106 protein-coding genes, 1 tRNA gene and 1 pseudogene (1 of these 108 running past the window's edge) are annotated in these 115,343 nt (G+C 52.8%); 89 read left to right on the top strand and 19 right to left on the bottom strand.

Features of this window, described 5'->3' with window-relative positions; all coding sequences use genetic code 11:
• Positions 1-779: the 5' portion of a PHP domain-containing protein gene (locus tag J2S20_RS05405; protein WP_106611961.1), read on the bottom strand. It extends 76 nt beyond the left edge of the window; 779 of the gene's 855 nt are visible here — the first part of the coding sequence; it begins with the start codon at positions 777-779; the stop codon falls past the left edge of the window.
• Between the two features lie 147 nt (positions 780-926).
• Between J2S20_RS05405 and J2S20_RS05400 the strand changes: the two genes are divergently transcribed.
• From J2S20_RS05400 to J2S20_RS05390, 3 genes are all read left to right on the top strand, one after another.
• Complete coding sequence (locus J2S20_RS05400) at positions 927-2,732, top strand: VanW family protein (protein WP_307254002.1); 1,806 nt, start codon at positions 927-929, stop codon at positions 2,730-2,732.
• A gap of 382 nt (positions 2,733-3,114) precedes the next feature.
• Complete coding sequence (gene nifJ / locus J2S20_RS05395) at positions 3,115-6,654, top strand: pyruvate:ferredoxin (flavodoxin) oxidoreductase (protein ID WP_106611959.1); 3,540 nt, start codon at positions 3,115-3,117, stop codon at positions 6,652-6,654.
• Between the two features lie 35 nt (positions 6,655-6,689).
• Complete coding sequence (locus J2S20_RS05390; protein ID WP_106611958.1) at positions 6,690-6,932, top strand: gamma-glutamyltransferase; 243 nt, start codon at positions 6,690-6,692, stop codon at positions 6,930-6,932.
• Between the two features lie 145 nt (positions 6,933-7,077).
• Here the strand turns inward: J2S20_RS05390 and J2S20_RS05385 are convergent.
• Positions 7,078-7,160: transfer RNA gene (locus J2S20_RS05385), tRNA-Leu, on the bottom strand.
• Positions 7,161-7,408: 248 nt separating this feature from the next.
• On the opposite strand from J2S20_RS05385, the gene J2S20_RS05380 reads away from it, so the two are divergent.
• The 7 genes from J2S20_RS05380 to J2S20_RS05350 all read left to right on the top strand — a co-directional run bounded on the left by J2S20_RS05380 (position 7,409) and on the right by J2S20_RS05350 (position 14,506).
• On the top strand, positions 7,409-8,284 hold the full coding sequence (locus J2S20_RS05380) for a PdaC/SigV domain-containing protein (RefSeq protein ID WP_307253998.1): 876 nt from the start codon (positions 7,409-7,411) through the stop codon (positions 8,282-8,284).
• A gap of 130 nt (positions 8,285-8,414) precedes the next feature.
• Complete coding sequence (locus J2S20_RS05375; protein ID WP_106611956.1) at positions 8,415-8,750, top strand: anti-sigma factor family protein; 336 nt, start codon at positions 8,415-8,417, stop codon at positions 8,748-8,750.
• Positions 8,751-8,775: 25 nt separating this feature from the next.
• Entirely contained in the window at positions 8,776-11,406 is a 2,631-nt protein-coding gene (gene polA / locus J2S20_RS05370; RefSeq protein ID WP_307253995.1) for a DNA polymerase I, read from the top strand.
• A gap of 1 nt (position 11,407) precedes the next feature.
• Positions 11,408-11,986, top strand: a complete 579-nt coding sequence (gene coaE / locus J2S20_RS05365; RefSeq protein WP_170065371.1) for a dephospho-CoA kinase — start codon at positions 11,408-11,410, stop codon at positions 11,984-11,986.
• Positions 11,983-12,780: an MBL fold metallo-hydrolase gene (locus J2S20_RS05360; RefSeq protein WP_106611953.1), complete on the top strand. Its 798-nt coding sequence runs from the start codon at positions 11,983-11,985 to the stop codon at positions 12,778-12,780. Before coaE ends, J2S20_RS05360 begins: the two co-directional genes overlap by 4 nt.
• A gap of 75 nt (positions 12,781-12,855) precedes the next feature.
• On the top strand, positions 12,856-13,128 hold the full coding sequence (locus J2S20_RS05355; protein ID WP_106611952.1) for an ACT domain-containing protein: 273 nt from the start codon (positions 12,856-12,858) through the stop codon (positions 13,126-13,128).
• Between the two features lie 13 nt (positions 13,129-13,141).
• A complete protein-coding gene (locus tag J2S20_RS05350) occupies positions 13,142-14,506 on the top strand; it encodes a PFL family protein (protein WP_106611951.1) in 1,365 nt (454 codons plus the stop codon).
• A 444-nt stretch (positions 14,507-14,950) separates the two neighbouring features.
• On the opposite strand, the gene J2S20_RS05345 is transcribed toward J2S20_RS05350, so the two are convergent.
• The 4 genes from J2S20_RS05345 to J2S20_RS05330 form a co-directional block, all read right to left on the bottom strand.
• Entirely contained in the window at positions 14,951-15,463 is a 513-nt protein-coding gene (locus tag J2S20_RS05345) for a CarD family transcriptional regulator (protein WP_106611950.1), read from the bottom strand.
• 124 nt (positions 15,464-15,587) lie between these two features.
• A complete protein-coding gene (locus J2S20_RS05340) occupies positions 15,588-16,799 on the bottom strand; it encodes an efflux RND transporter periplasmic adaptor subunit (RefSeq protein WP_170065370.1) in 1,212 nt (403 codons plus the stop codon).
• A gap of 136 nt (positions 16,800-16,935) precedes the next feature.
• Entirely contained in the window at positions 16,936-19,296 is a 2,361-nt protein-coding gene (locus tag J2S20_RS05335) for an ABC transporter permease (RefSeq protein ID WP_106611948.1), read from the bottom strand.
• 5 nt (positions 19,297-19,301) lie between these two features.
• The gene (locus tag J2S20_RS05330; protein WP_106611947.1) at positions 19,302-20,006 is read right to left on the bottom strand and encodes an ABC transporter ATP-binding protein; all 705 of its coding nucleotides are present in this window, start codon (positions 20,004-20,006) and stop codon (positions 19,302-19,304) included.
• Between the two features lie 259 nt (positions 20,007-20,265).
• On the opposite strand from J2S20_RS05330, the gene J2S20_RS05325 reads away from it, so the two are divergent.
• The 10 genes from J2S20_RS05325 to J2S20_RS05280 all read left to right on the top strand — a co-directional run bounded on the left by J2S20_RS05325 (position 20,266) and on the right by J2S20_RS05280 (position 32,395).
• Positions 20,266-21,021, top strand: coding sequence for a DeoR/GlpR family DNA-binding transcription regulator (locus J2S20_RS05325; protein WP_106611946.1), 756 nt, complete (start codon positions 20,266-20,268; stop codon positions 21,019-21,021).
• Positions 21,022-21,262: 241 nt separating this feature from the next.
• Complete coding sequence (locus J2S20_RS05320) at positions 21,263-22,342, top strand: ethanolamine utilization protein EutH (RefSeq protein WP_174901023.1); 1,080 nt, start codon at positions 21,263-21,265, stop codon at positions 22,340-22,342.
• A 3-nt stretch (positions 22,343-22,345) separates the two neighbouring features.
• Positions 22,346-23,857, top strand: a complete 1,512-nt coding sequence (gene glpK, locus J2S20_RS05315) for a glycerol kinase GlpK (protein ID WP_174901022.1) — start codon at positions 22,346-22,348, stop codon at positions 23,855-23,857.
• The gene (locus tag J2S20_RS05310) at positions 23,857-25,293 is read left to right on the top strand and encodes an NAD(P)/FAD-dependent oxidoreductase (RefSeq protein WP_211292181.1); all 1,437 of its coding nucleotides are present in this window, start codon (positions 23,857-23,859) and stop codon (positions 25,291-25,293) included. Before glpK ends, J2S20_RS05310 begins: the two co-directional genes overlap by 1 nt.
• Before the next feature lie 30 nt (positions 25,294-25,323).
• On the top strand, positions 25,324-26,589 hold the full coding sequence (locus tag J2S20_RS05305; protein ID WP_106611944.1) for an NAD(P)/FAD-dependent oxidoreductase: 1,266 nt from the start codon (positions 25,324-25,326) through the stop codon (positions 26,587-26,589).
• A 2-nt stretch (positions 26,590-26,591) separates the two neighbouring features.
• A complete protein-coding gene (locus J2S20_RS05300; RefSeq protein WP_106611943.1) occupies positions 26,592-26,948 on the top strand; it encodes a DUF1667 domain-containing protein in 357 nt (118 codons plus the stop codon).
• Positions 26,949-27,195: 247 nt separating this feature from the next.
• Positions 27,196-28,818, top strand: coding sequence for an ATP-binding protein (locus J2S20_RS05295; protein WP_307253986.1), 1,623 nt, complete (start codon positions 27,196-27,198; stop codon positions 28,816-28,818).
• A 27-nt stretch (positions 28,819-28,845) separates the two neighbouring features.
• Positions 28,846-29,571: a response regulator gene (locus tag J2S20_RS05290; protein ID WP_106611941.1), complete on the top strand. Its 726-nt coding sequence runs from the start codon at positions 28,846-28,848 to the stop codon at positions 29,569-29,571.
• Between the two features lie 108 nt (positions 29,572-29,679).
• Positions 29,680-30,990 carry an NCS2 family permease gene (locus J2S20_RS05285; protein ID WP_106611940.1) on the top strand — a complete coding sequence of 437 codons (1,311 nt, stop codon included), beginning with the start codon at positions 29,680-29,682 and terminating at the stop codon, positions 30,988-30,990.
• A gap of 97 nt (positions 30,991-31,087) precedes the next feature.
• Positions 31,088-32,395 carry an NCS2 family permease gene (locus J2S20_RS05280; RefSeq protein WP_106611939.1) on the top strand — a complete coding sequence of 436 codons (1,308 nt, stop codon included), beginning with the start codon at positions 31,088-31,090 and terminating at the stop codon, positions 32,393-32,395.
• 36 nt (positions 32,396-32,431) lie between these two features.
• Here J2S20_RS05280 and J2S20_RS05275 read toward each other — a convergent pair whose 3' ends face one another.
• Positions 32,432-33,694, bottom strand: coding sequence for a tRNA(Met) cytidine acetate ligase (locus J2S20_RS05275; protein ID WP_170065369.1), 1,263 nt, complete (start codon positions 33,692-33,694; stop codon positions 32,432-32,434).
• Between the two features lie 122 nt (positions 33,695-33,816).
• Between J2S20_RS05275 and J2S20_RS05270 the strand changes: the two genes are divergently transcribed.
• The 22 genes from J2S20_RS05270 to pgeF all read left to right on the top strand — a co-directional run bounded on the left by J2S20_RS05270 (position 33,817) and on the right by pgeF (position 52,449).
• Entirely contained in the window at positions 33,817-35,016 is a 1,200-nt protein-coding gene (locus J2S20_RS05270; protein ID WP_106611937.1) for an acetate/propionate family kinase, read from the top strand.
• Positions 35,017-35,103: 87 nt separating this feature from the next.
• Positions 35,104-36,087 (top strand): phosphate acetyltransferase, encoded by a 984-nt coding sequence (pta, locus tag J2S20_RS05265; RefSeq protein WP_106611936.1) that lies wholly within the window; start codon positions 35,104-35,106, stop codon positions 36,085-36,087.
• A gap of 179 nt (positions 36,088-36,266) precedes the next feature.
• Positions 36,267-36,449 (top strand): 50S ribosomal protein L32, encoded by a 183-nt coding sequence (gene rpmF / locus J2S20_RS05260; protein ID WP_106611935.1) that lies wholly within the window; start codon positions 36,267-36,269, stop codon positions 36,447-36,449.
• Between the two features lie 196 nt (positions 36,450-36,645).
• Positions 36,646-37,710 (top strand): phosphate acyltransferase PlsX, encoded by a 1,065-nt coding sequence (gene plsX / locus J2S20_RS05255; RefSeq protein WP_106611934.1) that lies wholly within the window; start codon positions 36,646-36,648, stop codon positions 37,708-37,710.
• On the top strand, positions 37,640-37,894 hold the full coding sequence (locus tag J2S20_RS05250; protein WP_106611933.1) for an acyl carrier protein: 255 nt from the start codon (positions 37,640-37,642) through the stop codon (positions 37,892-37,894). Before plsX ends, J2S20_RS05250 begins: the two co-directional genes overlap by 71 nt.
• Positions 37,884-38,630 (top strand): ribonuclease III, encoded by a 747-nt coding sequence (gene rnc / locus J2S20_RS05245; protein ID WP_106611932.1) that lies wholly within the window; start codon positions 37,884-37,886, stop codon positions 38,628-38,630. The genes J2S20_RS05250 and rnc overlap by 11 nt, the downstream gene beginning before the upstream one ends.
• A gap of 7 nt (positions 38,631-38,637) precedes the next feature.
• Positions 38,638-42,198 (top strand): chromosome segregation protein SMC, encoded by a 3,561-nt coding sequence (gene smc / locus J2S20_RS05240; RefSeq protein ID WP_106611931.1) that lies wholly within the window; start codon positions 38,638-38,640, stop codon positions 42,196-42,198.
• A 30-nt stretch (positions 42,199-42,228) separates the two neighbouring features.
• Positions 42,229-43,179 carry a signal recognition particle-docking protein FtsY gene (gene ftsY / locus J2S20_RS05235; RefSeq protein WP_106611930.1) on the top strand — a complete coding sequence of 317 codons (951 nt, stop codon included), beginning with the start codon at positions 42,229-42,231 and terminating at the stop codon, positions 43,177-43,179.
• A complete protein-coding gene (locus tag J2S20_RS05230) occupies positions 43,179-44,453 on the top strand; it encodes a chloride channel protein (RefSeq protein ID WP_106611929.1) in 1,275 nt (424 codons plus the stop codon). The genes ftsY and J2S20_RS05230 overlap by 1 nt, the downstream gene beginning before the upstream one ends.
• Positions 44,454-44,634: 181 nt before the next feature.
• Complete coding sequence (gene ylxM, locus J2S20_RS05225; protein WP_416388994.1) at positions 44,635-44,994, top strand: YlxM family DNA-binding protein; 360 nt, start codon at positions 44,635-44,637, stop codon at positions 44,992-44,994.
• Between the two features lie 13 nt (positions 44,995-45,007).
• Positions 45,008-46,375: a signal recognition particle protein gene (gene ffh, locus J2S20_RS05220; protein ID WP_106611928.1), complete on the top strand. Its 1,368-nt coding sequence runs from the start codon at positions 45,008-45,010 to the stop codon at positions 46,373-46,375.
• A gap of 90 nt (positions 46,376-46,465) precedes the next feature.
• Complete coding sequence (gene rpsP, locus J2S20_RS05215; protein ID WP_106611927.1) at positions 46,466-46,711, top strand: 30S ribosomal protein S16; 246 nt, start codon at positions 46,466-46,468, stop codon at positions 46,709-46,711.
• Positions 46,712-46,726: 15 nt separating this feature from the next.
• Positions 46,727-46,954, top strand: a complete 228-nt coding sequence (locus J2S20_RS05210; protein WP_106611926.1) for a KH domain-containing protein — start codon at positions 46,727-46,729, stop codon at positions 46,952-46,954.
• A gap of 10 nt (positions 46,955-46,964) precedes the next feature.
• Positions 46,965-47,507 (top strand): ribosome maturation factor RimM, encoded by a 543-nt coding sequence (gene rimM, locus J2S20_RS05205; protein ID WP_106611925.1) that lies wholly within the window; start codon positions 46,965-46,967, stop codon positions 47,505-47,507.
• On the top strand, positions 47,507-48,250 hold the full coding sequence (trmD, locus tag J2S20_RS05200; RefSeq protein ID WP_106611924.1) for a tRNA (guanosine(37)-N1)-methyltransferase TrmD: 744 nt from the start codon (positions 47,507-47,509) through the stop codon (positions 48,248-48,250). The genes rimM and trmD overlap by 1 nt, the downstream gene beginning before the upstream one ends.
• Positions 48,251-48,256: 6 nt before the next feature.
• Positions 48,257-48,574 (top strand): hypothetical protein, encoded by a 318-nt coding sequence (locus J2S20_RS05195; RefSeq protein ID WP_242933970.1) that lies wholly within the window; start codon positions 48,257-48,259, stop codon positions 48,572-48,574.
• Positions 48,575-48,592: 18 nt separating this feature from the next.
• The gene (rplS, locus tag J2S20_RS05190; protein ID WP_106611923.1) at positions 48,593-48,943 is read left to right on the top strand and encodes a 50S ribosomal protein L19; all 351 of its coding nucleotides are present in this window, start codon (positions 48,593-48,595) and stop codon (positions 48,941-48,943) included.
• A 101-nt stretch (positions 48,944-49,044) separates the two neighbouring features.
• Complete coding sequence (gene lepB / locus J2S20_RS05185; protein ID WP_211292180.1) at positions 49,045-49,590, top strand: signal peptidase I; 546 nt, start codon at positions 49,045-49,047, stop codon at positions 49,588-49,590.
• 7 nt (positions 49,591-49,597) lie between these two features.
• Positions 49,598-50,527 carry a ribosome biogenesis GTPase YlqF gene (ylqF, locus tag J2S20_RS05180; protein ID WP_106611921.1) on the top strand — a complete coding sequence of 310 codons (930 nt, stop codon included), beginning with the start codon at positions 49,598-49,600 and terminating at the stop codon, positions 50,525-50,527.
• Positions 50,524-51,162, top strand: a complete 639-nt coding sequence (locus tag J2S20_RS05175) for a ribonuclease HII (RefSeq protein ID WP_106611920.1) — start codon at positions 50,524-50,526, stop codon at positions 51,160-51,162. Before ylqF ends, J2S20_RS05175 begins: the two co-directional genes overlap by 4 nt.
• 15 nt (positions 51,163-51,177) lie before the next feature.
• On the top strand, positions 51,178-51,528 hold the full coding sequence (locus J2S20_RS05170) for a YraN family protein (protein ID WP_106611919.1): 351 nt from the start codon (positions 51,178-51,180) through the stop codon (positions 51,526-51,528).
• A gap of 39 nt (positions 51,529-51,567) precedes the next feature.
• A complete protein-coding gene (pgeF, locus tag J2S20_RS05165) occupies positions 51,568-52,449 on the top strand; it encodes a peptidoglycan editing factor PgeF (RefSeq protein ID WP_307253964.1) in 882 nt (293 codons plus the stop codon).
• Here pgeF and J2S20_RS05160 read toward each other — a convergent pair.
• From J2S20_RS05160 to J2S20_RS05150, 3 genes are all read right to left on the bottom strand, one after another.
• Positions 52,439-54,160, bottom strand: a complete 1,722-nt coding sequence (locus J2S20_RS05160; protein ID WP_307253963.1) for an ABC transporter ATP-binding protein — start codon at positions 54,158-54,160, stop codon at positions 52,439-52,441. The two genes, pgeF and J2S20_RS05160, sit on opposite strands and share 11 nt — an antisense overlap.
• Positions 54,160-55,887 carry an ABC transporter ATP-binding protein gene (locus J2S20_RS05155; protein WP_307253960.1) on the bottom strand — a complete coding sequence of 576 codons (1,728 nt, stop codon included), beginning with the start codon at positions 55,885-55,887 and terminating at the stop codon, positions 54,160-54,162. The genes J2S20_RS05160 and J2S20_RS05155 overlap by 1 nt, the downstream gene beginning before the upstream one ends.
• A gap of 155 nt (positions 55,888-56,042) precedes the next feature.
• On the bottom strand, positions 56,043-57,254 hold the full coding sequence (locus J2S20_RS05150) for a ribose-phosphate pyrophosphokinase (protein ID WP_106611916.1): 1,212 nt from the start codon (positions 57,252-57,254) through the stop codon (positions 56,043-56,045).
• Positions 57,255-57,411: 157 nt separating this feature from the next.
• Between J2S20_RS05150 and J2S20_RS05145 the strand changes: the two genes are divergently transcribed.
• From J2S20_RS05145 to J2S20_RS04920, 46 genes and pseudogenes are all read left to right on the top strand, one after another.
• Complete coding sequence (locus tag J2S20_RS05145; protein WP_307253957.1) at positions 57,412-58,302, top strand: DegV family protein; 891 nt, start codon at positions 57,412-57,414, stop codon at positions 58,300-58,302.
• Positions 58,295-59,776 carry a DUF512 domain-containing protein gene (locus J2S20_RS05140; RefSeq protein ID WP_307253955.1) on the top strand — a complete coding sequence of 494 codons (1,482 nt, stop codon included), beginning with the start codon at positions 58,295-58,297 and terminating at the stop codon, positions 59,774-59,776. The genes J2S20_RS05145 and J2S20_RS05140 overlap by 8 nt, the downstream gene beginning before the upstream one ends.
• A complete protein-coding gene (gene der / locus J2S20_RS05135; RefSeq protein WP_106611914.1) occupies positions 59,773-61,107 on the top strand; it encodes a ribosome biogenesis GTPase Der in 1,335 nt (444 codons plus the stop codon). The genes J2S20_RS05140 and der overlap by 4 nt, the downstream gene beginning before the upstream one ends.
• The gene (gene plsY, locus J2S20_RS05130; protein ID WP_307253950.1) at positions 61,104-61,763 is read left to right on the top strand and encodes a glycerol-3-phosphate 1-O-acyltransferase PlsY; all 660 of its coding nucleotides are present in this window, start codon (positions 61,104-61,106) and stop codon (positions 61,761-61,763) included. Before der ends, plsY begins: the two co-directional genes overlap by 4 nt.
• The gene (locus tag J2S20_RS05125) at positions 61,760-62,749 is read left to right on the top strand and encodes an NAD(P)H-dependent glycerol-3-phosphate dehydrogenase (RefSeq protein ID WP_307253947.1); all 990 of its coding nucleotides are present in this window, start codon (positions 61,760-61,762) and stop codon (positions 62,747-62,749) included. The genes plsY and J2S20_RS05125 overlap by 4 nt, the downstream gene beginning before the upstream one ends.
• 222 nt (positions 62,750-62,971) lie before the next feature.
• The gene (locus tag J2S20_RS05120) at positions 62,972-64,153 is read left to right on the top strand and encodes an ABC transporter substrate-binding protein (RefSeq protein WP_307253945.1); all 1,182 of its coding nucleotides are present in this window, start codon (positions 62,972-62,974) and stop codon (positions 64,151-64,153) included.
• A gap of 100 nt (positions 64,154-64,253) precedes the next feature.
• Positions 64,254-65,135, top strand: a complete 882-nt coding sequence (locus tag J2S20_RS05115; RefSeq protein ID WP_307253943.1) for a branched-chain amino acid ABC transporter permease — start codon at positions 64,254-64,256, stop codon at positions 65,133-65,135.
• A 7-nt stretch (positions 65,136-65,142) separates the two neighbouring features.
• Positions 65,143-66,204 (top strand): branched-chain amino acid ABC transporter permease, encoded by a 1,062-nt coding sequence (locus J2S20_RS05110; RefSeq protein ID WP_307253940.1) that lies wholly within the window; start codon positions 65,143-65,145, stop codon positions 66,202-66,204.
• 15 nt (positions 66,205-66,219) lie between these two features.
• Complete coding sequence (locus J2S20_RS05105; protein ID WP_307253938.1) at positions 66,220-66,978, top strand: ABC transporter ATP-binding protein; 759 nt, start codon at positions 66,220-66,222, stop codon at positions 66,976-66,978.
• 10 nt (positions 66,979-66,988) lie between these two features.
• Positions 66,989-67,702 carry an ABC transporter ATP-binding protein gene (locus J2S20_RS05100; RefSeq protein WP_307253936.1) on the top strand — a complete coding sequence of 238 codons (714 nt, stop codon included), beginning with the start codon at positions 66,989-66,991 and terminating at the stop codon, positions 67,700-67,702.
• 212 nt (positions 67,703-67,914) lie between these two features.
• Positions 67,915-69,522 (top strand): MBL fold metallo-hydrolase RNA specificity domain-containing protein, encoded by a 1,608-nt coding sequence (locus J2S20_RS05095; protein WP_307253934.1) that lies wholly within the window; start codon positions 67,915-67,917, stop codon positions 69,520-69,522.
• A 41-nt stretch (positions 69,523-69,563) separates the two neighbouring features.
• A complete protein-coding gene (gene rnhA / locus J2S20_RS05090; RefSeq protein WP_106611905.1) occupies positions 69,564-70,034 on the top strand; it encodes a ribonuclease HI in 471 nt (156 codons plus the stop codon).
• Entirely contained in the window at positions 70,027-70,665 is a 639-nt protein-coding gene (locus J2S20_RS05085; RefSeq protein WP_307253930.1) for a lysozyme inhibitor LprI family protein, read from the top strand. Before rnhA ends, J2S20_RS05085 begins: the two co-directional genes overlap by 8 nt.
• A 181-nt stretch (positions 70,666-70,846) precedes the next feature.
• On the top strand, positions 70,847-73,543 hold the full coding sequence (alaS, locus tag J2S20_RS05080) for an alanine--tRNA ligase (RefSeq protein ID WP_307253927.1): 2,697 nt from the start codon (positions 70,847-70,849) through the stop codon (positions 73,541-73,543).
• A 120-nt stretch (positions 73,544-73,663) separates the two neighbouring features.
• Positions 73,664-73,840, top strand: a complete 177-nt coding sequence (gene rpsU, locus J2S20_RS05075; protein ID WP_005539624.1) for a 30S ribosomal protein S21 — start codon at positions 73,664-73,666, stop codon at positions 73,838-73,840.
• Between the two features lie 190 nt (positions 73,841-74,030).
• Positions 74,031-75,047: a PhoH family protein gene (locus tag J2S20_RS05070; RefSeq protein WP_307253877.1), complete on the top strand. Its 1,017-nt coding sequence runs from the start codon at positions 74,031-74,033 to the stop codon at positions 75,045-75,047.
• Positions 75,037-75,528: an rRNA maturation RNase YbeY gene (ybeY, locus tag J2S20_RS05065; RefSeq protein ID WP_307253873.1), complete on the top strand. Its 492-nt coding sequence runs from the start codon at positions 75,037-75,039 to the stop codon at positions 75,526-75,528. Before J2S20_RS05070 ends, ybeY begins: the two co-directional genes overlap by 11 nt.
• A gap of 8 nt (positions 75,529-75,536) precedes the next feature.
• A complete protein-coding gene (locus tag J2S20_RS05060) occupies positions 75,537-77,183 on the top strand; it encodes a putative polysaccharide biosynthesis protein (RefSeq protein WP_307253870.1) in 1,647 nt (548 codons plus the stop codon).
• 33 nt (positions 77,184-77,216) lie between these two features.
• Positions 77,217-78,449, top strand: coding sequence for a BaiN/RdsA family NAD(P)/FAD-dependent oxidoreductase (locus J2S20_RS05055; RefSeq protein ID WP_307253867.1), 1,233 nt, complete (start codon positions 77,217-77,219; stop codon positions 78,447-78,449).
• Positions 78,439-78,849 carry a DUF3783 domain-containing protein gene (locus tag J2S20_RS05050; RefSeq protein WP_307253865.1) on the top strand — a complete coding sequence of 137 codons (411 nt, stop codon included), beginning with the start codon at positions 78,439-78,441 and terminating at the stop codon, positions 78,847-78,849. The genes J2S20_RS05055 and J2S20_RS05050 overlap by 11 nt, the downstream gene beginning before the upstream one ends.
• Complete coding sequence (locus tag J2S20_RS05045; RefSeq protein ID WP_307253863.1) at positions 78,849-80,489, top strand: NAD(P)/FAD-dependent oxidoreductase; 1,641 nt, start codon at positions 78,849-78,851, stop codon at positions 80,487-80,489. Before J2S20_RS05050 ends, J2S20_RS05045 begins: the two co-directional genes overlap by 1 nt.
• A 53-nt stretch (positions 80,490-80,542) precedes the next feature.
• The gene (gene proB / locus J2S20_RS05040) at positions 80,543-81,418 is read left to right on the top strand and encodes a glutamate 5-kinase (RefSeq protein ID WP_307253861.1); all 876 of its coding nucleotides are present in this window, start codon (positions 80,543-80,545) and stop codon (positions 81,416-81,418) included.
• A complete protein-coding gene (locus tag J2S20_RS05035) occupies positions 81,402-82,649 on the top strand; it encodes a glutamate-5-semialdehyde dehydrogenase (protein WP_307253858.1) in 1,248 nt (415 codons plus the stop codon). Before proB ends, J2S20_RS05035 begins: the two co-directional genes overlap by 17 nt.
• Before the next feature lie 13 nt (positions 82,650-82,662).
• The gene (gene miaB / locus J2S20_RS05030) at positions 82,663-84,060 is read left to right on the top strand and encodes a tRNA (N6-isopentenyl adenosine(37)-C2)-methylthiotransferase MiaB (protein WP_307253855.1); all 1,398 of its coding nucleotides are present in this window, start codon (positions 82,663-82,665) and stop codon (positions 84,058-84,060) included.
• 24 nt (positions 84,061-84,084) lie between these two features.
• Positions 84,085-86,733: a DNA mismatch repair protein MutS gene (gene mutS, locus J2S20_RS05025; protein WP_307254098.1), complete on the top strand. Its 2,649-nt coding sequence runs from the start codon at positions 84,085-84,087 to the stop codon at positions 86,731-86,733.
• Positions 86,730-88,625 carry a DNA mismatch repair endonuclease MutL gene (gene mutL, locus J2S20_RS05020; RefSeq protein WP_307253853.1) on the top strand — a complete coding sequence of 632 codons (1,896 nt, stop codon included), beginning with the start codon at positions 86,730-86,732 and terminating at the stop codon, positions 88,623-88,625. The genes mutS and mutL overlap by 4 nt, the downstream gene beginning before the upstream one ends.
• A complete protein-coding gene (gene miaA / locus J2S20_RS05015; RefSeq protein WP_307253849.1) occupies positions 88,622-89,584 on the top strand; it encodes a tRNA (adenosine(37)-N6)-dimethylallyltransferase MiaA in 963 nt (320 codons plus the stop codon). The genes mutL and miaA overlap by 4 nt, the downstream gene beginning before the upstream one ends.
• 80 nt (positions 89,585-89,664) lie before the next feature.
• Positions 89,665-90,933, top strand: a complete 1,269-nt coding sequence (locus J2S20_RS05010) for a methionine gamma-lyase family protein (protein ID WP_465223530.1) — start codon at positions 89,665-89,667, stop codon at positions 90,931-90,933.
• Positions 90,934-91,101: 168 nt separating this feature from the next.
• Complete coding sequence (gene radC / locus J2S20_RS05005; RefSeq protein ID WP_106611890.1) at positions 91,102-91,797, top strand: RadC family protein; 696 nt, start codon at positions 91,102-91,104, stop codon at positions 91,795-91,797.
• Positions 91,794-92,654 (top strand): annotated as a pseudogene (gene mreC, locus J2S20_RS05000) (rod shape-determining protein MreC); the annotation flags it as partial. The gene radC and the pseudogene mreC, both read left to right, overlap by 4 nt.
• 190 nt (positions 92,655-92,844) lie before the next feature.
• Positions 92,845-93,357: a rod shape-determining protein MreD gene (mreD, locus tag J2S20_RS04995; protein WP_106611992.1), complete on the top strand. Its 513-nt coding sequence runs from the start codon at positions 92,845-92,847 to the stop codon at positions 93,355-93,357.
• Between the two features lie 11 nt (positions 93,358-93,368).
• The gene (locus J2S20_RS04990; RefSeq protein WP_307253841.1) at positions 93,369-96,260 is read left to right on the top strand and encodes a penicillin-binding transpeptidase domain-containing protein; all 2,892 of its coding nucleotides are present in this window, start codon (positions 93,369-93,371) and stop codon (positions 96,258-96,260) included.
• A gap of 73 nt (positions 96,261-96,333) precedes the next feature.
• Positions 96,334-97,491, top strand: a complete 1,158-nt coding sequence (locus J2S20_RS04985; protein ID WP_307253838.1) for an FtsW/RodA/SpoVE family cell cycle protein — start codon at positions 96,334-96,336, stop codon at positions 97,489-97,491.
• 47 nt (positions 97,492-97,538) lie between these two features.
• Positions 97,539-97,937: a methylglyoxal synthase gene (gene mgsA, locus J2S20_RS04980; RefSeq protein ID WP_307253835.1), complete on the top strand. Its 399-nt coding sequence runs from the start codon at positions 97,539-97,541 to the stop codon at positions 97,935-97,937.
• Positions 97,938-98,001: 64 nt separating this feature from the next.
• Positions 98,002-98,955 (top strand): D-alanyl-D-alanine carboxypeptidase family protein, encoded by a 954-nt coding sequence (locus J2S20_RS04975; protein WP_307253832.1) that lies wholly within the window; start codon positions 98,002-98,004, stop codon positions 98,953-98,955.
• Between the two features lie 71 nt (positions 98,956-99,026).
• Positions 99,027-99,446, top strand: coding sequence for a twitching motility protein PilT (locus J2S20_RS04970; RefSeq protein WP_106611885.1), 420 nt, complete (start codon positions 99,027-99,029; stop codon positions 99,444-99,446).
• A 131-nt stretch (positions 99,447-99,577) separates the two neighbouring features.
• Positions 99,578-100,975, top strand: a complete 1,398-nt coding sequence (locus J2S20_RS04965; RefSeq protein WP_307253829.1) for a biotin/lipoyl attachment domain-containing protein — start codon at positions 99,578-99,580, stop codon at positions 100,973-100,975.
• An 81-nt stretch (positions 100,976-101,056) separates the two neighbouring features.
• Positions 101,057-101,758, top strand: coding sequence for a YggS family pyridoxal phosphate-dependent enzyme (locus tag J2S20_RS04960; RefSeq protein ID WP_106611883.1), 702 nt, complete (start codon positions 101,057-101,059; stop codon positions 101,756-101,758).
• The gene (locus tag J2S20_RS04955; protein ID WP_106611882.1) at positions 101,755-102,255 is read left to right on the top strand and encodes a cell division protein SepF; all 501 of its coding nucleotides are present in this window, start codon (positions 101,755-101,757) and stop codon (positions 102,253-102,255) included. Before J2S20_RS04960 ends, J2S20_RS04955 begins: the two co-directional genes overlap by 4 nt.
• Before the next feature lie 2 nt (positions 102,256-102,257).
• Entirely contained in the window at positions 102,258-103,016 is a 759-nt protein-coding gene (locus J2S20_RS04950; RefSeq protein ID WP_307253823.1) for a YlmH/Sll1252 family protein, read from the top strand.
• Between the two features lie 11 nt (positions 103,017-103,027).
• Positions 103,028-103,573: a signal peptidase II gene (lspA, locus tag J2S20_RS04945; protein ID WP_307253821.1), complete on the top strand. Its 546-nt coding sequence runs from the start codon at positions 103,028-103,030 to the stop codon at positions 103,571-103,573.
• The gene (locus J2S20_RS04940; protein ID WP_307253819.1) at positions 103,573-104,505 is read left to right on the top strand and encodes an RluA family pseudouridine synthase; all 933 of its coding nucleotides are present in this window, start codon (positions 103,573-103,575) and stop codon (positions 104,503-104,505) included. Before lspA ends, J2S20_RS04940 begins: the two co-directional genes overlap by 1 nt.
• Positions 104,506-104,780: 275 nt before the next feature.
• Positions 104,781-105,422 carry a cytidylate kinase-like family protein gene (locus tag J2S20_RS04935; RefSeq protein ID WP_106611878.1) on the top strand — a complete coding sequence of 214 codons (642 nt, stop codon included), beginning with the start codon at positions 104,781-104,783 and terminating at the stop codon, positions 105,420-105,422.
• An 11-nt stretch (positions 105,423-105,433) separates the two neighbouring features.
• A complete protein-coding gene (locus J2S20_RS04930; RefSeq protein ID WP_307253815.1) occupies positions 105,434-107,071 on the top strand; it encodes an LCP family protein in 1,638 nt (545 codons plus the stop codon).
• 212 nt (positions 107,072-107,283) lie between these two features.
• Complete coding sequence (locus J2S20_RS04925; RefSeq protein WP_307253813.1) at positions 107,284-108,354, top strand: NAD(P)H-dependent flavin oxidoreductase; 1,071 nt, start codon at positions 107,284-107,286, stop codon at positions 108,352-108,354.
• Between the two features lie 114 nt (positions 108,355-108,468).
• Positions 108,469-109,530 (top strand): tyrosine-type recombinase/integrase, encoded by a 1,062-nt coding sequence (locus J2S20_RS04920; protein WP_307253810.1) that lies wholly within the window; start codon positions 108,469-108,471, stop codon positions 109,528-109,530.
• A 34-nt stretch (positions 109,531-109,564) separates the two neighbouring features.
• Here J2S20_RS04920 and J2S20_RS04915 read toward each other — a convergent pair whose 3' ends face one another.
• Positions 109,565-109,879 (bottom strand): LysM peptidoglycan-binding domain-containing protein, encoded by a 315-nt coding sequence (locus J2S20_RS04915; protein ID WP_307253807.1) that lies wholly within the window; start codon positions 109,877-109,879, stop codon positions 109,565-109,567.
• A gap of 248 nt (positions 109,880-110,127) precedes the next feature.
• Here J2S20_RS04915 and lexA point away from each other — a divergent pair, with 248 nt between their 5' ends.
• Positions 110,128-110,754: a transcriptional repressor LexA gene (lexA, locus tag J2S20_RS04910; RefSeq protein ID WP_106611873.1), complete on the top strand. Its 627-nt coding sequence runs from the start codon at positions 110,128-110,130 to the stop codon at positions 110,752-110,754.
• A 102-nt stretch (positions 110,755-110,856) separates the two neighbouring features.
• Here the strand turns inward: lexA and rsfS are convergent, their stop codons facing one another.
• From rsfS to rplU, 8 genes are all read right to left on the bottom strand, one after another.
• On the bottom strand, positions 110,857-111,207 hold the full coding sequence (gene rsfS, locus J2S20_RS04905; protein WP_307253801.1) for a ribosome silencing factor: 351 nt from the start codon (positions 111,205-111,207) through the stop codon (positions 110,857-110,859).
• Positions 111,185-111,784 carry a bis(5'-nucleosyl)-tetraphosphatase (symmetrical) YqeK gene (yqeK, locus tag J2S20_RS04900; protein ID WP_307253798.1) on the bottom strand — a complete coding sequence of 200 codons (600 nt, stop codon included), beginning with the start codon at positions 111,782-111,784 and terminating at the stop codon, positions 111,185-111,187. The genes rsfS and yqeK overlap by 23 nt, the downstream gene beginning before the upstream one ends.
• Positions 111,785-111,818: 34 nt before the next feature.
• Entirely contained in the window at positions 111,819-112,430 is a 612-nt protein-coding gene (gene nadD / locus J2S20_RS04895) for a nicotinate-nucleotide adenylyltransferase (protein WP_307253793.1), read from the bottom strand.
• A 13-nt stretch (positions 112,431-112,443) separates the two neighbouring features.
• Positions 112,444-112,743, bottom strand: a complete 300-nt coding sequence (locus tag J2S20_RS04890; RefSeq protein ID WP_307253791.1) for a YhbY family RNA-binding protein — start codon at positions 112,741-112,743, stop codon at positions 112,444-112,446.
• 8 nt (positions 112,744-112,751) lie between these two features.
• A complete protein-coding gene (obgE, locus tag J2S20_RS04885; RefSeq protein ID WP_307253789.1) occupies positions 112,752-114,038 on the bottom strand; it encodes a GTPase ObgE in 1,287 nt (428 codons plus the stop codon).
• 111 nt (positions 114,039-114,149) lie between these two features.
• On the bottom strand, positions 114,150-114,455 hold the full coding sequence (rpmA, locus tag J2S20_RS04880; RefSeq protein ID WP_106611989.1) for a 50S ribosomal protein L27: 306 nt from the start codon (positions 114,453-114,455) through the stop codon (positions 114,150-114,152).
• A 5-nt stretch (positions 114,456-114,460) separates the two neighbouring features.
• Complete coding sequence (locus tag J2S20_RS04875) at positions 114,461-114,790, bottom strand: ribosomal-processing cysteine protease Prp (protein WP_106611868.1); 330 nt, start codon at positions 114,788-114,790, stop codon at positions 114,461-114,463.
• A 5-nt stretch (positions 114,791-114,795) separates the two neighbouring features.
• Positions 114,796-115,104, bottom strand: coding sequence for a 50S ribosomal protein L21 (gene rplU, locus J2S20_RS04870; RefSeq protein WP_106611867.1), 309 nt, complete (start codon positions 115,102-115,104; stop codon positions 114,796-114,798).
• Between the last annotated feature and the right edge of the window lie 239 nt (positions 115,105-115,343).

Below are 115,343 nucleotides of genomic sequence, written 5' to 3'. Positions count from 1 at the left end.
AAGCCGCGTCCCAGCATGATATCCGGCTTGCTGTCTCCATGGAAATCCGAACCGCCGGTGGGGAGAAGCTTAAGGAGCCGGGCGATGCCGAGCAGACGTGCACTCTGGTAGCTGTCCTGTGAAGAATGCCAGACCTCCAGTCCGCGCAATCCGAGCGGACAGAGCTCAGAGAGCAGTGCGCCGAGCGCTTCCTCAGAGAGCTGATACTGAACCGGATGCGCGAGACTTGGCCATATGCCGTGCGCCTGGAAAAAGCGCATGACGAGCTCCGGTGTGATCTCATCCTTTGTGGGGACATAGCGGCCGCCGTAGACCAGATAGTCGGAGAAGGCTTCTTTTGGTGTTTTGACATAACCCTTCTCCGCGAGAAGACGCGCAAAGTGCGCCCGTGTGACAGCCGTATCCGGCCTTTCGAAGCAGAGCTCCTCCCGGGAGAGAACGATACCGTCCTCTGCCAGGTTGTCGAGTATGGTGTCATTTCGCTCCTCACGTTTTTTACGGAACCAGGAGAGATCCCGGCGCATTGCGCTATGATCCGCATCCAAAAAGTAGCCGAGAAGATGAATCTCTGTGCCCCGCCACACACAGGACATCTCGATTCCGGGAATAAGCTCTATTCGGCATTTCGCAGCAGCGGAGAGCGCCTCAGAAATGCCATCTGCCGTGTCGTGATCTGTGAGCGCAATTGCCGAGAGCCCCTGTTCTGCCGCCAGCGCGACGAGCTGAGAGGGAGAGAGGCTTCCGTCGGAGGCAGTTGAGTGAGTGTGCAGGTCGATCATAGTAGAAATCCTTTCTTTTTGCCGCAGGAGGGTAATGATTTCGTAACATATTTTAACATAAACACGCCTTTTTTTTCTCATGGTTTATGTTATACTTCATGATACTGTATACTTGACGGACAGAGTAAAGGACAGAAAGAAGATAAAATGAGCAGCAGAGTGGGCAGAGGCGACAGAAGATCGGAAAACAGAAGCCCCGCAGCGGGGGGCAGTTATCCCGGCAGCGGTTATTATAGAAGAAAGAGAAGAAAAGAGCGGGAGCGCAGGAAGCGCATGTTTGTCGGCGTAGCAGTCGCGGTACTGGTGCTTGCGCTGGCGGTGATCGGAGCGAAGAAGCTCATCCGCTTGGGACAGAGCGCTGCGGCACAGAGTGCAGCGGCCGAGAGTACAGTGGAGGAAACTGCACTGAAGACGGCGGTGACCATCAATGATGTGGATATCACCGGGATGTCGCGGATGGAGGCTCGGAAGGCCGTGCTTCAGAAGTATCAGTGGGGCATGAAGGCAGTGCTGGAGCAGGCGGGAGAGGGCGATGAGCCCTATCCGATATCTGATCTGCTCAGCGTGAAGCTGGACAAGATACTGGATGAAATCTACAGCAGCAAGGCACCGACGGACAGCTATGCGCTGGATGCGGAGGGGCTGGATGCAGAGATTGCAGCAGAGGCTGCCGCGATGGCGGAGCGCTGGAATGTACAGGCGAAGAACGGTGCGGTTTCCGGATATAATAAGGAGACAAACAGCTTCAGCTACTCGGATTCTGTGGACGGGCGCAGCGTGAACCAGGAAGCTGCCGCTGCGGCCATACGCACAGCCATGCAGGAGAAAAATTATGGGGAGGAGCTGCGCATTCCTGCAGAGATACAGAAGGCGGAACTCAGTGCAGCGCAGGCAAAGGAACAGTACAGGGTAATCGGCACCTTTACTACGGAAGCAACGGCAAATGCGGACAGAAACAACAACCTGAAGCTGGCCTGTGAGGCCATAGATGGAACCATCCTTCAGGTCGGAGAGGAATTTTCCTTCAACCATACGACAGGAAACCGTACCCTGGAGAAGGGCTATAAGCCCGCCGGTGCCTATTTAAATGGCAAGGTCGTGCTGGAGCCGGGCGGCGGCGTGTGCCAGATCTCCTCGACGCTCTACAACGCAGTGATCAAGGCTGGGCTCACACCGACGGAGCGCCATGCGCATACCTTTGAGCCCTCCTATGTGACTCCTGGAGAGGACGCTGCGGTGAGCTATGACGGTTACTCCGGCCCGGACATGCGCTTTGTCAATACGACGAATTCTGCGGTGGCACTGCGGGCGAATTTCCATGACCGGACTGTGACCATGTCGGTGATCGGTCTGCCGGTTCTGGAGGAGGGTGTCACAATTTCGCTTCATTCCGTAAAGACGGAGGAGTACGATAACGGCGGTGTGGAGTACGTGGAGGACACGACGCTTCAGCCCGGGATAGAGAAGCAGATCACGGGCGGCTCCATGGGCAGCCGCTGGGTGACCAATATTGTCACAAAGAAGAACGGTGAGGTGCAGTCCGATGTCTTCTTCCACAACAGCGGCTACAAGGGACATTCGAAGAAGATTGCGCGAAACACCAGCGGTGTGGTCACGGAACCTTCGGATGCGGAAGCGATGACGATTGTAGAGAATACGGAAACTGTGCCGGAGCAGGCGAGCAACTCCGCGACAGAGGCGGAGACAGTGGCGCCGGGCGGTTCCGGAGACGGAAGCTCTGTGAGAAGCAGTGCAGCGGCGGTCAATGCCTCGACAAAGAGCAGCAATGCCGGTCCGGGTGTTGAGGGAACAAGGCCTCAAAGTCAGACAATCCCTGCTCCTGCAGAGACAAGCGCGGCCCTGAGTCCGCAGGGACCCGCGGGCCCGGGAGAGAACAGTGGGGGGCCGGGAGGCGGCAGCTCAGAGACTGTGGCGCCCTTCCCAGGAAACTGAGAGTCGCTGTCGCTCGAATGATTTAAGAGACACACAGTGATAGAATAAAAAGCAGAAAAAATCCTTTGCAGCAGCAGAATATTCCGTTGCCGCGAAGGATTTTTCTGTTCCTGGCGGATCGAATTCAGAGGGGACAGCGATATAGTGCAGGAAAATAGCAATAAGCGCAATGTTTTGCGTTCTGACATGAAAAGTAAACAAATCTTAATACTTGTACTCAATTAGATACACAAAACAGCAGCGTGGCGTTTGATTTTAAATTTGAGACTGTTATAATACTGACAGACAGAAAGAAAGAGGACAGGAACTCTGTGCTTTCAGAAATCTTGATCTTTCGATCTACATAGCTATCAATCTTTCAATCTTTTCAGGAGGTATCATCATGGCAAGAAAATGGAAAACCATGGATGGTAACCAGGCAGCGGCACATGCGTCCTACGCATTTACCGACGTCGCGGCAATCTATCCGATCACACCGTCCTCACCGATGGCTGAGCACACCGATGAGTGGGCAACACAGGGGCTTAAGAATATCTTCGGTCACACCGTTCAGATCACAGAGATGCAGTCTGAGGCAGGTGCCGCAGGAGCAGTTCACGGATCTCTCGTTGCAGGTGCATTAACCACGACCTACACGGCCTCTCAGGGTCTGCTGCTCATGATCCCGAACCTCTATAAGGTTGCCGGTGAGATGCTTCCGGGCGTCTTCAATGTCTCCGCACGTGCCATTGCAACTCACGCACTGAGCATCTTCGGCGATCACTCCGATATCTATGCATGTCGTCAGACGGGCTGCGCCATGCTCTGCGAGTCCTCCGTCCAGGAGGTTATGGATCTGACTGCAGTCGCACATCTTGCGGCGATCAAGGGAAGACTGCCCTTCATCAACTTCTTCGACGGCTTCAGAACCTCTCACGAGATTCAGAAAATTCAGGTCTGGGACTATGAGGATCTGAAGGATATGGCAGATTTTGATGCGATTGCCGCATTCAGAAAGAACGCGCTGAATCCGAACCACGCTGTGGAGAAGGGACAGGCGCAGAACCCGGACGTATTCTTCCAGATCAATGAGTCCCGCAATAAGTTCTATGATGCGCTTCCAGCCATTGTTCAGGACTACATGGACAAGGTAAATGAGAAGCTTGGTACGGACTACAAGCTCTTCAACTATTACGGCGCGGAGGATGCAGAGGTTGTTATCGTTGCGATGGGTTCTGTCAATGAGACCATCGAGGAGACGATCGACTATCTCGCAAAGCAGGGCAAAAAGGTCGGACTTGTCAAGGTTCGCCTGTATCGTCCTTTCAGCGCGGATGCACTGGTAAAGGCGCTTCCGAAGACCGTGAAGAGAATCGAGGTGCTCGACAGAACCAAGGAGGCTGGTTCCCTCGGAGAGCCGCTCTACCTCGATGTTGTCGCAGCGCTCAGAGATACCGAGTTCAAGGATGTTCCGGTGATGTCCGGACGCTACGGCCTCGGCTCCAAGGACACCACTCCGAAGGATATCGTGGCTGTATTTGAGAACGCGGAGAAGAAGAGATTCACCATCGGCATTGTGGATGATGTGACCAATCTCTCTCTCGCGACCGGCGCAGATCTCTCCACCACTCCGGAGGGGACTACAAGCTGCAAGTTCTGGGGTCTCGGCGCGGACGGAACGGTCGGCGCGAACAAGAACTCCATCAAGATCATCGGTGACAACACCGACATGTACGCGCAGGCTTACTTTGACTATGACTCCAAGAAGTCCGGCGGTGTGACTATTTCCCACCTCCGCTTCGGTCACAAGCCGATCAAGTCCACTTATCTGATCAAGCGTGCGAACTTTGTCGCCTGCCACAATCCGGCATACATCCGCAAGTACAATATGGTGCAGGATCTGGTTGACGGCGGAACCTTCCTCCTGAACTGCGCGTGGAGCGATGCGGAGCTTGAGCAGCATTTGCCGGGACAGGTGAAGAAGTATATCTATGATCGCAAGATCAATTTCTACACCATTGACGGTGTGAAGATCGGTATCGAGACCGGCATGGGACCGACCAGAATCAACACCATTCTTCAGTCCGCGTTCTTCAAGCTCACCGGCATTATCCCGGAGGAGAAGGCAATCACCCTGATGAAGGATGCTGCCAAGAAGACCTACGGCCGCAAGGGTGAGGAGGTCGTTAAAAAGAACTGGAATGCAATTGACGCCGGCGCAAACAGCGCGCATAAGGTAGAGATTCCGGAGAGCTGGAAGAATGCAGCGGATGAGGGCCTTGATTTCACGCATGCGACAGAGGGCAGAGAGGACTGCGTCAAGTTCGTCAATACAGTTCAGGCTGCGGTCAACGCGCAGGAGGGCAATTCTCTTCCGGTTTCCGCATTCATGGATTATGCGGACGGCACCACTCCGAGCGGAACTGCTGCCTATGAGAAGCGCGGTATTGCGGTTGATGTTCCGGTGTGGAATTCCAGCACCTGCATTCAGTGCACACAGTGTGCATATGTATGCCCGCACGCTGCCATCCGTCCGGTTGCAATGACGGAGGAGGAGGCCGCGAATGCGCCCGAGGGCATGCCGATGGTGGACCTCCGCCAGATGCCGGGCTACAAGTTTGCGATCAATGTATCCGTGCTTGACTGCACAGGCTGCGGAAGCTGCGCCAATGTCTGCCCGGGTAATCTGAAGAACACCACTCTGAAGATGGAGAAGCTCGCGGACAATTACGACAGACAGAAGTTCTTCGACTATGCGGTCACGCTTCCGGAGAAGCCGGAGGTTATTGAGAAGTTCAAGCCGCTGACCGTCAAGGGCTCCCAGTTCAAGATGCCGTATCTTGAGTTCTCCGGTGCCTGCGCAGGCTGCGGCGAGACTCCGTACGCAAAGCTTGTGACGCAGCTCTTCGGTGACAGAATGTATATCTCCAATGCGACCGGCTGCTCCTCGATCTGGGGCAACAGCTCCCCGTCCACACCGTACACGGTGAATGCGAAGGGACAGGGGCCGGCATGGGATAACTCTCTCTTTGAGGATAATGCTGAGTTCGGTTACGGAATGCTGCTGGCCAACAGAGCGATCCGTGACGGTCTGAAGCAGAAGGTCGAGGCGCTTGCAGCGGCAACCGCAGATGAGGCGGTGAAGGCTGCGGCAGCAGAGTGGGTTGATACCTTCTCTGTCGGTGCGACCAACGGCGCTGCGACGGAGAAGCTCGTTGCGGCTCTTGAGGCAGAGGGCAGCGCAGAGGCAAGGGAGATCCTTGAGGAGAAGGATTTCCTGAACAAGAAGAGCCAGTGGGTGTTCGGCGGAGACGGCTGGGCATATGATATTGGCTTCGGCGGTCTGGACCATGTGCTTGCTTCCGGCAAGGATATCAATATCATGGTCTTTGATACCGAGGTATATTCCAATACCGGCGGTCAGTCCTCCAAGGCCACCAAGACCGGCGCTATCGCACAGTTTGCTGCAGGCGGTAAGGATGTAAAGAAGAAGGATCTCGCAGGTATCGCGATGACCTACGGCTATGTATATGTCGCACAAATCAACATGGGTGCGGACATGAACCAGGCTGTCAAGGCAATCGCTGAGGCGGAGGCATATCCGGGGCCGTCCCTGATCCTCGCCTATGCGCCCTGCATCAACCACGGAATCAAGAAGGGCATGAGCAAGGCCATGACCGAGGAGAAGCTCGCGGTTGAGTCCGGTTACTGGAACAACTTCCGCTTCAATCCGGCGGCCGAGAAGAAATTCAGCCTTGATTCCAGAGCACCGAAGGAAGGACAGTACCGCGACTTCCTGATGGGAGAGGTTCGTTACAATTCTCTGATGCTCAAGAATCCGGAGAGAGCAGAGAAGCTCTTCACGCAGAACGAGAAGGACGCAATGGAGCGCTATGCTTATCTGCAGAAGCTGGTTGCCCTTTACGATGACAGTGAGAAGTAAGATTTAAGGACAGGAAAACTACGCCCGCTGACGCATTGCGCCGGCGGGCGTTTGATTCTTCTCTGCACAGGAATCTGATCAAGGGAGAAAAGAAGATCACTCTGGAGCATGGACTGAGCGGGACGCCCGCAGCGGGGCTGGCTGAGCGGGGACATGAGCTGGAAATCGCGGCAGATTTTTATAATCTGGGGCGGGGGCAGCTGATACTCAGAAATACAGAGGGGGTACTCTGCGGAGCCTCTGAGCCAAGGGCGGATGGGTACGCAGCGGCAATCTGAGCACGGACGCTTGGAATGCTGCCCGGCATTGGATAAACGTTCATTCAGCAGATAAACAGAAGCAAGAAGAGCCGGGGTGCAGGTTATTATACAAAATTCCTGCATCCTGGCTCTTCAGATTGATGTATCTGTGTGATTCAAATACTGCCGGCGGCGGGACTTGAACCCGCACGTCCTTACGGACAACAGATTTTGAGTCTGCATCGTCTGCCATTCCGACACGCCGGCTGACGAAGAGCAGTATAGCAGAAAAAAAGCGGCGCTTCAAGCGGAGGATTCATCTAAATATAAATCAAAATTTACTTTGTGTTCATAACTCGGCCTTTAATTCATAGTATACTAAGACACATCAAAGAATTGGCTCCGTCATGAGCGGAGCCGATGATTTCAGCCGAGAACCAGCGTGTGTGTGTCGGGTGCTTTGTCTCGGATTCAGAGATATCCGGTATACAGCAGAGTGAAGATGGAGGTGTAAGATGCGGGATTCCAGAAGGGTGTTTCGTACTGTGACGGCGGGACTGGCAGCGGCGATGGCAGTTCTTTTTGTGGCCTGCGGCAACAAGAAGGAGACCGTGAAGGTCACGAATGCAGCGGCGGAGACGCAGCAGAGCGCAGCGGAGCAGAAGAGCAGCGATGCAAAGCTCAGCCCGGCACCGGGAGAGAGCTCCGGGGCAGAGGAGAGTGCGGGAAGCGATAAGAGCTCTGCGGGAGTGAAAAAGTTAAGCTCAGAGCTTCAGAAATATGAGAAGAATCAGATATCCATTGCGTATCCCGTGATCTCAGGAATGAAGGACAGCGCGCAGCAGGAGAAGCTGAATGCACATCTGAAGGAGAATGCACTCGCGGTGCTGAGTAATTACCCGGATTCCAGGGAGGCGGTCAATCAGGAGAAGGACAGCCTGAAGGTCAGCTGTAAGCTGATCTCTGCGGATGCCTCTCGCGTGATTGCGGTATACACAGGCGAGTATATGATGGACGGAGCAGCTCATCCGAGCAGGCTTTTCTACACAAATACAGTAGATGTCAAAACCATCTCGGATGTCTCACTTCGCGACGCGGCGGATCCCTACACCATGGCGGCCTATGCGCTGGCGGAGGACGTGCAGCTGAAGGGCGCGGATGAGGAGACTCTGAGGGCGTACCGCGAACAGCAGAAGACGATGTCTGTGGAGCAGTATCAGACCTGTCTCGAGCGGGGAGATTTCCCGCTGAAGAAGGGGGCAGACGGAACTACCGTCACCTGGCCGGATTCCTTCAGCTATGCGGCGGATGGCGCGCTCTATTTTTCTGTTCCCGTCCCGCATGCCATGGGAGATTATGTGATTGTGGAGTATGATATCAGCACGAAGTAGGAATGTGGAAAATTCGGGAATACATGAGGCGGTATGCAGCGTGGACTGTGTGCCGCCTCTTTTTATTCCGCTTTTGCTGTCTTCCGTGATATACTGGACATAATGTTTTTCTGCACAGAGGAGGTGCGCGGTGGATTGCAGAACAGCCGAGTGGGAGATCACCCGCTTTATACAGAACGAGCTCTCGGATGAGGAGGAAGAGGATTTTCTGGCCCATATCCGGGACTGTGCTCTGTGCCGTCATGAGCTGGAGACAAATTATTTTATTGTGGAGGGGCTGCGGCTTCTGGACTCGGACAGCGATGATTTTGATGTGCAGGGAACCATGGAACAGGCGATCCGCGCAGCCTATCAGCGTCTACGGTGGGGACGGGGGCGGAAGATCGCAGAGTATGCCGTGAGTACCATGGTCGCGATGAGCGTCATTGTCACACTGCTGCTGGAGCTGCGTATCTGTTTCTTTTAGAGAGTAAGGCACACGGGAGGATATCTTGGAAAAGCTTGTATTAGTAGATGGACACAGTATCATTAACCGCGCCTTTTATGGCGTTCCGGAGCTCACAAACTCGGCGGGACTGCACACCAATGCGGTCTACGGTTTTCTGAATATACTGTTTAAGATTCTGGATGAAGAGCAGGCAGACTACCTCGCGGTGGCCTTCGATCTCCCTGCGCCGACCTTTCGTCACGAGAAATTTCCGGAGTACAAGGGGACGCGGAAGCCGATGCCGGATGAACTGCGGGAGCAGGTTCCGCTGCTGAAGGAGGTGCTCGGCGCGATGCAGATTCCGACCGTGTCTGTAGCAGGATACGAGGCGGACGATGTGATCGGCACGCTGGCAAAGCGCTTCCAGCAGGAGGGGCTCGAGGTTTCCGTGGTGTCCGGGGACAGGGATCTCCTGCAGCTCTCGGATGAGCATATCCTGATCCGCATCCCGAAAACCTCACGGGGGCAGACCCAGGTTCATGATTATCGTCCGGCGGATGTGAAGGAGCAGTATCAGGTGACGCCGGAGGAATTCATCGACGTCAAGGGTCTGATGGGAGACAGCTCCGACAATATTCCCGGGGTTCCGTCCATCGGGGAGAAGACCGCGACAGCGCTGATCGCACAGTATCACTCCATAGAGAATGCCTGGGCTCATATTGATGAACTGAAGCCTCCGCGCGCGCAGAAGGCGCTGCGGGAGCACTATGAGCTGGCGCAGTTTTCAAAGTGGCTTGCGACGATCAGGCTGGATGTGCCGGTGGAGCTCGCGCTCCCGGATATGAAGCTCGGGAATCTCTATACGCCGGAGGCCTATGAGGAGATCAAGCGTCTGGAATTTCGCTCCATGCTGAAGCGCTTCGATGCGGCCGCGCGTCAGGGAGACGGGAGAAAGGAGCCGGAATTTATCTGTGTCACGGAGAAGGCGGAGGCGGAGAGGCTCAGAAAGGAGCTCGTACAGCATCCTGTACTGGGACTTCAGCTCACTGCGCACGGGCTCTCGGTCTGCGCCTCAGAGGAGCAGGTCTATATTGTAGCGCCGGCAGAGGAGAGGAGGGTAGAGACGCCCTTTGGCGAGGCGACGGTGGTTCCGGCGGAGGACAGCGTGACAGAAGCCTATCTGGATGAGCTGCTGCGGCAGCTCTTTGACAGCGCTGCGACTGTCTATGTGACGGAGCTCAAGTCCATGCTGCATCGTGTCGGAACGGAGGAGAGGCAGAATCTCCGGGACTGCTCCGTTGCGGCCTATCTCCTGAATCCGATGAAGGATGCCTACCGGGCGGAGGATATCGCCCGCGACTATCTGGAGCTTCTGATTCCGGGGGAGAAGGAGGATGCGCGTCTTGCGGATTACTGGACTGGCTTTGCGGCATTTTCAGCGGGGCCTGTGCTGATGCGTAAGCTTCGTGAGGCGGGGATGGAGCCGCTCTATCTTGAGACGGAGCTCCCTCTGACCTATGCGCTGGCAGATATGGAGCTGGCAGGAATCCGGGTGGACGGAGCGCGGCTTAAAAGCTTTGCAGGGGAGCTTCAGAGGGGAATCGAAAGGACAGAGCAGGAGATCTTCTCCGAGACAGGAACAGAGTTCAATATCAATTCGCCAAAGCAGCTGGGAGAGGTGCTCTTTGAGAAGCTGGGGCTTCCGTATGGCAAGAAGACAAAGAGCGGTTATTCCACGGCGGCGGACATTCTGGATAAGCTTGCGCCGGATTACCCTGTCGTGAAGAAGGTGCTGGAGTATCGCATGCTCAAGAAGCTGAATTCCACCTATGCGACCGGACTCGGTGCTTACATTGCGGAGGACGGGCGCATCCACGGGCGCTTCAATCAGACCATTACGGCGACGGGACGGCTCTCCTCGACAGAGCCGAATCTTCAGAATATTCCGATTCGTACAGAGATGGGAAGCCGCATCCGCGATGTCTTTGTGCCGGCAGAGGGCAGGGTCTTTGTGGACGCGGACTACTCTCAGATTGAGCTGCGTGTTCTGGCCTCGCTCTCCGGAGATGAGACTCTGATCGGAGCGTACAGTCACGCAGTGGACATTCATGCGGTCACAGCGTCGCAGGTCTTCCATGTGCCGCTGGAGGAGGTGACTCCGGAGCTTCGGCGGAATGCCAAGGCGGTGAATTTCGGTGTCGTGTACGGCATCTCTGCCTTCGGACTCTCGGAGGGGCTCAGCATCTCCCGCGCAGAAGCAAAGGATTATATTAATCATTACTTTCACACTTATCCGAAGGTCAAGCAGTTTCTGGACAGACAGATCAAGGATGCGAAGGAGAAGGGCTACACGACGACACTCTTCGGAAGAATACGTCCCGTGCCGGAGCTGAAGAGCTCCAACTTCATGCAGAGGGCCTTCGGAGAGCGCGTCGCGATGAACGCGCCAATTCAGGGAACGGCGGCAGATATCATAAAAATTGCGATGGTGAAGGTCAGGCGCAGACTGCTCGCGGAGCAGCTGGACGCACGCATCGTGCTCCAGATTCACGATGAGCTGCTGGTCGAGAGCGCAGAGAAGGATGCGGCCCGTGTACTGGAGCTCCTCAGGGAGACTATGAAGAGTGCGGCAGAGCTGAAGGTTGCGCTTGAGGTGGATGCGCATCAGGGGCATTCCTGGCTGGAGGCACACTGAGATGGTCATAGAGCTGTACGGCGGCGTCGGTTCCGGAAAGAGCGAGGTGCTACGCTATCTCAGAGAACGCTACGGCGCGGAAGTCATAGGAATGGACGAGACCGCGCATGCGCTGTATGAGCCCGGGAAAGAGGGCTACTGCGCGGTGCTTGAGCTGCTGGGGACATCTGTGCTCGATTCGGAGCAGAAGCTGGATCGCGGTAAAATGGCAGATATTCTGTATGCAGATCCTGAGCTCTTCACGGAGCTGAACCGGAGGATTCATCCGCTGGTATACAGAGAGGTGCATCGCAGAATCCGTGCCTCTGCGGCGGCGCTTGTCGTGGTGGAAACCGCGCTTCCGGCCGCCGTGAGGAGTGACAGCTTTGATGAAATATGGTATGTTTATACACCGAAGGATATCCGCGCGGCGCGCCTTAAGGAGAGCCGGGGATATTCGGAGGAGAGAATACGCGAGATCATGGAGAGGCAGCCGACAGAGGCAGCGTACAGAGCGCTCTCGGACTGGGTGCTGGTAAACAGCGGATCCCGGGAGGAGCTGTTTTCCCGCATAGATCAGCGACTGAAGGAGCACAGATGAGGTTTGTCAGCATTGCAAGCGGCAGCAGCGGAAATTCAATTTATGTGGGCACCTCAGACACGCATATACTGGTGGATGCAGGAATCAGCAACCGGAGAATCGAGCGGGGGCTCGGAGAGCTTGGCGTGAAGGCGGATGAGCTGAGCGCGCTGGTTGTGACACATGAGCACTCCGATCATGTAAAGGGGCTCACAGTGTTGATGAAGAAGCATCATGTGCCGCTCTTTGCGACTGCGGGAACGGTCGCAGCGCTGAAGCGAAGCTGCTGCTTTGAGGGCTGTGATGAGGAGCTGATTCATATTGTGCGCGCGGAGGAGCGCTTCTCCGTTGGAGATATGGAGCTTCTTCCTTTTTCCATAGATCACGACGCAGCGGAGCCGGTAGCATACCGGATCGAATCCGGTGGCAGGGCAGTTGCAGTCGCGACAGATATGGGACACTACACAGAGCAGACGGTTGCGCGGCTAGAGCGGCTGGATGCACTGCTCCTTGAGAGCAATCACGACGTTCGTATGCTGGAGGCGGGGCCTTATCCCTACAGCTTAAAGCGCAGAATATTGGGGAATTTCGGGCATCTCTCAAATGAGAGCGCCGGGAAGCTGCTCACGGAGATTCTGCATGACGGATTGAAGCAGATCCTGCTGGGGCATCTCAGCAAGGAGAACAACATTCCAGAGCTCGCCTATGAGACGGTGCGCTGTGAGATCGGCGCGGGAGACTGCCCCTACGGCGCAAATGATTTTCCGATTGCAGTGGCGCAGCGAGACTGCAGATCAGAAATTTATGAGTTTTAAATCTGTCACAGCGGCGCTGTGCGCAGATGGAAGCATGATCCTCTAACTGCATGAAAAAAGCGAAGGAGAGAAATTATGGGAAAGATCATCATTACAGTGCTCGGCAAGGATACAGTCGGTATCATTGCGAAGGTCTGTACTTATCTCGCGGGGGCCCGGATCAATATTCTTGATATCAATCAGACGATCGTGCAGGATTATTTTCACATGATGATGATTGCGGATATGAGCCGTTCGGAAAAGCCCCTGGAGACTGTGATGTCTGAGCTCGATCAGGTCGGCGAGGAGATCGGGGTGAAGATCAGAGTGCAGAAAGAAGAAATATTTACTGGCATGCACAGAATCTGAGTGAGGTGAAGGAATGCTCAATCTAGTTGAGGTAATGGAAACCAATAACATGATCGATCATGATCTCCTGGACGTTCGCACCATCACGATGGGGATCAGTCTTCTGGACTGCGCAGACAGAGAGCTGTCCCGTGTGAATGAAAAGATCTACAATAAGATTCTGAGTTATGCGGGAGAGCTGGTCGGGACGGGAGATGCGATCGCCCGGGATTTTGGCGTCCCCATCGTAAATAAGCGTGTTTCCGTGACTCCGATTGCGCTGGTCGGTGCAGCGGCGTGCAGAACGCCGGAGGACTATGTGACGATCGCGGAGACGCTGGACCGCGCGGCCAAGAAGATAGGGGTCAATTTTATCGGTGGCTACTCTGCGCTGGTGAGCAAGGGAATGACTGCGTCCGACAGACTGCTGATCGACTCCATTCCCATGGCGCTCGCCCGCACGGAGCGGGTGTGCAGCTCCGTGAATCTTGGCTCCACAAAGACCGGACTCAACATGGACGCGGTGCGCCTCATGGGAGAGATCGTGAAGAAAACCGCGGAGGAGACAAAGGACAGGGGATCGCTCGGCTGTGCCAAGCTGGTGGTTTTCTGTAATGCGCCGGACGACAACCCCTTTATGGCAGGTGCTTTTCACGGTGTGACGGAGGCAGAGGCGATCATCAACGTCGGCGTCAGCGGGCCCGGTGTGGTCCGGGCTGCAATCGCAAAGGTGCGCGGAGAAAGCTTCGAAACACTCTGTGAGACGATCAAGAAGACGGCATTCAAGATAACCCGCGTCGGTCAGCTGGTGGCACAGGAAGCGAGCAGACGCCTCGACGTTCCCTTCGGCATCATAGACCTCTCTCTCGCGCCGACACCGGCAGTGGGAGACTCTGTCGCGGAGATTCTGGAGGAGATCGGGCTGGAGAGTGTGGGAGCACCGGGGACGACCGCCGCACTTGCGATGCTGAACGACCAGGTAAAGAAGGGCGGAGTGATGGCCTCCTCCTATGTCGGCGGCCTCTCGGGCGCATTTATTCCGGTCAGTGAGGATCAGGGGATGATAGACGCGGTGACACGCGGAGCCCTCACGATAGAAAAGCTGGAGGCGATGACCTGTGTGTGCTCTGTCGGACTGGATATGATTGCGATTCCCGGCGATACGCCGGCTGCGACGATTTCCGGCATCATTGCGGATGAGGCGGCGATCGGCATGGTGAATCAGAAGACGACTGCAGTGCGTCTCATTCCCGCGTATGGAAAGAAGGTGGGAGATGTTGTCGAGTTCGGCGGACTGCTCGGTTATGCGCCTGTGATTCCTGTGAATTGCTTCGGCTGCGCAGACTTCATAAACCGCGCCGGAAGAATCCCAGCTCCAATTCACTCGTTTAAAAACTGACGCGTTAGCATTGAGCCACGCGAAGCTGAAAAACGCCGTACTGCGTCCGAGCTTGCTCGGAAAGCGGGACGGCATTTTTCAGCTTGAAACGGCGAAAGCCGTGACCTGAGCGCTCTCTGAGCGCGAAGGACGCGGGGCGAGAAGCGTAGTAGGAATCGCGCTGAGCGCTCAGAGAGCGCGAAGGACGCGAGGCGAGGAGCGTAGTAGGAATCGCGCTGAGCGCTCTCTGAGCGCGAAGGACGCGAGGCGAGGAGCGTAGTAGGAATCGCGCTGAGCGCTCTCTGAGCGCGAAGGACGCGGGGCGAGAAGCGTAGCAGGAATTGATTGCGCTGAGCGCTCAGAGAGCGCGAAGGACGCGAGGCGAGGAGCGTAGTAGGAATTGATTGCGCTGAGCGCTCTTACTTTATTCATTGCGAGAAGCGGAAGAGCCGGGCGCACAGCGCCTCAGCTCTTCCGCTTCTCGATTTCTGCGTGAATCAGTTTTGGAACCTCTTCTGCCGGAATATCCAGAGCGACAGAGAGCTCTCCGTTGATCAGAAGATTCAGACGTTTCAGGTAGCGATCATCGATCTCGCTCACTCTCCTTCCGGAGCGGCGCGCCTTTCGTGTCTTACTGTAAATGGACATGGCCAGCTTTACCAGATCTGCGCAGCGGTGACTTTTTGAAGCGGCGCGGTAACGCCCCTCGAGCTCCGTCGTGCGCAATCCCTCAAAGGAATGGACCTCCGCCTGGGAGATGCTGTGAAGGATGGAGAGCGCCTCCTCGCGGGAGATGACCGGCCGCAGCGTCACCTTTGGATTGTTGACAGGAGTATATATGCGGTCATCCTTAAAAAAAATGGGACGCAGAATATAGTAGGTTCTGGGATCTTCCTCCGTGAAGGAGAGCTCACATATATCACTGATCTCGCAGACGCCGGAATCCTCGTAAACGACAAGATCATTTTTACTGAACATAATACACCTCCATGCTTATTAGTATAACACAAATCGAGAAGAGGTGTAAGGGGGCTGAATTGACGGATAATTTATCTGCGAAAGAGCGGTATAAGGGAATTACTTCATCCGTAGCATCACGCTGTCAGCGCATTCTGCGTACTCTCGCTCCCTCGCAGAGTCCCTCGTTGTCGGCGTATGAGATAACGGTATCCCCCTCATTCAGTCCGGAAAGAATCACTGCGTCACTGACTGTCCTGTAGCTGAGCTCCACTGGCGTTTTTACAGCGCGGCCATTGGAAATTGTGTAGACATAGCTTTGCTGCGCCTCTGAAAAGACAGCACTGCCGGGCACAGTCAGGACATTTTCCGCACTGTAGGGGCAGAAGCTTAAGAGTACGCCATAACCGCTTTTATTCTTCAGTGCGAGCTGGGTCTCCTCCGGGAGTGCAACCTTGATATGTACTCTGTACTCTGCGGTTCCGAGTGCAGAGCGTCCGCATGTCGCGTAATCATAGATTTCAGCGATTTCTCCGCTGTATATTTCCTCACTGCCGCGAAGTACGAGTCGAATTGTGACCGGAGTTCCCTTGCTGAGAAAGGGTGCAACTGCGGTCAGGACATCTGCCTCTGCGCAGAGTGTATCTGTGACATCAAGTGTCAGAGCGGGGCTTCCGGCGGAGAGATAGGAGCTCCCGCTGAGCGGGAGTGAGCTGACAATTCCGGCGCGGTCTGCCCGGACAACACATTTTTCGATGCTTTCCCCGAGCTGACGCAGTCTGATATCCATGGCTTCAATCTGCGCGGCGAGTGCTCTGGTATCAGAGCTGTAAAACTGCTCATTCAGAGCTGCATCATCCATACCGGAGGATTTCAGACTGAGCAAACTCTTCCGGCTCTCGCTGTGGCGTTCCCGTGCAGCGGCAGCGGCTGTCTTTTTCATCTCAAAGTCCGCGTGCAGCTCCTCGTATTCGTTGCGGGAAATGGCGCCTGATGAGAGGAGCTCTCCGGCGGCAGCGTATCTGGTCTGCGCCGCTGTCAGTGCCGCCTCGGCGGAGTCTGCCTGCTGTGCGAGCGAGTGAATATATTCTTCTGGGGACAGGGTCATGACGCGGCTGATCTCCGCCTTGTTTTTTTGCGCCTCCAGTCCCGAGCGCTCACTCTCAAGCTGCTCCTTCTGATAGAGATAATCCTGACTGTCAATGATATAGAGCAGAGTGCCCGGCGTGACGGTCTGATTCTCTCTGACTGCGATCCTCTGCACCGGACCGGAGACCTCAGAGAACAGCGTGTATTGCCTTCCGCCGGACAGTACCCCCTCTTCCGTATAGCTGTCCTGTACAGACTTTCTGGTCACTGTGCCTGTTCGTACCGGTACGGCGCGGGCCTGGTGTCGGCGCAGGAAGAACAGCGATAGCAGTGTAAGTACTGCAAGGGCAAGAAACAGTTTTTTGTGCTGATGCAGGTATAGAAGTTTTTTTGACGGCATGGTATCACTCCCGTTCTTTCAGCGCGTCCGTCAGGCGGGCGGCAGAGATGACAGATATCTCCCGGTGAAGGGAGAAGAGAACAATGAAAATGCAGCAGAAGAATGCCAGAACACAGGAGGTAGGGTGGAGGTTTAGTTGAATGTGATAATTGTCCGAGGTCATAAAGCGCTCCAGCAGTCCGCGGACAAGATAGTTTCCGGGCATACCCAGAAGAATACCGAGAAACAGGAGTACCCCCTGCTCTATCAACAGCATCTGTCCGAGCTCCATCTCCGAACATCCCAGCACGCGAAGCGTCGTGAGCTCGGAGATGCGCTCTCTCAGAGTGATGAGAGAGATATTATAGATGAGTATCCCTCCTGCGATGAGAGACATGACTGCGAAGCTGTTGACCATGATGAACATGGAACCCATCATATCCTGATAGGTCTTTACAGACTTTGGCATATCCACGATCCAGCTGATTCTGCCGGCTGAGCGTATATCGGATTTGAGTGAAGCAAAGGCTCCGGGCTTTGCTCTCAATATCAGCTTATTGCAGAGGCGGTCTGTACCGAGCTGATCCGGAAGGGAATCGAGCGCGAGATAGGCTCCGCTCCCGAAGGTCTCCTGTATTACCTGCAGCACAGGGAGCTCGCGGGCCTCGGGGAGAAGACCGGGGATCAGAATGCGTACACGGTCTCCCGCTGAGAGCCTCAGCTTGTCTGCAGTGCGCTGGTTCAGGATGATGCCGCAGCGGGGCGGCGCATGTTCTTTGCCTTCTGCATCAATGATGTGCCAGAGGCGGCTTTTCTCCGGTAGTGCGGTGAGCAGTGCATATTCTGTCAGCGCATCTCGCCGGAAGGCAGCGGGCAGCTGCAGAACCGTTTCGGCCTCTGCGCAGTCTTTGAGCGTCAGGGCTGCGTCTGCTGCCCGCTCCGGGCTCACCGGAGAGTCCAGATGAAGCTGAAGATCGTAGCACTCGATATGCTGAAACTGTTCTCTCAGCATATGATCAACGACTGCGGGATAGGAAAAGAGCACGGAGGCCATGGAAAATGGAAAGGCGACGGCAAGGACGATGAGAAAGCTGCGCAGGGGATTGCGCTGCAGGGAGCGCAGCGCCATGCGGCTTAAGAGAGGCAGTCGCCGGAGCAGGTGTGGCGGGAGGAGAGCATTACCCGCCTTGGCAGGACTCTGCTGACGCATGGCTGCTGCAGGAGCGATGGAAAGTATCCCGTGTGTGCCGCTGAGAACTGCGGCGGTGGAGCTGAATGCAGCGAGCAGGAGCCCATAAAGACGGGGAGTCAGGTAGTCGTGGTACCGGGGATCAGGGAGATTGAAGTAATCACAGTAGAGCCGGAACATGAAGCGGCCGAAAAAACCTGCGAGCAGTCCGCCGAGCAGAGCGCCGCAGACACCGATGAGAAGACCGAGCATGAGATAACCGGAGATGAGTTCGTGGCTGCTGAGTCCGAAGGCCTTCATGGTACCGATGAGTACGCGCTCCTGGTCTATCATTTTTTTGAGAACAATATAGAGCATGAAGACGGAGACCGAGAGAAAGAGCATGGGAAGCATGGTGCCCGTGGCGCGGAGCTCATGGAACTCGTCGTCAACCATCGCGTAACTCGTCTGCTTCGGACGGTCGCAGAGCGATTTCAGACCGTAGGGGGTCAGATGTTCCTGAAGCTCGTGGCGAATATCTTCAAAGCGCACACCGGGAGCGAGAGAGAAGGCAAGCTCCGTGCGCGCGGAGCTGTGCAGCATGGCGCTCATTTTTTCGGGGGAGATCATGGCGATATCGTAGATGGAGCCGTCGGGAATCATGGAGCCGCCGGGCGGCACGGAGTAGATGTAGTCCGGCTGGGAGACCGTTCCGGCGTAGCGGAAGCGGAAGCTCTCTCCGCCGCAGAGCAGGCGCAGCTCAGTTCCGATGGGAAAGCGATAGACCGCGGACATGCGGGGGCCGAGAAAGATATCGTCGGAGCTCTGCATCGGCGCAGAGAGCCGCGGTCGGTTCAGAGTGGCTCCTTCCTCAGAGGAGAGGAGATGTACCGTTACGATATCGTTCAGAGTTTCGGATGCAGGGGCCTCTCCCTCAATGATCCTGAGCTCGGCGGACATCCTTCCGGAGGCAGCAGAGATGCCGGGGATTTCTAAGAGGCGCTGAAGCTCCGCCTCACTGATGCCGCTTACCTCTGCGAAGAGATCGGAGAGCTGCTGCGCGGCGTAGTAGGCGGAGATCTGGTTCTTAAGGTTCAGAAGAGTGTCCTCCATCGCGACCATGACAAAGATGCCCAGCGCGATGATCAGCACAGCACCGAGCAAAGAGCCTCTGTTTTTGACTGCAAGCCGCAGCACATTTTTCTGAAATTGCTTCATAGCATCTACCAGTCGACCGCATCCGGGGAGAGCGGCGTCTCATTTTTTTCGATGCGCTCCAGCATTCCGTCCTTGAAGTAGAAGATGCGATCTGCGATTTTAGCGATATTTGCATTGTGTGTGATCAGTACAACCGGCTTTCCGTATTTTCTGCAGAAGCTGTGAATCAGCCGCAGCACCTGAACGCCGGTTTTGGAGTCGAGTGCGCCGGTCGGCTCGTCACAGAGCAGGAGATCAGGGTTCTTGCAGAGGGCCCTTGCGATGGCGATTCGCTGCTGCTCTCCGCCGGATAGGCGACTGGGGAAGTGGTGTGCGCGGTCTGCGAGTCCGACCTCGGAAAGCAGCTCGGCGGGGCTCAGCGGCGTCTCACTGAGCTCGGCCGCGAGTTCGATATTCTCCAGTGCCGTGAGTCCGGGGAGCAGGTTATAGAACTGAAAGACAAAGCCGATATGCTTTCTGCGGTAGTGGGAGAGCGATGGCTGGTCGCTCCAGTCTACAGGCCTTCCCTGATAGCGGAGTGTACCGGAGCTGGCAGTCTCGATGCCTCCGAGTATATTCATCATGGTGCTCTTGCCGGAGCCGGAGGGGCCCAGTATGACGATGAGCTCCTTTTCTTCCACTGTGAAGGAGACTCCGCGCAGCGCATGGACGCACAGCTCGCCGAGCATATAGTCCTTGGTGATATTCTCCGCACAGAGTACTGTGTTCATAGCACCTCCAGATAGTGGTTAGCCATAGCTATTATGAGTATATCATCTGAGGGCAGGAGCTTCAAGGGAGCAGAGGCTGTGTGTTTTGAATATTTATTTATATATGCCTGATTGTAAGATGTGGGCTATTGTTCCGAATGCAATTAATTCTATAAATTTATATATATACTTGCAATTTTCGTTAAAAATATATAAAAATATATGTGGAGAGTGAGTTGAAAAAGATGATTAAAGGCTACTAACTGATGGGAAGATCATAATGAAGATTGCACGTAAGGATCAGATTATACATTTAGTGACAGAAAACAGAATCGTAAAGGCAAATGAGCTTGCGGAAAAGTTTCAGGTCTCCATGGAGACGATACGCAGAGATCTGGAGCAGCTGGAGAAGGAACAGATTGTGCGCAGGGTACATGGCGGTGCAGTCTTAAATGTAGCGAGCGGGATAGAACCGGACTATTCTTATCGAGAAATTAAAAACTATGAACAGAAAATTATGATAGGAAAAAAGGCGGCAGAGCTGGTAAAAGATGGGGATACGATCATCATTGATATTGGCACTACAACCTTGCAGATGGCGAAGTTTTTGAGGGGGAAAAGCATTACAGTATTTACAAACTCGATCAAATTCGCTCAGGAGCTCATGGATGAGGAGAAGGTTCAGCTTTATCTGCTGGGAGGCAAGGTGAGAAGAGGGGAGGGGTCGACCTCTGGATTTATGGCAGAGGATCATGTGGATCTCCTGTTGGCAGATAAATTGTTTTTGGGTGTGGCGGGACTTGATGAGCGTATGGGAGTGATGGATTTTCATATTGAGGAGTGCAATTTAAGACGGCACTGTGTAAGCCACAGCAAGGAGATCATAGCACTTGCAGATTATTCTAAGGTGGGACAGCGTGCGCTGAATCAGGTTTGCCTTCCTGAAAAGATAGATATATTGATTACGGACGAGCGGGCAGACAAGCAGATATTAAAGCGTCTCAGGGAGCGTGGAGTGGAAACGGTCATTGCCTGAGTGCTTTTTGAAGGCTTAAGGATAGTATAAAATATAGGATTTTATATAAATTCAAAAATATGGATGTGGGATAAATTGTGAATAATATTTATACCCACATTTTTATTTGCAAAAAAATAGTAAAAATGCCTAAAAAAATCCGGGATAGTGGATTTGCACAAAAAACAAATGTGTGATAATGATACGTATACAGATAATACAGTTTAAAAATACCTTAAGAGTGACAGAAAGGAGAAGAGGCATGTCTTTTGATCGAATTTTGATGTGGGTAATGGCGATTGGAATACTAATCGGAGCCGCAGATAAAATCAGCGGTAATCACCTGAAACTCGGAGATAAATTTGATGAAGGCTTTCAGGCAATTGGATCTTTAGCACTGGGGATGGTCGGAATTGTATGTCTTGCACCTGTAATTTCTTCTGCTTTAGGTCCCGTCATTGTTCCGCTGTTTCGCACATTTGGTGCCGATCCGGCTTTGTTTGGATCAATACTGGCGAACGATATGGGAGGGTATACATTGGCAATGGAACTTGCCCAGAGTGAGGAGGCGGGTCTCTTTGCCGGAAATATTGTTGCTTCAATGCTGGGGTGCACATTGGTTTTTTCTATTCCGGTTGGTTTGGGACTGATTGAAAAGGAAGACAGGGAATACTTTTCCAATGGACTGCTGATTGGTCTTATAACCATTCCGATTGGGTGTCTGATCGGTGGTTTGATTGCTGGATTTCAATTACATATGCTTATTATGAATACGCTTCCAGTACTTGTTCTTTCTGCACTGCTTGCACTCGGATTAAAGCTGATTCCAGAAAAAATGATCAAGGGATGTACAATTTTTGGCCAACTGATTACGATTGTAATTTATGTGGGTTTAGCCTGTGCTGCCTTTGAGTTTATAACTGGAATGGTAATCATTCCGGGGATGGCGCCGATTATGGAAGGAATGGAGATTGTGGCTGGAATTGGAATTGTTCTGCTCGGAACTTTTCCTGTGCTTACAATTCTCACAAAGGTTTTGGATAAACCTTTAAATGCCATTGGGCAGAAATTGGGAATGGATGCGACGAGTGCAGCTGGTCTTGTGTTTACTCTGGCAAATTCAGTTCCCGTATATACTATGATGAAAGATATGAAAAAACGAGGGATTATTATTAATACTGCATGGTTGGTTCCTGCAACGGCAGCGCTGGGCGATCACCTTGGATTTACGGCGGGCGTTCAGCCTGGCATGATCACACCTGTTGTGGCAGGCAAGTTATCTGCGGGTGTCGCAGCGATAGCTCTGGGATTTATTATGACAAAAAATATGAAGGAGGCATGAACTATGGGAAAATATTATCTGGGCCTGGATCAGGGGACTACTGGTACGACTGCAATGATTTTTGATGAGAGCTGGAATCCTGTTGCGCGTGGTTATAAAGAACATACACAGTACTATCCTCAACCCGGCTGGGTTGAGCACGATCCCATGGAAATATGGAAGAGCTGTCTGGATACAATTGATCAGGCTGTTCAGCAGGCCGGAATTCATGCCGAAGAGCTGAGCTGCATGGGTCTTGACAATCAGGGTGAGACAGTGATGCTCTGGGATAAAATTTCCGGAATACCGGTGTATAATGCAATTGTGTGGCAGGATCGTCGCACTGCATCAGAAGCAGATAAGCTTGCTGAAAAGCATCAGGACATGATACGTGAGAAGACGGGGCTGGTTATAGATGCCTATTTCAGTGCCACAAAGATCAAGTGGATTCTGGATCACGTGCCAGGTGTCCAAGAAAAGTTGGCGCAGGGGCGTCTGGTGGCCGGAACTCTGGATACATGGATGATATGGAAGCTTACGCATGGAAAAGTTTTTGTAACTGATCAGACAACAGCGTCCAGGACGATGCTGTTTAACATCCATACCGGAGAGTGGGATCAGGAGATTTTGGATGCGGCTGGAATTCCAAGAGAGATACTTCCGGAGGTAAAGGACAGCGCTTATATTTATGGATATACTGATCCATTGGATTTCTTTGGAGCCTCCATTCCAATTTCCGGATCTGTAGTAGATCAGCAGGCGGCATTGTTTGGACAGGCCTGTTTTCAAAAAGGCATGATCAAGACTACGTACGGAACAGGAAGTTTTATGTATATGAATACGGGGGATCAGCTGGTCTATTCAAAGAATGGACTGAATACAGCAATTGCGTGGGGGCTGAACGGAGGAAAGCTCGATTATGCCCTGGATGCAGATATTTATATTGCAGGTGCAGCTGTACAGTGGCTCAGGGATAAACTTAAGATTATTGCTCACGCTGCGGAGACGGAAGAAATCGCAAAATCTGTTCCAGATACCGGAGGTGTATATTTTGTGCCGGCATTTGCAGGACTTGCGGCTCCTCACTGGGATCAGTATGCACGGGGAACGATCGTTGGAATAACAGGTGGAACGACAAGGGAGCAGCTCGTGCGAGCCACACTTGAGAGCATTGCCTATCAGGTGAAAGACAATCTTGATGTCATGGAAAAGGATTCAGGAATTAAAGTTGAAGTAATGCGTGTCGATGGCGGGGCGACGGCAAATGATTTTCTGATGCAGTTCCAGGCAGATATACTGGGGATTCCGGTCGAGGTTCCAGAGATTACGGATACGACGGCACTCGGAGCGGCGTACCTTGCTGCTTATGGAATCAATGAGTTCTCCAGCTTTGATGAGCTGTCTGGAAAATGGAAGCTGCATAAGCGCTTTGAACCAAACATGAGTGAGGAGAGACGTCAGGAGCTGATGCGCCAGTGGCACAGAGCAGTAAAGAGAGCTTTGGCTTGGGCGGAGACTGATAAGGAGGAAGTATAATGAAGACAGATGTCGTGATCATAGGCGCCGGAGCAGTGGGGTGCGCCATTGCCAGGGAGCTTTCCAAGTATCGGGTCAAAGTCACTGTCGTAGATATGAGAGATGATATCGGAGGAAATGCTTCGAAGTCGAACAGTGCAATTATTCATACTGGTTATGATGCAAAGCCCGGGACGCTGGAGTCTCAGCTGGTGGTCGCGGCAAATCCCATGTATGATCAGCTGACAAAGGATCTGGATGTTCCTTTCAAGCGTATTGGTGCTATACTTCCGGCTTTTAATGAAGAACAGTTTGCACAGCTGCCGGCGATCAAGGAGAAGGCTTTTCTGAATCGCGTGTATGATGTAGAATATCTGTCTCGAGAGGAGCTGCTCGAACGTGAGCCGGAATTAAATCCGGAGGTGCTCGGCGGGTTGTATATACCGAGAGAGAGTATCATTGACCCATTTATCTTAGTTCAGGCATTGGCAGAAAATGCCTATGAAAATGGAGTGAATTTTCTTCTAAATACCAAAGTTACAGATATACGGGTCAGAGATGGGGCGGTCCGGGAAGTTGTCACGAGCGGCGGAGTGATAGAGACAGACTTTATAGTGAATGCAGCGGCGTTGTACTGCGATGAGATTGCTGCCATGGTTGGCAAGGCGGATTATAAAGTTGTCGCGCGAAGAGGACAGTTTTATATTCTTGATAAGAATACCAGCTGTAAGGTAAATCACATTGTTCTTCCCATTCCGACAAAGATAACCAAAGGCAAGCTTATGACACCGACAATACATGGCAATATGCTGGTTGGACCGACTGCAGAGGATCTGCAGGACAAGCTGGATGCCTCCACAACGACAGAAGGGCTTGAGAGTATTTATGAAGATGTGAGAAAGATGATTCCGCGGGTCAATGTGCGTGATACAGTCACACAGTACAGCGGACTTCGTCCAAATCGTAATCCCGAGGGTTTGCAGGTGGATGTTTACAATGATCTGAAGGGCTATTTGAATCTCTCCGGTGTGCGTTCTACCGGGCTTACGCTTAGTGTCGCTATGGGGAAATATGCAACAGAAAAGCTTAAGGAAATCGGATGTGAACTGAGACTTAAAGATAACTTTAAAAAGACGAGAAGAGGGATCCCGCGTTTTCACGAGCTGAATACAGAACAGAAAGAAGCCCTGATTCTTGAAAATCCGTTATACGGCAATGTCATCTGTCGCTGCGAGACGATCACGGAGGGAGAGATCCTAGATGCGATACACAGGCCGCTGGGGGCAAAAACTGTGGATGCGGTAAAACGCAGAGTCAGAGCCGGAATGGGACGCTGTCAGGGCGGATTCTGTGGCCCAAAGGTGATAGAGATACTCGCGCGGGAGTGGAAGATTCCCGTGGAGGAAGTCAATAAGAACCTGAAGGGGTCCAATATGGTGGTCGGCAAAAACAAATAAGGTCGTAAGCAGCTTGAACGGAGGAAGCAGATGTATAATTTGAAATGCGATGTTGCGGTAATCGGAGCTGGACCTGCTGGTCTCGCCGCTGCCGCCGCCGCCAAAAAAGAAGGCGCAAAAAGCGTATTAATCATAGAGCGCGATGAAAGTATAGGTGGAATTTTGCAGCAGTGTATTCACCCGGGCTTCGGACTTACATATTTCAAGGAAGAGCTGACGGGACCGGAGTATGCCGGAAGATTTGCAAAAGAGGCCATGGAACTCGGTGTAGAGTTTCTGATGAATTCCATGGTGCTCGAGGTGAATGAAAAGAGCGGCTGTGTGCTGTGTACAAGCCGTGAGCACGGTATAACAACGGTGCAGGCGGGGAGTATTGTTCTTGCTATGGGTTGTCGGGAGAGAACCAGAGCGATGATTCAGATCCCCGGCTCCCGTCCCGCAGGCATTTATACAGCGGGAACTGCCCAGAGGTTGATAAACCGCCAGAATGAGATGGTAGGCAGGAAGATTGTGATACTTGGTTCAGGGGATATCGGAATGATTATGGCTCGCCGTATGACGCTCGAGGGGGCAGAGGTACTGGCGGTCATTGAGTTAATGGATTATTTGGCGGGACTTACGCGCAATAAGGTGCAGTGTCTGGATGATTTTGGTATTCCGCTCTATTTATCTCATACAATCACAAAGATTGAAGGTTATCAGAGAGTGGAAGGGATATATTATGCCGCAGTGGGGGAGGATAAGAAGCCGATTCCGGAGACGGAAAAATATATTGCCTGCGATACTTTGCTACTTTCTGTAGGATTGATTCCGGAGAATGAGCTGACCAGAACCGCAGGAATCCAGATCAATCCAGTTACAAATGGACCCGAAGTGAATCAGTATATGCAGACCTCGGCAGAGCGGGTCTTTGCCTGCGGTAATGTAGTGCATGTCAATGATCTGGCAGATAATGTAAGTGAGGAGAGTATCAGAGCCGGGCAATATGCAGCACGCTATGTACAGGGGAGACTGCCAAAAGAGGAAAAAAAGATTCGCTGCGAAACGGGTGAAAATGTTCGCTATATTTGTCCTCAGAGTCTCAGTGCAAGCGGAGAGAATGAAAAGGTCAGCCTGTACTTCCGGGTGCGGGAGCCGGAGTTTGGAGTGAAGATTGTTGCGCATTCCGGAGCAAAGCTTTTGGCTTCTAAAAAACGCCAGAGAGTGAATCCGGGGGAGATGGAACATCTTGAGCTGAACTTGAGCGAAATTGAAAACGATACTGTCAAAATAAGTATCGTCAGGGAGGCTGGATAAGCATGAAAAAAGATATTATCTGTACAGTATGTCCACTGGGTTGTCATATTGCAGTGGAAGGAGAGGGAGAAAAGATTATATCAATGGAAGGGTATGGCTGTGCCAGAGGGAAGCAGTATGCAACGACAGAATTTTCTCATCCGGTGCGCATACTGACTTCCACAATTCGGACTGACAGTGATAGAATTCCGTTGATTCCTGTAAGAAGTTCAGAGCCACTACCAAAAGAAATGTTGATGAATTGTATGGTGGAGATTCGTAAGTGCAGAGTGCATTTGCCGATTCGTAGCCATGAGATATTAATTTCAGATATTTGTAATACGGGTATTGATATAATAGCAACAGCAGATATAAGCTAAACCTTTACACAATCACAATCTGCTGTTCATAGAGGTTGGGAGAGCTGATTCTGCTCTGCTCAAATAAAAGCAAATTCTGTAGTGCGGCGGGTGTGCCCAGAAGCTGTGGCGCATCTGCCGCCTTACTTATGGTGGGAAGGGAGCTGGGATCCTTTAATCGATAAACTTGCAGATTTCACATTTCCTTTTATATAATGGCGAGAGATTTCATCTGTTGCTCGAATATTGAGGTCAGGGGGTAGGGGTGATGCTGAAGCTTCGCACAAAAATTGCAATGCTGGTGTGCAGTGTGGTTGCAGCTATTTTATTACTGAATCATTATCCGGTTTCCATGAATCTGAGGCAGACTGTGGCGCAGACGAGTGGCTCGGCCCTCCTGGATCTGACACAGCAGTTTGCGGACTCAGAGGAGCTGAGGCTGGCGATACAAAGCGCTGACAGAGCACGACTTGCCCAGCTCGCAGCACGCCTGGAATCCTGCACAAACTGCTCCGGGCTCGCTGTCTTGTCTGAAGATGGCGGCCTTTTGTATAATTCACAGCAGGACGGTATTGAAACGGAAATTCTCCAGGAGAGAAAAATAATTTCGGAGGCGCGGGGGTATTGTCTGCTGAATCCCGACAAAAAGAACGCTGCGCTCTATGCAGAAAGTGTTATTTCGGATGGAGTCGGAGGAAGTGTCGGAATTGTCGTCGCAAAGCTAAAATATAGTCATAATCAGGAGGGACTTCAAAAGGCGCAGAGAGAGCTGAATGCTATGACGATACTGGTTATGCTGATTGCGCTGCTTTTTGTCTGGGATCTCACGGATCGTATCAAGGGGACGCTGCTTAATCTGGAGCCTGCTGAGATTGCCAAGCTCCTTGTAGAGCGAACTGCTCTGCTCGATGCAGTTCGTGACGGAATACTGACTGTGGATGAGAGCGGAAACATTGTCCATGCAAATAGGAGAGCGCATCAGATGTTTTTTCGCGGCAGCTACCACAAGGCCGATATGACGGAGGATCCTATATCCGATGGCAGTGCTGCCGCAGAGCAACATAGCGAGCCGGCGAAGTTTTCCGACCTCTTTCGGGATATTCCTTTTGAGAATATGCTCCTTCGTAAGGAGTCGCTCTTTGACTACGAATGCAGAGTTGGGGGAGATAGCTGTTATGTGAATTTTATTCCGATTGAGGTGGATGGCTCGCCGCAGAGGAGTCTTCTCATCACCTGCCGCCCCAAGCAGGAGCTGCTGCGCTTTGCGGAGGATATCACCGGAGTGCGCAGCTATGTAGAGGCATTGCGTGCACAGATGCATGAATTTAATAACAAGCTACAGGTGGTCTCCGGTTTGGTGCATGAACAGCAATATGAGGAACTTAAGGAATATATAGATGGTCTGATTCATCTGAAGCAGCGAGAAAAGGAGTGTATCAACGGCAGAATCAAGGATCCTATCCTTTCAGCTTTTCTGCTCAGTAAATTTGATCGGGCAGCAGAGCAGAAGGTGGATCTTATTCTGACGGGACGCTCTGGCTGCGGAAGGATAGAAAACGACGCGCTTGTGCAGGATATCGTTGTGATAAGTGGGAATCTCCTGGAAAATGCCTTTGATGCGACACAGGGCTGTGCCATGCGGACAGTGACAATGGAACTTATTGAGCGGCAGAATGATATCATGATTTCGGTGTGGAACTCCGGAAATCCGATTGATGAGGGACTGATAGAGCACATTTTTGAGTATGGTGTAAGCAATAAAGTAAATGGAAATGGGATTGGCCTGTATCTTGTGCAGAAGGCCTGTGCGCGGCACAGCGGCTATGTGACGGTATCCAGCGACCCACAGTCCGGTACAGAATTTGTAGCACATATTTCAAAGGATGTGTAGCAGAAGCAGAAAGACAGGAGGATGGGAATGTATCAGGTACTGATTGTAGAGGACGATCCTCAGGTGGCGCGTATCACAGAGGAATTTCTGAGACAGAGCGGCTATGGTATTGCCGGAATTGCGGGAAATACAGAGGAAGCGCTCAGTTGTCTCAGACAGAATAAGGTTCAGCTTGTGTTGTTGGATATCTATCTTCCGGGGGCTTCCGGGCTTGAGGTACTGAGGAAGCTCCGCACGGAACAGGCTAAAATTGAGGCGATTATAATTTCCGCGGCAAAAGATGGGGAGAGGATACGCGAGGCCTTCAGTATGGGCTGTGTCGATTATATTATAAAGCCCTTTACTTACACGAGACTCACGGAAGCGCTCTATAAATTTAAGGAGCGCTGTGAGCTGCTGGGAAAGCTGTCTCTTGAGCAGAGTGAGGTGGATCGTTTGTCCGGGCAGAACCGGGGCGAAACGGATATGGTGGAGCTATCTCTTCCAAAGGGGATTGACAGGAATACATTGCAGCGGATTGCAGAGGAGCTGATCGGCAGAACAGAGGCATTCTGTGTACAGGAATTGGCAGAGCGGATGGAATTTTCCAGAGTTTCCGTGAAGAAGTATCTGGATTTTCTTACAAAAGAAAAGATTCTTAAGAAGACTTACATTTATGGAAGTGTCGGGCGGCCGCTGAATGAGTACAGAGTCATAAGAGAGCCTGCTGAACTGCGGCGTCTGACACAGATTAAGGCACTGGATCCCGCTTAAATTATTTACATAATTCACTCTTTATTTACAAAAGCAGAAGGAAGGCACAACAGCAGCTATACTGACAGACGGAGATGGGCTGCTCCAGTAAACAGAAGGGAGCTTTTGATGTTACATTTTGAACAGGCTTGTGAGCGCTTGTTCTCGCTGAAGAAAAATAACAGCTCAGTGCGAACGGAGGTGCTGGCAGGTATTACAACCTTTGCTACCATGTCCTATGTACTGGCAGCGGTTCCCAATATGCTCAGTGGTGCAGGACTTCCGAAGGGGGCCATCCTGACCATGCTCATTCTAATGATTGCAGCCTGCAGCATAGCGATGGCACTGTACACAAATCGCCCTTTTGCGTTGGCGCCAGGAATGAGTTCTGTTGCAGTGATAGGATCTACCATCAGAGAGGTTGGAATTCCGGTTGATGTTGCTTTTGGTCTGGTTTTCCTGAGTGGAATGATCTTCTGTTTTATCACCTTTATAGGCCTCAGAGAGTTGGTAGTGAATGCCATTCCGGCAAATGTCAAGATCTCAATCAGCGCGGGTATAGGGCTCTTCATTGCTTTGATCGGTCTGAAGGCAGGAGATGTTGTTGTGACGGGAGGAAACGGATCTCTGAGTTTTGGAGATCTGAATTCTCCTAAATGTTTTCTTTTTGCGATCGGCTTTGTAGTACTGCTGATATTGGAGGCAAGACGTTTTCGCGGAAGCATGATTGTCTCCATACTGGTTGTCACATTGTTGGCCATTCCGTTGAATCAGACCGTGGTTCCGGACAGCATGTTTCAGTTGCCTGTGAGCCCGGCTCCTATCTTGTTTCGTATCAATATTCTTGGGGCATTGAAGCCGGAGTATTTCCCCTGGCTTATCACTTTCTTTGTCCCGGATTTTTTCGGAACGATGGGCATCATTCTTGGCGTCGCCAATCGGGGAGGCTGGCTGGATGAACAGGGAAATATGCCGGGAATCGAGCGCTGCTTTAAAGTGGATTCAGTATCCACTGTGACTGGAAGCTTCTGCTGTATGCCGGTTATGACGACTTATTTGGAGTCCGCAAGCGGCGTGGAGGATGGAGGCAGAACCGGTCTTACATCGCTTACGACCAGCATCCTCTTTGTGTTGATGCTACTCTTTACGCCATTGGCGCTTATGATTCCCGCAGTGGCGACAGGACCTGTCCTGACCTTTATCGGCCTTCAGATGCTGGGGTCAATGAAAAATATAAATTATGAGGATATTTCAGAAGCGGTTCCGGCATTTATCGCAGTTGCAATGACAATATTTACTAATAATATAGCCAATGGTCTCTCGCTTTCTGTATTGTCTTATGTGATATTGAAGCTGGCGTCGGGAAAGCGAAGGGAGCTGCACCCTGCGATGTACAGTCTGGCTGCATTTCTTGTCTATTATCTTTCAACTCTGTTGTAGCAGGGATAAAGATGGCAGTTTTCCTGTGTTCTCATAGCGCGCAGAGAAGATAGGATTGTTGTAATATGATATAGAAATAGAAAAGGAAGGGGAATTTATGAGTTCATTCAGCAGCAGTCTTGAACAAAGATTTCAATTGAGTCAGAATAATACGAATATTCGTACGGAAATACTGGCTGGTATCACGACCTTTGCCACTATGTCTTACGTATTGGCGACCATTCCCAATATGCTGGAGAAGGCCGGACTCATGCGCGGTGCAGTGCTTACAGCACTCATACTGGCAATCGTTGTATGCAGCGTGGTGATGGCGCTTTATACGAACCGTCCGTTTTGCCTGGCACCCGGTATGAGCTCGGTTGCAATACTGAGCTCAATTGATTCGATCGGAATGCCGGTAGAGACAGCATTCGGATTGATCTTTATTGAAGGTGTGATCTTCGTTATTATTTCATTTGCCGGACTCCGGAATATTATTGCAACTGCGATTCCTGCAAGTATTAAGATCGCTTTAAGTGGTGGGATTGGACTTTATATTGCCCTGATCGGATTGAAGTCAGGTGGAATTGTTGTGTCAAGTGAGAAGAACACGCTGATTTTTGGTGATCTCAGTACAGCGAAGGCCCTGATGTTCGGAATTGGATTTCTGCTGGTTCTGATCTTTGAAGCAAAAAAAATCAAGGGCAGTATGATCCTGTCTATTATTATTGTGACATTAATCGGGATCCCACTGGGAGTCACCAAGCTTCCAACCAGTTTACTGAACCCGCCGTCCGGTATCGGGCCGGTCAGTTTTCGTATTGATGTGCTGAGTGCCTTAAAACCACAGTATTTTCCGTGGCTGCTTACTTTCTTTGTTCCGGATTTCTTTGGAACGATGGGAATCATACTTGGCGTTGCCAATCAGGCTGGCTGGCTCGATGAGAATGGAGACATGCCGGGTATTGAGAAGTGCTTTAAGGTGGATTCTCTCTCAACTGTACTGGGAAGCTTCTTCTGCATGCCGGTTATGACTACTTATCTTGAGTCTGCGAGCGGCGTAGAGGATGGTGGACGTACAGGACTCACTGCGATTACAAGCAGTATCCTGTTTGCACTGATGATTCTTTTTACACCTCTGGCACTCATGGTTCCGGGAGTGGCAACCGGTCCGGTACTCACTATTATCGGTTTTCAGATGTTGAGCTCTATGAGAAGCGTGGATTACAGTGATAAGACAGAGTGCCTTCCGGCGTTTATTGCAGTTGCCATGACCATACTGACCTATAATATCGCAAATGGTATGGCGCTTTCTATTGTTTCATACCTGATTATGAAGCTTGCGGCAGGAAAATCAAAGGATATTCCGGCTCCGATGTATGCGGTTGGTGTCTGCATGCTGTTTTATCTTTATACTCTGATTTAAGCGCAGGTACCGCAACAGCAGATATAGGCTGAGTCTTCACACAATCACAATCTGCTGTTCATAGAGCCTGGGAGAGCTGATTCTGCTCTGCTCAAATAAAAGTGAATTCCAGAGTGCGGCGGCGTGTGCCTCCGCCTGAAGGAGAGAGAGTGCGGCGGGTGTGCTAAGGAGCTGTGGCGCATCTGCCGCCTTACTTATGATAGGAATGGAGGAGTGCTCTTTCAGTGCGGAGAGCAGTTCGGCGGAATCTCTGCGAAAACCGAGAAGACGGGCATAGGGGGCAGAACTGCAGCTTTTCCAGAGCTGCATCTGCTCCTTTGTTATGCCAAGAAAAATATGGGTCAGAGCCCGCGCAATGCGTGTGTGCGTATATTGGCGCGTCTTCAGAGCATTGACCAGCGTCTCGTAGCTCTCATACTGTAATCTGCTCTTGGCAATGCGGGCGGCCAGTTCTCCAGAGACATCTGCAAAGTCGGAGAGCGCGCGGCCTTCATAGAGCAGATTCAGAATACGGCGCTCCAGAGCGGCGCAGAGTCTGTCGGGAGAAAGCGGGGGGACTGTGGAGAAGAGCTCACAGGCCTCCTGCGGCATATAGTCGCTGAGAGCGGAAACGGAGCTGCCTTGAAGGAGCTGTCCTCGCAGCGCTGTGGCGGAGGCAAAATCTCCGTGGAGAACAGGATCATGATAGCCGGAGCCTTTTCGCTCCACGCAGCAGAGCTGAAGCTCCGATGAGAGGGTGCGGATCGCATGGGCGTACTCGAGAGCCAGTATATTGTTTGGCTGCATGAGCAGCTCCTTTGTGCGGAGCAGCAGCTCAGGAGCTGCACCGGCAGAGCGGAGATCGTCGAGGATTGCTGCGAGACGCGCCTCCGGGAAGCTGAGACCGTCCTTCAAGCTGCACTGAAGGCTGTGCTGAAAGATGGGAGACTCCTCGCTGATACAGTCGGTGAGCAGAGAGAGCTCTGCCGAAGAAGCATCCTCTGTGCCGCAGGAGAGCTGCTGAATGCCGAGAGAAGAGAGGAGCGAGACCGCGAAGCGAGCATAATCCCGGGCAGAGGCGGAGGAAAAGGGGGAGGGAAGCTCAAATACAGCATCTGCACCGCAGCGCAGCGCCGCCTCGGCGCGCAGTCTGCTGCTGTAGATGGCCGGCATGCCCCGCTGCACAAAGTGCCCGCTCAGCACTACAACGCAGTAGGAAGCACCTGTCATGGCGCGTGCATTGCGCATCTGGTAGAGGTGTCCGTTATGGAAAGGATGATACTCGGCAATAATACCCACAATTTCAGCAAGATTCATCATAAAAACCTCCTGTACTGTCAAAAATACAGATATACAGCTTGTATATGTTTGCGCTTGTGGACTATAATCGGAATCAACAGGCATTTCAATGGCGATTATATAATTGAAAGGGGAAACAGACAATGAATATTCTGGTGATGAACTGCGGAAGTTCTTCTCTGAAGTATCAGCTGATCGATATGGAGAATGAGCGTGTGCTTGCAAAGGGCCTCTGCGAGAGAATCGGAATCGAGGGATCCCTGCTGACCCACACACCCGCAGGCGGCGAGAAGATGAAATTTCCGGCTCCGATGCCAAGTCATAAGGAAGCCATCCGGATGGTTCTGGATGCTCTGATCAATCCGAACCACGGCGTAATCAAAAGTGCGGAGGAGATCTCTGCGATTGGTCATCGCGTGGTGCATGGCGGAACCTACTACAGTGAGTCGGTTCTGATCGATGAGAGCGTGAAGCAGGCGATTCGCGACTGCTTCGACCTCGCGCCGCTTCATAACCCGGCAAATCTCATGGGGATCGAGGCCTGCGAGGCTGCGATGCCGGGCAAGCCGAATGTCGCAGTGTTTGATACAGCCTTTGGTATGAGTATGGCGGAAAAGGTCTATCTCTATGCGCTTCCCTATGAATACTATGAGAAATATAAGCTGCGCCGCTACGGCTTCCACGGAACCAGTCACGGTTTTGTATCCAGTGAGGCCATCAAGTTCGGCGGACTGGACCCGAAGAACGCAAAAGTGATCGTGTGCCATCTCGGAAACGGCGCTTCAGTCTCTGCCTCCATCGGCGGAAAGTGCGTCGATACTTCGATGGGACTCACTCCGCTCGAGGGACTGATCATGGGAACCCGCTCCGGAGATCTGGATCCGGCCATCCTTCAGTTTATCTGCAAGCATGAGAACCTGAGCATTGATGAGATGCTGAATGTGCTGAATAAGAAGTCCGGCGTGCTTGGTCTGTCCGGCGGCGTGTCCAGTGACTTCCGTGATATTGATGATGCGGCAAATGCAGGCAACCAGCGGGCGGCTGTCGCATTGCAGGCGTATACCTATCGCGTTGCGAAATACATCGGCGCCTATGTGGCGGCGATGAATGGTGTGGATGCGATTGCCTTTACTGCAGGTGTCGGTGAAAACGATGCGACCATGAGGAAGAATATCTGCTCCTATCTGGGTTATCTCGGCGTTGAGATTGATGACGAAAGGAATCATGTGCGTGGAGAGCTGAGACTTATTTCCGCAGACAGCTCAAAGGTCAAGGTGTTCCTGCTTCCGACCAATGAGGAACTTGCAATTGCCAGAGATACGCTTCGTCTCGCAGGGAAATAAACTGTTTTCAGGACGGAAAAAATTTAAAACAGGCTCAGAGGCCAAAGAGACCGGCATTCTGCCGACACAGAAAGACGAGGATGAGATATGTATACATTTGGAACTATGATTCACCAGCTGAAGGAGAACCCGAAGACCATTGTTTTTACAGAGGGCACCGATGCAAGAATACTTGAGGCGGCTTCCCGTCTGCTTGCAGGTAATTTTCTGACTCCCATTTTACTCGGCAGCAAGGAGGCCGTGGAAGAGGCGGCGGAGACAGAGGGATACAACATCCGGGGGGCACAGATCATAGATCCGGAGAAGTTCGATCGCTTTGAAGAGATGGTGGAGCTCTTCTGTGAGATCAGAAAGAGCAAGGGCATGACCCCGGAGCAGGCCAGAAAGATCTTAAAGAGCGGAAACTACTTCGGTACGATGCTCGTGAAGATGGGAATCGGAGACTGCCTGCTGGGAGGCGCGACCTATTCTACAGCAGATACCGTGCGTCCTGCCCTGCAGATCATCAAGACCAAGCCGGACAACAAGATCGTGTCTTCCTGCTTTATTCTGGTTCGTCCCTCTGCAACGGGTGACAATGAAGTGCTTGCCATGGCGGACTGCGCGATCAATATCAAGCCGACGGAGGATGAGCTGGTTGAGATCTGCGGTGAGACTGTGGCCTGCGCAAAGGTCTTCGGCGTCGATCCCAAGGTTGCATTCCTGAGCTATTCCACCTTTGGTTCCGGAAGCGGAGAGGACGTCGATAAGATGCACAACGCCTGTGCGAAGGCAAAGGAGCGCTACAAGGATATTCCGATCGACGGAGAGCTTCAGTTTGATGCGGCTGTGTCCCCGACAGTTGCGCGTACCAAGTGCCCGGATTCTCCGGTTGCGGGTTACGCAAACACCTTCATCTTCCCGGACATCAATGCGGGAAATATCGGCTACAAGATCGCCCAGAGAATGGGAGGCTTTGAGGCCTACGGCCCGATTCTGCTCGGACTGAATGCCCAGATCAATGATTTGTCACGTGGCTGCAATGCACTGGAGGTCTACTCCATGGCGATCATCACTGCAGCGCTGGCATAAACGCCGCCAAAAAGAACTTCGCCCGTGAAGCTCCGGCGCGCGAGCGGGATTACGCTGCAATCAGTAATAAAATGGTTGACAAATAATAGCTGCCCTTTTATAATACCTACTGTTATGCCGATTCAGAAATTACACGGTGTAATGCCGTTAGACGTAATGAAGTAAGGAGGTGTTTCAGGATGTCGATTTGTCCGAAGAATAAATCTTCCAAGGCTCACAGAGATAAGAGAAGAGCCAACTGGAAGATGGGCGCAATGAACCTCGTAAAGTGCCCGAAGTGCGGCGAGCTCATGATGCCGCATCGTGTCTGCAAGAACTGCGGAACGTACAACAAAAAGGAGATCGTTAAAGTCGGTGACTGAGACAGACCTTCCGAATGAGATTTTCAGACCCCGGAGCGTTTGCTCCGGGGTCTTATCGAATCAGCGGATAGGATCTCTGAGAACTGGATTCCCGGAAAGCGGGATTATCAGGAAACGGATTAGAAAAAGTGGATGTATACGGGCAAACGTAGTCGTTTGCCCGCTTCGGCTGTGTTAAAATAAGGAGGCAGACAAGATGGTCAGAGTAGCGGTTGACGTTATGGGCGGCGACAATGCGCCGGGAGAAATCATAAAGGGATGCCTGAAGGCTCTGAGGGAGAGCGCGGAGATACAGCTGTTTCTTGTGGGGCGGGAGGAGGCCATACAGCGGGAGCTTGAGGGAGAGAGCTATGACGCTGTGCGTCTGCATATTGTGAATGCGACAGAGGTGATCGAGACCGGAGAGGCACCGGTGCTCTCGATCAGGAAGAAGAAGGACTCCTCTATTGTGAGAGGCATGAGGCTCGTCCGGGAGCAGGAGGCAGATGCCTTCGTCTCCGCGGGAAGCTCGGGTGCGATTCTTGTCGGAGGACAGCTGATCGTAGGAAGGATTTCGGGTGTGGAGCGCGCACCCTTTGCACCGCTGGTGCCTACAGACAGGGGGGGCGTGACGCTGCTGCTGGATGCGGGGGCCAATGTCGATGCCAGACCGAAGCAGCTCTTACAGTTTGCAAAGATGGGTTCTATCTATATGGAGCATGTTATGGGCATTCCTGCGCCGCGGGTGGCGATTTTAAATATCGGTGTAGAGGAGGAGAAGGGAAATGCACTCGTCAAGGAGACCTTTCCGCTTCTTAAGGCCGCAGAGGGAATCAATTTTACAGGGAGCATTGAGGCCCGGGAGGTCGTTCACGGTGCGGCGGATGTCTGTGTCTGCGAGGCGTTTACCGGAAACATGGTGCTGAAAACCATAGAGGGAACAGCCTCTGCGCTTCTTCACATGATGAAGAACGCGTGTATGTCCAGTACCCGCAGCAAGCTCGGGGCGCTGCTCTTAAAGCCGGCACTGAAGGAGACGCTGCAGAAATTTGATGCGACGAGACACGGCGGTGCTCCGATGCTGGGCCTTCGCGGTTTGGTCGTAAAAGTGCACGGAAATGCAGGGGAAGGAGAGATATGCAATGCCATTTTGCAGTGCCGTACCTTCCATGAAGCTGGGATCAATCACTATATTTCAAAGGAGCTGAATCTTGGAGCTGGAGAAGATCAGGGAGATTGCAGCGGGAGTTCTGGGGCTTCAGACAGAGCTCATCGCGGATGAGACAGATTTTATGGAGGAGCTCGGGGCGGATTCACTGGAGCTCTTCCGCATTGTGATGGAGATTGAGGAGGCATTTGCAGTGGAGCTTCCGACAGAAAAGGCGGAGCAGATTCGTTCTGTTCAGGACGCGGTGAAGGTACTGCGTTCTCTTAAGAATTCCACAGGGAGGGGATATGGAAAATAAATCCGGAAGGAGCTTTAAGGAGAGAGCGCTCGGCGGCGCGGAGCGTGAACAGCTTCAGGAGCTGGAGGAGAGACTGGGATACAGCTTTCGGGACATCAGCCTCTTGAGGCACGCCCTGACACACAGCTCGCTTGCAAATGAGCTGCACGAGGGGCATGAGGGCTCGAATGAGCGGCTGGAATTTCTGGGGGACGCGGTGCTGGAGCTTGTGAGCTCGGAATATTTCTTCCGCACAGAGCCGAAGCTTCCGGAGGGTGATCTGACTAAGCTCCGAGCGAGCTTTGTCTGTGAGCCGGCTCTCGCCTACTGCGCGGAGCAGATTTCTTTAAATGAGTATCTGCTGCTCGGAAAAGGCGAGGAACAGACCGGCGGACGTCAGCGTCCCAGCATCGTGTCCGATGCAATGGAGGCTGTGATCGGCGCAATTTATCTGGATGGCGGATATGATGCGGCCCGCAGCTGCATCAACCGCTTTATTCTGAATGATATTGAGGGAAAACGCTGCTTTTACGATGCAAAGACAATCTTGCAGGAGGAGCTGCAGCGGGACGGAGATGCGGCGCTCTGCTATGTCCTTCTGTCGGAGGAGGGGCCGGATCACCGGAAGCTCTTTACTTCAGCAGTCTGTCTGGATGGAAAAGAGCTCGCGAGGGGCACAGGCGGCAGCAAGAAGCAGGCGGAGCAGAAGGCCGCATATGCGGCACTGAAGGCACTTGGCGCAGTGACGGAAGGATAATGAACGTATGTATTTAAAGAGTATCGAGGTACAGGGCTTCAAATCCTTTGCAAATAAAATACGCTTTGATTTTCAGCACGGCATCACGGGAATTGTCGGGCCGAACGGTTCCGGAAAGTCCAATGTCGGAGACGCAGTCCGCTGGGTTCTGGGAGAGCAGAGTGCAAAGAGCCTTCGCGGCGGCAATATGCAGGACGTCATTTTTGCCGGGACAGAGCTCAGGAAGCCGCAGGGCTTCGCCTATGTTGCGATCACACTGGACAATGCCGACCGCGCGCTGCAGCTCGATTACGACGAGGTCAAGGTGTCGCGCAGGCTGTACCGTTCCGGCGAGAGCGAATATATGCTGAATGGGAGCTTGTGCCGTCTGAAGGATATCAACGAGCTCTTCTTTGACACGGGTATCGGCCAGGAGGGGTATTCGATCATCGGCCAGGGACAGGTGGAGCAGATCCTGAGCGGAAAGGCAGAGGAGAGGAGAGAGCTCTTTGACGAAGCGGCGGGCATCACGAAGTTTCGGAAGAGGAAGGCCCTCGCGGAGCGAAAGCTTGAGAACGAGCAGGCCAACATGCTCCGTGTGAGCGACATTCTCTCTGAGCTGGAGAAGCAGGTGGGACCGCTGAGGCGTCAGTCAGAGACAGCCAGAGAGTATCTCCGATTGAAGGAGGAGCTGAAGCTGCTGGATCTGAATCTCTTCCTGATGGAGAGCGGGAGTCTCCGAGAGGAGCTTCAGGCGCTCTCCGGCCGTGAGGAAATACTCTCGGGAGATGAGGCGGAGACCCGCAGAGCAGAGGAGGCGCTGCGGGCGGAGCACGAGGAACTGGAGGCAGTGCTGAGTGCCCTGGAGGAGAAGCTCCAGGCTGCACAGGATGCGCTGTCCCGTCTTGCGGCGGATGAGGGGGAGCGCAGCGGCAGGATACGTGTGCTCCGGGAGCAGATCAATACCGAGAGAGCCAATGCAGAGCACATCGCGGCGCGGCTTGGCGCGATTCAGGCTGATGAGACGGAGCGGCAGGAGGCTCTCCGGGGCTTTCAGGAGAAGCGGGAGCAGACGGCTGCAGAGAAACTTTCAGCCGGGCGGAATGCAGAGGAGGCGGAGCGGGCGCTCATCTCCTCAGAGGAGGAGATCATGCTGCTGGATCAGAGGATCCGGGAGCTGAAGGACGCTGTACTGGATGCGCTGAATGAGCGGGCGGAGATCTCCGCGCGGAATCAGCGCTATGAGACCTTGCTTGAGCAGGTGCAGCTTCGTTCGTCTGAGGCGGCGCAGAGACTCCTGAAGCTGAAGAGCGAGGATGCAGCTCTGAGTGAGGAGCTCGGTGCGGAGAACCGGAAAAAGGAAGCGCTCCGGATACGCAGAGCGGAGCTTAAGGCAGCGCGGGAAGAGAAGGAAGCGGAGACTGAGAACTGGGAGAGCGAGGTGAGCCGCATTGCCGGACGCCTTAGGGAGGCCCAGTCCCGCTATCAGGCAGACAGCGTGCGGCTCGAGTCTCTCAGAAATCTTGCGGAGCGCTATGACGGCTACGGAAACAGCATACGCCGCGTGATGGAGACACGGGACCGGATCAGGGGTATACACGGCGTTGTGGCGGATCTCATCACAGTGGACAGGAAGTATGAGACCGCGATTGAGACGGCGCTCGGCGGACGCATCCAGAACGTAGTGACGGATTCCGAGGAGACGGCAAAGCATCTCATTGAGCATCTGAAGCGCAACCGTTACGGCAGAGCGACCTTTCTTCCGCTGACCAGCAGCAGAGCCGTGCGGCGCTGGGAGCCGGGAGAAGTGCTGAGGGAGGAGGGGGTCATAGGGATTGCCGCCTCTCTCGTGCGCACGGAGCCCCAGTATGAGGCTCTCGTTCAGAGTCTGCTCGGGCGGGATATTGTCGTGCGTGATATTGACTGCGCAATTGCGATTGAGAGAAAGTATCACTATGCCTACAGGATTGTGACGCCGGAGGGGGAGCTCCTGAATCCGGGCGGCTCCATGTCCGGCGGCGCCTTTAAAAACAGCTCGAATCTTCTGGGACGAAAGCGGGAGATCGAGGAGCTTGAGGGACGGATCGAGAAGCTCTTTCATCAGGCGGAGCGGGATGAGAAGGAGCTTGAAAACGCGCGGGAATCGCTGCGTGCGTCGCGCGAGGCCATCGAGGCGCTGCGCAGTGAGGATCAGAGTGCGATGATAGCCTGGAATACGCAGGAGATGCTCATTCGGAGACTGGCGGAAAAGAAGGGCGAGGTCTCCGGACAGCTGCGTGATCTGGGGGACGAGCGGGGAATGCTCGGACTGAGAACAGAGGAGATCAATGAGAGCCGGGCAGGTGCCCATGCGGATATCGCGGCGCTGGAGGAGCGGCGGGAAGAGATGGAGACACGCATTGCGGAACTCCAGACAGAGCTGGAGGCGAAACGGGCCCAGCGTGAGCAGCTTGCCTCCGCGCTCTCAGAGGCACAGCTTCGCTCCGGAACCGCGGCCCAGAAGGACGGCTTTCTCGAGGAGAATATTCTGCGTGTCTCGGAGGAGCTGAAAAAGCTCTCCTATGAGCGGGAGATGCTCTGCGGAGGAAGCGGAGACAGTGAGAGACGCATTGCTGAGCGAGAGGCGGAGATAGTCACTGAGAGTCATGCGCTGGCTGCACTCGCTGAGAAAAAGACCGCGCTTCAGCTCGAGATACAGAGCGGCAGAGAGAAGAAGGAGGCGCGCGCGGCGGAGCAGAAGCGCTACTTTGACAGACGAAATGAGCTCTCTGAACGGGCTGCGGCGCTGGATCGCGATCTGTTCCGTGTCCGGGCTCAGAAGGAAAAGGCAGGCGAGAAGCTCACAGCACGTGAGAGCTATATACTAGGGGAGTACAATCTGACTGAGGAGGGGGCACGGCAGTTCCGGGATGAGAGCCTCAATCAGGCGGCAACAGTCAGAAAGGAGATAGAGCAGAGAAAATCCGGTATCCGCGCACTCGGCAGTGTTAATGTCAATGCTATAGAGGATTACAGGGTGCTTTCCGAGCGCTATGAGTTTATGAGGACTCAGCACGAGGATCTGAAAAAGGCGGAGGCAGCGCTCCAAAAGGTTATTACAGAGCTGGACCGCGGCATGAGAAAGCAGTTCAGTGAGCAGTTTGACCGGATACGGAAGGAGTTCAATAAGGTCTTTCGCGAGCTCTTTGGCGGCGGTCGGGGAGAGCTGAAGCTCGATGAGGAGGCGGACATTCTGGAGGCCTCAATTGCGATTATCGCGGAACCACCGGGGAAGAAGCTTCAGAATATGATGCAGCTCTCCGGAGGCGAGAAGGCTCTCACAGCGATTTCGCTCCTCTTTGCAATTCAGAATCTGAAGCCGTCCCCATTTGCACTGCTCGATGAGATCGAAGCAGCACTCGATGAGTCGAATGTGGATCGCTATGCGCAGTATCTGAGAAAACTCACGGAGCACACACAGTTTATTGTCATCACACACCGGCGCGGCACCATGGTTGCCGCAGACCGGCTGTACGGCATTACCATGCAGGAGAAGGGAATCTCAACGCTGGTCTCAGTGAATCTCATCGAGGACCAGCTGGATTCCTGATCAGTCTTAAACAGAGGGAGGACGGCAGCTTTGGCGGAGGAAAAGAGGGGCTTTTTCAGCAGACTGGTCGCGGGACTTTCAAAGACCAGAAGTGCAGTCGTCAATGGTCTGGACGATATTTTTAACGGTCCGGGCGAGGTGGACGACGATTTTTATGATGAGCTTGAGGAGATACTGATCACCGGAGATCTCGGTGTGCGTGCGACGGAGGATATACTTGAGGAGCTCAGAGAGCAGGTTAAGACAGAGCATATCCGGGAGCGGGCGGCATGCAGGAAGCTGCTCATTGATACGATCAAAGAGCGCATGGATCTGGGGGATAATGCCTATGCCTTTGAGGAGCAGCAGTCAGTTCTGCTGCTGGTGGGAGTGAACGGCGTCGGAAAGACCACCACTGCGGGCAAGATGGCTGCACAGCTGAAAACAGCGGGAAAGCGTGTGCTGCTGGCAGGAGCAGACACCTTCCGCGCAGCGGCCATTGAGCAGCTGAAGGAGTGGTCGGATCGCGCGGCAGTGGAACTGGTCTCCTCCCGGGCGGGATCAGATCCTGCGGCAGTTGTCTTTGACGCCTGCACAGCGGCGCGGGCCAGAAAGACAGATGTGCTGATCTGCGACACTGCGGGGAGACTGCACAATAAGAAAAATCTCATGGAAGAGCTCAGAAAGATCAACCGCGTGATCGACAGGGAGCTTCCGGGATACTGCCGGGAGACCCTCATCGTTCTGGACGGAACGACGGGACAGAATGCGCTGGAGCAGGCGCGGGAATTCAAGGATGTCTGCGATATCTCAGGTATTATTCTGACAAAGCTTGACGGGAGCGCGAAGGGCGGGATTGCAGTTGCGATTCAGGCAGAGCTCAGGCTACCGGTGAAGTATATTGGTGTCGGCGAGCAGATAGAGGATCTCAGAAAGTTTGATTCCGGCGAGTTTGTGGATGCCTTGTTTACACGGGAGAAACAGGAGGAAGAGCAGAACTGATGGAAGCACTGCAGAATAACATACGCTATTTTCTGAAGTGGACGATTTATTCTATTTTCACCGGACTTGTGATAGGCTCAGTGGGAACTTTTTTTCGAAAAGGCGTTGATTTTGCAACAGTAAACCGGAGCATGCACCCGTGGCTTATTCTCTTTGCTCCTCTTGGCGCAGTTTTTATCGTGGGGCTGACAAAGCTGCTGCACGAGGAGAAAAATGGCGGCACGAATACGGTGATTGATTCCATCACGGAGGGGAAGCATATCACAGTGCGCACTGCGCCGCTTATTTTCTGCGCTACCATCGTCTCGCACATGGTCGGTGCCTCCATCGGCAAGGAGGGGGCTGCGCTCATGGTCGGCGGAAGTCTGGGGGAGCTCTCGTCGAAGCTGTTTCATTTTGATGAGAAGGACAAAAAGATCGCCATCATGTGCGGCATGAGTGCCTGCTTTGCGGCTGTCTTTGGTACCCCGCTGGCCGCGACTATCTTCCCCATGGAGATGATCAGCATAGGTATCATGTATTACGCAGCGCTCATTCCCTGTATTTTTGCCGCTTTTTTCGGCGCAGGAGTCTCGGAGTACTTCGGAAACAGGGGAGAGATATTTCCTGTGCACGAGGTTCCTGTCTTTGACCTTCGCGCGACTGCGTCGGCAGTGCTCTGCGGTATGGTCTGTGCGGCAGTTGCCATCCTGTTCAGTATCGTCCTGTACCGCGGCTTTCGCCATGCAAAGAAGCTGGTGCCAAATCCCTGGCTTCGCGGTATGCTGGGGAGTCTGCTGCTCATTGTGCTGAGCTATCTTAATTATCGCTTCCTGAGTCATGAATTTGAGTTCAACGGCGGCGGCTTTCAGCTGATGGAGAAGGCGTTTGTCGGAGAGGCTCCCTGGTACGCTTTTTTGTTTAAGCTCATCTTTACCTGTGGCTGTATCTGGAGTGGTTTTAAGGGGGGAGAGATCGTCCCGACGCTTTGTATCGGCGCGTGTGTCGGCTGCGCATTCGCAAAGCTTTTGGGACTGGATCCCGCGCTCTATGCAGCCTGCGGCGTGGCGGGACTCTTTGTGGGGATGACGAACTGCCCATTCAGCTCTCTTTTTATGGCCTTTGAGATGTTTGGCTATGCCGGAATGCCCTATTATGCCATGGTGATTGCGGTGAGCTTTACGCTCTCGGGGTACTATGGACTCTATACAAGCCAGAAATTCCCCTATTCCAAAACACGGACTACCTTTATTAATCGCAAGGGTCCCCGGAAATTCTGGGAGGAGAAGCAGTGAGCTCTGTTATATCCGGTTCTGTCAAGTAAAAACACTTGACAGCATTTCTCTCTTTTTATATAATGCGCTTGCAGTGCTAGAATAGTGTGCAAAGCATGGTTGATTTTTGGCTCATGTATCATGATATCCGGAGTGCTTCGCGTGAGAGCCGTATTTTGTGAAGGAGAGACAGCGGGCGGAGATGGGAAGAGAGGAACTGGATCTCATTGTAAACAGAGATCTGCTCTTTGATTTTTATGGAGAGCTCCTGACAGAGCATCAGAAGCGCATTTTTACGGAGGTCGTTTTTGACGATTATTCAATCAGTGAGGTTGCGCGGGATGAGGGCATCAGCCGTCAGGGCGTGTCCGATCTGATCCGGAGGACGCAGGAGCAGCTGGAGAGTTATGAAACAAAGCTCGGACTGGTCGGAAAGTTCAGAAAGCAGCGTCGTCTCGCGCGGGAGATCACGGCGCAGGCGGAGGCCTTTCGGGAGGATGAGCGGACAGAGCGCATTGACAGGATTATAGAGCTTTCCGGCAAGTTGTCCGAGGAAGTATAGCTGAGGTGAATGAATGGCGTTTGAGAGCCTGACTGAAAAATTACAGAAGGTATTCCGGGATCTCCGCGGTAAGGGAAAGCTCACTGAGGCAGATACGAAGGCCGCACTGAAGGAAGTGCGCATGGCGCTTCTCGAGGCGGATGTGAGCTTTAAGGTTGTGAAAAAGCTGATAGCCGGCATACAGGAGAGAGCGGTTGGAGCTGAGGTCATGGAGTCCCTGACTCCAGGGCAGCAGGTCGTAAAGATCGTAAATGAGGAGCTGGTCCGGCTGATGGGCTCTGAGATGACAGCCATCAGCCTGAATTCGAATGCCGAGGTCACGGTCATTATGATGGCGGGGCTGCAGGGCGCAGGAAAGACGACAACTGCGGCGAAGCTCGCCGGAAAGCTGAAGGCGAAGGGGCATCATCCGCTGCTGGCAGCCTGTGATGTCTACAGGCCGGCTGCGGTGGAACAGCTCAGGGTGAACGGCGAGAAGGTCGCTGTACCGGTTTTCTCCATGGGGACGGCACTGAGCCCGGTGGATATTGCAAGAGCGGCGCTTTCTCATGCGAGAGAGAATAGGAACGATATCCTGATCGTCGATACCGCGGGCCGCCTGCAAATTGATGAGAATATGATGGATGAGCTTGCCAGCATCAAGGCAGCGCTCTCCGTAGACTGGACCATACTGGTGGTCGACGCTATGACCGGTCAGGAAGCGGTCAATGTCGCTGCGAGCTTTGAAGAAAAGGTTGGCATCGACGGAGTGATTGTCACAAAGCTCGACGGAGATACCCGGGGCGGTGCGGCACTCTCCATCAAGGCGGTGACAGGAAAGCCCATACTCTATGCGGGAATGGGAGAGAAGCTCTCGGATCTTGAGCAATTCTATCCGGATCGCATGGCCTCGAGAATACTCGGTATGGGAGACATACTCTCCCTCATCGAGAAGGCACAGGCGGAGGTCGATGAGGAACAGGCCCGCAGAATGAGTGAAAAGCTCAGAAAGGCGGAGTTTGATTTCAATGATTTCCTGGAGCAGATGAAGCAGCTCAAAAAGATGGGCGGGCTTGCCGGTATCATGAGCATGATGCCGACACTCGGTCAGGGGACAAAGGGCGCGATGCCGGAGATCGATGAGAGGCAGATGGATCGCGTGGAGGCGATCATACTCTCCATGACGTCGGAGGAGCGCGCAAACCCGGCAATCCTGAACCCCTCGCGAAAGAATCGCATTGCAAGAGGAGCGGGCGTCGAGGTGGCAGAGGTGAATCGTATCGTGAAGCAGTTTAACGAGATGCGAAAGATGATGAAGCAGCTTCCGGGTATGATGAAGGGGAGACGTGGCATGGGCGGTATGGGAGGCCTGTCCGGACTTCTTGGCAAGATGAAGTTCTGAGAAATATATAAATAAGAGTTCCGCGCAGTTCTCTGCGTTGAATATAAAAACAAATCCGAAATACGGAAGAAAGTTCAGGAGGAAAAACAAATGGCAGTTAAGATGAGACTCAGAAGAATGGGAATGAAGAAGGCACCCTTTTACAGAATCGTAGTGGCAGATGAGAGATCTCCCCGCGATGGCAGATTTATCGCTGAGATCGGTTCCTACGATCCGACCAGAGAGCCGAGTGTAATCAAGTTTGAGGAAGAGGAAGCGAAGAAGTGGCTGAAGAACGGTGTACAGCCGACTCCCCGTGTTGCGAAGCTTCTGAAGCTTGCCGGAATCACAGAGTAATCGGGGCACAGGCTTATGAAGGAGCTTGTGGAGGTCATCGCGAAAGCCCTGGTTGATCATCCGGATCAGGTGGCCGTCACCGAGACGGAACGGGAGGACTCTGTTCTGGTGGAGCTCTCTGTAGCTCCGACCGATATGGGAAAGGTTATCGGCAAGTCCGGTAAGATCGCAAAGGCAATTCGTTCTGTAGTCAAGGCTGCCTCTGTTCAGTCCGACAAGAAAGTAATTGTGGAGATAGACTGAGAGGCAGAATATGACAGAAAGCTTCAGAATCGGCGTCATCAGCTCTGTGCATGGCATTCACGGCGAGGCAAAGGTCTTTGTGACCTCTGACAGTCCGGAACGCTTTAAGAGTCTGAAGACAGTGCGGGCCAGGCGCCCGGAGGGAGCAGTGCTGCTCCCGTCAACCAAAACAGATGCGGAGGGAGAGCTCCTTGAGCTCTCTTCTGTTCGTTTTTTCAAGCAGATGGCAATCTGTAAATTTCGGGGCATTGATACGCCTGAGGAGATGAGGAAGTATCAGGGGATGGAGCTCTGGATCTCCCGCAGCGAGGCGATTCCGCTCTCGGAAGGCGAGTTTTATATTGCAGATCTGATCGGCCTTTCTGTTGTGACCGAGGAGGATGAGCTCCTCGGGACCGTGGCGGAAATCTGGCCGACAGGAGCCAATCATGTCATCACAGTCCGCAGAAAAAATGGAGAGGAGCTGCTGCTTCCCTACATTCGCGACTGTGTGAAGGAAATACTACCGGAGGAGGGACTGATCCGTGTCCATCTCATGGAGGGACTGATCTGATGCGCTTTCATATCCTGACTCTCTTTCCCGAGATGATACTTTCGGGGATGGGAACCAGCATTATAGGAAGGGCGCAGCGCGACGGGCTGCTCTCTGTCGAGGCCAGAAATATCCGAGACTACACCACGGAAAAACACGGTCATGTAGACGATTATCCCTATGGCGGAGGAGCCGGTATGCTGATGCAGGCAGATCCGATCCTTCGCTGCTACCGCGCTCTGTCGGAGGAGCTCCAGTGCAGCCCGAGAGTCATTTATACGACGCCGCAGGGAAAGCTCTTCGATCAGGGTGCGGCGAAGGAGCTCGCGAGGGAAGAGGAGCTTGTGATACTCTGCGGGCATTATGAGGGAGTAGATGAGCGGGCGCTTGCGCTTCTTCATGCGGACTGCTACTCGATCGGAGATTATGTTCTGACCGGAGGAGAGCTTCCCGCTATGGTCATGGTGGATGCCATAAGCCGTATGGTTCCGGGAGTTCTATCAAACAGGGAGAGCGGGGAGACGGAGTCCCTTGAGGGTTCGCTTCTCGAGTATCCGCAGTACACGAGACCGGAGGTCTATGAGGGCCTTCGTGTGCCGCCGGTACTGCTCTCAGGGGATCACGGCAGAGTGGATCGCTGGCGCCGGGAGCAGGCCCTTCTCCGGACCAGAGAGCGGAGGCCTGATCTCTTTCGGAGGGTAGAGCTCACAAAGCAGGACAAAAAGTTCCTTCGCAGTCTGGAGGAGCTGGATGGAGAGATATAGACAGAGATGAAATCTGCTTGTGTGTTGCGTCGTCAAACTTTTGTGGTATATTTTGAAGTGGGATGTCTGTTCCGCTGGTTGTTTCCTTGGAAGGAGACTGTCACGGCAATTCCTATGCAAGCTAGGGAGCCTGCGCATCCGGAAAATTTTACGCAGCCTACTGGTATTAATCATCATCTGCTCTGTCTGTTTTCTTCATTTCTACCGGAGGTCTGCGAATTTTTTGAAAAAGCCTTGTATTCTTCTCGGAAAAATGGTAACATATTCAAGCTGTTAAAAAGAGATGTTCCGCTGAGTCCAGGTCGACTTAAGAACGTCGAATGAATTCAGGAGGAAATCAAAATGAAGCAGAATCCGATTTTAGAGAAGATTGAAGCCGAGCAGATCAAAAACCCGGGCGAGTTCAATGTAGGTGACACCGTCAGAGTTTACAATAAGATCAAAGAGGGCAATCGTGAGAGAATCCAGATTTTTGAGGGAACTGTCATGAAGTTTCAGAACGGTGGTCTGAGAAAGACTTTTACCGTCAGAAAGCTCTCCAACGGTATCGGCGTAGAGAAGACCTGGCCGATGAGCTCTCCCTTTGTAGATAAGGTTGAGGTGGTCCGCAAGGGTAAGGTAAGAAGAGCAAAGCTGAACTATCTGAGACAGCGCACCGGTAAGGCCGCGAAGGTTAAGGAAGTCATTCAGTAATCTGTTTTAAGGCAGTGAAATATCAGGGGGACAGGCGTTGGATGCTGTCCTCCTGTTTTTGCTTAACAGGAAATTAAGCTTGGTTTGGAAGGGAGAGCCTGGTGGGAGAGCATTATCAGGATAGCCTGATACAGCATATTGTGCGCTGGATCGTGGAAATTGCTACTGTTATTGCGCTGGCCTGGGTCTGTGTCTATGCTTTTGGCACGCAGACCGTCAACGCAGGGCAGAGTATGCGAACTACACTGGAGGACGGAGATAGGCTGCTGCTTGACAGAGTGACGCCGAAGCTGTTTGGACCGGGGCGTTTTGATGTGGTGCTGTTTCAGAGTCCCTCCGGAAGCGCAGTCAGTATTAAGCGCATCGTGGGTCTTCCGGGAGAGGCAGTGCAGATACAGCATGGAGCTCTCCTGATCAACGGGGAACCGCTTCAGCTGCCGGAGGGGCTTGATGCAGCTGTGTCCATCGCGGGGGAGGCGGAGGAGCCGGTGCTCCTCGGTGAGGACGAATACTTTGTGCTGAGTGACAACAGAGAGGCTGGAGAGGATTCACGCTTTGGAAGTGTAGGCAGCGTTCCCATCGAGGCAATTACAGGAAGGGTGTGGTTCAGGATTGCCCCGCTTGGCAAAATCGGACTGATAAAGTGAGGATGAGATGAATATACAGTGGTATCCCGGACACATGACAAAGGCGAGACGCGCCATGGAGGCGGATGTACGGGCGGTCGATATGATTATTGAGCTGGTGGATGCGCGGGCTCCCATGGCGACCAGAAACCCGGATATCGGTGCTCTGGGCAGAGGAAAAGAGCGCATCATCGTTATGAATAAGGCGGACCTTGCGGAGGATAAGGTGACTGCCGCTTGGTCTGCGGCATTCAGGCGTGAGGGAGTAGAGTGCTTTATGATGGACGCACGCAGCAGAAAGAACCTGAAAAAGCTTTTTGCACTGATTGAGCGAGCCTGTGTGGCAAAGCGGGAGAGAGACAGAAGGCGCGGCATATTAAACCGCCCAGTCCGCGCGATGGTTGCGGGCATTCCGAATGTCGGTAAATCTACGCTGATCAATACCATTGCGGGAAAGAGCTCGGCAAAGACCGGCAACAGGCCGGGAGTGACGCGCGGCAATCAGTGGATACGCCTGAACCAGTCAGTGGAGCTTCTGGACACACCGGGCATACTCTGGCCAAAATTCGAGGATCAGAATGTGGGCGCCATGATTGCATTTCTGGGATCGATCAATGAAATGATTGTGGAACCGACGGAGCTCGCGGCGGAGTTTATACGCTTCTTAAGAGGCAGAGATAAGGCGGAGGGGCTGTATCGGCGCTACGAGCTGTGCGATGAGACGGTCACAGAGTCCGGGCTGATTGCAGCGATCGCCATAAAACGGGGCTGTCTTCTTGCCGGGGGAGAGCCGGACTATGCCAAGGCCTCCGGCATCATTATGAATGAATATCGCGCAGGACTTCTGGGGCGCATCTCCCTGGAGGAACCGGAAGACTATGGCGCGGAAAATGCAGACTGCGGGATAAGCGCGAAGGAAGCTGCGTCAACATCTGAAAATTCGGAGAGAGGGGCATGAGAGAGCTCGGCGGAGAAAAACTGGAAAAAGAGAGGGCGCGTCTTTTTGCCATGCGGGAATATGAGAGAGCGCACGGAGAGCTTGCTGCGGTCTGCGGTATTGATGAGGCAGGAAGGGGGCCGCTCGCAGGTCCTGTGGCTGCCGCAGCTGTGATTCTGCCGCGAGAGTGTGAGATTTTGTATCTCAATGACTCAAAAAGGCTCTCTCCTGCAAGGCGCTCTCTCCTCTTTGATGAGATCCGGGAGAAGGCGGTCGCGTTCGAAATTGGAATGGTTTTGCCGGAACGCATTGACGAGATCAATATTCTTCAGGCGACCTATGAGGCGATGCGGAAGGCGATTGAGGGGCTGTCTGTGCGGCCAGAGCTGCTGTTAAACGATGCGGTCACAATTCCGGGGGTGGACATCCCGCAGCTTCCGATCATAAAGGGAGATGCAAAGAGCGTAAGCATCGCCGCGGCCTCCATACTCGCAAAGGTGGCACGGGACCGCATGATGGAGGAGTATGCGCTGCTTTATCCGGATTACGGTTTTGAGAAGCATAAGGGCTACGGAACCGCACAGCATATTGCGGCGCTCCGGAAATACGGGCCATGCCCGATTCACAGACTAAGCTTTATCTCTCATTTTGTGTGAGTGGGGTGCCCGGGTATGAATCGAAGAGAGATCGGCGCTGTGTACGAGAAGCGGGCTGCGGCATATCTTCAGCAGCAGGGAGTCAGTCTGATTCAGAGAAACTACCGCACGCGGAGCGGAGAGATTGATCTTGTGGGACTGGATGGTGATTACCTTGTGTTTTTTGAGGTGAAGTACCGCGCAGACCGGAGCTTTGGAGATCCGCTCATGGCGGTAGATTTTCACAAACAGAGACAGATCATCCACACGGCGAAGCAGTATCTCTATACACATCGCTGCCGCGCAGATGTGCCGGTCCGCTTTGACTGCATCGGAATCTGCGGAACAGAGATACGCTGGGTAAAGAATGCTTTTTGGGGTACATAAGCAGAGCTGCCGGGAGGAAAATTTAATCGGAGGTATGCAGTGGAGCAGGCAATGAAGGAATACAGAACAGGAGCACTTCGCTACTTCAGCTTTTCCGCGTATGAGGAGCTGGGATTCGTGCGCCACGGCTTTTCCACGCGGGAGGGAGGGGTGAGCGAGGGGTATCTTAAAAGCATGAATTTTTCCTTTGACCGCGGAGACCGCCCGGAGTATGTGCGGGAGAACTATCGCAGGATGGCGGCGGCGATCGCTGTGGAGCCGGATTCCTTTGTCGTGGCGAGACAGACTCACACGACCAATATCCGCATCGTAACGGCGGAGGACAGGGGCGCCGGAGTTCTCCGGGAGAGACCCTACCATGATATAGATGGTCTGATGACAGATGTTCCGGGAATTACGCTTGTCACCTATCATGCGGACTGTATTCCCGTGTACTTTGTGGACCCGGTCCACCGCGCGATCGCTCTGGTGCATGCGGGGTGGAGAGGAACGGTTGAAGGCATACAGCAGCGCGCAGTGGAGCTTATGGGGGAACATTACGGAACCGCAGCGGCGGATCTTATTGTTGGCATTGGTCCCGGAATCTGCAAAGATTGCTACGAGGTCGGAGAGGAGGTTGCAGAGGAGTTTATCTCCTGCTTTGGCGGGGATACGGAGCATATTCTCTCCGCGCCTCATACAAAGGTGGGAGGAACAAGGCACTGGCAGCTCAACCTGAAGGAGGCGAACCGCCGGCGCCTGATGCGCTGCGGTGTACAGGCGGCGCGCATCCATTTGACGGAGCTCTGTACCTGCTGCAGGAGTGAGCTCTTCTTTTCTCACCGCGCAGCCGGTGTGAAGCGAGGGCTGAACGCAGCCTTTCTTGCCATACAGGATACTTCTCAGGATTTACCGCATGACAAGACTCTTTTCAGTAGCTGAAGCTCTCCGTGAGGTTTGATTTCTCAATGAGCCTGCGGTAGAGCGCCGACGAAGCGAGCAGCGTTTCATGTGTGCCGGTGGCCTCTACTTTTCCGGCATTCATCACGACGATCTGATCTGCTTTTTCGATGGACTTCATCCGGTGAGAGACGATGATCACGGTCTTTCCGGCTATCAGGCGGTTCAGCGCGCTCTGAATCTGCATCTCATTTTCTACATCAAGGCTTGCGCTGATCTCGTCCAGCAGAAGGATGGGCGCATTCTTTAAGAGAGCCCGTGCGATGGAGATCCTCTGCCGCTCCCCGCCGGAGAGTCTGCTGCCATTTTCTCCGATTTCCGTGTCATAGCCCTGTGGCAGCTTCAGGATAAATTCCTCGCAGTTGGCGAGGCGTGCGGCCCCCCGTACCTCCTCATCATCCGCATCGGCGCGTCCCATGCGGATATTGTCCATGACAGAGCTGTTAAACAGAATCACATCCTGAAATACGAAGGAGACATTCTCAAAGAGGGAGGTCGTGGAGATGTGGCGGATGTCCTTTCCGTCGATCAGGATTTTTCCACTTTGGTAGTCCAGGAGCCGGGAAATGAGTCTCAGCAGCGTGGATTTTCCGCAGCCGGAGGGCCCGACAATTGCGGTGACCTCGCCCTGTCTTGCAGTGAAGCAGGCTCGGTCTACAACTTTCCCGCTGTTCTCATAGGAAAATTCAACATCCCGGAGCTCAATATCAAAGTGCTCCAGTGCAACGTCCTCGCCCTGCTGTGTCTCTGTATTTCTCAGCTCATTGATGCGCTGTACTCTTGCATTCAGGTAGAGAAGCTCCGCGAAGGTCTCCTCCATGGCACTGACTGCATCCACAAGACGCACAGAGGCGAGAAGAAAACCGATGACGTAGATCAGTTGCACTGCATTTTGGTGTAGCAGGCAGGCAGAAACAAGTGCGACAACTCCGAGATTCAGCTTCATTACCGCAGTGGAGAGCAGAATCGGTATGGCCTGTACCATCTCAGCGCGGAGCCGCAGCTTCTCAGAGTCGTCCAGCGCGTCAGAGAGCTGACGGAAATTTTCTTCCTCAATGCCGCAGCTTCGTATCTCTCTGTGCAGTTCTATGGTCTCCTGAAAGGCCTCTGTGGTCTCTCTGCTTCGCCAGAAGTATCTGGCAGTCCAGTTTTTCTGCATGTTTTTGGAGAGTAGAAGCAGAAGAAGGGCCAGGATTGGAGCTAATATGACGGCGAGGCCAAGACGTGGCTCGGAAATCAGAAGGAGTATGCCGATCACGAGCAGAAAAGCGCCGTAGGCGATGCAGCGCGGCATGGCGTGGCTCATGGCATGTTCAATATCGGTTACATCCTGCATAATAGTCTGCGCGAGGTCGCTCAGATCATGCCGCGAAAAGTAGGAGAGCGGAAGCTCCTGAATACGTTCGGCAATTTCCAGCCGGAGTTCCCGGGCCTCCTGATAGGTCGCGTTAAAGGTTTTTACGTACTCCCGGTCAATAATCAGAAAGAGGACGGCAAGCGCAGCGATGATGATGAGCAGATAGTGCAGGGCAGGCTTTTGAATGTCCCGAAGCACATTGTCTCCGTAGTACATGGCAATCATCATCAGCGCCATATAGCCGACGTTTACGAAAAAAGACAGCACTGCGGCCTGCTGCACCGCTCCGGCGCCCTGTTCCGTGAGGCCGAACTTTTCTTTCAGAAAGCGTTTCATTATTTCACCCCCCATTCGTTGGCGCGCATGAACATTTCCTGCATTCCTTTATAGACGGAATCAAGCTGCATAAGCTCCTTATGGCTGCCGCGCTCAATGACCTGTCCCTGTTTCATGACAAGAATTTCATCAACATTTTTGATGGAGCTGAGACGATGGGCAATCATAATGACTGTCTTCCCTCTCATAAGATTTGACAGTGCCCGCTGAAGCTCATATTCATTTTCCGGATCTGCTGCAGCGGATGCCTCATCAAGTATTATGATTTTGGCATCCTTTAAGATCGCTCTTGCAATTGCGATTCTCTGCACCTCTCCGCCGGAGAGATGCACCCCCTCTGCGCCGATCAGAGTGTTTTCACGGTCCTTGAATTTATCCAGTATCTCATCGCATTGCGCGAGATGCAGCGCCCTCATTACCTCTTCACGGTTGGCGGATCTTCTTCCCAGCAGAACATTTTCATAGATGCTTCTCTTAAAAAGCTTTGCATCCTGAAACACATTCGCGATGTTTCTGGAGAGCGCCCGCTCACTGTATTCGCTGAGCGCATGCCCGCCCACCAGAATCTGTCCGCTGTCCAGACAATAAAAGCCGGAGATCAGCTTTGCAAACGTCGATTTTCCGGAGCCAGAGCCTCCAACGAGGGCATAGCTGCGTCCGGCGGGAAGGAAGAGGGAGAGCTTCTCTATGATGGGTTCACTGTCATATCCGAAGCTTACGTCGCGAAACTCAATATCGGGAGAATCCATTGTCTCGAGCTCTCCGGCAGAGAGCCTGCGCTCTGTCATCTCTGTAAAGAGCGTCTCGATATTTTTGATGGAGGATGAGGCCTGAAATACGTACATGCCTACGTACATAACCTTCATAAGAGCAATGAAGAGTACACCGCCAAAGAGCACGTAGAACATGAATTTTGTGAGATACAGCCGCGGCTCAGCTGCATTCATATAACCAAAAAACAGAGCGACGAGAAAAACGGAATTGAAGAACAGCTGAAAGAGGACATACCATCCGCGGCAGCTCATGCTGTACTTCAGAGCGAGATCTGAGTACGCGACTATGGACTGATAGAAGTCCTTCATGGCGCGGACATTGGTTCTGAATATCTTCATCACCTGTATGCCGCGCACATATTCCACTGCGCCGGAATTCATTTTTTCTGAGGCCTTCATATAAGCTTCCATAAAGCTCTGTTCCCCCATCATGCGATGGATAAAAAATATTCCGGAGAAGAGACTCACCGTAAACAGCAGCCCCAGCCGGTAGTCGATATAGAAGCAGAGCGGTATTCCCAGCAGAGGTGTGAAGAGGGCAGTTGTGAGATCGGGGATCAGATGCGCGACGCTCACATGTGTCAGCGCAGTGTTGTCGTCAATGATTTTTCGTATTCTTCCGGACTCGTTTCTGTCGTAGAAGCTGAAGGAGGCCCGCATCAGATGACGGAGGCCCTGTTTTTTCAGATTGGTCTCCAGGCGAAAGGCCAGAATATGTGTTGCGATGAGTGATGCAAAGTAGAGGAACAGGGACGCGGTGAGGAGCAGTACCATGTGCAGGGCGAGCGGTACGGTTAGGAAAAGCTTCTTTACTGACAGCAGATCCTCAAGAAACAGGTATAGATAGTAGTAGGCGCTTATGGTAAGTGTGGCTGACAGAAGTGCCAGAAGCATGCCGGCCCAGCCAAATCCGATGCGCTCCGGCGCATATTGCTTCAGTTTTTTATAGATCATTGGCTCTCCCTTCTTTCGTATGAGGATAGTTATTAGTTATAACTAACTAATTTTTATCATAGCACCGCACAGGAGAGATGACAAGAGCGGAAAATTTTCTGTTGAACAAAAAGAAAGAGCCATCGCATGCGATGGCTCCTGAAGCAGCAAAGGGGTTATTCGATCACAGATCCGTAATACTCGTAATCATCATTCTGAAGATTTTTCATGAAGTCCTGAATTTTCTGTGTGGAAGCCTCTCTGTCCTCGGAGGAGGCGTCACAGTTCAGGCTGTGGATAATATAGGCGAGATATCCGCTCATATCTGCCTCCAGGTACCAGGGCTCATTGAGAAGCTCCGGACGGCGATAGTTCAGATTTGTGGTGCAGACATAATCGATGATGCCCGCCTCGTACTTCTCACGGAAGGAATCAAGACCGTTGGTGAAGAGGCCGAAGGTCGCGCAGATAATGACGCGCTTGCAGCCGCGCTCCTTTAAGCTTCGGGCAGTATCCATCATGCTCTCGCCGGAGGAGATCATGTCGTCCATGATCATGACGTCCTTGTCCTTTACACTGGCGCCGAGGAATTCATGTGCCACAATGGGGTTTCTGCCGTTAATCACCTTGGAATAGTCGCGTCGCTTATAGAACATACCGATGTCAACGCCGAGTATATTTGCCACGTAGATCGCGCGATCCATGGCGCCCTCATCAGGGCTGATGATCATCAGATGGTCCTTGTCGATCTGAAGATTGGGGATGTTCTTAAAGCAGGTCTTGATGAACTGATAGGTCGGCATGAAATTGTCAAAGCCGGTAAAGGGGGTGGCATTCTGTACGCGCGGATCGTGCGCGTCAAAGGTGATGAAGTTGCTGATGCCCATATTTTCAAGCTCCGTCAGCATATAGGCGCAGTCGAGAGATTCTCTCTTGGTCCTGCGGTGCTGTCTGCCCTCGTAGAGAAAGGGCATGATAACACTGATGCGGTGTGCTGCGGCGCCGCCCGCGGCAATGATGCGCTTCAGATCCTGAAAATGATCATCCGGGGACATATGATTCAGGTCTCCGTCTACCTTATAAGTGAGGGAATAGTTTGTGACATCTACCATAACATAGAGATCGCTGCCGCGGACGGATTCATTGATGATTCCCTTCCCCTCGCCGGTGCCGAAGCGCGGGCAGTTGATATCCAGAAGATAGGAATCCGCGTCATACCCACGGTAGTGCAGGCTCTTGGCGCGCTCCTCTGTGCGCTCGGGATTTGCAGAGCGCAGATGGATGAGGTGTTCGTTGACTTTTTCCGCGAGCTCTCTGCAGCTCTCGAGCGCGGCGATTTTTAACGGCGCCACCGGGAGCCGGTTTTGTGTATGGTCAATGTTCTGCATAGCTGTTCTCCTTCAAAGATGTCTGGTTTTACCAAAGAAAGGATATCATTTTCACTGCGTCCGCGCAAGGCTGCGTTGCAAAGAGTGGGCAATTCATGTAAAATGTTTTAAAGCTCAGCCTGAAGGAGCTGGTAAATCCGAACGGAGAGGAAGTAAAATGGGAGATTTTGTTCTGGCCTGCAGTTCTACTGTGGATCAGCCGAAGGAATTTTTTGACGACAGGGATATCCCTTATATCTGCTTTCGATGGATTTCTGATGACGGAGAGGTGCACCTTGATGATCTGGGGCAGTCGCTTTCCTTTGAGGAGTTTTATGCGCGCATGCGAAAGGGGGCTCTGCCGAAGACCTCTCAGCCGAATTTTCAGGACTTTTTTGATTTCTTTGAGAGTTTTCTGAGGGAAGGCAGAGATGTTCTGTATCTCACGCTGAGCTCCGGGATTTCCGGAGCCATGGGTTCGGCGGTGAGCGCAGCGGAGGCGCTAAAGGAGAACTATCCGGAGCGCAGCATATATGTGGTGGACAGCCGGAATGCATCGCTCGGTTATGCGCTGCTGGTGGATGCAGTCTGGCGCCAGAAGGATGCAGGGCGTAGTTTTAAGGACTGCTGCGACTATGCGCTGCGCGCCAGAGAGCAGGTGGAAACCTGGTTTTACTCAACAGATCTCAGCTGGTATGTCCGCGGCGGGAGGGTGAAGCCGGTTGCGGGACTGGTCGGAAACATCCTGAATATATGTCCGGTGCTGCATGTGGATCGCGAGGGGCTTCTGATCCCGCAGATGAAGGTGAGAGGGAAGCAGAAGGCCGCGCAGGCGCTGATACAGAAGATGGAGGAGCTGGCAGCGGATGGAAGAGATTATCACGGTCCGGTTTATATCGTCCATTCAGACTGCCCTGAGGAGGGGGAGAAGCTGAGCCGCATGGTGCGGGAGCGTTTTCCCGCCATGGAAGGAATGCCGGTAGTCTCCAATATCGGCTGCGTGATCGGTGCGCACACAGGACCAGGGACTGCTGCGCTCACTTTTTGGGGAGAGAGTCATATTGAGTAGAGATAAGGGACATCTGATTGCGGCGGTCGAGCCCGGCTCTGCGGCGGAGGAGCTGGAGATCCGGGCAGGGGACAGACTGCTCTCTGTCAATGGAAAACGCATAGAAGATGTCTTTGATTACCGCTATCAGGTCAACGCAGAATGCGTGACCCTGCTCATCCTGAAGCCAAATGGGGAGGAGTGGGAGCTGGAGATAGAAAACGGCTGTGAGGATCCGGGACTGGTCTTTGAAAACGGTCTTATGAGTGATTACAGATCCTGCTCAAACGGCTGCATTTTCTGCTTCATTGACCAGATGCCAAAGGGGATGCGCGACACACTCTATTTTAAGGATGATGATTCGCGGCTCTCCTTTTTGCAGGGGAACTATATTACGCTGACGAATATGCAGGAGAAGGATATTCGCCATATCATCGACTATCGCCTGGAACCGATCAATATCTCTGTCCACACCACAAATCCTGAGCTCAGAAAGCGCATGCTGCACAACCGCTTTGCGGGGGAAAAGCTGCGCTTTATCGGGGAGCTCTATGAAGCGGGCATAGAGATGAACGGGCAGATTGTGCTGTGCAAGGGATGGAACGACGGGGCGGAGCTTGAGAGAACTGTGAGGGATCTGCTGGAGTATGCGCCGGTCATGCAGAGTGTGTCTGTCGTGCCGGTCGGACTTACGGACTACCGGGACAAGCTCTGTCCGCTGGAACCCATCCTGAAGGAAGACGCGGCGCAGACCATAGATATCGTGGAGCGTTTCCAGCGGGAAGCGGTGAGGCGCTGTGGCCTGCATTTTATCCATGCGAGCGATGAATTCTATCTCACGGCGGAGCGAGAGCTCCCCGAGGCAGGGCGATATGACGGTTATCTTCAGCTGGAAAATGGTGTGGGTATGCTGCGCCTTCTGACTGAGGAGGTGGATGAAGCGCTCTCTGTGCTGGAGCCGCTGGGGATTACAGAGACAGTGAGTTCCATCAGCGGTATGCTCGCGGCTCCCTCTGTGGGGAGAGAGCTGCAGAAGATTGCCGCAAGACTGCCTGAGAAAAAGCTTCTGTTCTACCCGTTAGTGAATCATTTCTTCGGAGAGAGAATCACGGTGACCGGCCTGCTGACAGGCAGAGATATTCTGGATGGTCTCAGGGGAAAAGAGCTCGGAGACCGCCTGCTGCTCCCGCAGTGTATCTTTCGGAGCGGTGAGGAGGTGCTTCTGGACGATATGACGCGGGAACAGCTTGAGCATGAGCTCGGCGTGCGCTGTGTGATTATCGGCTCGTCGGGGTCGGACCTCGTGAATGCGGTCAATGATCCGGATTATGTCAATGATCCTGTCCACGGGGAATATGAGCTTCCGGAGGATGAAACAGTGATTCTCAACGACGAGGGGGAAGAGGAAGCTGTGCTGCTCTCTGCGGAGACAGAAGAAATTGATACAGATATGAAAGACGCGGAGCTGCTCCGCGAAGAAGGAGAAAGACTATGAGCAAGGCGGTAGTCGCCATTGTCGGCAGACCGAATACCGGGAAATCGTCGCTCTTTAATGCAATTGCGGGAGAGCCGATTGCCATTGTGAAGGATACGCCCGGTGTCACAAGAGACAGAATTTATGCGGATTGCAGCTGGTTGAATCATAATTTCACGCTGATTGATACCGGTGGTATTGAGCCGGATACGCGGGATCTGCTGCTTGCAAGTATGAGAGAGCAGGCGGAGATCGCGATTGAGACGGCGGATGTCATCATCTTCCTCGTCGATGTGCGCTCTGGACTCACGGATGCGGACTACAAGGTCGCGGACATGCTGCGCCGCTCCAGAAAACCGGTCGTGCTCGCGGTGAATAAGGTGGATAGCTTTGCAAAGTTTCAGAATGACGTCTATGAGTTCTACAATCTGGCGATGGGAGATCCGGTGCCGGTCTCTGCGGCCTCGCGGCTGGGGCTTGGCGATCTGCTGGAAGTAGTGAGCGGGCATTTCCCGGAGGAGAGCGGAGAGGAGACTGAGGAGGATGACAGACCCCATGTCGCAGTCATAGGAAAACCGAATGTCGGAAAGAGCTCCATCATCAATCGCCTGCTCGGCGAGAACCGCGTAATTGTCTCGGATATTGCAGGTACTACGCGGGATGCCATCGATACCGTGGTGCTGCATAACGATACGGAGTATGTGTTTATTGACACGGCCGGGCTCCGCAGAAAGAGTAAGATACACGAGGATCTGGAGCGCTACAGCATCATCCGCACTGTGACGGCAGTGGAGCGGGCAGATGTCGTGATCATGGTGATTGATGCGAGCGAGGGCGTGACGGAGCAGGACGCAAAGATAGCGGGAATCGCGCATGAGCGGGGCAAGGGTATCGTTGTCGCAGTCAATAAATGGGATCTGATTGAGAAGAACGATAAGACCATGAGGGAGTTCACGGAGAAGATCAAAAGCACACTCTCCTTTATGCCCTACGCGGAATTCCTCTTCATCTCAGCGGAGACAGGGCAGCGCATGCACAAGCTCTTTGAGCTCATTGACATGGTGCGTTCCTCCCAGACGCTTCGCATAAGAACCGGCGTGTTAAATGAAATTGTCTCAGAGGCGACGGTGCTGCAGCAGCCGCCGAGTGACAAGGGACACAGACTGAAGATCTTTTATGCGACACAGGTTGCGGTAAAGCCGCCAAGCTTCGTGTTCTTTGTAAATGATAAGGAACTGATGCACTTCTCTTATCAGCGCTTTCTGGAGAATCGGATACGCGAGGCCTTTGGCTTTCGCGGAACTATGATACGCTTCTTTGTGCGGGAGCGTCAGGGAAAGGATGCAGAATGACAGAACGGCTGATCTGCCTCATCATCGGATATCTGTTTGGGACCTTTCAGAGCGGTTATTTCATGGGCAAGCTTCGCGGTTTTGATATAAGAAGCTATGGGAGTCACTCGACGGGGGCAACCAATTCGCTGCGCGTTATGGGAACAGGTGCCGGTATTCTGGTGCTTCTGGGAGATGCGCTGAAGGCGATCATTCCCTGTGTCGCCGCACGTCTTTATTTCGCATCCTCACCGGAGATACAGATGTTAATGGTGCTCTGGACTTCCGTGGGCGTCATGCTCGGGCACGACTATCCCTTCTATCTCGGTTTCCGGGGGGGCAAGGGGGTGGCGAGTACGGTTGGGGTGCTCATTGCCTTTGATATACGGCTCGCACTGCTCTGGTGCGCGGTGTTTCTGCTGGTGGCGGTGACAACGCGCTATGTGTCGCTCTCCTCGATCACGGCTATGGCATTTCTGCTGGTGTTCAGTGTCATGCTGTATCTGAGAGGAGCTCTTCCGGTGGCTGTGCCGCACAGTACGGAATTTCTGCTGCTTGCCGTCTTCATTCCGGCGCTCTCGATCTTCCGGCACAGGACCAATATAGGCAGATTGCTCGCCGGAACAGAGAGCAGAGTGAAGCTCTTTACCAGGGGAATGGATGTGGATAAAAAATGAGACGGATTGCTGTGATTGGTGCAGGAGCATGGGGCAGCGCCCTTGCGCTTTTGCTGCTTGAAAACGGACATGCAGTGACCCTGTGGTCCAGTTCCGAGAGAAAAGCCAGGGCGCTCCGTGAGAGCAGAAGAAATGAGAGCCTGCCGGGGGTGGTTCTGCCGGAGGAGCTGCTTGTCACCTCCGATCTTCAAGAGGCTGTGCAAAGCTGTGATGGGATTGTGCTGGCGGTTGCCTCTGTGTATACGCGGGAGATCGCACGGCGCATTGCACCGCACAGCGCAGCCGGACAGCTGATCATCTGCGCGTCCAAGGGGATCGAGGAGCAGAGTTTAAAGACACAGACGGCACAGGTAGAGGAGGAACTGCCGCTCGCGAGAGTGAGCTGTCTCTCCGGACCGAGTCACGCGGAGGAAGTTGCAAAAAAACTCCCGACCACTTGCGTCGCAGGGGCCCATAACACGAAAATTGCGGAGGAAGTGCGGGAGCTCTTTATGAGTCCGCGCTTTCGTGTCTATACCTCCACGGACATGCTGGGCATAGAGCTGGGGGGATCCATCAAGAATGTCATAGCTCTCGCAGCGGGAATTGCCGATGGACTGGGCTACGGAGACAATACGAAGGCCGCGCTGATCACGCGGGGCATCGCAGAGCTCACCAGACTCGGAATTGCAATGGGGGCTGCCGCCGAGACCTTTGCAGGACTCTCCGGAATCGGCGATCTGATTGTCACCTGTGCCAGCATGCACTCCAGAAACCGCAGAGCCGGAATCCTGATCGGGCAGGGGAAAAGCATGGAGGAAGCCATGCAGGAGGTGCATCAGGTGGTGGAGGGCGTCTATTCTGCGCGGGCAGCACTTGCTCTGTCCCGGCGCTTTCATATCTGTATGCCTATCGTCGAGGAGGTGAATCACATTCTCTTTGACGGAAAGGAAGCGGAGAGAGCGGTGGGAGACCTGATGATGCGCGATCCGAGGGATGAGATATAGGATAAAAAGAAAATTTAGCGATGATACGCGTTGACTCGTTAAAATCTTTAGTTGACATATGCTGACATGGTCTTTATAATCTGATTCTAAATCCGAAAGATGATCTCTGATGAGATGTCCCGGGTTGCCTGAGAATGCAGGGGAGCTGAAGTCTGATCACTGCTGTGTATCAACTGCTGTCCGCTTCAGAGGGACAAAGCTTTGTGATAGGAGGAAAAAATCATGAGAAAAGCATTGTCAATGGTACTTGCGGTCTCTATGGTGCTGTCACTTGCGGCGTGCGGAGGTTCTTCTTCCGGTTCAGGCGCAGCGACATCCGGCGGGAGCTCTTCCGAGGGAGAGAGTTGGAAAATCGGTGGAATCGGGCCGATCACCGGCGGAGCAGCAGTTTATGGTCTCTCATGTAAGAACGCCCAGCAGATCGCGGTCGATGAGATTAACGCTGCGGGCGGAATTAACGGTTATCCGGTAGAAATTCAGTTCGAGGATGATGAGCACGACGCGGAGAAATCTGTGAACGCCTACAATTCCCTGAAGGATTGGGGCATGGATATGCTGCTCGGAACCACGACCAGTGCTCCCTGCATTGCTGTCTCTGCGGAGTCCGTGAACGAAAATATGTTCCAGCTCACGCCCTCCGGCTCAGCCCCGGACTGCATTGCGAATCCGAATACCTTTGCAGTCTGCTTCTCTGACCCGCAGCAGGGCGAGAAGTCCGCGGAGTATATCGGGATGCACAAACTTGCGACAAAGATCGGCATACTTTACGATGCCTCCGATGTCTACTCCACCGGTATTTATGAGAGCTTTATTCAGGAGGCGCCGGAGCAGGGGCTTGAGATTGTCGCAACAGAGCAGTTTACTGCGGACAATAAGACAGATTTCAATATACAGCTTCAGAATATCCGCAACGCAGGTGCAGAGCTGGTATTCCTTCCTTTCTATTATACAGAGGCGGCTCTGGTGCTGAAGCAGGCAAAGGATATGGACTACGCTCCGATCTTCTTTGGCTGTGACGGTATGGATGGTATTCTGAATCTTGAGGGCTTTGATCAGTCTCTCGCAGAGGGACTGATGCTGCTCACCCCGTTTGCGGCGGATGCGACAGATGAGCGCACAGTGAATTTTGTGAAGGCATATCAGGATCGCTTTAACGAAACTCCGATCCAGTTTGCGGCAGATATGTATGACGGAATGTATGCAATCAAGCTTGCGGCGGAAAAGGCGGATATCAATCCGGGCATGTCCGTTGAGGAGATTGGAACTGCAATGGAGAAGGCCATGACGGAGATCAGCGTTGAGGGACTGACCGGAACCATCACCTGGTCAGAGGATGGCGCTCCGAGCAAGGAACCGAAGGCAGTCATGGTTCAGGACGGCAGCTACAAGTCCGTAGAAGACTGAGATTTATAAGACGAGCTTCACATACAGGCAGAGGGGTGCCGTCAGGCGGCAGCCCTCTGCTGTTAGGCCCCTGTAGTGGAAAGACAAAGAGGAGTAGACTATGACCTTTATCTCATATCTGTTGAGCGGAATCAGCCTGGGCTCGATCTACGCGATTATTGCGCTGGGCTACACCATGGTATACGGCATCGCAAAGATGCTGAACTTCGCGCACGGAGATGTCATTATGGTAGGTGGCTATGTCAGCTTTATGGCGATGTCCTCTGCAGGGCTCCCGGCATTGCCCGCCGTACTTCTCTCGGTTCTGGTCTGCACAGTACTCGGCGTCGTGATAGAGCGCATCGCCTACAAGCCGCTGCGCGGGGCCAATTCTCTTGCCGTGCTGATTACTGCAATCGGCGTATCCTATCTTCTGCAGAATCTTGCACTGCTGATTTTTGGCGCGAATCCGAAGAGCTTCAGCTCTGTCGTTCCGCTTCCGGCGCTGAGCCTTGCGGAGGGAAAGCTTACCATTTCCGGCGAGACGCTCACAGCGATTCTCGCCTGTGTGATCGTCATGATCTGTCTCACAGCTTTTATCAACAAAACCAGGGCGGGGCAGGCCATGCTTGCAGTTTCCGAGGACAAGGGAGCTGCGACACTCATGGGAGTAAATGTGAATTCCACGATTGCCCTGACCTTTGCAATCGGCTCTGCACTGGCGGCGCTTGCGGGAGTGCTGCTGTGTTCCGCCTATCCCACGCTCACGCCGACTACAGGTGCGATGCCTGGCATCAAGGCTTTTGTCGCAGCTGTTCTTGGGGGGATCGGATCCATTCCCGGAGCTTTGATCGGAGGACTGCTGCTTGGGGTTCTGGAGAATCTGTCCAAGGCATATATTTCGTCCAAGCTGTCAGATGCAATTGTATTTTCTGTGCTGATTATTGTTCTGGTAGTAAAACCGACCGGAATTTTAGGCAGGAAAATCATGGAGAAAGTGTGAGGCAAAGATGAATAAAAAGCTGAAGAGACAATCCTTTGCGGGAGATATGATCACCTATGCCATGGTTGCAGTGGCCTATATCATAGTGGAAATTGTGTTGAAGACAGGAAATATGAGCTCTCTTATGAAGGGGCTTCTGGTGCCGCTCTGTACCTATTCCATCATGGCGGTGAGTCTGAATCTTGTTGTCGGAATTTCGGGTGAGCTCTCTCTGGGCCATGCGGGCTTCATGTGCGTGGGAGCATTTGCCTCTGCGCTCTGGACGAATTTAATGAACGGAAAGCTGCCGCCCATGGCCTCCTTTGTGCTGGCGGTTCTGATCGGGGCGCTGACTGCGGCCCTGCTCGGCTTTTTGATCGGTATTCCGGTGCTGCGTCTTCGCGGTGACTATCTCGCCATTGTCACGCTTGCCTTCGGGGAGATTATCAAGAATCTGATCAATGCGCTTTATCTCGGCGTCGACTCGAGGGGGCTTCACCTCTCTATGAAGGATAATATGGCGCTGGGACTTGAGAAGGGCGGACAGACGCTGATTAAGGGGGCTCAGGGAATCACCGGAACGCCGAAGCTTTCCAGCTTTACAGCCGGCATCATCCTTCTGCTGATCTCTCTCGTCATCGTACAGAATCTGATCCGTTCCCGGACAGGAAGAGCCATTATGGCGATTCGCGACAATCGCATTGCAGCCGAGTCGGTGGGACTTCATGTGACGCGCTACAAGCTGCTGGCATTTACAATTTCTGCGGCAATTGCGGGAGCAGGCGGTGTGCTCTATGCGCATAATCTGAGCTCTCTGCAGGCGCTTCCGAAGAATTTCGGCTATAATATGTCCATCACCATACTGGTGTTTGTGGTTATGGGCGGAATTGGAAATATGAGAGGGTCCGTCATTGCTGCGGTGGTGCTGACCCTGCTTCCGGAGCTGCTGCGGAGTATGAATGACTACCGCATGCTGATCTATGCGGTGGTGCTGATTCTGATGATGCTCTTTACCTCGGCGCCGTCCTTTATCCAGTACCGTGATCGGCTGTTATCCGGAGTCCGGCTTCCGAAGAGCCGAGAGAGTTAAGAGGGGGGAGAAGCTATGGCGATACTTGAAGTAAAAAGCCTCGGAATCTCCTTTGGAGGTCTTAGGGCGGTGGATGATTTCAGCATTTCGATCGAACAGAATGAGCTGTACGGACTGATCGGACCGAATGGAGCGGGCAAGACCACAATCTTTAATATGCTGACGGGCGTGTATAAACCGGGCAGCGGTTATATCCGTCTGGACGGGAAAAACATTGCGGGAAAGAACTGTATTGAGATAAACCGCGCGGGTGTTGCGCGTACCTTTCAGAATATTCGCCTCTTTTCGCAGCTGACGGTTCTCGACAATGTCAAGGCAGGGCTTCATAACCATCATCCTTATTCCACTCTTGAGGGAATTCTGCGTCTGCCGCGCTTCTGGAAGATGGAGGCGGAGATGAATGCGAGAGCCATGGAACTTCTGGAAGTATTCGGACTTGAGGGCTATGCAGGGGTTCTTGCCAGCAATCTTCCCTACGGAATGCAGAGAAAGCTGGAGATTGCGAGAGCCATGGCGACCGAGCCGAAACTTCTGCTTCTGGACGAGCCCGCGGCGGGCATGAACCCGAATGAGACGGCAGAGCTTATGGACACCATAAGACTGGTGCGGGACCGCTTCAACATGACCATACTGCTCATTGAGCATGACATGAAGCTTGTCTCCGGAATCTGCGAGAGATTGACAGTTCTGAATTTCGGCCGTGTGCTGAAGCAGGGAAAGACTGCGGAGGTTCTTCATGATCCGGAGGTCATCAAGGCCTATCTCGGGGACTAAGGAGGAAGCGATGGCTGCATTACTTGAGGTTAAGGATCTTCATGTCTACTACGGCATGATACATGCATTAAAGGGAATTTCATTTACCGTTCAGCAGGGAGAGATCGTTACGCTGATCGGTGCAAACGGAGCCGGAAAAACCACAACGCTGCACACAATAACCGGACTGCTGCAGGCGCGCGGCGGCGAGGTGCTCTACAACGGAAAGAATATCACCCATATTCCGGGGCACCTTCTTGTCCGTGAGGGGCTGGCGCATGTGCCGGAGGGAAGAAGGGTCTTCGCAAGTCTCAGCGTGCTGCAGAACCTGATGCTCGGCGCATATACGCGGAGTTCAAAGGCGGAGATTGCCGAGTCTCTTGAGGAGGTCTATGCGCGCTTTCCGCGCCTCGCGGAGAGAAAAAATCAGCCGGCGGGGACGCTCTCCGGAGGTGAACAGCAGATGCTTGCCATGGGAAGGGCTCTGATGAGCCGTCCCAAGATGATCGTCATGGATGAGCCGTCCATGGGTCTGTCTCCGATCTATGTGAATGAGATTTTTGATATCATTCAATCTATTCATAAGAGCGGGACCACCGTGCTTTTGGTAGAACAGAATGCGAAAAAGGCGCTCTCCATCGCGGATCGCGCCTATGTGCTTGAGACGGGAACCATCAGTATTTCAGGAAAGGCTTCGGACCTGCTGGATGATCCGAAGGTAAAGGGCGCGTATCTCAGCGAGTGAGAAAGTGCGCAGCGATCCGCTCATAATATGCAGGAAAAATAAATGCAGAGAAGAGAATTCCGCTTCTCTGCTTTGTTTATTTTGAAACAGAATTATGCTATGCTCTAAGAGGCATGCGCTCTGTGGCTTCTGTGCTGCTTTCAGACAGCAGAAGGACACAGGCGCCCGCCGTTGCAGCAGTACAATTACGGTGTAGAAGCAGGAGGTTCTGTATGATCCTTGGATTTATCGGCGCTGATCACGAGGTGACCGGGAGCTGTCACTATCTGAATGTCAATGGGAAGCATATTCTTGTGGATTACGGCATGGAGCAGGGACGAAATTATTTTGAAAACGCTCCGCTGCCTGTGAGTCCGGCAGAGATTGATTTTGTGCTCATTACCCATGCGCACATCGATCACACAGGAAATCTGCCGCTGCTCTTTAAGAACGGATTTCGCGGCCGCATACTTGCGACACCGGCGACAGAGGCGCTCTGCCAGATTATGCTGCGGGATACTGCACACATACAGATGACAGAGGCGGAGTGGAAAAACCGCAAGGCTCAGAGAGCCGGACTGCCGCTCGTGGAGCCGCTCTACACCATGGATGATGCCGTCGGCTGCCTGAAGCTGTTTGAGACAGTCGATTATTTCGAGAAGAGGTCTCTTGCGGAAGGGATTACAGTTCGATTCATTGACGTGGGCCATCTTCTAGGCTCGGCCTCAATTGAGTTTTGGCTGGAGGAAAACGGGGTCAGAAAGAAAATTGTCTTCTCCGGAGATATTGGAAATACAGATAAACCGCTGATACGGGACCCATCTTATGTTGATGACGGGGATTACGCTGTCATGGAGAGCACCTATGGGGATCGCTTTCACTTGAAGGAGCAGGTGGATCACGCAGAGGAGCTTGCGTCTATCATGCAGGAGACCTTTGACCGAGGGGGGAATGTCGTCATGCCGGCCTTTGCTGTGGGCAGAACGCAGGAGCTGCTCTATTTCCTCCGGAAAATCCGAGAAGAGGAGATGATAAAAGGGCATCCGGACTATGAGGTGTGGGTGGACAGCCCGCTTGCTCTGGAGGCGACGGAGGTCTTTAAAAACAATCTTCTGGATTGCTTTGATACAGAGACGCAGGAGCTGGTGCGCGCCGGCATCAATCCGATTGCGTTCCGCGGACTTCGGACCGCGGTTACTGCGGAGGAGTCGAAGGCGATTAACTTTCTTCAGAATCCGAAGGTCATCATCAGTGCCGCCGGAATGTGTGACGCCGGAAGAATACGTCACCACTTAAAGCACAATCTCTGGCGTCAGGATTCGACCATTGTCTTTGCAGGATATCAGGCAGAGGGTTCGCTTGGCCGTTTCCTGCAGGACGGTGCTGAGAAGGTGAAGCTTTTCGGCGAGGAGATAGAGGTTCACGCAAAGCTCGCCATGATGAAGGATATGTCCAGCCATGCGGATCAGGACGGACTGGTGCGCTGGATTACCTCATTCAAAAAGCAAATGCCCTCGCAGGTCTTTGTGGTGCACGGGGACAATGAGGTGACGGACAGCTTCTGTGCGCTGCTGAAAGAGCAGCACGGGATTCATGCGGAGGCTCCCTATTCCGGCTCGCTCTATGACCTTGCGGCGGGGCAGTGGATACGAAAGACAGAGGGCGTCCCGATTGTAAAGGAGAGTGCGGCGAGACGCGTGGCGAATGCGGTCTTTGAGCGGCTGCTGAACAGCGTGACACGGCTTCGCAGAGTGGCAGAGGCCAATCAGGGAGGTACCAACAAGGATCTGGCGCGCTTTGCAGATCAGATTGATGCGCTCTCTGACAAGTGGAGCCGCTGAGCGCTATATTTCTTGTTCTGTGGCAGAAAGGGTAGAGGGATATGCAGGAGGTTAAGCTGTTTTCTGACGGCTCTGCGCGCGGCAATCCGGACGGTCCCGGGGGATACGGAACTGTGCTGCAATTCAGGGATGCCCGGGGAGAGCTGCACGAAAAGGAGCTCTCACAGGGCTACAGAAGGACAACCAATAACCGCATGGAGCTGCTTGGATGCATCGCGGGCTTTGAGGCACTGAATCATCCCTGTGAGGTGCAGGTCTATTCGGACTCCAGATATCTGGTGGATGCATTCAATCAGCACTGGATTGAGAACTGGATCCGTAATGACTGGAAGCGGGGAAAGAGCGGCGAAGTAAAGAATATAGATCTCTGGAAGCGGCTTCTGCGGGCGATAGAGCCGCATCGGGTAAGCTTTCACTGGATAAAGGGACACGCCGGACATCCGGAGAATGAGCGCTGTGACAGGCTGGCGACTAGCGCCGCAGATAGCGATGAGCTGATGGAAGATGAATAAAAAACATATATTGCTGTTGTTATTTGCACTTGGCCTGCTGCTGACGATCCTCACGGACGGAGTGGTGCACAGTGCCCGGGCACGTCGTACAGAGCCGGATGGGGCAGGGACTGTTGCCTCAGCGGAAGCTTCGGGCGGAGGTTTCGGAGACGGTGAAAACGCTGCTGTATCCGGAGCAAAAGCAGATGGCTTCGTCTCCGGAGAAATCGGATCGCCCGCGGTAGTAGAGGGCCCCACTGCACATACAGAGGAGGGCGGAAGCCGTTACGACGAGTTTCTCAAAAAATTTCAGGATACAGAGAACACACTTCTTGAGATCAGCAGAAGAAACTCCCGGGGCAGAACGGGGGCTGAGCAGAAGCAGGAGGCCTCCGCACAGCTCCGCTACTGGGAGACACAGCTGAATGCGCTCTATCAGACCATCATGAGCTATCTCACGGATGAGGAGGCTGCTGTGCTTGCACGGGAGCAGCAGGACTGGCGCAGGGCGCGGGAAGAGAAGGCCGCCGGAGCCGCAAAGAACTCCGCCGGAAGTCCGAAGGAGAGCACGGAGTATATGCTGAGTCAGGCAGAATCTACAAAGGAGCGCGCATATGCCCTGCTGGAGCGCTACCGCGACAAGCTCCGTTAAACAGGCGGAAAACGGCGCGTCAGCGCTGCGCTGCAGAGTGTGCGCAAATGCCGTGTCATACACTGGACACGGCTGTGTTTTATGTGCTAATATTAGCGCTTAGGGTTGTTTTTTATCATATAGAACATCTCTTCCGGGATCATTCCGCGCTTTGCGCCATCACAATAAAAGAGGTTGGGACATGATTAAAAAGAAATATGGAGTCAATGAACTCCGAAAAATGTACCTGCAGTTTTTTGAGAGCAAGGATCATCTTGTGATGAAGAGCTTCAGCCTTGTGCCGCACAATGACAACAGCCTTCTGCTGATCAACGCGGGCATGGCGCCGCTGAAGCCCTACTTTACGGGACAGGAAATTCCGCCGAGGAAGCGTGTCACAACCTGTCAGAAGTGCATCCGTACAGGGGATATAGACAATGTCGGAAAGACCGCGCGTCACGGCACCTTCTTTGAGATGCTCGGCAACTTTTCTTTTGGGGATTATTTTAAGCATGAGGCGATACGCTGGACCTGGGAGTTTCTGACCGAGGTCGTGGGGCTTGAGGCGGACCGCCTGTATCCTTCTGTCTACGAGGAGGATGATGAGGCCTTTGAGATCTGGAACAGAGAGGTCGGTGTCCCCGCAGAGCGCATCTACCGCTTCGGCAAGGCGGACAACTTCTGGGAGCACGGCTCCGGTCCCTGCGGTCCATGTTCCGAGGTGTATTATGACCGCGGTGAGAAGTACGGCGTCGGTCCGGACGATGTGATGGGCGGCGAGGGAGATCGCTACATGGAGGTCTGGAATAACGTCTTCACGCAGTTTGACAATGACGGACATGGGAACTACACCGAGCTGAAGCAGAAGAATATTGATACCGGAATGGGACTGGAGCGCCTTGCTGTTGTCGTGCAGGATGTCAACTCCATCTTTGAAGTCGATACCATACGCGCGCTTCTGGATCACGTCGCGCGCCTCGCGGGGACTGCATATAAGGAGGATGAGCAGAAGGATATATCTCTTCGTGTCATCACGGATCATGTGCGCTCCTGTACCTTTATGATTTCTGACGGAATCATGCCGAGCAATGAGGGCAGAGGCTATGTGCTTCGCCGTCTGCTTCGCCGCGCCGCACGTCACGGGCGCATCCTCGGCATTCGGGGAAAGTTCCTCGGAGAGCTTGCAGAGACAGTCATCAGCTCCTCAAAGGACGGCTATCCGGAGCTTTTGGAGAAGCGTGAGATGATACTGAAGGTACTGACCGAGGAGGAGTCAAAGTTCAACCGGACGATTGATCAGGGATTACAGATACTCTCTGAGCTCGAGGACGGCATGCTGAGGGACGGAAAGAAGGAGCTTGGCGGAGAGGATGCCTTCAAGCTCTATGACACCTATGGTTTTCCTCTGGATCTCACCAGGGAAATTCTTGCCGAGAAGGGTTTTGGCGTCGACGAGGATGGCTTTGACCGCGCGATGCAGGTGCAGAAGGAGACCGCAAGAAAGGCGCGGAAGACCACAAATTACATGGGAGAGGCTCAGACCGCATATCAGCAGATTGACGCGGCGCTCACCACAGAATTTGTTGGCTACGACCGGCTGAGTGCGGAGGGAAAGATCACTGCGCTCGTGAAGCTCTCAGAGCATGAAGAGCCGGATGATACCGGAAAGACAGTGAAGGTCACGGACACGGAGCTGGTAGAAGCGCTGACCGACGGGGAGCAGGGCACTATCGTCACGGATTGCACCCCCTTCTATGGAACCATGGGCGGCCAGCAGGGCGATATCGGTGTGATTGTGACCGAGAGCGGAAGCTTTGCAGTGGAGGACTGCATTCACCTGAAGGGCGGAAAGGTCGGACATACGGGCAGAGTGCTCTCCGGAATGTTTGGTATAGGGGATAGCGTTACGCTGAAGGTCGATGAAGTAAATCGCCTCGGCACCTGTAAAAATCACTCCTGTACGCATCTTCTTCAGGAGGCACTCCGGCAGGTACTCGGAAATCACGTCAATCAGGCGGGAAGCTTTGTCAGTGGCGATAGACTGCGCTTTGACTTCACTCATTTTGCGGCGCTCTCCGCGGAGGAGATTGCCCAGGTGGAGGCACTCGTGAATCAGGAGATCCGGGCGGCAATACCTGTCACGACGGAGCTCATGAGTCTGGAGGATGCAAAGAAGGCCGGCGCAATGGCGCTGTTTGGGGAGAAGTACGGCGCAGAGGTGCGTGTCGTCAGTATGGGAAGCTTCTCAAAAGAGCTCTGCGGCGGAACACACGTAAAGAACACAGAGCAGATCACTGCCTTTAAGATCATCTCCGAGACAGGTATCTCTGCCGGGGTCAGAAGAATCGAGGCCCTGACGGGAGATGCGCTGATGCGTCATTATGAGGAGACGGCAGCGGAATTCGCAGAGCTCTCCGCAAAGTTGAAGGTGGCTCCGGCGGAGCTCTCCCACAGGATTGAGACACTGCTTCAGGAGCTGCGCGACGAGAGAGCAGAAAATGAAAAGCTGAAGAATAAGCTCGCAGCAAGCGCGGCAGAGGGCGCGGCAGAGGCGGTGCGAGAGGTCTGTGGTGTCAAGCTCCTGACGATGAAGCTTGAGGGAGTTCAGATGAATGAGCTCAGAAACCTTGGTGACCGCATGAAGGAGAAGACAGAGGACGGCGTCGTGGTGCTGGCCGGAATCACAGACGGCAAGGTGAATCTCATCGCCATGGCGGGAGATGCTGCGCAGAAGAAGGGCGCGCACGCGGGAAATATAATCAAGGCTATTGCTGCGCTGGTCGGCGGTGGCGGCGGCGGACGCCCGAATATGGCTCAGGCCGGAGGCAAGAACCCCGCAGGCGTAGATGCGGCGCTCACGCGTGCGGAGGAGGTACTTGCGGAGCAGCTCAAGGGCTGAGGGGAAATAAATGCTGAAATAAATCCCGTGAATCATGGAAAACTCCTTGACAATACAGAAATTTATGATATTATTACATGAGTTTCAATTTCACAACCGGGAGGGAGGTTAGGCCGTTTCATGTCAAACGTGATTGTGAAAGAAAACGAAAGTCTGGACAGCGCACTGAGACGTTTTAAGAGAAACTGTGCGAAGGCAGGCATTCAGCAGGAAATTCGCAAGAGAGAGCACTACGAAAAGCCGAGCGTAAGACGTAAAAAGAAGTCTGAGGCTGCGAGAAAACGTAAATTCAACTAATGGATGATCAGGACCCGGTCTGCAGAGACCGGGTCTTTTCCTTCAGTGGGAAAACGCTCTCTGTTCTGTGCTTTCCAAATAAGAAAATATATGAGATACTTTAAATTAAGCGGAAACAGAGGGCAGGGCGGATCTGCAGCAGAAGCTCTGTTTCCCGGTATAATCAAGAGAGGAAAGGAATGCTCCCAGTATGGCAGTGACAGAGCGGATGATTAATATACCCGCAGAGTACGAAAAAAATGTCTGCGGACAGCTGGATGCAAATCTGCATAAGATTGAGCGAACGCTGAAGGTGACCATGATCGAGCGGGACGGAAGCATGAAGATTATGGGCGAGGAGGGTGCAGTGGAGAAGGCGGTTTCCGTCTTTAAAAATCTGGTGGAGCTCTCCCGCAGGGGTAATCAGATCAGTGAGCAGAACGTAGACTATGCGCTCTCGCTCGCATTTTCGGAGGGCGAGGAGAAGCTTCTGGAAATAGATCGGGACATGATATGCAGAACGGCTGCGGGGCGGCCAGTGAAGCCGAAGACACTCGGACAGAAAAAATATGTGGATCTCATTCGCAGCCGCATGATCACCTTTGGAATCGGGCCGGCCGGAACCGGCAAGACCTATCTCGCGATGGCGATGGCAATTCAGGCTTTTCGCGACGGCGACGCAGAGCGCATCATACTGACGCGGCCCGCAATGGAGGCGGGGGAGAAGCTCGGCTTTCTTCCCGGAGATTTGCAGAGCAAGATAGATCCGTATCTGAGGCCGCTCTATGATGCGCTCTATCAGATTATGGGGGCGGAGAGCTATCTGCACAACGCGGAGAAGGGACTCATAGAGGTTGCGCCACTCGCGTATATGCGGGGCAGAACGCTGGACAATGCCTACATTATCCTCGATGAGGCACAGAATACGACACCTGCGCAGATGAAGATGTTCCTGACCCGCATCGGCTTTGGATCAAAGGCAATCATAACGGGAGATCTCACGCAGAAGGATCTGCCCGGAAGCATGATTTCCGGACTTGACACAGCGGCAAAGATACTCTCCGGCATTGAGGAGATTGGCTTCTGCCAGCTCACCAGCCGGGATGTGGTGCGCCATCCGCTGGTACAGAAGATTGTGGATGCCTACGATAAATTCGAGAAGAGAGAGGATTTTCAGCGGGATCGGAGACAGAGATATCTGCACAGAAGGGACAGACATGACGCTTGAGATCAGTTTTGAGGCGGAGGAAAAGCTGCACATCGCCTATCGGAAAATTATTGAGACTGTAGCCGCCTCCTGTCTTGCGGCAGAACACTGCCCGTACGAGGCAGAGATTTCCGTGAGCTTTGTGGACGGCCCGGTGATACGGGAGCTGAACCGGGAATATCGCGGTATCGACAGGGAGACGGATGTCCTGTCCTTTCCCATGTTGGACTTTGCAAAGCCGGCTGTTTTTTCAGAGGAGGAGACAGAGGACAGTCTGAATCCGGAGAGCGGAGAGCTCATGCTCGGCGATGTTGTTCTGAATGTGGCGCGCATCAAGTCACAGGCCAGGGAATACGGGCATACACAGACCAGGGAGCTTGCCTTTCTGGTGACGCACAGTATCCTGCATCTTCTGGGCTACGATCATATGGAGGAAGAGGAGCGCCTTGTGATGGAGGAGCGCCAGAGAGTGATACTCGATGGCCTCGGTATCCGGCGCTGAGAGAGCTTATGTCAGAAAAAAAAGAAGGAAGATCCTCGGGTTTTCTGATTCAGGGTTCCATCTATGCTGCATCGGGACTTATCTCAAGTGTGATCGGACTCCTGTACCGCCTGCCGCTGACCCGCATCATCGGAGATGAGGGAAATGGCTACTACTCGGCGGCCTTTAATGTATACACAATTATTCTGCTTCTCTCCTCCTACAGTCTTCCGCTTGCGGTATCCAAGATGATATCCGCCCGTGTGGGAGAGAAGAGCTATAAAAACGCGGACCGCATCCTCAGAGCCTCCCTTCTCTATGCAACTCTGGTCGGAGGTCTGGGCTGCGCCGCGATTTTCTTCGGCGCGGGCTGGTTTGCAGATACCTTTCTGCATATTCCGGAGGCGCGCTATCCGCTGCGGGCACTGGCGCCGACAGTATGGATCGTGTCCTATCTCGGCGTGTGCAGGGGGTACTGGCAGGGGCACTCCACCATGGTTCCGACGGCTCTCTCTCAGATTATAGAGCAGATCGTGAATGCGGTGGTGAGTGTCGGGGCCGCATACCTTCTGCTTCGCTGGGCACTGGGGCGGGAGATGCCGGAGAGCATTCAAAGAGGCTACGGCGCCATGGGGGGGACCATAGGCACAGGGCTCGGCGCGCTGGCGGCGCTCTGCGTATTTATACTGCTTTTCTCGGCAAACCGCCGCTTTTTGCGGGAGAGGAGGAAAGAGGACAGGAGCACGGAGCAGGAGAGCTACGGGGAGATCACAGCAGTGCTGGTGATGACAGTCATTCCCGTTATACTTTCAACGGCGATTTACAACATGGGCAGCATTGTCGACAATGCGCTCTTCGGGCAGGCGATGTTTGCGCTCGGGCTGCAGTCCGAGACTGCGAAGGACTACGGCATCTATGCGGCGAAGTATAAGCTTCTCATCAATGTTCCAATTATGGTGGCAAATTCCCTCGCATCTGCGCTCATTCCGGCGCTCTCGCGGGCCAATGCCGCGCGGGACAGGGGACAGGTGGAGTCAGGGGTATCAAACGCAATACGTTTTTCCATGATCGTTGCAATCCCCTCGGCCATCGGGCTTGCAGTCATGGCGGATACTCTGATCCCGCTGCTCTTTGGCGCGAGCGAAAAGGCGGTGCTCATGATGCATATCGGCTGCTTTGGCGTCGTCTTTTATTCTCTTTCGACAGTGAGCAACGCAATTTTACAGGGGACCAGCCATATGAAGGTTCCGGTGCGTCATGCGCTGATCTCACTGCTGATCCATGTGCTGATCCTTGAATTTCTGCTGATGGTACCAAAGCTGGGTATTTTTGCTGTGGTCGTGGCAGATATGTGCTTTGCGCTCTCCATGTGTATATTGAATTCGCGTGCGCTGCGCAAGCACTTAAGCTACAGGCAGGAGATCCGGCGAACCTTTGCCGGGCCGCTGCTCTGTGCAGCGGCGATGGGGGTATCGACGCTCGGCGCAAAGCTTCTGCTGATGCGGTTTACAGAAAGCAGAGCTCTCTGTACGGCGCTGCCGATACTGCTGGCCGTGCTGGTCTATGCGCCGCTGCTGATCCTATCGGGAACGGTTACGGAGCATGAGCTGAGTCTTTTTCCCAAGGGGCGGCAGCTTGTCCGCCTGGTGCGGCGCATGCATCTTCTCAGAAGCTGAAGATGTGACAGATGAGAAAAGCAGGGGGGAGCTATGACAGAGAGAGTATGTATTATCGGGGGCGGTCCCGCAGGCATGACAGCGGCAATCACCGCAGCACGGCTGGGGAGCCGCGTCACGCTTCTGGAGCACGGTGAGCGTGTGGGGAAAAAGCTGCTGCTCACCGGAAATGGGAAATGCAATTACACAAACCGCAGACTCAATCCGTCCTGCTACCACAGCAGTGAGGGAAGCTTTGTGATGCGGGCACTTCAAAAATTTGGACCGGAGAGCAGTGTGCGCTGGCTGCGCAGTCTCGGCATTGAGCCTCTGGATCGCCATGATGGCTGGCTGTACCCGCACTCTGAGCAGGCAGCCTCTGTTCTGAACGCACTTCGGACGGAGTGCGAGCTATCCGGTGTCCGGACTGTGACCGCGGCGACTGTGCGGCAGATACGGCGGGGCAAGGGCGGAAGCTTTCAGATCATGACAGACAGGGAGATGATTGCCGCTGACAGGCTGATCCTTGCGACCGGATCCAAGGCAGCGCCTTCCACAGGATCTGACGGAAGCGGTTATCTCTATGCGCGGCAGCTGGGACACAGCATAAGGAATGTGTTTCCGGCTCTCTGCGGACTGCACTGTGCGGAGAAGGATTTCTTCAAGGCTGTGGCAGGTGTGCGGGTCGGCGCTGCACTCACGCTTCTGTGTGACGGAGAGGAAGTGGAGAGAACAGAGGGAGAGCTTCAGCTGAACAGCTACGGTCTCTCAGGTATTCCGGTGTTTCAGCTGAGCCGAACGGCTGCCCGTGCACTGGGTGATGGAAGGAGCACAGTAATTTCTGTCGATTTTCTTCCGGACTTCGCTTCTCTTCACTCCTATCTGGAAGAGCGGCTCTCACTGCGTTCCTACAGGAGCTTCGAGGCCTTTGGCAATGGTCTGCTAAACAAAAACCTCTGGAACGGACTTGTGAAGCGTGCGGGACTGAAGCCCGGAGGGAATCCGGCAGAGCAGAGCGGGAGAGGGCTTAAAGGGCTCGCAGAGCTGATCTCTGACTGCCGTTTCCGCATCATTCGAACTGCGGATTTTGAGCAGGCGCAGACCTGTACCGGAGGCGTATCAACGGAAGAGGTGAATCCTGAAACCATGGAGTCCCGGCTTGTTCCCGGACTTTACTTTGCAGGAGAAATACTGGATGTGGATGGAATCTGCGGAGGCTACAATCTGCAGTGGTGCTGGACGAGCGGACGGCTTGCCGGCGGAAAGGGAATGATCAATGAACAATAAAACAGCACAGGGCGGGCATGTGATCATGTTTGTGCCGGAGAGCGGAAGCGGACAGAAGGTCGCGATGCTCTGCGCGCTCTTAAAGCTTCGCTGCCATCTGGTGGGAGAGGAAGGACTTTCGCGCACACCGGTGGATATTCTGAACCCGAAGGCAGAGCAGATAGCTTCTGCGCCGGAAGCTGACGCTGCCAATGCCGGGACAGAGAGAGGAGAGCCGCTGCTTTTGTTCTGCGGACTGTCAAATGCTGTCCTGGATCAGTTCCTTGGTGAGCTTAAAAAGCGCGGCATCCGGATTCCCCTGAAAGCGGTGTTGACAGAGAGCAATGCTGCATGGCCGCTTTCCAAGCTCTATACAGAGCTTAAGGGAGAACACAGTCTTATGACAGGAGAGGCGCTCTGATGGCCATACGCATCAACCCGATTAGTCTTTCCCTGCACCACGGGCCGGAGGCCCTCAAAAAAAAGATACTTTCGCTTCTGCACATTCAGGAGAAGGAATTGATTTCCTTCTCCATTGTGCGTCGCTCCGTCGATGCCCGGAAAAAAGATCATATCTGCTACAGCTATATCGTGGATGTGTGTACCGCACATGATGAGAGACTGCTGAAGCGCATGCATGACAGACGGGTGTCAGAGTATAATCAGAAGCCCTATGCGGCGCCTGCGCATGGAACAGAGCCGCTGAAGCACCGCCCGGTGATTATCGGAACCGGCCCCGCGGGACTTTTTGCCGGTCTGCTGCTTGCGGAGCAGGGGTACCGTCCTGTGCTTCTGGAGCGCGGGCTGCCCGCAGCGGAGAGAAAAAAGCGTGTAGATGCCTTCTGGGAGAGCGGAGTGCTGGACCCGGAATGCAATGTCTCCTTTGGAGAGGGGGGCGCAGGAACCTTCTCAGACGGAAAGCTCAACACCCTTGTGAAGGATGAAATCGGCAGAAACCGGGAGGTCCTGGAGCGCTTTGTGCGCTTCGGTGCGGATCCGGAGATACTCTGGGATCATAAGCCCCATGTGGGCACAGATCGCCTGATCGGTATCGTGACAGAGATACGGCAGGAGATTGAGCGACGCGGGGGAGAGCTGCGCTTTCAGACAAGAGCGGAGCGGCTCTGCACGTCGGGAGGAAGAATATCTGGCGTCCGCGTGTCATTTCCCGCGGAACAGACAGGAAAAAGAGAAAATGCGGCGCGTCAGGAGGAAATTGTCCCCTGCGAGCTCCTTGTTGTGGCGACGGGACACTCTGCGCGGGATACCTTTCAGAATTTTTATGAGGACGGCCTCAGGATGGAGGCAAAGGCCTTTGCGGTCGGACTGAGGATACAGCATCCGCAGCACATGGTTGATGTCGCGCAATACGGAGTCCGGGAGGCAGAGTTTCTCTCCCCCGCACCCTATAAGCTTACGGCGAAGACAGGGAGCGGCAGAGGGGTGTACAGCTTCTGTATGTGCCCGGGCGGTTATGTGGTCAATGCCTCCAGCGAGCCGGGAATGACAGCTGTCAATGGAATGAGCTATCATGACAGAGCTTCGGAAAATGCGAACTCCGCAGTGATTGTCACGGTGACACCGGAGGATTTTGCTTCAGAGGGGCCGCTCGCGGGACTGGCATTTCAGAGGGAGCTGGAGCGGCGGGCCTTCATAGCGGGAAGAGGGAAAATCCCGGTGCAGCTCTATGGCGACTTCTGTGCGGGGAAGCTCACAGAGCGGTATGGAGAGGTTCGTCCCTGCTTCAGGGGGGAGAGCTGCTTTGCGGATCTGAATCCTGTGCTCGGTCCGGAGCTCTCAAAGGCACTCAGAGAGGGAATGGAGCAGTTCGACAGAAGGCTTCACGGCTTTGCGCGTCCGGACGCGATTCTCGCAGGAGTGGAGAGCAGAACCTCCTCTCCGCTCAGAATTCCGCGTGACGATCAGCTTGAGGGCTCATTCGGGGGGCTCTACCCCTGCGGGGAAGGAGCGGGCTACGCCGGGGGCATCACCAGTGCCGCAATGGACGGGCTCAGGGTGGCGGAGGCGATTATACGCCGCTATGCGCCTCCGATTGACTGATTTTCCAAAAAAAGGTAAACTATAAAGTCTCAAAGAAATCGGAGGTTTATCCTGTGAACGCAGAGTACAGAGAGAGATTGAAGGATAAAAAACGAATTGTGATCAAGATCGGTTCTTCCACGATCACGCATGCGGATACCGGCCTCGTGAATCTCGGAAAGATCGAGCGCCTTGTGCGAAAGATCAATGATCTGAAGGGCGAGGGAAGAGAGGTTGTTCTGGTCTCCTCCGGCGCAATTGCGGCGGGGCGTCAGGTGCTGTCTCTCGGCGGAAGACCGCAGACCCTCGCGGAGAAGCAGGCCTTCGCCGCTATCGGTCAGGCAAAGCTCATCATGGTCTATCAGAAGCTCTTTGCGGAGTATGGTATGACAGCCGCACAGGTGCTCATGACCCGGCAGACCATGCAGGATGAGGAGGCCCGCAGCAACGCGCACAACACCTTTGAGGAGCTCTTAAAGCTCGGAGTGGTGCCTGTGGTCAACGAAAACGATACTGTCTCGACCTTTGAGATTCGCTTCGGTGATAACGATCGTCTGTCTGCGCTGGTGAGTTCCCTGATCGGAGCAGATTTGCTGATTTTACTTTCCGATGTGGACGGTCTCTATTCGGACGATCCCAACCGGAATCCGGAGGCGAAATTTATCTCCCGTGTGGATGCCGTGACGCCAAAGCTCATGATGATGGCGAAGGACAGCACGGGCTCCGACGTCGGAACCGGCGGTATGGCGACGAAGCTGAAGGCGGCAGAAATTGCGTGCAGAAGCGGTGCGGACATGATGATAGCCGCGGGGGAGGATCTCTCGATCCTGGACCGGATCTTCGCGGGCGAGGAGGTAGGAACACTGTTTGAGGCGAGCAGAGTCAGGGACTTTGACTTTGCGGCATACATGAATCACAGCGGGGAGACAGAGCATGACAGAACTCACTGAGCTTGGTAAAAGAGCCAGGGCGGCAGCGCGCGCGCTGGTGCGTCTCGGTACAGAGGAGAAGAACCGTGCCCTTCGGCGGGCAGCGGAGCTTCTTTTAGAGCGGACAAATGAAATCTTGGCTGCAAATGCGGAGGATATGCAGCGTGCAAGGGAGAAGGGACTTCCTCCCGCGATGCTGGATCGTCTTCTCTTAGATGAGGCGCGGGTACAGGGCATGGCAGGGGGACTTAAGGAGCTCTCGCTTCTGCCGGATCCGATCGGCGAGCTGCTGTCAGAGGAGACGCTTGCAAACGGACTGGTGATACGAAAAAAGCGCGTCGCGCTGGGGGTGATCGGCATTATCTATGAAGCCCGGCCCAATGTGACAAGCGATGCCTTCGGCATAGCGTTTAAGGCGGGGAATGCCGTGATACTGCGCGGGGGGAGCGATGCGATCTCATCGAATCGGGCGATCGCTGCGGCGCTTCGTGAGGGGCTCATGGCAGAGGGCATCACGGAGGATGCGCTCCAGCTGATCGAGGATACATCCCGGGAGAGTGCCAGAGAGCTCATGCACATGAACGGCTATGTCGATGTGCTGATTCCGAGGGGCAGTGCCGGCCTCATTCAGACAGTGCTCCGGGAGAGCTCGGTTCCCGTGATAGAGACCGGTGCAGGAAACTGTCACATCTATGTGGATGATACGGCGGATCTGGAGCTTGCGATACCCATCATCGTCAATGCAAAGACCCAGAGAATCGGCGTCTGCAATGCAGCGGAGTCTCTTCTGGTACATCGGTCAGTGGAGAAGGAGTTCCTGCCGAGGCTCAGGGATGCGCTGAAGGCTTTCCCGGTGGAGGTGAGGGCAGATGAGACTGCCCGTGCGCTGGAGCCTTCCTTTGCGGTCGCAACAGAGGAGGACTGGGGAAGGGAGTATCTGGATTATATTCTCTCCCTGAAGACAGTAGATTCTGTGGATGAGGCAATCGGACACATTAACCGCTACCACACAGGTCACTCCGATGCAATTATCACGCGTACAGAGGAGCACGCAGAGCGCTTTCTCCGGGAGGTTGATTCCGCCTGCGTCTATGTGAATGCCTCGACCCGCTTCACGGACGGAGGAGAGTTCGGCTTCGGTGCGGAGATTGGCATCAGTACCCAGAAGCTTCACGCGAGAGGTCCCATGGGCCTTAAGGAGCTCACCTCCTACAAGTATGAGATCAGAGGTCAGGGTCAGATAAGAGACTGAGAAAGGTTTTTGAATGGCAGAAGAACAGAAGCAGCAGCTTTTTACAGAGCAGCTGAAAAGGATTATTGCAGAAAAAAGGGAGAGACTTCGGCGCCCCGTGCGCTACCACATCACGACTATGGGCTGTCAGATGAATGCCCGTGATTCGGAGAAGCTCTCCGGCGTACTCTCGGAGATCGGATGTGCGGAGACGGACAGTGAGGACGCAGACATTCTCCTCTTTAACACCTGTACGGTGCGGGAAAATGCAAATGAGAAGCTCTACGGCCATCTCGGCATTGTGAAGCATTTCAAGAAGGTAAATCCGGATATGCTGATCGGTATCTGCGGCTGCATGATGCAGGAGAAGGATGAGGTGCTCCGGATAAGGCAGAAGTATCACTTTGTGAATCTCGTCTTCGGAACGCATAATATCTGGAAGTTTCCGGAGCTTCTGTATGCCTGCGAGACAGAGAAGCAGCGTGTCTTTGACGTGGAAGAGCAGAGGGATGCGTTTCGCGATCACATGCCCGTAAAGAGAAAGCTTCGTTTTAAGTCCGGGGTCAATATTATGTACGGCTGCAATAATTTCTGCACCTACTGCATCGTCCCATATGTGCGCGGACGGGAACAGAGCCGGGAGCCGGAGGATATCCTCGCAGAGGTACGTGCGCTGGTGGCGGATGGCGTAAAGGAGATCATGCTGCTTGGACAGAATGTTAATTCTTACGGAAAAACGCTGGAGCGTCCGGTGGGCTTTGCAGATCTTCTGCGGCGGGTGTGCAGGGTTCAGGGGCTTCAGCGCGTCCGCTTTATGACGCCTCATCCGAAGGATCTCTCCGATGATCTCATTGCGGCGATCCGAGAGAATCCGAAGGTCTGCCGCCATCTGCACCTGCCGCTGCAGTCCGGAAGCACAGGGATACTGCGGCGCATGAACCGTCGTTACACAAAGGAGGCCTACCTTTCGCTGGTAGATAAAATAAAGCGTGAGCTGCCGGATGTCGGTCTCACGACAGATATCATCGTGGGCTTTCCGGGCGAGACGGAGGAGGATTTTCAGGATACGCTTGATGTGGTGCGCCGCTGTCATTTCCAGTCGGCCTTCACCTTTATTTACTCCAAGCGAAGCGGAACGCCCGCTGCCTCCTTTGAGGAGCAGGTGGCGCCGGAGGTCGTTGCAGACCGCATGAAGCGACTGATAGAGCTTGTGCAGAGTCAGGCAGGAACAGTTGCGGACCGCGATCAGGGGAATGTGATGCCGGTGCTTGTGGAAGAGGAGGACAGCCACGCGGAGGGGTATCTCACAGGGCGGCTGGGGAATAATCTCATGGTGCATTTTCCGGGAGACCGCTCCCTGATCGGAGAGATCGTGGATGTGGAGCTCACAGAATCGAAGGGCTTTTATTATATGGGCCGAAGGAAGGAGTAAGACAGCGTGGCAGGACTTTCGCCGATGATGACACATTACCTGGAGACAAAGAAGGCTTACCCGGACTGTATCCTCTTTTACCGTCTGGGTGATTTTTATGAGATGTTCTTTGAGGATGCACTCTGTGTGTCAAAGGAGCTGGAGCTCACTCTGACGGGAAAGGACTGCGGACTTTTGGAGCGCGCGCCGATGTGCGGCGTGCCGTTTCATGCGGCGGACGCTTATATCAGCCGCCTCGTAAAGCGGGGATATAAGGTTGCCATTGCGGAGCAGGTAGAGGATCCAAAGCTCGCAAAGGGGCTTGTGAAGCGCGAGGTAATCAAGGTTGTGACGCCGGGAACCATCACAGCAGAGGGAGCGCTGGAGGAGGGCAAGAATAATTTTCTCGCGGCAGTATTCTATGCGGCGGGGCGTTTCGGCATCTGCGCGGCGGATATCAGCACAGGAGATTTCTTTGTGACTGAGGTGGAGACGATCAAGGGACTCACAGACGAATTGAATCAGTACAATCCCTCCGAGCTGCTCTTAAATCACGCCTTTGATATGAGCGGCGCGGTGCAGGAGAATCTCGGCGGAGCCTCCAATGTCTCCGTGAGCTATCCGGAGGATTTTTATTTTTCTGACGAAAACAGCGCGCGCATACTGAAAGAGCATTTTCATGCGGCGAGTCTTGAGGCACTGGGCCTTAAGGACTATCCGGAGGGAAGCTGCGCCGCGGGAGCGGTAATGCAGTATCTCTATGAGACGCAGAAGCACAGCTGCACGCTGATCACTGCGCTGCGTCCCTACAGCAGCGGAGAATTTCTGATCATTGACTCCTCCTCCCGGCGGAATCTGGAGCTGGTGGAGACTATGCGGGAGAAGGAGAAGCACGGATCCCTCCTCTGGGTTCTTGACAGGACGAAAACTGCCATGGGCGCGCGTCTTTTGCGCAGCTTTGTGGAACAGCCACTCGTGAAAAAGGATCGCATCACAGCGCGTCAGGAAGCCGTCGGGGAGCTGAAGGAGCGCTACATCGACAGGGAGGAGCTCCGGGAGTACCTGAACCCAATCTATGATATGGAGCGCCTCATGGGGAGAATCAGCTCGGGCAGCGCCACACCGCGGGATCTCATCGCGTTTCGAAGCTCGCTTGAGATGCTGCCTCCGGTACGGAGTCTCCTGACGGGATTTTCCTCGGCGCGGCTTCAGTATCTCGCGGAGCGTATGGATACGCTGGAGGATATCTGCGGGCTGATTGCGCAGTCTGTACAGGATGAGCCGCCGATCACTGTGCGGGAGGGCAACATCATTCGCGACGGCTATAACGAGAGGGTGGACACACTCCGTCGCGCCAGCACAGAGGGCAAGAGCTGGCTCGCGGAGCTTGAAGCCCGGGAACGGGAGAAGACCGGAATCAAGAACCTCAGAATCAAGTTCAACAAGGTCTTTGGTTACTATTTTGAGGTGACGAATTCCTTTCTTTCACAGGTGCCGGACTACTTTATACGAAAGCAGACCCTCACCAATGCGGAGCGATTCACGAGTGAAGAACTTCAGAAGCTGGAGGAGACGATACTCGGAGCGGAGGATAAGCTCTTAAGCCTTGAGTACGAGCTCTTTACGGAGATTCGCAGCAGTGTCGCGAAGGAGGTGGAGAGGATACAGGAGAGTGCACGCATGGTCGCAGAGACAGATGTGCTGGCCTCCCTCGCTGACGTCGCGGAGCGCTACGGCTATGTGCGGCCGCAGATCAATGAGAAGGGGAGTCTCTTCATCCGGGGCGGACGGCATCCCGTAGTGGAGCGAATGATGGACAGCGGGCGCTTTGTGGCAAATGACACGCTGCTGGACGGCAGAGAAAACCGCATCTCCATCATTACAGGGCCAAATATGGCAGGAAAGTCTACTTATATGCGGCAGACTGCTCTCATCGTGCTCATGGCGCAGATGGGATCCTTTGTGCCGGCGGAAGAGGCGGATATCGGAATCTGTGATCGCATCTTCACCCGCGTCGGGGCGTCGGATGATCTCGCGAGTGGGCAGAGCACCTTCATGGTCGAGATGACAGAGGTTGCGAACATACTCCGGAATGCGACGAAAAACAGTCTGGTGATACTGGATGAGATCGGGCGGGGAACTTCGACCTTTGATGGACTTTCAATCGCCTGGGCTGTAGTGGAGCACATCGCAAATCCCCGCATACTGGGGGCGAAGACGCTTTTTGCGACACATTATCATGAGCTCACGGAGCTGGAGGGAACGGTACCGGGTGTCAATAACTACTGCATTGCGGTGAAGGAGCAGGGAGAGGATATCGTCTTTCTGAGAAAGATTGTCAGGGGAGGTGCTGACCGGAGCTACGGAATTCAGGTCGCGCGACTCGCAGGCGTGCCGCAGCCTGTGATCGACAGGGCGAAGGAGATCGCTGCGGAGCTCTCCGGGGCAGATATTGCGACGCGGGCAGCAGAGATCGCGGCGGCCCGCGGGACAAAAAGCACCGTTCAGACGAGACCGGAGCCGGAGGATGAGAATCAGCTCTCACTCTTTGATTTCCGGAAAAACAGCGGGGAAACACAGGAGAGCAGTCTCTCTGCGGAGCTCTTAAAGCTGGAGCTCTCTGCCATGACACCGATTGAGGCGCTGAACACGCTGTATCGCTTGCAGGAGAGTGCGAGGGGAGGTAAGTCTTGAGTATTCAACTTCTGGACAGTGAGACCATCAATAAGATCGCTGCGGGAGAGGTGATTGAGCGGCCCGCCTCCATCGTGAAGGAGCTCTCGGAGAACGCCATCGATGCGGGAGCGTCCTCCCTTACCATTGAGATCCGAGACGGCGGACAGTCTCTGATCCGGGTGACAGACAACGGCTGCGGCATTCCGAGAGAGGAGGTGCGGGAGGCCTTTCTTCGCCATGCGACCAGCAAGATACGCTCCGCAGGCGATCTGGAGCGCGTGCGGAGTCTGGGCTTCCGCGGAGAGGCTCTCTCCAGCATTGCGGCGGTCTGCAGGACGGAAATCATCACAAAGACAGCGGCGGCGCTCACCGGAACCCGCTATGTGATTGAGGGCGGAAAGGAGAAGAGCTTCGAGGAGATCGGTGCGCCGGAGGGGACGACTCTCATCGCCCGGGATATTTTCTTTCATACACCTGTAAGGCGTAAATTCTTAAAGTCTCCCGCGACGGAAGCCGCACATATTGCAGAGCTGGCGGAGCAGCTTGCGCTCTCACATCCGGAGGTCTCGATCAGATTTATCATGAACGGGCAGAACCGCTTTGGAACGAGCGGGAACGGTGCGGTTCGGGATATTATCTATCAGCTCTACGGCAGGGAGATCGCAAACAGCCTGATTGAACTGAAGGCAGAACGGGAGGGCTTTGAGCTGCGGGGCTTTATCGGGAAGCCTGAGATCTCGCGGGGTAGCCGCGCGATGGAGCACTACTGCGTCAACGGCCGCTATGTGAAGAGCAGCGTGATTGCCCGGGCAATCGAGGACGGCTTTGGAAATCTTATGATGCAGCACAGTTTTCCCTTTTCGGTTCTCTCGCTTACGCTGGATCCCGCAGGAGTGGATGTCAACGTGCACCCGACGAAGCGGGAGCTTCGTTTTTCCGATTCTCAGGCGGTATATCTCTTCGTGAAGGAGGCCGTGGAGGATGGGCTTCGAAAAACGGAGCTGATACGGAGCGTGGAGCTTCCGGGACAGAGGGAGAAACGAAAGAGTACGGAGGAGAATAAACGGAGTGCGCGTCCGGCGGAGCCCTTTGAAGAGAGACGCGCTGCGATGGAGCTGCTTCAGAAACAGGGAGCTTTGGAGCCTGCTGCGCACAGTGACAGAGCGCAGCAGACACAGTCTGCAATGCGGATCCCGGAGGTGGAGGAGACAGAGGCGCGGCGCACAGTTCCGGAAGAGACAGCTGTGCAGAGCGGGATCATCAGAGAGCCGCAGCCGGAGTTTGGGCTTGTGCAGCGCAATGGACAGTATTCCTTTATTGCACCGGAGCACCGGGCATCTGTGCGCCTCGTCGGAGATGTCTTTGAGACTTACTGGATCGCGGAGTGGAATGATGCGCTCTACATCATCGATCAGCATGCGGCACATGAAAAAATCAATTATGAGCGCTTTCTCTCTGACTATGAGCATCAGTGTGTGAGCTCGCAGAGTCTCATGCCGCCGCTCATAGTCACACTGACAGACCGGGAGGCGGCTTTGCTCTCGGAGTATGCCGGGCTCTTTCACAGTCTTGGCTATGAAATCGACCACTTCGGAGGTCATGAGTTTGCTGTTCGCGCCGTCCCCAATATACTTCCCTCTGTTATGAAGGATGAGCTCTTTAAGACTATGATAGGGAGTCTCTCAGAGGAGGTTGGGGCAGGGCTTCCTCAGCTCATCATCGAAAAGACTGCGTCTATGTCCTGCAAGGCTGCGGTAAAGGGGAATCAGAAGCTCTCCACAGGAGAGGCGGAGAAGCTGCTCACGGAGCTTTTTCGTCTGAAGGATCCATATAATTGCCCGCACGGCCGTCCGACTGTAATCCGTCTGACCAAGGGGGAGCTGGAACGGAGGTTTAAGAGAGTGCTATGAAGCGACCGCTGATCATACTGGCAGGCCCCACTGCAGTGGGGAAGACGGCGCTCTCGGTGCGCCTCGCAAAAAAAATCGGGGCGGAGATTATCAGTGCAGACTCCATGCAGGTATACCGCGGGATGAATATCGGAACAGCGAAGATTACGGAGGAGGAGATGGAGGGAGTTCCGCATCATATGATCGATGTGCTCGATCCGAGGGAGCCCTTCAATGTCTGCGTCTTCCGGGATATGGTCCGGGCAGCCATGGAACGGATCTATGCAAACGGACACATCCCTCTGATCACAGGGGGAACGGGTTTCTATATTCAGTCTGTGCTCTATGATATTGATTTTGATCTGCGCGCAGACGATACGAATCTTCGCGCGGCACTGACGGAGGAGCTCTCACGCTGCGGCGCAGAGCATATGTACGCGCAGCTTAACTCTGTCGATCCGGAGGCCGCAGCACAGATACATCCGAACAACAGAAAACGGGTGCTGCGCGCGCTGGAGTTTTACCGCCTGACCGGAAGAAAAATCTCTGAGCACAACCGGGAGCAGCGGGAGCGGCAGTCTCCCTATCGCTTTCTCTACTATGTGCTGAGCATGGATCGCGCGGCTCTCTACCGGCGCATTGATGCGCGCGTCGACCGGATGATGGCGGATGGCCTGCTTCAGGAAGTAAAGGAACTGAGAGACAGAGGATTAAGCTCAGATCTTGTGTCCATGCAGGGCATAGGTTACCGTCAGATCTTTGACTATCTCGAGGGCATCGCAAGTCTGGAGGAGGCGGTTGAGAGAATCAAGCGGGAGACGCGGCACTTTGCGAAGCGTCAGCTCACCTGGTTTAAGCGGGAGCCGGAGGCCATATGGCTTTCCCCGGAGGAGTATGGCGGTGACCGGAGGCAGATCCTTGCGCGCATGACAGCGGAGTGTATTTCCCTCCTGTCGGAGCCGGAGGAAGAAAGTTTCTGAGCGGCGTTTGGTCCGCTTATATCATTTGAGTGAGAGAAAAGAACAGAGAGGTTCATTCAGACATGGATTTTGAGACAGAAATGAGGGAGATGTACAGCTCCATCGGAATTTCCGAGCGGGCGCTGAAGCTTGGGGAGGCAGCGGAGGAGAAGTGCCGCTCCCGCTTTGCACGTATCGACAGAATTGCGGAATATAATCAGGCAAAGGTTCTGAAGGCATTCCGGGACAACCGGGTTGGAGAGGCACACTTTGCTCCGAGTACAGGCTACGGCTACAATGACCTTGGAAGAGATACGCTGGAAAAGGTCTATGCTTCTGTCTTTCACACAGAGGATGCGCTGGTGCGCGCACAGCTGGTCAGTGGAACGCATGCGCTCACAGTGGCGCTTTTCGGCAATCTGCGCCCGGGAGACGAGCTGCTCTGCCCTGTGGGAAAGCCCTATGATACGCTGGACGAGGTGATAGGAATACGTCCGCAGAAGGGCTCTCTCAAGGAGTACGGTGTGAGCTACCGTGAGGTCGCGCTGAGTGAGGACGGCAGCTTTGACTACCCGGGGATACGTGCAGCCCTGAATGAGCACACCCGTCTTGTTGAGATACAGCGCTCCAAGGGCTATGCCTCCCGTCCGACTCTCTCGGTGGAGCAGATTGCTGAGCTGATCCGCTTTATCAAAAAGCTGCGCCCGGATGTGATCTGCATGGTAGACAACTGCTACGGGGAGTTTGTGGAAACCATTGAGCCCTCCGACGTGGGAGCTGATATGATCGTCGGCTCTCTGATTAAAAATCCGGGCGGGGGTCTGGCTCCGATCGGCGGTTACATTGCGGGACGTGCGGAGTATATTGAGAACGCGGCCTTTCGCCTCACGGCACCGGGGCTCGGCAAGGAGCTGGGCGCCTCTCTCGGTGTGAGCCGCTCCCTCTATCAGGGGCTCTTTCTCTCTCCGACGGTGACTGCCGCCGCGGAGAAGGGCGCCATCTTTGCTGCACAGCTCTATCAGGACCTTGGCTTTTCTGTCTGCCCGCGGGCGGAGGAACCACGCTATGATATCATTCAGTCTGTTGATCTGAAGACAGCAGAGGGGCTCTGTGCCTTTTGTCGCGGAATTCAGTACGCGGCACCTGTGGACAGCTATGTGACACCGGAGCCATGGGATATGCCGGGCTATGATGATCCGGTTATCATGGCCGCGGGTGCCTTTGTGTCAGGGGCCTCGATCGAGCTCTCTGCGGACGGCCCCATGCGTCCGCCGTATACTGCCTTCTTTCAGGGGGGCCTAAGCTACGCGCACGCAAAGACCGGTGTGCTCATGTCGCTGCAGCAACTTTTGGATGCGTCCCTCATTTGAATATGCTATACTGTGATATCAGGATCAGGAGCCTTTCCATATGGCAGGCCTGCCGATGGAGACGGGGCTTTGTGAGCCTGACATCATATTGTTCTGAATTCGGGCGAAATTCTGCCTGAACTGATTTCCCGCCGTGTGTGCCTGGAGAGCCGCGAAAGGAGATCCCTGATGAACAAATTGAGAGAAACGGCGGTGCATGACCGCCCCTGCGAAAAGGCACAGCGATGCGGCGTGGAGGTGCTGACAGATGCAGAGCTTCTTGCGGTGCTGCTCAGAACCGGAAGTGAAAAGCTGGATGTGCTGCGTCTCTCGGAAAAAATTCTGAATCTGAGCGGAGCCCATGAGGGGCTCGGCGGTTTTTTGCATCACAGCTATGAGGAGTATCTGGAGTGCTCCGGCATCGGGCCGGTGAAAGCGGTGCAGCTCCTCGCCATCGGAGAGCTTGCAAAGAGGATCTGGAGACGGGAGGCCGGAGGGACACTGACACTTCCTGTCTTTTCGGAACCGGCTGTCTGTGCCCGCTATTATATGCAGGAAATGCGGCATCTCGAGCAGGAGGAGCTGCGCATTGTCTATCTGGACACCAGGCTGCGCCTTATGCGGGATCAGATTCTGACACGGGGGACAGTGAATGCCTCAGTGCTCTCGGTGCGGGAAATCATGATCGGAGCGCTGCGGCACAGAGCTGTACACCTGATCCTGATCCATAACCATCCGAGCGGAGATCCGAGTCCCAGCAGCGAGGACAGAAGCGTCACAAAGCAGGTCGCGGAGGCAGGAGCTCTCATTGGAATCCGCCTTGCGGATCACATTATTATTGGAGACAATCGCTATTACAGCTTCAAGGAGTGGGGAACACTGTGAAATTATCAAACAATAAAATGCTTTTGATTATTCTGAGCGTGCTGTGTCTCGCTATGATCGGTGTGACTACGGTTCGTGATGAGTGGCTGTCACCGCTCCGTACAGCAGTCGGTTATTTTCTGCTTCCGGTGCAGTCCGGGGTGAACCGCGTCGGAAAGGCCCTGTACAATGACGTGAAGAACCGGGAGAAGCTGAAGACCGCGCTGGAGGATAATGCGAAGCTTAAGGCCCGGATTGACGAGCTCACGATGGAGAATGTGCGGCTTGAGGCAGACGGCTTTGAGCTGAAGCGTCTTCGCGCGCTGTATGAGCTGAATCAGGAGTATGGGCAGTACCGCATGACCGGTGCCCGTGTGATCGCAAAGGATACCGGCGGGTGGTTTCACATTTTCCGTATTGACAAGGGCTCCGCAGACGGTATACAGGTGGATATGAACGTGCTGGCCGGAGGAGGACTGGTCGGAATTGTCACAAATGTCGGCGCCAATTATGCGACGGTGCGCTCTATCATTGATGATGTGAGCCGGGTGAGCGCCATGGCGCTGCAGTCCGGAGATCCCTGTGTGGTGTCCGGAGACCTTCAGAGCTATGCGGAGGGAAAGCTGAGAATCAGTGATATTACGGACACCGCAGACATCAAGGACGGGGATAAGATCGTGACCAGTACGATCAGCTCAAAGTTTCTTCCGGGCATCCTGATCGGTTATGCCGGGGATCTGAAGACGGACCCGGCGAGACTGACGCGCAGCGGTTCGCTGATACCGGTGGCAGATTTCGGCACGCTGCAGGAGGTTTTGGTGGTATTGGATCTGAAGTCAGAATACAGGGAGAACAGCGGCGCGCAGAGCGAGACCGCCGGGGAAGCTGGTGCACAGGCGGAAAGCACTGAGGCGCAGACAGCGCAGGCGAGTAGTACTGCAGAGATAATTTCTCCTGTTGCGGAAATGCCTGTAAGTGTGGAGGCCTCCGCTCCCTCAGAGGAGAGCTCTCCGATGAGCATGGACAATGTCTCTCTGGAAACAGGGCGCGCAGATTGAGGAGGAGCAGATGAGAAGAGTTGCAGCAAATATCGCTCTCCTGATCGTGATTTTTGCGCTTCAGAGCTGTGTCTTTCCCTTCATTCCCTTTCTGTCCGTATCGCCGAATCTCGTGCTGATCCTGACCTTTGCCTACGGTTTCATCTACGGACCACGGGCGGGAATGTGCTACGGCTTTATGGCCGGTTTGCTTCTGGATCTTTTTCATTCGGGAGCCTTTGGATTTTTCTCACTGTTGTTTATGTGGATCGGCTACATGAATGGCTGTCTCTCGAGATATTACTATGAGAATTACATTACTCTGCCGCTCTTTCTGTGTACGGTCAATGAGTTTGTCTATAATTTGTACATCTATCTGCTGCGTTTTTTTATTCGGGGCAAAATGCACTTTCTCTTTTATTTCAGAACGATCATCCTGCCGGAGATCATTATTTCGCTTCTGTTCACATTGTTAATATACCGTTTCTTTCTCTGGTACAACAGAAAACTTGAGATTATGGACCGGAGACATGCGGTCAACTGAGGTATAAAACGTTGCTGAGAGATTTTGTGACTGTATTGAAGGAGCTGGCGAGAGAGCTGGGGGGCAGGCTGAAAGCTTCCCGGCTTTTTATGCTGGGCACAGGCTATGCGTTTCTTCTTACGATCATGACGGTGCGTCTTTACCACCTTCAGATCCTGAACGGAGAGCGCTACTTAAATGATTACATTCAGAAGACAGAGAAGACCGTGAGCACAGCGGCAACCCGAGGCAATATCTTTGACTGCAACGGAAAGCTGCTCGCCTACAACCGTCTCTCCTATGCCGTGACAGTGCAGGACACCGGCGATTATAAATCCGCTGCGGCGAGAAATCTGATGTACTACCGCCTGATACAGATATTAAATAAGCACGGGGAGACGGTCACCGGGCGGCTCGAGATATCCCTGAACGAAAACCAGGAATATTATTTTACTTCCGGAAGCGAGGATGCGAGAAAGCGTTTCCTGCGGGATATTTATGGGCTGAGAAGAGTGGATGAGCTCACGGACGGCAGAGGTAAGTATCCTGCAGATATCACGGCGGAGGCTCTGATACAGCAGAAGGTAAAAAACTATGATCTCGATAAGCTGAAGAAGGAGAGCGGAGAGAAAATAGAGCTGAGCCCTCTGGAAACTCTGGAGCTGGTAAACATTCGCTATACGATGGGCCTCACGGCGTACAAGCGCTACGAGAAGACCACGGTTGTTGACCATGTGCAGGAGGAAACCAGGGCGGAGCTTCTTGAAAATCAGGCGGAGCTCCTCGGCGTGGAGTGTGCGCAGACTACAGAGCGGGTCTACAATGATGCCCTGCCCTTCTCCTCCATCATCGGCTATGTTGGAAAAGTGCAGGAGGATCAGCTGAGCCGCCTGCAGGAGGAAAATGCAGACTACTCGCTGAGCGATACGGTGGGACGAACAGGGATCGAAGAATATATGGAGCCGGAGCTTCATGGCACGAAGGGACTCCGTACCATATATGTGGATAATGTCGGTCACGTCATGGAAGTGAAGAGCGAGACAGCTCCTGTTGCCGGAAATGATGTCTATCTCTCAATCGACAGGGATCTTCAGGTGGGAATCTATCACCTTCTTGAGCAGCATCTTGCCGGTGTGCTGGCGGCGAAGCTTGTCAATGAGGACACGCCCAATACCGATCGGACAGATTCCACTGCGCGCCTCATACCGATCAAGGATGCCTACTATCAGCTGATCGGAAACAATGTGCTCTCCCTGACGCATATGCGCTCGGAGGAGGCCAGCAGCGTGGAGCGAACCATTGCCTCCAGACTTCAGGCCTATACGGAGAGCTCCCTCGCAGCGCTGAGAGCGGAGCTCATGAACCCGTCACCGCGGAATATGTCGGAGCTCGCGGATGATCAGCGTGCGTTTATGTATTTTATTTACAGTATGCTTTCTTCTGAACAGGTGGCAGTCGTGCACCGCGACCAGATTGATGTCAGCACGGAGTACTATACGCGCTGGAAGGCGGATTCCATTAGTCTCCGGGAATTTCTCTACGATGGTATACGGGACGGCTGGGTGGATACGACCGTGCTCAATGCGCCGAGTAAATACACGGGAGCTGACGATATCTATAAGGCACTGGTAGAGGATGCGTTGAATCGTCTGAATGAAAATGCAGATTTTGAGAAGCTGATCTGTCAGTATATGATACGAAACAATATCGTTCAGGGAAAGGAGCTTTGCCTTGCGCTCTTTGATCAGGGCGTGCTGGAAGACTCGGGAAATGAGAGGGCATTGCTTCTGGAGAATGGAAATGAGTACGCCTACCGCTTTTTTGTGCGTCAGGTCTCCGAAATAAAAATCACTCCTGCTCAGCTTGCACTGGATCCCTGCACGGCCGGCTGTGTGGTCACAGATATTCATACAGGTAAGGTGAAGGCGCTGGTTTCCTATCCGGGCTATGATAATAACCGCCTGACCAACAGTATGGATGTAGACTACTATAATCGCCTTGTGAAGGACCAGTCCCTTCCGCTGTACAATAATGCGACACAGGCCAGAAAGGCTCCCGGTTCGACCTTTAAGCCAATTGCTGCGCTCGCAGGGCTTGAAGAGAATGTCATTGGACTGAACGAGAGCATCAACTGCACAGGTCTCTACGACACCATTACGCCGCCGATGCGCTGCTGGATCTATCCCGGAAGTCATGGCGTGGAAAATATTGTCACTGGAATACGCAATTCCTGTAACTTCTTTTTTGCAGACATCGGCCATCGCCTCGCAACAGATGAGAGCGGCAATTATGATCCGAAGCTTGGCATCAGCCGCATACAGAAATATGCCTCCATGTTCGGTCTGAACAGAAAGTCCGGAGTCGAAATTATTGAGAATGACCCGATGATTTCTGATAAGAGTCCGGAGCAGTCCGCGATCGGACAGGGTACACACTCCTTTGCAAATGTGCAGCTGTCCCGCTATGTCACAGCGCTGGCAAATCGTGGCACAGTCTATAATCTCTCTGTTCTGGATCATGTCACGGACTGGCAGGGGGGGCTCTTAAAAACCTATGAGCCGGAGGTGGAGGAGCAGATCGATATTCGTCAGGAGGACTGGAATGCGGTGCAGCAGGGCATGAGAGAGGTGGTTGAATACGGCTCCGCAAGAAGATTATTTAAGGATCTCGAGGTTAATATTGCCGGAAAGACAGGTACGGCACAGGAGTCAAAGAGCAGGGCGAACCACGCGTTCTTCATTTCTTTCGGACCCTATGAGAATCCGCAGATCGCAGTTACAGTCAATATTCCCTACGGATATACCTCAACAAACGCAGCCTCGGTATCAAAGGATGTTTATCGCCTGTGCTTTGGCTATACGAGTCTCGACTATATTTTGAATACAGGCGCACAGAGCGCCAGTGAAATTAATATTGAGGATTGATAAGAATTTGTGATTTTTTCCTAAAAAAAGCTGGAAAAAAAGAGAATTTTAATGTAAAATTCAGGAGAGAGCTATGATTTTACCATATCACTACAAATCTTTTGCGTTTCGGCTGCTGTTTGCAGTTCTCGGATTGAATCTGATCGGACTGCTGGTCATCAACAGTGCGTCGAATCATGATATGGCGATCGTAGGAAGGCAGCTGAGCGGCGCAGCAATCGGAATCACTGCGATGCTTGTGCTGAGTCTTCTCCCCTACCAGAAGCTGCTGCGCTATGCAGTTCCTCTGTATGCGGGCTGCTGTCTGCTGCTTCTTCTGGTGATTGTCTACGGCAGAATTCGCGGCGGCGCGAGGAGATGGATCGTGATTCCGGGGCTGGGACAGCTTCAGCCCTCAGAATTTGCCAAGATTGGCATCATTCTTTTTGCCGCATGGCTGCTTGGAAAGAATCTGGAGGCGTTAAATAAGGCTCATTTTCTTCTAGTGTTTTCCGGACTGCTGATGATTCCCGTGTTTCTCATTGCCTCAGAACCGGATCTCTCAACGACCATTGTGGTTTTGGTCTGTATTTTTTCCATGATTTTCGTAGCCGGGCTCAGCTATCGCTGGATCGGGGCGGCATTGGCAGTCGTGCTTCCTTTTTCCATTGGCTTCACGGCGTTGCTGCAGCGAGGACTGGTGCCCTTCCTGAAGCCGTATCAGGTAAAACGGATTCTGGCTTTTTTATATCCGTCCAGCTACGCAGACGCAAATTTGCAGCAGGACAATTCCATCATGGCGATCGGCTCAGGTCAGTTGTTTGGAAAGGGATTGAACAACAACACTCTCGCCTCTGTGAAAAATGGAAATTTTCTCTCGGAGGAGCAGACGGATTTTATATTTGCCGTGATCGGAGAGGAGCTGGGATTCCTGGGTTGTCTTCTGGTAATATTACTCTATGCAGTGATCGTCTATGAGTGTCTGTACATTGCGGGGAAGGCAAAAAATGCAGAGGGCAGAATCATCTGTGTCGGATTCGGTGTGTTGATTGCGTTTCAGGGCTTTTCCAATATTGCAGTCGCCACCGGAATATTTCCCAATACGGGACTTACACTTCCCTTTATCAGCTACGGTGTGAGCTCGCTGCTGAGTTTTTACATGGGGGTGGGACTCGTCTTAAATGTAGGGCTTCAGCGCACGGATCGTCTTGTGCGGGAGGAGGAACTCCCGGATAAGCATATTCGGCGATAAGTATAAAGCAAGCAACAAAAGCAGTAGAAAGAACGAGGAATGCAGTAATGAATATTGGACTGATCGCACATGATGCCAAGAAGAAGCTGATGCAGAATTTTTGTATTGCATACCGGGGCATACTTGCAAAGCATACGCTTTACGCCACGGGAACCACTGGGAGACTTGTGGAAGAAGTGACAAATCTGAATATCCGCAAATACCTCGCCGGACATCTGGGAGGAGAGCAGCAGATGGGCGCACAGATCGAGGCCAATGAAATCGATCTGGTGATTTTTCTTCGTGACCCGCTGCAGCCAAAGCCACACGAGCCGGATGTCAGTAACGTGCTGAGACTTTGTGACATTCATAATATTCCGGTTGCGACCAATCTCGCGACAGCGGAGCTGCTGATTAAATCTATGGAGCGCGGAGATTTTGAATTCAGAAATTATTACAGACATTAAGCACAAAGCGCCGCATTCGCGGCATCGGAGGAAGAAAAAACGGCATTCCCTCTCTGCACGGCTTGTGCCCGGGCTGCTGCTTGTGCTTGTATGCTCTATGGCAGCCATGTGGTTTTCAGAGAGCGGGTTGCTGCTGAAGCAGCGCTATGACCTTAAGAGTCGCAGTAGCACGCTGCTTGCCGCAGAGAGTCCTGTTGCTTTTCTTTCTCCCTTTGCAGCTTCACTTGCAGTTGTAGACAGGGCGGACGACACGGAAGCTGCACTCGGGGCAGAGAGTGTATTCCTGTCAGAGGAGGGTACAAGCTCTGCGCTGTTTGTAAAACAGCCCTTTGTCCGCATGAACCCGGCGAGTACAACGAAAATTATGACCTGTCTCATAGCTCTGGAACAGGGAACGCCTGAGGAGGACTGGGTTGCGGGACCGGAGATTCATGTATCAGAAGCGAATGCAAGCATGGCCGGAATCAAAGAGGGTGATGTTCTCACTGAGGAACAGGTGCTCTATGGTCTGATGCTTCGCTCGGGAGCAGACGCGGCCAATATGACGGCAAAAAACATTGCAGGAAGCGACGAGGCCTTTGTTGCACTTATGAACCGGCGGGCGGCGGAGCTCGGAGCGACGGGAACTCATTTTACAAATACACATGGACTGACAGATCCTGAACACTATACCACAGCCTATGATCTGTATCTCATTCTGCATGAGGCTATGAAGCATGAGCGCTTTCGGAAGATGGCCGGAACCTCGGTCTACGAGGCAGAGTACAGAAATGCGGCCGGGGAAACAGTCAGGAAGAAATGGGAGAACACCAATTATTATCTGAATGGGAAGGCGGAGCTTCCGGCAGGTCTTCACGTTGTCGCAGGCAAGACAGGAACTACCATCGCGGCCGGAGCCTGCCTCGCACTTGCTGCGCAGAAGGACAGTGGAGATCTGTTTTATGCGATTGCACTGAAGTCTGTAAATCATGATGCACTGTATCGTGATATGAATACAGTACTGGAAAAAACAGAGTAATTGCATTGAACTTTTTGGCTTGTTACCGTATAATAAATGTTAAGTAAATAATGTCAAGGAGGTTTGTGACTATGGTTCAGATTATTGCAGGCATCAAGGGTAAGGGAAAAACCAAGCGTCTCCTGGATATGGCAAATGCAGCTGTAAAGGATGCGAGGGGAACCGTTGTTTACCTGGATAAGAGTTCCAAGCACATGTATGAGCTCAGCAATAAGATTCGTCTTGTCAATGTCAGCGAGTATGATATCATGAGCGGCGACGGATTCCTGGGTTTCATCTCCGGTATTATTTCTCAGGATCACGATCTTGAGACTGTATTTCTGGACAGCTTCCTGAAGCTCTCCAATATGGAAGGCGGAGATCTCACCCCTGTCATTGATGCTCTTGAAAAGATGGGCGAAAAGTATAAAGTGAACTTTATTCTCAGTGTCTCCATGGATGCCTCTGAGCTTCCGGAGAATGCGAAGAAGGATGTTATCGCAGCCCTCTGATTATGAACAGAACTCCAAACCACGGCGGACAGCTCTGAGGAGCTGTCCGTCAGTGCTTACAGGATGCAGTTTTTTGACTTCCTGTGAATATGAACGCGACATGGTGTGAGAATACCAGGTGGAGGGATTTCTTGGCTGGCAGGAATCGAAAGGTCGTCCCCTACAGACGGCCTCTGAAAATGAATATCGGAGTCATTATTTTTCTGATTCTCTTTATCTACCTCTGTTTCTCTGCGAGCTCCTACCTGAGCAGAAAAAAAGTGCGCTTTTATGAGGTGGAGAGCGGTGGAATGGTGAGTGATACAGAGCGCACAGGTATCATTCTCCGCACAGAGGAGGTGCAGAATGCGCCCTCCTCAGGCTATATAAACTACTACATACGAAACGGAAAGCGCGCCGCTGTCGGAACCAGAATTTACTCTCTGGATGAGACGGGAAATCTGAAAAAGTATCTGGACGAGAATGCCGGAAGCAACGATATGCTCAGCGAACAGAATCTGAAGGAGTTGAAAACCCGGCTGAACTCCTTCTCGGCCGGCTATGACAGAACACATTTTACAGAAGTTTATAACAGCAGGGATTCGGTGCAGTCTGTACTCTCTGAGTATACCAGTCTGAATATGCTGGACAGTCTGGATGCAACTCTGAGCGATCAGGGCATTCACTTCACACAGGTCAGCTCTCCGGAATCCGGTGTGATCTCTTTCAATGTAGATTCTTTCGAGGGGAAAACTGCGGAGGAGCTCAAGGCAGAAGATTTTGATGGCACAGCCTATACCCCCTCCTACATCAGCGCAGGGACGCTTGCCGAGAGTGGAGCTCCGGTCTATAAGATCATTCCTTCGGAGGATTGGCAGCTGGTGTTTCCGCTCTCGGAGAAGGACATGACAGAGTTTTCAGATAAGAAAAGTCTGCGGGTTGCCTTCAAGGGCCAGGATCTGACGCTGACAGGAGATTACAGCACAATGAGCGGGGCGGATGGTACGAATTACGGCATGCTGAGCTTTCATCAATATATGGTGCGCTTTATTGACAACAGATATCTGCAGTTTCAGATTTATACAGGGAGCTCCGATGGACTGAAGATTCCACGCTCTGCAATTACGGAGAAGACCTTTTATACTGTTCCGAAGGAGTACCTGACAAATGGAGGAAACAGCATTGATAAGGGTTTTCTGAAGGAGAGCTATCAGGACGGGAATGTATCTGCGGTATTTACCCCTGCAGAGATATTTTATGAGTCAGAAGACAGCTGCTACATAGATGTGTCTGAGGGCAGCAGTATCCGGGAGGGTGATTATCTCATAAAGCCGGAGAGCGGAGAGCGCTATCAGATCGCTGCAAGCGCTGCACTGGAGGGAGTATACAATATTAATAAGGGGTATGCAGTGTTTAAACAGATTGATATTGTAGAGGAAAATGACGAATATGTCACGGTGCACCGCGGAACACAATATGGACTGAATGTCTACGATCATATCCTTTTAAATGGTGTAGAGGGAAAAGAGGGCCAGCCTATTTATCAGTAGAAGTCATTCTAGAGTTGGGGATTCACGATTGGCAGGAATAAAGCTTACATACAGAGGAAAAGAACGGACTGAGGAGTGTGTATGATTAAAGAAAATCTGGAGCTTGTAGAAAAACATATTCAGGAGGCCTGTGCCGCCGCGGGACGCAGCAGAGAGGAGCTTACACTGATTGCAGTCAGTAAGACAAATCCCGCAGCGAGAATTTACGAGGCATACGAGGCCGGCATACGTGATTTCGGAGAGAACAGGGTAAAGGAGCTGCTTTCCAAGAGAGAACAGCTGCCTGCAGATATTCGCTGGCATCTGATCGGACATCTTCAGACCAATAAGGTGAAGTCTGTACTTGGCAAGACAGTTCTGATTCATGGAATTGACAGCCTGAAGCTTCTGGACAGCATTGATTTTGAATCAAGAAAACAGGGCATTGTCTCAGAAGGTCTGTTGGAGGTAAATGTGGCAGGGGAGGAGAGCAAATTTGGTTTTCTTCCTGAGGAGTTGTTTCCGCTTCTTGATCGCTTGCGTCAATACAGGAACCTGAAAATCTGCGGTCTCATGACTGTTGCACCAAATGTTCAGAATCCCGAAGAAAACCGGGCTGTTTTTCGCAGATTAAGGGAATTGTCCATTGACATAAAAAGTAAAAAAGTCGATAATGTGTCTATGAATGTCCTGTCAATGGGCATGACCGGAGACTATCGTGTAGCTATTCAGGAAGGCGCTACATTAATCAGAGTGGGAACCGGAATTTTTGGCGCACGAGAGATTGGAGAAGAAAGACAATGAGTTTTATTGGCAAGCTGATGAACAGTATGCGCGTCAATGGCGATGATGACGATTATTATGATGATGATTATGATGCGGACTATGAGGATCCGAAGCCGAGACGGTTTGGCCTTGTGAGACGGGATCTCGATGAAGATGAAGAAGCAGAAGAAAAACCGCGTCTGTTTTCGAAGAAGCCAACCCCTGTAAAGCGCAACGGCGGTCTGGAGGTTGCTCTGGTAAAGCCCTCTGCCTTTGATGATGCCAAGGAGATCGTGGACGATCTGCTTATGGGCAAGGCTGTGGTGCTGAATATGGAGGGCATCAACACAGAGATTGCACAGCGCATTATAGATTTTACTTCGGGCTCTACCTACAGTCTGAACGGCAAGCTTCAGAAGATCTCAAATTATATTTTCATTATTACTCCGGAAAGTGTCAATCTTTCCGGGGAGTTTCAGGATCTCCTGAGCACTGCGGGCTCTCTTGATATCTCCGGATTAAATATGCGCGTCTGAGTATGACGGAAAAAGAACTGGCATTTTTTAAAAATCGCATCGCAGAGCTTTACGACAGCTGCTATCAGCGAAACATACCGACACATTCCCATTTTTTGAATGTAGACGAGCAGGCGGTTCTGCAGACGATACATCTCTCCGCCGGAGATATCTGTGTGAGATACTCCGGTGGTTTTGATGACGCCGAACGCAGAATCGTTTGTTTTTTGCCGGATTATCTGGAGGAGGTGCCAGAAGATATCTTTGCGTATCTTCGAATCGTACCGGCGGCGCCTAAATTTGCAGAGCCGCTCTCGCACCGGGATTTTCTCGGTGCGCTTATGAACCTTGGAGTGCGGCGGGAAATGCTTGGAGATATCATTATTTCAGAAAACACAGCGCATATTGTTGTGCTCTCCGAGATTGCAGAGCACATCTGCGATTCACTCTCCGCAGTGCGTCACTCTGCGGTGCGTGTGGAGAGGGAAGGGCGGGAGGCACACACAGCTTCCGTACATACGGAGCAGATGGATGTCAATACCGCCTCCCTCCGGGTTGACAGTTTGGTATCTGCAGTCTGGCACATCTCCCGCACACAGTCGAAAGAACTTCTGAAGGCAGGGCGGATCTCGGTAAATTCTGCACTCTGCGCGGATGGCTCTCAGATTCTGAAGGCAGGGCAGATCCTGTCTGTGCGGGGCAAGGGAAGGTTTCGTCTTCTTCCGGGTGAGCGAATGACAAGAAGCGGACGCAGGTATGTCAGCATAGAATTATTTATTTGATGGGGTGTTCTGTGAGTACAGAAAAAGGTATGGAAGCGAAAGAAAAAAGAAATAGCGGAAAGCTGCGGCATTTTTCTGTTTTTATCGGAATTATTATTTTTGCGGTCTGGGCGGATCAGTTCACAAAGCGATTGGCTCTCATTTATCTCGCGCTGCATGAGCCGCACCCGTTGATTCCGGGTGTACTGGAACTGCTTAGAATTGAAAACACCGGAGCGGCCTTCGGTATATTGGAAGGACACATGGGATTCTTTTATGTGATTACTGCAGTTGTCGGAGCGTTGATTTTATATGTGGTCTGCAGACTTCCGGCGGAGAAGAAATACGGCCCGCTGTTGCTGGTCGCGTCCTTTATTGCAGCCGGAGCGATCGGAAATCTGATTGATCGGGTGATGAGAAAATCAGTTGTAGATTTTATTTACTTTGTCCCGATTGATTTTCCGGTGTTTAATGTGGCAGATATTTTTGTCAGCTGTGCGACTGCAGCACTGATGCTGCTGATACTTTTTTACTATAAGGATGAGGATCTGGATTTTCTAAAAAACAAGAGGTCTTAATGGACAGAAAATTTGTCGTAACGGAAGAGCAGGCAGGCAGGAGATTGGATCTCGTCCTGACTGCTCTTTTATCTCCAATGACACGCTCACATGTTCAGAAGCTCATTGAGGGGGGGGCGGTTACAATAAAAGCTTCATTCCTGAATGCTGCGGATAAGCCTGTCAGAGGAAATCGGAAGCTGCAGGAAGGAGAGCAGATTTTTGTCGCTGTCCCGGAACCTGAGCAGGCAGAAATTCTGGCAGAGGATATTCCGCTTGACATACTCTATGAGGATGAGGATGTCATTGTAGTCAATAAACCAAAGGGGATGGTTGTACATCCCGCGGCCGGACACAGCAGCGGGACGCTTGTAAATGCGCTGATGTATCACTGCAGAGAGAATCTCTCCGGAATTAACGGTGTACTGCGTCCCGGCATTGTACACCGCATCGACAGAGATACAACGGGCGTACTCATTGCCTGTAAGAACGACATGGCGCATAACTGGCTTGCCGCGCAGCTCAAGGAGCATTCTGTTACACGGAGATACAGGGCGATTGTGCAGGGAGTGCTGAAGTCAGATGAGGGACAGATCGACGCACCGATTGCACGGGATCCAAAGGAGCGTAAGCGCATGAAGGCAGGTGTACCGGGGGGGCGGCGCGCAGTGACGCACTACCGGGTACTACAGCGTTTTCAGAACAGCAGCTATATCGAATGTGTGCTGGAAACCGGAAGAACACATCAGATCCGTGTGCACATGGCTTCTATCGGGCACCCTCTGCTTGGAGATACGGTATATGGTTCATCGAAAAATCCCTATCAGCTGGAAGGGCAGGCACTTCACGCCATGGTACTGGGCTTCCGGCATCCCAAAAGTGGAGATTATATGGAGTTTACGGCGCCGCTGCCGGCGTATTTTGAGGCACTGCTCAGGAGACTGGCGCGCTAGTTTACCTTTTTTTCCGGGAATGGTATAATATGATTACAGCGTAAAAAGTACTGCTCCCACGCAAGCTTGCTTGCAAGTGGGTGAAAGTACTTGGGACGCGCCCACATGGAGCACGGAGTGAGACGCAAGTCTCATGAGAGTGCGCAATGTGGCAGCGTTGCGGAAGCGCGCAGTGCGCAGCAACGCGTAATCAGTCAAAGGTATAAAAAGTCGCACGAAGTGAGACGCAAGCCGGCTTTCATTTTTATATAAATACTGTATACAGGAGGTATCACATGGCAGAAAAATTAATTGTGACGCTCGGACGTCAGACCGGAAGCGGCGGACGCAAAATCGGGAAAATGCTGGCCGAGAGGCTGGGTGTGAAGTGCTATGATAAGGAGCTCCTGGATCGTGCGGCAAAGGAGAGCGGTCTGTGCCGTGAGCTTCTGGAGAGCAATGATGAGAAGCCTACCAACAGTTTTCTTTACTCTCTGGTGATGGACACCTATTCTCTTGGATATTCGTCCTCGCCCTATGTTGATATGCCCATTAATCAGAAGATTTTCCTGGCGCAGTTTGATACGATTAGAAACATCGCGAAGAATGAGTCCTGCGTGATTGTCGGACGCTGTGCAGATTATGCGTTGCAGGGTGTCCCCGGAATGATCAGTGTTTTTATCAGTGCAGATGAAGCAGATAAAATTGAGAGTATCAGGACAGCACAGAATGTCTCTCAAGACAAGGCGCGGGAGATCATGCTGAAAACCGATAAGCGCAGATCCAGCTATTACAATTATTATTCCAATAAGCGCTGGGGAGATTCCAGAAGCTATGATCTCTGCCTGAACAGCAGTAAGCTCGGTTATGAGGGAGCTGTGGATATGATACTGGATTTTGCGGAGAGAGAAAGAACATACAGAAGCAGTAAGGCGTAAGGAGACTTTGGATGGCATCCGACGGGCGTGATTTTTTTGATATAAATTTAAAACAGGATACACTGCCGGAGGATCCAATTGAGCGGGAGAAAAAGCAAAAGTATCTGAGGGATCTGGAGCGTCTCAGAAGATTGCGCCAGGAGGCGCGTGAAAGGGAGCTGGAGCGCTTTTCAGAGGAGGAGCCAGAGCAAGGCCGCAGAAGAAGGAGAGCAGCTGTATTCCAGACCACAGGAAAGCGAAATGAGAGCGAGCAGATAAACAACAGACGCAGCGGAGGGGCCTCCCCTCGTCAGATGAGGCGTTCCCGGGCCGAGGCGAAAAGCAGGCAGCATAAAAAGCACCTTGTCCGGAATGTTTTTCTCTCCGCAATTGTATTTTTATTACTTTGGGGAGCCAAAAGTCTCTTTCTGGGGGGAAATACACACGAGAGCGGCTATTATACAGTTGCTGTTTTTGGGGTTGATTCCCGCGACGGAAACCTGAAGGAAGGGGCGCTCTCGGATGTCAATATGCTGGTTTCCCTGAATAAGGCGACCGGAGATATAAAAATTTGCTCGATCTATCGTGATACCTTTGTACAGATCAATCAGAAGGGGAAGCACCATAAGTTCAATGAAGCTTATTTTAAGGGCGGACCTGAGCAGGCACTCTGGACCATGAAGTATAATCTGGATATCTCTCCGGATGATTATATTACCTTCAACTGGAAGGCAGTGATTGATGCCATCAATATTATGGGCGGAGTTGATCTTGAGATCACCGAACCGGAATTTAAGTACATTAATTCTTTCATTACAGAAACCGTAAATGCGACTGGTATTGGCTCTGTGCAGCTGGAGCACGCCGGTCAGAATCATCTGGATGGTGTACAGGCTGTAGCTTACGCAAGGCTGCGGCTGATGGATACAGATTATAATCGGACCGAGCGTCAGCGCAAGGTGGTTTCTCTGCTTCTTGATAAGGCGCGCGCAGCAGATGTAAAAAAACGCATGGAGCTTGTCACCTCCGTAATCCCTGAGACAAGAACCAGTCTGACGATTGACGATCTTCTGGTCTATGCTAAAAATATCAAGAAGTACCATCTCACAGAGACCGCGGGCTTTCCCTTTGAAAAGGATACTGCCTGGGTGGAAAAGAAGGACTGCGTCATTCCGGTGACGTTGGAAAGCAATGTGATTGCGCTGCATCAGTTTCTTTTTGCAGATGAAAATTACAGAGCGAGTGCTTCTGTACAGGAGGTCAGTCAGTATATCATTGATAAGACCGGTATGAGAGGAAAGGGCAAAAAAGCAAGTATTTCGACCGATGAGCGCGGAAGCGGCGGTGTCGGAGTGAAATATACTAAGGCTTCAGAGACAGCGGCGGCTTCAGAGGAGGCAATAGAGACTCCGGAGACAGATTCAAGCACAGAAGCAGAGGTTTTTTCGGAGGAGAGCTCAGAGGAGATTATTGAAAGCACTGCAGAAATTTCTCCATTTGATGAAGACTCTGCGATGAGTCGGCCGGGAGCAGCTGCACCAACTGACAATCACAGCGGAATACAGGAGACAGATGCAGAGTCGCCTGATGAGAAAGTGCATCCGGATAAGGCCGGAAGCGCAGCTGCAGAGACAGATGAACCGCAGATCGGTCCGGGAATCGGACTTTAATATATAAGATTACTGGAGAGAGCAGTCAGAATACGGACTGCTCTTTTTTGCTGTTTAATCTGTATTTGAATACCTCACGCTAAAATAGTTTTAAATACTATTTGACACATTTTAATATAAAGCATAATATGGTGTAGATGATTTAAAATCAAACGGGAATCATCTGATACACTTAATATGATTACAAATATGAAACAGAATAAGGAGAACAAATGAAAAAAGCTCAGGTATTAACTGTCATGGGAAAAAAGCTGAGTATTCCCCTGATTCAGGGCGGCATGGGAGTAGGAGTATCTCTTGAGCGTCTGGCAGGCAGTGTGGCAGCAAACGGCGGTATGGGGTGCATCAGCACGGCTGACTGTGGCTATCGGGAAAAGGATTTCTTCCGTTGTCCCGAGGAAGCAAACCTGAGAGCATTGAAGCGGGAGATTGCCGACGCCAGGGAGATATCCGGCGGAAAGGGGCTGGTTGCTGTCAACGCGATGGTAGCAACCCAGCAATTTGCTTCCGCAGTGCGTACAGCAGTCGAAGCGGGGATAGATGCCGTGATCGCCGGAGCAGGACTGCCTCTTCAGCTTCCAGAATATGTTCCTGATGGGCATGCTCTCATTGCTCCAATTGTATCGAGCGGAAGAGCTGCCTCACTGATACTCAGATCGTGGCAGAAGCGATATCGTCGTATTCCAGATTTTATTGTGCTGGAGGGACCAAAGGCAGGGGGGCATCTCGGATTTCGGGAGGAAGAGCTCTCTTCCCCGCAGCTTCCGGGAATAACAGAGCTGCTGGAAGAGCTTCTGCAGGTTGTGAAGCCGTTTGCTGAGCGCGTAGGCAGAGAAATCCCTGTATTCTGTGCCGGAGGAATATGGGACAGAAAGGATATAGAGCGGGTGATGGAGCGCGGTGCGTCAGGCGTTCAGATGGCTACCCGCTTCATTGCGACAGAAGAATGCGATGCTTCTTATGAGTATAAGAACGTTCTGCTGCGTGCAAGTGCAGAGGACGTCCGGGTAATTCACAGCCCGGTTGGAATGCCGGGAAGAGCTGTTTTATCACCTCTGCTTCAGAAGCTTAGCACAGAAGGAAGAATACAGCCAAGACACTGTTCCCGCTGTATCAAGAGCTGTAATCCCGCACAGGTTCCCTACTGTATTACGCACGCATTGATTGAAGCTGTCAAGGGCAATGTGGACGAGGGATTGTTCTTTGCCGGCAGTAATGTGGGAAGGATGAAAGAGATGACAACTGTTCCGAAGCTTATGCGTGAGCTGGGCTTTGCACTTTGATCTTGCAAAAGCATCAGCGGAGTAGTAGTATAGAGCTGGATATAACTATTCGCGAAACACTTGTTTAACGAATAGTCAGAGCGATTCTATATACTCCAGAAAGGTCATTCCGATATGGCATCCAGAAAACTCTCCTACAGCGAAAAAATAGATCAGGATAATATACAGCGTTTACGGGATTTGCTTACAGAACTTCCAGATTATTGTCGAACCTACTTTCGCGGCATTGAGCCGCGCACCCAGTCCCGTACCAGAATTGCTTATGCCTATGATCTGAGAATCTTTTTTCAGTATCTGATGGATGAGAATCCGGAAATACGCAGATGCGGTGCAATTCGTAATATACCTTTGAGTTCATTGAATGCTCTCACAGCAACGGATCTTGAGGAATATATGGAATATCTGAAATTTCGTCCGGAGGACTCCGGAGAAGGTGTTCTGAACCGCGAGACGGGAATTAAGAGAAAAGTATGTTCGCTCAAGAGCTTTTATAAATATCTCTATCAAAAGGAAATGCTGGACAATAATCCTGCTGCGCGTGTCATTATGCCCCGCATTCATGAACACGAAATTATACGTCTGGATATTGATGAGGTGGCGCTTCTGCTGGATCAGGTGGAGTCAGGTGAAAAACTCACAGAGCGTCAGCGCATTTATCATGAGAGAACCAAATTGAGAGATCTTGCACTGATTACGCTGCTGCTGGGAACCGGAATCCGGGTGTCGGAATGTGTGGGGCTCAATCTGAATGATATTGATTTTAAAAATGATGGAATTCGTGTACACCGAAAGGGCGGCAAGGAACAGGTGGTGTACTTTGGAGATGAGGTCGAGGAGGCGCTTTTGAATTATCTTGAGGAGCGAGAGCTTCTGGAGCCATCTGCCGGATCGGAGGATGCGCTCTTTCTCTCCCTTCAGAACAAAAGAATGAATGTCAGAAGTGTTGAAAATATGGTAAAAAAATACGCGTGCACTGCGGCACCGCTGAAAAGGATCACGCCGCATAAGCTGCGAAGTACTTACGGCACCAATCTGTATCATGAGACCGGAGATATTTATCTTGTTGCAGATGTGCTGGGGCATACAGATGTTAATACAACGAGAAAACATTATGCCGCGCTTCAGGAGGATAGAAGGCGCAGTGCCAGGAATAAGGTAAAGCTGAGGGAGAGCTGATTTGTACCTCTTCTCTCCTCTTCAGTACAGGTGTTCATTTCAGAACAGTGAGATAACAGCCGGGATACAATTTATCTCTGTTTAATTGATTGATTTCTCTCAGCTCCTGAATATACTCCATATCACTCAGATTATCTCCTGTATTGTAGTTGGCGGCCACTGTCTCCAGGGTATCTCCTGCACAGAGCTTAATACTGGCATAGTGAAGCTGTGCAGAAAAGGATTCTCTTCCTTCAGCCTGTACCGGAATCGCGGAATGTTCAAAGAAAAGAATGACCAGCGTCAGAAATAAAGCGGTCATGATCAGTCTTCTGAAGACATATGCGGTGTGTGATCTTTTCATCTTCATGGAAATCCTCTCTTTTATTTGCAGAAATTCAATTGTATGCTGTTTCTGATGATTTTGGGTTTTTAAAAAAGAACGTTTGTTCTGTTGCCATCATAATATGCGAACATATGTTTGTCAATAGAAAATAGAACAAACGTTTGGCATTATATCCAAAAATCGAACAAAGGTTTGTATAAAAGATGTCTTCGTGCTATTATAATAAAAATAACAGTCATTCAATCGGATTTCAGGGAAAGGTGGAGGCGTCTGTGTCTCAGGGAAAAATTACAGAAAAACAGCAGGAAATTCTGAATTATATAAAAGATACGATACTGAGCAAGGGCTATCCGCCTGCGGTGCGCGAAATATGCGACGCGGTGCATCTGCGCTCTACTTCTTCTGTGCATGCACATCTGGAGAGTCTTGAAAAGAACGGTTATATTCGAAAGGATCCCACGAAACCGCGCACCATAGAGGTCGTGGACGACAATTTTAATCTGACACGGAGAGAATTGGCAAATATTCCCATTCTCGGACAGGTGGCTGCCGGTGAGCCCATACTCGCAGAACAGAATATTCTGGATTATTTTCCGATTCCGACAGATTATCTGCCTAACAGCGAAACCTTTATGCTGAAGGTGCGCGGGGATTCGATGATAAACGTGGGAATATTTGATGGAGACACGGTGATTGTTGCGCGTCAGAACACAGCAGCAAATGGAGAGATCGTTGTTGCCATGGTGGAGGATGGCGCCACTGTAAAGCGCTTTTATAAGGAGAAGGGCTACTATCGCCTTCAGCCGGAGAATGACAGCATGGAGCCAATTTTGGTTGAACAGGTCGCTGTTCTTGGCAAGGTGGTGGGGCTGATTCGCCTTGATTATTTTCGCCACTGAGTATAATAATCAGGAGAAAATGTAAATAATATAGATAAGCGCACGCGGAAGGCGTGCGCTTATTTTCTGACCGTATGTGTAATGCTATTGTGTAAAAAAAAATTAAAGCCTCTCCGGCCCATCAACGATGGTTCCGTCGGTCCATATTCTCTCAAGATTATAGAATCTGCGATCCTCGCTGTTAAAGATATGAATGACGACATCGCGGTAATCAAGAAGAATCCAGGTTCCACTGCTGTAGCCTTCCTTCTGCTTTGCCTCTATCCCCTCTCTTCCGAGCTGCATCTCGATCTCATCTGCGATGGCCTGGGTCTGATTGCGGTTGCTGCCGCTGACAAGGATGAAATAATCTGCGATAACAGAGACCTTGGAGATATCAATTACCTTGATCTCGCTGCCCTTCTTATCCTCCATAATTTTGACTGCAGTCTTAACGATTTCCTGTGTTGTCATAATTTCCATTCTCCTTTAACCACAAATAGCAACGCTGTGTCATGGGATCTGCTGCTGTGTTCCGTGTTTTCAGAAAGCGAAGGGTATCCTCAGTGATTCGAAATACGCACTGCGTGAGATCCTGAAAGGCCAGAGCCCGCATCTCAGAGAGATTAGGGGCGTGATCCCGGTTTGGCTCGATATAGTCTGCTGTAAATATGATTTTTTCGAGCAGGGACATATTCTCTTTTCCGGTGGTGTGCCAGCGTATTGCAGACAATATTTCCGGAGAGCTGATATGATATTTTTGCTCCGCGATACAGGGGCCGATGATCGCATGTAGCACCTGAGGAGCGGCGAGCTCGGCGGCAGAGAATATAATATTACACTGCGTTCCGATCCTGAGCAGCTCCTCCTCCCTGTATTCTTTGGCGCAGTCGTGCAGAAGGCCCGCGAGCTCCGCCGGTTCCGGGTCTGCGCCGTAGCGCATTGCGAGGCAGGCGGCGGTATAGGCGACACCGAGGCTGTGCTGATATCTTGAGGAGCTCAGGCTCTGGTAGAGCAGCTCTCTTATTCTGTTCAGTTCATCTCTGTTCATCTTGTTTTGTTCCCGTATAAAAGAGAAAAGATCCCTACTGCCCATACAGATGGTGCGCACGGATATAGTCGTAGACTGCAGACGGAATCAGACGCTCTGCTCCGCCTCGTCCGGAGGCAAAGAGGCGGCGTATGTGCTCAGAGGAGATATCAACCTCTTCCGCATGAATAAAATCAATGCGGGCATGGTAGCGTGCGCGGAGATGCTCTGCGTGCGCGGAGAGAGACTCATGATTTTTGCTGTAATCTCTGTCTGCCACAATGAGGCCGGCGTACTTTAAAATAAGCTCCGGACAGTGCCAGCTCTCGATCTCATAGAAGGAGTCTGCCCCCAGCACAAAGGAAAAAGAGATTTCCGGGTAACGGGCAGCCAGTTCCCTGAGCGTGTCGCTGGTATAGGACTTTCCGCTGCGCTGCGCCTCGAAATCAGAGGCCTCGAAGCAGGGGAAGGGTTCCAGCGCTGCCCGCACCATGGCGAGTCGATCCGCATAGGAAGTGATCATGTGGCTGTCCTTGTGCGGGGGCGTCGGCGCAGGCATGAACCAGCAGGCATCAAGCGCAAACTGCCGCCATGCGTTTTCTGCAAGTTTCAGATGTCCGTTGTGAATGGGGTTAAAGGTTCCACCGAGTATCGCGATCTTCCGCATTTCTTCCTCCGTATCAGCGTGAGGGGAGTATGATTTTACGGTCCTTCTCTTCCTTGGCCTGTTTGTAGAGCACAATTTTTTTTCCGATCACCTGCACGACTTCACTGTGCGTGCGCTCTGCGAGAACCTGTGCCATCTCCTTCGGATCGGCAATGCAGTTCTGAAGCACGGAGATCTTGATCAGTTCGTGCGTATGGAAGGCCTCTACGGCCGCCTGTGTGAGCTCAGGCGTCAGAGTGGATTTTCCAATCTGCAGAATGGGCTCTGTTGTCATTGCTATCCCCTTCAGGTATGCGCGTTGTTTGCTTGTCATGGCACTCCTTATCTGTAATAATCAAATGCATGTCCGTACATGCGGACAGTGTCGCCCTCTTCAATTCCGGCGTCCTCAAGATCTCTGAGCACTCCGCTTTCCTTCAGAAATTTCTGGAAGAAATCAAAGCCTTTTTCTGAAGAGAGATTGGTGTAACCAAGCATTTTTTCGATGCGCGGTCCCTCAACGACGTAGACATGCGCCGCTTCTTTGACGACTGTATAGGGAAGATTGGAATCTGCTGCGTAATCGATTTCCATCTCCGGCTCAAATACAGTGACCTCCCGGTTCATCGTTTTCAGAACAGAGAGAATCGCATACTTCAGCTCTTTGATCCCGGCTCCGGTCACGCCCGATATCGGATAGACAGGAATCTCCGGTTCGAAAGCGCGGCGCAGCTTTTCGATCGGGTCCTCTGCGCCTTCCTCTATAACGATGCTGTCAATTTTATTTGCTGCGATGATCTGCGGCTTATTGAGGAGCTGTGCCTCATATTTTTGCAGCTCCTCCTGGATCTTTCGCACGTCTTCTACGGGATCCCTGCCCTCGACAGAGGCGGCATCGACCACATGAACTAGGACCTTGGTCCGTTCCACGTGCTTCAGAAAATTGTATCCGAGACCGATTCCCCTGGAGGCTCCCTCGATCAGACCGGGGAGATCGGCCATTACAAAGCCCTCACCCTCATCGAGATCTACCACGCCAAGGTGTGGTGTCAGAGTCGTAAAGTGGTAATTGGCAATCTCAGGCCGTGCATTGGATACGCGGCTCAGAAGGGTGGACTTTCCGACATTCGGAAAACCAACCAGTCCGACATCTGCGATGACCTTCAGCTCCAGACGCACAAAAAGGCCTCTGGCAGGCTGACCGGGCTTTGCATAATTTGGCGCCTGCATGGTGGCAGTTGCGAAGTGCATATTGCCGATTCCGCCCTTTCCGCCGCGCAGAATCACCATGCGGCGATTTTCACCGGACATATCGGCAATGATTTTACCGCTCTCATCATCCCGGATGACGGTGCCCTCAGGAACACGGACAATCAAATCCCTGCCGTCTGCGCCGTGACAGCGCTTTTTTCCGCCGGGCTGACCGCTCTCAGCAATATATTTTCGCACATGGCGGAAATCTGTCAGGGTATTCAGGCCATCATAGATTTCAAAGATAACATCTCCGCCCTTTCCGCCGTCTCCGCCGTCAGGACCTCCGGCGGGCACAAAGAGCTCTCTGCGGAAGCTGACATGACCGTCTCCGCCCTTTCCGGACTGAATAAAGATTTTTGCGCTGTCTGTAAACATAACTCTCTCTTTCTGAATGCTTCTGAATGTAAGTATGAAACGGGCTTCATACTGTACAGTATGAAGCCCGGCTCTCTGCTTATTTATTCGGCTGAAAGCCGAAGATATTCATCACTCTGCCGCTTCTGCAGCAAGCTCTGCCTTCGGATAGACAGAAACCTTCTTGCGGTACTTGCCCCATCTCTCAAATCTGACGATACCGTCTGCCTTTGCAAACAGGGTATCATCGGAGCCTCTGCCGACATTGGTTCCCGGATGAATATGTGTGCCGCGCTGTCTGTAAAGGATATTTCCGGCAAGAACAAACTGACCGTCCGCTCTCTTCGCGCCAAGGCGCTTGGACTCGGAGTCACGGCCGTTCTTGGTGGAGCCTACACCTTTCTTATGAGCATGCAGCTGAAGGTTCATTGTGAACAACATCATTACACCTCCTGATCTCTAATCGTTAAGTAGTTACTTCCGTACTCCTTCCCTATGCTCTCCAGTCCGAGCAGACAGGATGAGAGGAGAAGTCCGGCCTCTCTGTCTTCCACATCAGCGAGTCGATACTCAAAGGTACCGTTTTTCTCATTGACCTGACAGGAAAAACGCGCAGAAGTAAATTGAGAGGTAGAATTTGCAAGATTCAGTTCCAGCACGGAAACTGCAGCGCAGACAATATCTCTTCCGAAATCATCATAGTCTGCGTGCCCCTCCGAGCGAAAGCCGTAAGTCCTGCCCTGCGCATCTTTAAAAAGCTGTATTTCGATCATAGTGCTCAGGCATTGATCTTGTCGATCTTAACCTGAGTATAGAGCTGTCTGTGACCGTTCTTCTTGTGATAGCCAAGCTTTGCCTTGTACTTGTAGACGATGACTTTTCTGTCTTTCGCCTCTCTGAGAACAGTTGCGGAAACGCTGGCTCCGGATACAGTCGGGGTTCCGATGGCAAGCTCACCGTTGTTTACAGCGAGAACCTGATCAAACGTAACTGTCTGGCCTGCTTCCACTCCGAGTTTCTCAACCTTAATGATATCGCCCTCTGATACCCTATACTGCTTCCCGCCGGTAGCAATAATCGCGTACATACTGGTACCTCCTTTTATCATTACTCGCCAACTGTGGCGTTCGCACGAACTGTGCGAAACTTACAGCCCCGTTGTGCGGCATACTTAATAAATATAAGGGAAAGACAATTATATGTCAAGTGATTTTCATCTGCAGAATTACAGGGATGATTGTAAGATGAACTAGGACAATAAAAAAGAGCCGATGACGAACTCGTGGTATGATGAAGCTACCACACAACACAACACCAGGAGGTTCG

It is taken from the genome of Moryella indoligenes (assembly GCF_030812885.1).
Lineage (GTDB): Bacteria > Bacillota > Clostridia > Lachnospirales > Lachnospiraceae > Moryella > Moryella indoligenes.
The sequence above is the reverse complement of the archived record's forward strand: the minus strand, read 5'-3'. Positions and strand labels throughout refer to the sequence as shown.

What these genes read in the sequence shown, in the direction of transcription:
- J2S20_RS05400 (WP_307254002.1), top strand. Translation starts at nt 927, where the DNA reads ATGAGCAGCAGAGTGGGCAGAGGCGACAGAAGATCGGAAAACAGAAGC.
- nifJ (WP_106611959.1), top strand. Translation starts at nt 3,115, where the DNA reads ATGGCAAGAAAATGGAAAACCATGGATGGTAACCAGGCAGCGGCACAT.
- J2S20_RS05380 (WP_307253998.1), top strand. Translation starts at nt 7,409, where the DNA reads ATGCGGGATTCCAGAAGGGTGTTTCGTACTGTGACGGCGGGACTGGCA.
- coaE (WP_170065371.1), top strand. Translation starts at nt 11,408, where the DNA reads ATGGTCATAGAGCTGTACGGCGGCGTCGGTTCCGGAAAGAGCGAGGTG.
- J2S20_RS05360 (WP_106611953.1), top strand. Translation starts at nt 11,983, where the DNA reads ATGAGGTTTGTCAGCATTGCAAGCGGCAGCAGCGGAAATTCAATTTAT.
- J2S20_RS05355 (WP_106611952.1), top strand. Translation starts at nt 12,856, where the DNA reads ATGGGAAAGATCATCATTACAGTGCTCGGCAAGGATACAGTCGGTATC.
- J2S20_RS05350 (WP_106611951.1), top strand. Translation starts at nt 13,142, where the DNA reads ATGCTCAATCTAGTTGAGGTAATGGAAACCAATAACATGATCGATCAT.
- J2S20_RS05345 (WP_106611950.1), bottom strand. Translation starts at nt 15,463, where the DNA reads ATGTTCAGTAAAAATGATCTTGTCGTTTACGAGGATTCCGGCGTCTGC.
- J2S20_RS05335 (WP_106611948.1), bottom strand. Translation starts at nt 19,296, where the DNA reads ATGAAGCAATTTCAGAAAAATGTGCTGCGGCTTGCAGTCAAAAACAGA.
- J2S20_RS05330 (WP_106611947.1), bottom strand. Translation starts at nt 20,006, where the DNA reads ATGAACACAGTACTCTGTGCGGAGAATATCACCAAGGACTATATGCTC.
- J2S20_RS05325 (WP_106611946.1), top strand. Translation starts at nt 20,266, where the DNA reads ATGAAGATTGCACGTAAGGATCAGATTATACATTTAGTGACAGAAAAC.
- J2S20_RS05320 (WP_174901023.1), top strand. Translation starts at nt 21,263, where the DNA reads ATGTCTTTTGATCGAATTTTGATGTGGGTAATGGCGATTGGAATACTA.
- glpK (WP_174901022.1), top strand. Translation starts at nt 22,346, where the DNA reads ATGGGAAAATATTATCTGGGCCTGGATCAGGGGACTACTGGTACGACT.
- J2S20_RS05310 (WP_211292181.1), top strand. Translation starts at nt 23,857, where the DNA reads ATGAAGACAGATGTCGTGATCATAGGCGCCGGAGCAGTGGGGTGCGCC.
- J2S20_RS05305 (WP_106611944.1), top strand. Translation starts at nt 25,324, where the DNA reads ATGTATAATTTGAAATGCGATGTTGCGGTAATCGGAGCTGGACCTGCT.
- J2S20_RS05300 (WP_106611943.1), top strand. Translation starts at nt 26,592, where the DNA reads ATGAAAAAAGATATTATCTGTACAGTATGTCCACTGGGTTGTCATATT.
- J2S20_RS05295 (WP_307253986.1), top strand. Translation starts at nt 27,196, where the DNA reads ATGCTGAAGCTTCGCACAAAAATTGCAATGCTGGTGTGCAGTGTGGTT.
- J2S20_RS05290 (WP_106611941.1), top strand. Translation starts at nt 28,846, where the DNA reads ATGTATCAGGTACTGATTGTAGAGGACGATCCTCAGGTGGCGCGTATC.
- J2S20_RS05285 (WP_106611940.1), top strand. Translation starts at nt 29,680, where the DNA reads ATGTTACATTTTGAACAGGCTTGTGAGCGCTTGTTCTCGCTGAAGAAA.
- J2S20_RS05280 (WP_106611939.1), top strand. Translation starts at nt 31,088, where the DNA reads ATGAGTTCATTCAGCAGCAGTCTTGAACAAAGATTTCAATTGAGTCAG.
- J2S20_RS05275 (WP_170065369.1), bottom strand. Translation starts at nt 33,694, where the DNA reads ATGATGAATCTTGCTGAAATTGTGGGTATTATTGCCGAGTATCATCCT.
- J2S20_RS05270 (WP_106611937.1), top strand. Translation starts at nt 33,817, where the DNA reads ATGAATATTCTGGTGATGAACTGCGGAAGTTCTTCTCTGAAGTATCAG.
- pta (WP_106611936.1), top strand. Translation starts at nt 35,104, where the DNA reads ATGTATACATTTGGAACTATGATTCACCAGCTGAAGGAGAACCCGAAG.
- rpmF (WP_106611935.1), top strand. Translation starts at nt 36,267, where the DNA reads ATGTCGATTTGTCCGAAGAATAAATCTTCCAAGGCTCACAGAGATAAG.
- plsX (WP_106611934.1), top strand. Translation starts at nt 36,646, where the DNA reads ATGGTCAGAGTAGCGGTTGACGTTATGGGCGGCGACAATGCGCCGGGA.
- rnc (WP_106611932.1), top strand. Translation starts at nt 37,884, where the DNA reads ATGGAAAATAAATCCGGAAGGAGCTTTAAGGAGAGAGCGCTCGGCGGC.
- smc (WP_106611931.1), top strand. Translation starts at nt 38,638, where the DNA reads ATGTATTTAAAGAGTATCGAGGTACAGGGCTTCAAATCCTTTGCAAAT.
- J2S20_RS05230 (WP_106611929.1), top strand. Translation starts at nt 43,179, where the DNA reads ATGGAAGCACTGCAGAATAACATACGCTATTTTCTGAAGTGGACGATT.
- ylxM (WP_416388994.1), top strand. Translation starts at nt 44,635, where the DNA reads ATGGGAAGAGAGGAACTGGATCTCATTGTAAACAGAGATCTGCTCTTT.
- ffh (WP_106611928.1), top strand. Translation starts at nt 45,008, where the DNA reads ATGGCGTTTGAGAGCCTGACTGAAAAATTACAGAAGGTATTCCGGGAT.
- rpsP (WP_106611927.1), top strand. Translation starts at nt 46,466, where the DNA reads ATGGCAGTTAAGATGAGACTCAGAAGAATGGGAATGAAGAAGGCACCC.
- J2S20_RS05210 (WP_106611926.1), top strand. Translation starts at nt 46,727, where the DNA reads ATGAAGGAGCTTGTGGAGGTCATCGCGAAAGCCCTGGTTGATCATCCG.
- rimM (WP_106611925.1), top strand. Translation starts at nt 46,965, where the DNA reads ATGACAGAAAGCTTCAGAATCGGCGTCATCAGCTCTGTGCATGGCATT.
- trmD (WP_106611924.1), top strand. Translation starts at nt 47,507, where the DNA reads ATGCGCTTTCATATCCTGACTCTCTTTCCCGAGATGATACTTTCGGGG.
- J2S20_RS05195 (WP_242933970.1), top strand. Translation starts at nt 48,257, where the DNA reads ATGAAATCTGCTTGTGTGTTGCGTCGTCAAACTTTTGTGGTATATTTT.
- rplS (WP_106611923.1), top strand. Translation starts at nt 48,593, where the DNA reads ATGAAGCAGAATCCGATTTTAGAGAAGATTGAAGCCGAGCAGATCAAA.
- ylqF (WP_106611921.1), top strand. Translation starts at nt 49,598, where the DNA reads ATGAATATACAGTGGTATCCCGGACACATGACAAAGGCGAGACGCGCC.
- J2S20_RS05175 (WP_106611920.1), top strand. Translation starts at nt 50,524, where the DNA reads ATGAGAGAGCTCGGCGGAGAAAAACTGGAAAAAGAGAGGGCGCGTCTT.
- J2S20_RS05170 (WP_106611919.1), top strand. Translation starts at nt 51,178, where the DNA reads ATGAATCGAAGAGAGATCGGCGCTGTGTACGAGAAGCGGGCTGCGGCA.
- J2S20_RS05160 (WP_307253963.1), bottom strand. Translation starts at nt 54,160, where the DNA reads ATGAAACGCTTTCTGAAAGAAAAGTTCGGCCTCACGGAACAGGGCGCC.
- J2S20_RS05155 (WP_307253960.1), bottom strand. Translation starts at nt 55,887, where the DNA reads ATGATCTATAAAAAACTGAAGCAATATGCGCCGGAGCGCATCGGATTT.
- J2S20_RS05150 (WP_106611916.1), bottom strand. Translation starts at nt 57,254, where the DNA reads ATGCAGAACATTGACCATACACAAAACCGGCTCCCGGTGGCGCCGTTA.
- J2S20_RS05145 (WP_307253957.1), top strand. Translation starts at nt 57,412, where the DNA reads ATGGGAGATTTTGTTCTGGCCTGCAGTTCTACTGTGGATCAGCCGAAG.
- der (WP_106611914.1), top strand. Translation starts at nt 59,773, where the DNA reads ATGAGCAAGGCGGTAGTCGCCATTGTCGGCAGACCGAATACCGGGAAA.
- plsY (WP_307253950.1), top strand. Translation starts at nt 61,104, where the DNA reads ATGACAGAACGGCTGATCTGCCTCATCATCGGATATCTGTTTGGGACC.
- J2S20_RS05125 (WP_307253947.1), top strand. Translation starts at nt 61,760, where the DNA reads ATGAGACGGATTGCTGTGATTGGTGCAGGAGCATGGGGCAGCGCCCTT.
- J2S20_RS05120 (WP_307253945.1), top strand. Translation starts at nt 62,972, where the DNA reads ATGAGAAAAGCATTGTCAATGGTACTTGCGGTCTCTATGGTGCTGTCA.
- J2S20_RS05115 (WP_307253943.1), top strand. Translation starts at nt 64,254, where the DNA reads ATGACCTTTATCTCATATCTGTTGAGCGGAATCAGCCTGGGCTCGATC.
- J2S20_RS05110 (WP_307253940.1), top strand. Translation starts at nt 65,143, where the DNA reads ATGAATAAAAAGCTGAAGAGACAATCCTTTGCGGGAGATATGATCACC.
- J2S20_RS05105 (WP_307253938.1), top strand. Translation starts at nt 66,220, where the DNA reads ATGGCGATACTTGAAGTAAAAAGCCTCGGAATCTCCTTTGGAGGTCTT.
- J2S20_RS05100 (WP_307253936.1), top strand. Translation starts at nt 66,989, where the DNA reads ATGGCTGCATTACTTGAGGTTAAGGATCTTCATGTCTACTACGGCATG.
- J2S20_RS05095 (WP_307253934.1), top strand. Translation starts at nt 67,915, where the DNA reads ATGATCCTTGGATTTATCGGCGCTGATCACGAGGTGACCGGGAGCTGT.
- rnhA (WP_106611905.1), top strand. Translation starts at nt 69,564, where the DNA reads ATGCAGGAGGTTAAGCTGTTTTCTGACGGCTCTGCGCGCGGCAATCCG.
- J2S20_RS05085 (WP_307253930.1), top strand. Translation starts at nt 70,027, where the DNA reads ATGAATAAAAAACATATATTGCTGTTGTTATTTGCACTTGGCCTGCTG.
- alaS (WP_307253927.1), top strand. Translation starts at nt 70,847, where the DNA reads ATGATTAAAAAGAAATATGGAGTCAATGAACTCCGAAAAATGTACCTG.
- rpsU (WP_005539624.1), top strand. Translation starts at nt 73,664, where the DNA reads ATGTCAAACGTGATTGTGAAAGAAAACGAAAGTCTGGACAGCGCACTG.
- J2S20_RS05070 (WP_307253877.1), top strand. Translation starts at nt 74,031, where the DNA reads ATGGCAGTGACAGAGCGGATGATTAATATACCCGCAGAGTACGAAAAA.
- ybeY (WP_307253873.1), top strand. Translation starts at nt 75,037, where the DNA reads ATGACGCTTGAGATCAGTTTTGAGGCGGAGGAAAAGCTGCACATCGCC.
- J2S20_RS05060 (WP_307253870.1), top strand. Translation starts at nt 75,537, where the DNA reads ATGTCAGAAAAAAAAGAAGGAAGATCCTCGGGTTTTCTGATTCAGGGT.
- J2S20_RS05055 (WP_307253867.1), top strand. Translation starts at nt 77,217, where the DNA reads ATGACAGAGAGAGTATGTATTATCGGGGGCGGTCCCGCAGGCATGACA.
- J2S20_RS05050 (WP_307253865.1), top strand. Translation starts at nt 78,439, where the DNA reads ATGAACAATAAAACAGCACAGGGCGGGCATGTGATCATGTTTGTGCCG.
- J2S20_RS05045 (WP_307253863.1), top strand. Translation starts at nt 78,849, where the DNA reads ATGGCCATACGCATCAACCCGATTAGTCTTTCCCTGCACCACGGGCCG.
- J2S20_RS05035 (WP_307253858.1), top strand. Translation starts at nt 81,402, where the DNA reads ATGACAGAACTCACTGAGCTTGGTAAAAGAGCCAGGGCGGCAGCGCGC.
- miaB (WP_307253855.1), top strand. Translation starts at nt 82,663, where the DNA reads ATGGCAGAAGAACAGAAGCAGCAGCTTTTTACAGAGCAGCTGAAAAGG.
- mutS (WP_307254098.1), top strand. Translation starts at nt 84,085, where the DNA reads ATGATGACACATTACCTGGAGACAAAGAAGGCTTACCCGGACTGTATC.
- miaA (WP_307253849.1), top strand. Translation starts at nt 88,622, where the DNA reads ATGAAGCGACCGCTGATCATACTGGCAGGCCCCACTGCAGTGGGGAAG.
- J2S20_RS05010 (WP_465223530.1), top strand. Translation starts at nt 89,665, where the DNA reads ATGAGGGAGATGTACAGCTCCATCGGAATTTCCGAGCGGGCGCTGAAG.
- radC (WP_106611890.1), top strand. Translation starts at nt 91,102, where the DNA reads ATGAACAAATTGAGAGAAACGGCGGTGCATGACCGCCCCTGCGAAAAG.
- mreD (WP_106611992.1), top strand. Translation starts at nt 92,845, where the DNA reads ATGAGAAGAGTTGCAGCAAATATCGCTCTCCTGATCGTGATTTTTGCG.
- J2S20_RS04985 (WP_307253838.1), top strand. Translation starts at nt 96,334, where the DNA reads ATGATTTTACCATATCACTACAAATCTTTTGCGTTTCGGCTGCTGTTT.
- mgsA (WP_307253835.1), top strand. Translation starts at nt 97,539, where the DNA reads ATGAATATTGGACTGATCGCACATGATGCCAAGAAGAAGCTGATGCAG.
- J2S20_RS04970 (WP_106611885.1), top strand. Translation starts at nt 99,027, where the DNA reads ATGGTTCAGATTATTGCAGGCATCAAGGGTAAGGGAAAAACCAAGCGT.
- J2S20_RS04960 (WP_106611883.1), top strand. Translation starts at nt 101,057, where the DNA reads ATGATTAAAGAAAATCTGGAGCTTGTAGAAAAACATATTCAGGAGGCC.
- J2S20_RS04955 (WP_106611882.1), top strand. Translation starts at nt 101,755, where the DNA reads ATGAGTTTTATTGGCAAGCTGATGAACAGTATGCGCGTCAATGGCGAT.
- J2S20_RS04950 (WP_307253823.1), top strand. Translation starts at nt 102,258, where the DNA reads ATGACGGAAAAAGAACTGGCATTTTTTAAAAATCGCATCGCAGAGCTT.
- J2S20_RS04940 (WP_307253819.1), top strand. Translation starts at nt 103,573, where the DNA reads ATGGACAGAAAATTTGTCGTAACGGAAGAGCAGGCAGGCAGGAGATTG.
- J2S20_RS04935 (WP_106611878.1), top strand. Translation starts at nt 104,781, where the DNA reads ATGGCAGAAAAATTAATTGTGACGCTCGGACGTCAGACCGGAAGCGGC.
- J2S20_RS04930 (WP_307253815.1), top strand. Translation starts at nt 105,434, where the DNA reads ATGGCATCCGACGGGCGTGATTTTTTTGATATAAATTTAAAACAGGAT.
- J2S20_RS04925 (WP_307253813.1), top strand. Translation starts at nt 107,284, where the DNA reads ATGAAAAAAGCTCAGGTATTAACTGTCATGGGAAAAAAGCTGAGTATT.
- J2S20_RS04920 (WP_307253810.1), top strand. Translation starts at nt 108,469, where the DNA reads ATGGCATCCAGAAAACTCTCCTACAGCGAAAAAATAGATCAGGATAAT.
- J2S20_RS04915 (WP_307253807.1), bottom strand. Translation starts at nt 109,879, where the DNA reads ATGAAGATGAAAAGATCACACACCGCATATGTCTTCAGAAGACTGATC.
- rsfS (WP_307253801.1), bottom strand. Translation starts at nt 111,207, where the DNA reads ATGACAACACAGGAAATCGTTAAGACTGCAGTCAAAATTATGGAGGAT.
- yqeK (WP_307253798.1), bottom strand. Translation starts at nt 111,784, where the DNA reads ATGAACAGAGATGAACTGAACAGAATAAGAGAGCTGCTCTACCAGAGC.
- nadD (WP_307253793.1), bottom strand. Translation starts at nt 112,430, where the DNA reads ATGCGGAAGATCGCGATACTCGGTGGAACCTTTAACCCCATTCACAAC.
- J2S20_RS04890 (WP_307253791.1), bottom strand. Translation starts at nt 112,743, where the DNA reads ATGACAAGCAAACAACGCGCATACCTGAAGGGGATAGCAATGACAACA.
- obgE (WP_307253789.1), bottom strand. Translation starts at nt 114,038, where the DNA reads ATGTTTACAGACAGCGCAAAAATCTTTATTCAGTCCGGAAAGGGCGGA.
- J2S20_RS04875 (WP_106611868.1), bottom strand. Translation starts at nt 114,790, where the DNA reads ATGATCGAAATACAGCTTTTTAAAGATGCGCAGGGCAGGACTTACGGC.
- rplU (WP_106611867.1), bottom strand. Translation starts at nt 115,104, where the DNA reads ATGTACGCGATTATTGCTACCGGCGGGAAGCAGTATAGGGTATCAGAG.